This is a genomic window from Paraburkholderia sp. EG287B (genome assembly GCF_040965595.1).
Lineage (GTDB): Bacteria > Pseudomonadota > Gammaproteobacteria > Burkholderiales > Burkholderiaceae > Paraburkholderia.
This window is the reverse complement of sequence record NZ_JBFRCG010000004.1, coordinates 282,437-395,050: the sequence shown is the minus strand read 5'-3', so window position 1 is coordinate 395,050 and position 112,614 is coordinate 282,437. Positions and strand designations below refer to the sequence as shown.

The window sequence follows — 112,614 nt, the reverse complement described above, 5'->3', positions numbered from 1 at the left end:
CGAGCACATGCTCGGCGACGTAGGACAGAATCAGATTCGTCGAAATCGGCGCCACCTGATAAAGCCGCGTCTCGCGGAACTTACGTTCGACGTCGTATTCGCAGGCGAAACCGAAGCCGCCATGCGTCTGCAAGCAGGCATTCGCCGCTTTCCACGAAGCCGTGGCCGCCAGATGCTTCGCCATGTTCGCTTCCGCGCCGCATGCCTGATGGTTGTCCAATAGTTCACAGGCTCTGTAGCGCATGAGATCCGCCGCGCGCACGTCGATATACGCCTCGGCGATCGGAAACTGGATACCCTGGTTCATGCCGATTGGCCGGTCGAAGACGATACGCTCGCTGGCGTATTTCGATGCGCGTTCAACGAACCAGTAGCCGTCGCCGATACACTCGGCCGCGATCAGCGCACGCTCGGCATTGAGCCCGTCGAGGATGTACTTGAAGCCCTTGCCTTCCTCGCCAATCAGGTTCTCTTCGGGAATCTCCAGATTGTCGAAGAACAGTTCATTGGTCTCGTGATTGACCATGTTGGGAATCGGCCTCACGGTCAGACCGTTGCCGATCGCCTGGTGCAGGTCCACGAGAAAGCACGACAGCCCATCCGACTTCTTCTTCACGTCAGACAAGGGCGTGGTGCGCGCGAGCAGGATCATCATGTCCGAATGCTGCACACGCGAAATCCAAACCTTCTGGCCGTTGACCACATAGCGGCCGTCTTTCTTCACGGCGGTGGTCTTCAGCTTCGTGGTGTCCGTTCCCGTGGTCGGCTCGGTCACGCCCATCGACTGCAGGCGCAATTCGCCGCTCGCGATCTTCGGCAGATATTTGCGCTTTTGCGTTTCCGAGCCGTTGCGCAGCAGCGTGTTCATGTTGTACATCTGGCCGTGGCAGAACCCGGAGTTGCCGCCGTTGCGGTTGATCTCCTCCATGATCACGGACGCCTCGGTCAACCCGAGGCCGGAACCACCGTACTCCTGAGGAATCAGCGCCGCCATCCAGCCGGCCTTCGTCAACGCGTCGACAAACGCCTCCGGGTACACGCGCTCGTGATCGATGCGGCGCCAGTACTCATCGGGATATTCCTTCGAGAGGTCGCGCAGGGCGTCGCGCAGTTCCTGATATTGGTCGGGAGGGGTAATTCGGCTCATGAATGTTTCCGTATACTTGGCTGGACGCGGCTCACGCTGCTGCATCGATCAGCCCGCCGGCATTGGCGAGCTGGGTCAGATGATGTTCGGTCGAGCCGAACTGGATATCGATCACGCTCAGGCGTCGCATGTAGTGGCCGATCTTGCACTCCTCGGTCATCCCGATGCCGCCGTGCAGTTGCACGCCTTGCTGGCCGACGAAGCGGCCCGAGCGTCCGATCTGCACTTTCGCGGCGGACAGGCTGCGATCGCGCTCCCCCGCATCCGGCTCCTCGCTCATCATGGTCGCGAAAAGCGCCATGCTGCGCGCCTGCTCCACCATGACCAGCATGTCGACCGCCCGATGCTGGAGCGCCTGAAATGACCCGATGGGTACGCCGAACTGCTTGCGGACCTTGAGATACTCGACGGTTTCTTCGTGCGCGGCGGTCATCGCGCCTACAGCTTCCGCGCTCACCGCGGCGATTGCGTGCGCAACGACTGTTTCAATGAGCGGGTACGCGGCACCCGCGACACCCAGCACGTCGCTATCCGGAACTCGCACGCCGGAAAATTCGATATCTGCCGCGCTCAACCGGTCCTGTGTCGGATACACGCGGCGTGTCACGCCCGCAGCGTCGCCCCTCACCACGAACAGGCCGATGCCGTCACGCTCGCGCCTGCCGCCCGACACCCGCGCCGACACCACGAGGAGATCGGCATTGCCGCCATGCAGCACGACGCGCTTGGCGCCGTCGATCACCCATGCGTCGCCTTCGCGCCGCGCAGTGGTCGCCACGTCCGCCAGGTCGTAGCGCGACTGCGCTTCGCTGTGCGCAAAGGCCATCAGCAATTCGCCCTGCGCGATCTGCGGCAGAATCGCCGTGCGTTGCGCCGCGTTGCCGCCAAGGCGCACGAAGCCGCCGCCCAGCACGACCGTTGCGAGGTACGGCTCGACCGCGAGGCCGCGGCCGAGCGCCTCCATGACGATCATCGTCTCGACAGGACCGCAGTTGCTGCCGCCGTATTCCTCATCGAATGAAAGACCCAGCAGCCCCATCTCCGCATAGCGCGCCCATTGCGCGCGGCTGAAGCCGTCCGGCTCCACGAGGTACTTCGCACGCTGCTCGAAACCGTACTCGTCCTTGACGAGACGCTCGACGCTGTCCTTGAGCATGCGCTGCTCATCGGTGAAATCAAAGTCCATAGCCTACGCTTCTCCGCTGTTCGACCGTCGCTCAAAGTCCCAATACCGACTTGGCGAGTATGTTCTTCTGAATCTCGTTGGAGCCGCCCACAATCGAAACGTGACGCGCAAAGTAGTGGTTCGGCGCGATCGTCAGCGCCCATTCGGGCTCGCGAACCGCGTCGCCAAGACCGCGCAGGAAGTCGATATCGAGCGGCAACGCATCCGGCCCCGCCACTTCCAGCAGCAGTTCGGCGGAAAGTTGCTGGAGTTCCGAACCCTTGATCTTCAGGATCGAAGTCTTGGGGTCCGGCACATGGCTCTCTTGCGCACGGCTTTCGGCGATCACGCGCATCTGCGTCATTTCCAGCGCCTTCAACTCCACTTCCACGGCCGCGACCCGCTCCCGAAAGCGCGGGTCGTCCCACAGCACGCCGTCCCCGCAGGGCACGCGCTTCGCGAGGTCCTTTGCATGCCGCACGCGCATCTTCGAAACGCCCACGCGTGCAATGCCGCTGCGCTCGTTGCCGAGCAGATACTTGGCGTAGTCCCAGCCCTTGTTTTCCTCGCCGATGCGATTCGCAACCGGCACGCGCACGTTGTCGAAGAACACCTCGTTGGTTTCGTGGTGGCCGTCGATCGTGATGATCGGGCGCACCGTCAAGCCCGGCGTCTTCATGTCGATCAGCAGGTAGGTAATGCCCTGTTGCTTCTTCCCGCTCGAGTCCGTGCGCACGAGACAGAACATCCAGTCGGCGTGATGCGCAGTCGATGTCCAGAGCTTCTGCCCGTTGATGACGTAGTGGTCGCCTTCTCGAACCGCCTGGGTGCGCAGTGCGGCCAGATCCGAACCCGCGCCCGGCTCGGAAAAACCCTGGCAGAACCAGTATTCGAGGCTCGCGATGCGGGGCAGGAAGTGGCGCTTCTGCTCTTCGCTGCCGAACGCGATCAGCACCGGGCCGATCATGTTCACGTTGAACGACAGTGTTTCGGGCGCCGGGGCCATGTGCAGCTCTTCCTTGAAGATGTATTGCTGCACGGCGCTCCAGCCGGTGCCGCCCCACGCCTTGTCCCACGCGGGCGTCGCCCAGCCGCGCTCGTAGAGAATGCGTTGCCAGCGGCGCAGGTCGGCCGCCGAATAGCGCTGCCCCAGGGTGGCTTTGCGTCGAATGTCGGCGGGCAGCGCTTCCTTGAAGAAGGCTCTCACCTCATTGCGGAACGCCAGTTCTTCGTCGGTATATCGCAGATCCATAAGTGTCTCGTTTCGTTTTCTTTGGCTCGCCTGGCGTGTGCCACTCAGGCCAGCGTTCCCGCTTCTTTCAGCTCGCCAATGCGGCCCGGTTCGAGCCACCCAGTCAGAGCGGCGTCCACCGTTGCCGCGTCGGGCGCTTCAGGCGCGGTCGGTTTCGCGGGCACCGTGGCGGAAAAGCGCGGCGCAGGAGCTGGCTGCACAATGCCGTCGACTTCGATGAACGTGCCACGTGCCTTCAGGTGCGCATGCTCGGGTGCCTCCGTCCACGACAGCACCGGTGCGAAGCACGCGTCCGAATGCTCGAGCAGCGTGGTCCATTGCTCGCGTGTGCGGCTCTTGAACTTCAGCGCAAACAGGGCGCGCGCGGCAGGCCAATTGCTTTCGTCAAGCTGAGCGCCGAGGGTTCGCGGGTCGATGTCGAGCAAGCGCAGCAGTTCGAGATAGAACTTGTCCTCGATGGGACCGATCGTGATCCACTTGCCGTCCACGCATTCATACACGTCGTAGAAGTGTGATCCGGAGTCCGTGATATTCGTCCCGCGCCCGTCACGCCAGATTCCGGCAGCCTGCATGCCGAAGAACGTAGTAGCAAGGTTGGCCGTGCCATCGACGATCGCAGCATCCACGACCTGGCCTGCACCGCCGCTACGCGAATGCAGGATCGCGGAGAGCAGCCCCATCGCGAGATACAGCGAACCGCCCGCATAGTCGCCGATCAGGTTCAGCGGTATCGACGGCGGCTGATCGCAGCGCCCGATCGCGTTGAGCACGCCGGTGATCGCAATGTAGTTCAGGTCATGCCCCGCGTACTGCGCGAGCGGTCCGTCTTGCCCCCATCCCGTGATGCGCCCATAGGCGAGCTTCGGATTGCGTTGGAGGCAAACCTGCGGACCGAGCCCCAGGCGCTCGGTCACACCAGGGCGGAAGCCTTCGATCAAGGCGTCGGCGCGCTCCACCAGAGAAAGCACGAGTTCGACAGCCTCCGGGTCTTTCAGGTCGAGCGCGATCGTCTTCCGGTTGCGCAGCAACAGGTTGTAGCGCAGCGGGCGCTCGATACCGAGCTTGACCGGCTGGCGACGCTCGATGCGCAACACCGTCGCGCCCAGGTCGGCGAGCAACATCGCGGCCATGGGGCCCGGCCCGATGCCGGCAAGCTCAATGATTCGGACTCCCGCGAGCGGACCCATCGTTCAACCCTTGCGCGCATGGGCGCGCATGGCGTCCCATTGTTCGTCGGTCCAGTCCTGCATGGCACGGAAGGTCGGGCCGCCAACGCCCTGCATCCAGCGGCCGCCGTCGATCACGATCATGTCGCCGGTGATGTAGCCGGACCCATCCGATGCCAGATACGCGTAAAGATCGGCGAGTTCCGTGTGATCGCCGAAGCGGCGCAGCGGAACGGAGCGCTCCTGCGGTTCGACCTGCGAGCCCGGCGGATACAGTTGCTCCCAGGCGCCGGGCGTAGGGAAAAGTCCGGGCGCCACCGCGTTCAGACGGATGCCCTTCGGGCCCCACTCGACCGCAAGGCTACGGGTCATCGCGAGAACGCCCGCCTTCGCCGCGGCGGAGGGCACCGTAAAGGCCGAGCCGGTCATCGTGGGCGTAGACACTGTGCTGATCACGTTGCCCGCGTGGCCCGCGTCGATCCAGCGCTTGCCCGCCGCGATCGTGCAATAGAAGCTGCCGTGCAGCACGATGCCGAGCACCGCGTCCACCGCGCGCGGCGAAAGGCTCTCCGTGCGCGCGATGAAATTCGCCGCAGCGTTGTTCAGCAGCACATCGAGCGGGCCGTCCTGCCAGATCGTATCCATCATTGCCTCGACGGATTCCGCGCTGCGCACGTCCGCCTGCACCGTCGTGACGCGTGCGCCGGGCACCGCGCCGCGAAACTCGTCGGCGGTCGCGTCGAGCACTTCCTTGCGGCGGCCGCAGATGACAAGATCGGCACCCAGTTCGAGATAACGTCGGCCGATACTCTTGCCGAGCCCCGTGCCACCGCCGGTGATCAGGATTCGTTTGTTCTTCAGCAGGTCAGGCGTAAACATTGGCATTGAACTTCCTGTAGAGACAGCAATGAAGAACGTCGGCTTCAGGCGCCCGTGAAAACCGGCTTGCGCTTTTCCATGAAGGCCTTCACGGCTTCCGTGTGATCGCTCGTTTGACGCGCCAGCGGATTGAGATCGGTCTCCAGACGGCATGCGTCCTCGATCGAGTTGCCCGCGTTGACGAGGCTCGCCTTCAGGAGCGCCAGCGTCACCGGCGGATAGCTCGCAAAGCGAGCCGCGGCCTCGATCGCCGCATCGAGCGCGTGTCCGCTCACCGTCAGCTCGCTGACGAGGCCGATGCGGCGCGCCGTGGTTGCATCGATGACATCGCCCTTCAGCATCAGTTCGCGCGCCTTGCCGCCACCCACCTTTTGCGGGAGCGTCCAGAGAATCCCGGTGTCGGGCAGCAGGCCTACCTTGCCGAAGGCACACGAGTATTTCGCCGTCTCGGCGCTGACCACGACATCACAGGCAGCAGCCAGCGAGACGCCCGCTCCGTAGCACGTGCCTTCCACTGCCGCGACGACGGGCTTCGTGCCCGTATAAATCAGCTTGAACAGACGCACGCCCACCGCAATGCGTTCACGCAGCGCGAGCAATGGCGGCGTGGCCGCGTGCATTTCCGAGAGGTCACCGCCCGCGCAAAAATGGCCGCCCGCTCCCGTCAGCACGATGGCGCGCGTATCGGGGTCGTCGTTCATGAGTCGCTGAAACACCTCCGTCAGCGCGAGCCGCATCTTCATGGAGAACGCGTTGCGGCGCTCGGGATAGTTCATCGTGACAATGCTCACGTCGCCTTCACGGCGCACCTGCACGACCTCGTCGGCGCCCGCAGTCATTTCCTTCTGCTCGATACTCATCGCATGGGTCCCCGCGCTCATTCACCGGTGAAGACCGTTGTGGTCTTTTCCATAAATGCCTTGCAGGCAGCCTGATGGTCTTTCGACTGACGCAGGATGGGCTGATAGTCGATCTCGGCTCGCAGCGCGCCTTCCATGGTCGTCGCGGCGTTGGTGAGCGATTCCTTCAACAGCGCCACGCCGAGCGGCGGCAAGGCCGCGAGGCCGAGTGCAACTTCAATCGCTCTGGCGCGCGCCGCGCCCGACTCGACCACTTCGTTTGCGAGGTCGATTGCCGCGGCCTTGTTACCGTCGATCTCCGTGGCGAGCGAAAGCATCTCGCGCGCGCGGGCCATGCCAATGCGCTTCGGAAGCGTCCACAGAACGCCGGTATCTGGAATCAGCCCCACGCGCAGAAACGCAGCGCAAAAACGCGCGCTCGACGCTGCGACGACGTAATCGGCCGCCACCGCGAGCGACAGGCCGGCGCCGAAGGCCACGCCTTCCACCGCCGCCACAACGGGCTTCGGACCCGCTTGCATTTCGCGCACCACCATGCACGATTCCGCCAGAATTTCGCGGCTTTGCAGGATCGTGCGCTTCGTCATCTCGGAGATGTCCGCACCCGCGCAGAAATGCTCGCCCGCGCCAGTGAGTACAATTGCGCGCGACTCTGGGTCGTCGACCATGAGACGATGCACCGTGTCACGCAGCAACTGGCGCATCTGGCGCCCCATCGCATTGCGGCGTCGCGGATTGTTCAACGTCACGATCGCGACCGGCCCCTCGCGGGTCACCTCGATCAGCGCCGCCGTTTCGGTTGCTGCCGTTTGTTTTTCGCTCATGTTGGCTCCCTTCAGTCGGCCACGAACACCGGCTTGCGCTTTTCCATGAAGGCGCTTACGGCCTCCCGGTGTTCGCGGCTGCGGCGCAGGATGGGCTGCAGGTTGACTTCGGCTTCGATCGCTTCGTCGAGCGTGCGGATGCCCGTCGCGAGCGCGGCCTTCAGATGCGCGGTGGCGACCGAGGGCAATTCCGCGTACTGTTGTGCCACCTTCAAGGCCGCGTTCAGCGCCTCGCCGGGCTCGACGACCTGATTCGCAAACCCGGTCTCGCCCGCTTCTACTCCGTTGAACTCGCGTGCGCTCAGCATGAGCTCACGTGCGAGGCCACCGCCCACGCGTTGCGAGAGCGACCAGTAGAGCCCCGTATCGGGCAAAAGCCCGACTTTCACGAACGCGCTCGCATAGCGCGCCGCCGACGATGTGACGACGTAGTCGCAAGCCGCTGCGAGCGAGAGGCCTGCGCCAAACGCAAACCCTTCGACCGCGGCGACAACCGCTTTCGGGCCTTCGACCGTCAGTCTGAAGATATCGAGCGGCAGTTCATTGCGTTGCCGGTACTCGAGCACCTTGCGCGTCTGCATCTCCGAGATGTCGCCGCCCGCACAAAACGTATTGCCGGCGCCGGTCAGGACAATTGCGCGGCAACTTTCCTCGTGATGCATCAGACGATAAAGTTGCGCATACAACGTCTGACGCATCTTCAATGAAAATGCGTTGCGGCGTTGGGGGTAATTCAATGTGACGATCGCGATTGCGCCGTCTTGCTGGACCTGGACGATCTCTGTCGCGTCGCTGCCGATCTCTACGCTCATCTGTCCGTCTCCCATGCAAAACTGTTGACCGTGGCCTGGGCGGCCGCCGTGCCTTACAGCGTTTCCTCAGTTCCGAGAATCACCGTGGCCTGGCTCGAGAGCACGCCGCCGTTGCCGTGTGCGATGGCCAGCTTCGCGCCGGGAATCTGGCGTTCGCCGGCGCGCCCCGTCAGCTGCCGCATCGACTCTTCGATCAGGAAAAGCCCATACATGCCGGGGTGAACGCAGGACAACCCGCCGCCGTTGGTATTCACCGCGAGCCGGCCGCCCGGCGCGATGGCCCCGTCCGCGACGAAGCGGCCGCCTTCGCCCTTGGGGCAGAAGCCGAGGTCTTCCAGGAACAGAATGGTGTTGATCGTGAATGCGTCGTACAGCATCGCGACGTCGATATCGCTTGCCTTCACGCCCGCCATTTCATACGCGCGCCGGCCCGATTGCGCTGCCGCGGTCACCGTGAGATCGGGCATGCTCGCGATTTCGCGGTGCGACGTGGCCGAGGCCGCGCCGAGCAGATAGACGGGCTTGTCGGTCAGATCGCGGGCGCGGTCGGCGCGCACCATGACGACGGCCGCCGCGCCATCCGTCACGAGGCAGCAATCGCGCACGGAAAGCGGGTCGGATACGAGACGCGCGCCCATCACGTCATCGATCGACAAGGGCGTGCGCATGTACGCATCCGGATTGAGCTGCGCCCATTTGCGCGCGGCGACGGCCACCTCGGCCAGATGTTCGCGCTTCGTGCCGAACTGGTGCATATGCCGCGCTGCCGCGAGCGCATAAGACGAGACCGGATTCATCGGCTTGTACGGGCTCTCCCACGGCGAGGGACGCGACGACTGCACGAGCTTGCCCGCCGCGCTGCGCTGGTTGCTCCCATATGCGATCAGTGCGACGTCGATCTGTCCCGTACACAAGGCCATCGCCGCGGTGTGTGCGTAAATCTCGAACGCCGAGCCGCCGCTTCGGTTGTTGTCGGTGAACTTCGGGTTAATACCGAGGTATTCGGCAAACGTGAGACCCGAGAGCATGTCGTCGGGCGTGCACACGAACAGGCCATCGACATCGCCGGGCGTGAGCCCTACCTGGGCCAGCGCGTCGACGGAAGCGCGCGCAGCAAGGTCCATCGACGACAACCCAGGTGCTTCCCCCATCCCATAGGTGGCGCCTGCCACCAGTGCGGTACGCCCGCGCAAGTTGAATTCCATTCGATCTACCTTTCATCAGGTGCGACCGGCTCTTGACGGCCGGTTGCGGGTTAGCGGGCGTCAGGCTGGTTCGAATACGAGCAGTGCCGCATCCCCCCGGTAGACGATCTTCGCCTGCACGGGCATGCCAATGCGCACGGCCTCCGGCTCGATGCCCTCAACGCAGCTGAGCATGCGCACACCTTCTTCCAGATCGATCACTGCGACGTTGTAGCTCGGCGTGGGCGACTTCTGGCGCACGACCGTGGTGGAATAAACCGTGCCTTTCCCGCACGCGTCGACCCATTCCAGATCGCGCGCCCCGGTGACCGGCTCGGCCACGCGCGGATAGAACACATAGCGGCCGCTGCTGCGGCTGCGCTGGATCATCAAGCGGCCCTCGGCCAGAAACTTCTGATAGTCGACTTCAGGACAAAGAGAGTCCATTCCCCGCTCCTCCAAATCGTTTTTGCCTTAGGGCTCCCGCGAATCGAGCCGCTATGTCGGGCCAAAATGGAACAAATAACCGAACACTGTTCCAAATATTAAACGCATCGGAAGCGTGCTGTCAACGGTGGGAAAGCCCTGTCGTGCCCCGCCCCACAAGGCTGACACTACATCCCGGCGAAATTCCGGACGCACCTCGGACAAACCCGCGCCAGCCGGTTTCTGCGCTTGACGGCCACCTGATCCATCGTTTACTTTATCGAACATTGTTCAACATTTTGAAGAGACCGGGGTGATTCGGGAGTGGTCAGCGGGGGCAACCTGGCCCGCTCCGAAAGACGAATCCTGGCCCGATCCGGAAAACCGCCAGTAAGAGAGCTCGAAGTGACATACGAACTAACAGACGACCAGGTTCAGATCCGCGATCTCATCCGTCGCGTCGCAAGGGAGCGTGTGGCACCGCGCGCCGACGAGATCGACCGTACGGCCGAGTATCCGCACGACATGTATGCACTGCTTAAGGAACTGGGCCTCTTCACGTTGCCGTTTCCGGAAGCGTATGGCGGCGCCGGCAGTGTGATGTCGGCCTGTATCGCCGTCGAGGAGTTTGGGCGAGTTTGCTACAACACCGGCTATTTGCTGGTCGTGCAATGGACGCCCTTTGGCGCCATTCTCGAAGGAGGCACGGATGAACAGAAGGCACGCCTTCTGCCCGGACTCGCATCCGGCGAATTGCGCGGCGCGCTCTCGATTACCGAATCTCAAAGCGGCTCCGACGTATCCGGCATTCGCACCACAGCGCGCCGCAAGAACGGCGGCTATGTGCTCAACGGCTCAAAAATCTGGTGCACGAACTCCCATATTGCCGACTTCATTCTCGTCGCGGCAAAGACGCTCGATGAGGAAGGGCAGCCGCTGGGGATCAATCTTTTTATCGTCGATCGCAACACGCACGGGCTCACCATCGGTAATGAAGAAGACAAGATGGGCGCGCGAGGCGTAGCGTCTTGCCCCCTCTATTTCGACGACGCCTTCATTCGCGCGGAAGACCGTCTCGGGCCGGAAGGCGGCCAGGGATTCAAGGTGGCGATGGAAGCGCTCAACACGAGCCGCCCCATCGTTGCCGCGCGCGCGGTCGGCATTGCGCAGGGGGCGATCGACCATGCCGTCAAATTCATTCAGGATCGCGTAGCGTTCGGCCAGACCATCAGCAACTTCCAGGGTGTGCGCTGGATGATTGCCGACATGGTCACGCAGACCGAAGCCGCGCGCCAACTTGTCTACCGCACCGCGTCGCTCGTCGACGCGGGCGTAAGCGGACGCGAACTCGCTCCAATGGCTGCGATGGCGAAGATGTTCGCATCGGACGTCGCCATGAAGGTCGCGACTGACGCCGTACAGCTTTTTGGCGCTGCCGGCATCTCCAACGAGTACCCGATAAACCGGTATTTCCGCGACGCAAAAGTTGTGCAGATCATTGAGGGCACGAATCAAATCCAGCGCAACATTGTCGCGGACAACGTGCTGGGCCGCATCAAGAAGAACTGAAAAAGACAGTTGAGCTAACAAGCGAGCGACAACAACAGAGGACAGGCAATGGAAGAAGTCGAAACGGTTGGTTTGGGTATCCACTGGGAGGACCTGCCCGTTGGACGCAAGTTCAAGACCGTGGGCCGCACAGTCACCGAAACGGACGTCGTGAATTTCGTATCCGTGACCGGCATGCTGGAAGTGCTGTTTACCAACACAGAGTTTCTAAGGGAGCAGTCCGCGATCAAGGGACGCGTCGCGCCGGGAGCACTCGTGTTTACGCTCATGGAGGGGCTGCTCACGCAGGCCACCATGCAGGGCGTCGGCTTCGCGTTCCTCAACATGGAGCTGGATATCAAGGGTCCCACCTACGTGGGCGACACGATTCATGTGGAATGCGAAGTCATCGAATGCCGGCCCAGCAACGGGCGCCCAGGACTCGGTCTCGTACGCACGCGTAATCGCGTGATCAAGCAGGACGGCACGGAAGTGATGGTGTACACGCCGCTCAGACTCGTGAAGGGCAAAGAATACAAGGCCTGAGCATGGAAAATCCACAACAACCCCTCGAACGGGCCACGGGCCCGTTAGCCGGTGTGCGCGTGATCGACCTGACCATCAACGTGCTCGGTCCGGTCGCCACACAGCTGCTCGGCGACATGGGTGCGGACGTCATCAAGATCGAACCGCCCGAAGGCGACCAGAACCGCAAGAACGGCCCCGGCCGCAATCCCGACATGGCCGTGTTCTATACGATCATGAACCGCAACAAGCGGAGCGTGATCCTGAACCTCAAACAGGCCGAGTGCCGCGAAGCGCTGCTCAAGCTTGTCGAAACGGCCGACGTCATCGTGCACAGCATGCGTCCGAGCGCCGCCGAGCGGCTCGGCATCGGCTACGAAGCCGTACGGGCGCGCAACCCGCGCATCGTCTACGCGTCGGGCGCCGGCTACCGCATCGACGGCCCCTACAAGGACCGCCCCGCCTTCGACGACGTGATCCAGGGCGAAACCGGCATTGCCGCGATGAACCGTGACGCTGACGGCTCGCCGCGCTACTTCCCCACCGTGATCGTCGACAAGTTCTGCGGTTACGTGCTGGCCTCCTCAATTGGCATGGCGCTCTATCACCGCGAGCGTACCGGCCTCGGTCAGCTCGTCCATGTGCCGATGTTCGAGACGATGCTGCAGTTCAATCTTTTCGAGCATCTCTGGGAAGGCGCGCTGGGCTCCAATGACGGCACCGGGCTCGGCTATCCGCGCATGTTCTCGCCGTACCGCCGGCCCTATGCGACGAAAGACGGCCATATCTGCCTGCTGGCGGTGAACAACGAGCAATGGCGCCGCGTGCTGTGCGCAATCGATGCAGCGCATTTGCTGGACGACCCGCGTTTCTGCCACATGACCGAGCGCATGCGCAACATCAACGAGTTGTACCGCATCGTCGGCGACGCCATACGCAATAAGACCACGGCCGAATGGAACGCCATTTTTGCCTCAGCAGACGTTCCGCACGGTCCCGTACGCGACCTGAAAGACCTGATGCACGATGCGTACATCAGGGAAACCGGCTTCTTCCAGCGCTTCGATCACCCGACCGAAGGCGACATGATCATGACCTCGATCCCGGTGCACTTCTCCGAGTCGCCCGGCAACGTTCGCTATCTGCCACCGAATCTCGGCGAGCACAGCATCGAAGTCCTGATCGAAGCGGGCTATAGCGCGAGCGAAGCCAGCGCGCTCGTCGCCCGTGCCACGGGAAAAGGCGAAGCCGTTACGGAAGCGTTGAGCAAAGACTAACTGGCGCGAAAGCGCCTCGCACATCACGGAGGGAATCAATGAAGGGGCTCAAGGAGAAGGTCGTCGTCGTAACCGGCGCCGCGGGCGGGATCGGAACCGCCATCAGCAAGCGATTCGGCGAGGAAGGCTCGACCGTCGCGCTGTTCGATCTGAACGAACAAGGCGCGGCACGTGTCGCGGCAGAAATCGAGGCGGCGGGTGGCAAGGCGCGTGCGTACCGCGTCGACATCACGGATCACGAAGGCGTCCATGCCGCGGTGGCCAAAGTCGAGGAAGACCTCGGTCCGATCGAGGTGCTCGTCAACAACGCGGGCTGGGACATGGGTTCGTTTTTCCTGCAAACGGAGAAGCCGTTCTGGGACAAGGTCGTCGCGATCAATCTGTACGGACCGCTGAACATGCACCACGCCGTCTTGCGGCGCATGGCTGAGCGTGGGCGTGGCCGCGTCGTGAACATCTCGTCGGACGCGGGACGCGTGGGCTCTTCGATGGAAGCCGTCTATTCGTTCTGCAAAGGCGGTCTCATCGCGTTCACGAAAACCATGGCGCGCGAAATGGCCCGCCAGCATATTCCCGTCAACGTCGTGTGCCCCGGCCCCACCGCGACCCCGCTGCTCGACAACCTCGCCCAAGGCGAGAAAGGCGAGCGCATCAAGGCGGCGCTCGTGAAGGCCGTGCCTTTTGGCCGCATGGGCGAGCCGGGCGATATCCCTGGCACGGTTGCCTTCCTCGCGAGCGACGACGCCGCTTTCATCAGTGGCCAGGTCATCAGCGTGTCCGGCGGCCTGACGATGGCCGGCTAAACGCCGCCCCAAACCTGCTCAACAAACAACCTCGGAATACGACATGGAATTCAGGGACATTATCTACAAGGAAGCGGACGGCGTCGCGACGATCACCATCAATCGCCCCAACGTCTATAACGCATTTAACGCCAATACCTGCGAAGAGCTCATCAAGGCCTTCGGTCTCGCGGGATGGAACAAGGACATCGGCGTCGTGGTGCTCACCGGTGCGGGCGAAAAGGCGTTCTGCACCGGCGGCGACCAGTCCGGCGACGGCTACAACGGGCGCGGCACCGTGGGCCTGCCAATCGAGGAACTGCAAAGCATTATCCGCGACATTCCGAAGCCGGTGATCGCACGCGTGAACGGCTACGCGATCGGCGGCGGCAACGTGCTCGTGACGATCTGCGACCTCGCGATCGCTTCCGAAACCGCGATCTTCGGCCAGGTCGGCCCGAAGGTGGGTTCGGTCGATCCGGGCTTCGGCACCGCGTACCTCGCGCGGATCATCGGCGAGAAGCGCGCACGGGAAATCTGGTACTTGTGCCGCAAATACAGCGCGAAAGAGGCACTCGACTGGGGCCTCATCAATGCGGCCGTGCCGCCCGAGCAACTCGACGCCGAAACGAAAAAGTGGTGCGACGAGATTCTGCATATGAGCCCCACCGCCATTGCGCTGGCGAAGCGTTCGTTCAATATCGATACCGAGAATATTCGCGGCATCGGTGCGTTCGCAATGCAAGCGCTCGCAATGTATTACGACACGGACGAATCGAAGGAAGGCGGCAACGCGTTCCGCGAAAAGCGCAAGCCGGAGTTCCGTAAGTACGTGAAGTAAGCGGGAGAATGGCATGCAGGGCGACGCCTGGTTTTGGCGTCGCCCTGCGTGCGCTTGCCGCGTTGCAGTTGACGTTTAGTACTTGCGGAAATTCACGCCGACACGCGTGCCAAGTCCCGGTAGCCGGTTCATGGGGCGGCTGCCATGCTCCGGCGCCGCTTCGCCCCACGCGAACCATACGTCGGGCTCGCGTCTGTCTCCTACACGCCGCCAGCGCCCGTCCACCTGCGGATTCTTGAGCGTCCCAAGACCGACGAGACGCCCGCGCGGATCGGGCACGAACTCCCACTCGTCGCCAAAGGCCGAGTAGCGGATACCCTCCTGCCAGTAGCCATTCGCGCCGAAGTCGACCGTGCCGGTCACGTCATAAGTGAAGCGCACCTCGCCCTTTTCGTTGCCGAGAATCGCAAAGCCGAACATGTCGTTGCCGAGCGTGAAGTGCCCAAAGTCGATACTGCCATCCCTGTATCGCGTGGCCCATGTGTACCAGACGAGTTCCAGTTTCTCCTGTACCAGGGCGTCTTTCGTTTTGTAGATTTCGCCGCCCTCGTACATATGGATCGGATCAAAGCCGATCATGCCGCGCACCTTCTTGCCGAGAATCGTACCTTCCATCTCGAAGATGTTCGCGACGTAATACATGCCAGCATCGCGGCCCGGCAGATACCAGTGCATGCCGGGCTTCACCAGCTTGCCTTTGATATCCATCGCGTTCTCCTCGTACCAGCTGCAGTCGTCGGGTGTCCAGGTGACGTGGAAACGGTTGCCAGGCGCTTGCGGATGGCTGCACCAGTGGATGCGCCCCTCTTCGAGCGATCGCGTAAAGCCGTCGTTCGGCACCGATGTCTTGCCGACCGGATGCATATGCATGCCGTCGTCGTGGCCAAGCGTCGTACACAGGTAGAAACGCCGGCGCGTGTCCTTCGCGTCGGTATTCAGGCCAGCGGGAATGCGTCGCATTGGATAGTAGATCTCACCGTCCTCGTCGCGTAGCGTCCCCCACAGGTAGAGCGCTTCGGGTGGCATGCCGAAGTAGGCGCGGTTGGACAACATATCATCGATGGTGGGCTCGAAGGCGCTGACGAGAGGTTGCCAGCCAAAATCGCCGCGGCGCGGCATGGTGGGTTGAGTGTCGCTCATGGTTGAAGTGTCCATCGTCGTGGTGAGGTATTTGTAGGACCCACCACTATAGGTATACCGGCTCACGGAGAAAACCGGTTGATTCGTCCACCTCATCAGACGTGCGCCCGTGGAGAAACAGGCAGGCTCGTATCGCAGCTACCGCATTGATTTATCGACTTTCGCAGTTGCGCGGTAGCGCACGCCACCATTGCGGAAAGAGAGTTCGTTACATGTAACGATCGCGTACACTGTATTGAACAATGTTCACTTTTCATTACTCCAAGTCTGGACATGCCGAAATCCTCCGCCGAACGTGTCGCCGAATATCGAACCCGCATGAAGACCGAAGGCATGGTGAGCCTGACACTTATCGTGCCGGCAGCCGACGTCGCACTCTTCAACCAATTCGCCGCGCAACGCCGCGAGAAGCTGCTCGAAGGCAGGCACCCTGGCGAAGCCCCTCGCCAGCAATGGCTCTCGATGCTGGCAGCAATGACACCTGTGCACTCGCCAGCCGTTGAGCCACGCCGCAAGCGCAATTCGCTCGGCGCACCGATCACGCGTGCCCAGACGCTCTTCTTGTCGCTCCTGAAGCACATCATCGACCAGGGATGGCCTGAGGGACTGCCTCTCGGCTCGGAACAGGATCTCATGAAAATCCACGGAGCAAGCCGCGCCACGGTGCGCGGGGCGATTCATCTGCTCGAGCACCACTCTATCGTGAGGGTGCAGCGTGGCACCGGCGGCAGCGTAATCGTCGCCCGGCCGGACCTGAACGCAACGATGCAGGCCGTCGGCGTCTATCTGGAGTATGCGGGCATTGCGCCGCGCGATATTCTTGCGACGCGCCGTGTACTCGAATTGGCCACTCTGGATCTCGTCATGGAACGGCTCGATCGGGAAGGAGAACAACGTCTGCGTGACCAGGTGCAGGCCGAAGCGCAACTCGACGGCGGCGCAGCGGCCGATTCACTCCTGCGATTTCATTTCCTGCTGGCCGAATTGTGCGGCGATCCCGCCCTGCGCCTTTTCGACGGCATCGTCCTCCAACTGGCCGACGCCCATTCCACGTTCACCGGCGCAGCCGACCCGAGCGGGACCGGGTCGTCGCGAGAATCAAGGCATACCATCACGAGATTGCGTGCGCAATCATCGCCCGCGACAGGGACCACGCTCGCGGGCAAATGACCGAGTACATCGCGGGGATCAGAACGTGGCTCGAATAGCGACCGCGTTCGCCCCGCTAGCCTCAACGGTCGCCGATCTCGATCCACCGCCCGCTGCGGCCGGATTCGATCACCGCCTCCACCACCCGGTGCGCGTGCGTGGCTTCCTCGAAGCTGGGTGACGGTGCGCGTTTTTGCTCGATGGCCTGGAGCATGTCGTGAAACATCCATCCCATTGAAACCATATACGAAGGCGCATTCTCCTTCGAGAACCCCGTTCCGGGTACTGCGAAATAATGTGAAGGCGTTTCAAGCCATTCGCCTCCCGCAGTACCGAATTCAAATGGCTCCGGCTTGCCCGCATAAAGACGCGATGAAACCCCGTCGCCAAACGTGGGATCGACATAGAGCAAGCGCCCTTTCGTTCCCCACAGTTCTACGCGGATGCCGGGACCGTCGGCCACAGCCCAGCTCGTCTGGACCGTGCCTAGCGCGCCGTTTTCCATGCGCAGCACGCTACAGCCGAGATCGGCGGTGTCCGGCGTGAATACGCTGCCGTCCGGCAAGCGCCATTGCTTGATGCCCGTAGTGTCCGAACCGGCAGCCGACTTCACCCGCCCGAGCAGCGGCATGAGCAGGAGCACCATGTGGCTGCCGAAATTTCGCCATGCGCTGCCGCCGCTTTGCGAGTCGGCAAGCCATTTGTAGGGCGAAACGCCGCCGCCGGGATAGGAGGCGTGCGGATAGATGAAACCATCGTGGTTGCGCAGCGGCTGAAGCAGCTGGAAATTGAATCCGAGCGGTTCGCCAAGGAAACCTTCAGCAATCAGTGCCTGCATGTGCATCGCTGCCGGCACCCAGCGGAACTGCGCATCGACGACCCCAACCAGCCCCTTCTTCGCCGCGAGTTCGCTCTGCGCAACGGCATGCTCCGTATCGACCGCAAAGGGCAGCGCGTCATACACGTGCTTACCGGCGTTGAGCGCCGCCATCACCATGTCATAGCGATACGCGGGCCGGCTGCCCACATCGATGATGTCGAGCGTCGGATCGGCGACGAGATCGGCGACGTTCCAATACGCGCGTGGCACGCCGAATGCCTGCGCCGCCGCTTCGGCCGTCTCGCGGTGCGCGGTACAGACCGCCGCCACCTCCACATCCGGCAGCAGCCGCCAGGCGCTGCCGTGCACTTTCAGGCTCCAGTTGGCGCCGATGATGCCGATTCTGCGTGTCACGATCGCTTCTCCATGTCTCGCTCCTTCCTTTCGATGGTCACAGGCCGAGCCTCTTCCGGCCGCTGCTTCGCCGTCGCCCGATAGCCGCTGATGATCGATTCGAACTCTTCCCAGACGCTCTTCGGTTGATCGAACCGTGTGGTGTCATCGATTTCGACGAGATGCCGTTCGATGTCTTCCGGCGACGGAGGACTGTCGTGCCGGCTCAGCCAGCCGTTGCCCTCACCGACGAAAACGCGCGCAAATCGGCCGCCCGTGGCCGTGTAGAGCGCGCGATTGGCCTTGCACCGCTCACTCGCCAGCCATATCGCCATCGGCACGACAAATTCGTTGCGGATGCCCGGTGCGACCAGCGCGAAATCTTTTGGCATGCCGTCGTGAAAATCGGCAGGCCATTCATCGCTGCCCTGACCCAGCCGGCTGGCGCCGCAGGGAAGGAGTCCGTTTACATGGATGCCGTACTTCACCCCTTCCACGCCAAGACCGTTCATGAGCCCCACGAGGCCCGCTTTCGCGGCGCCGTAGTTGGCTTGCCACACCGAACCGAACATGGCGGCCGCGGAACTGGTCAGGACGATGCGCCCGTATTTCCCGGCCTGCATCGCCCGCCAAGCCGGCTGACCGACATAGAACGCCGCCATGAGGTGAACGTCCATGATCGAGCGGATCTGCTCGTCGGTAAGTACCTCGAATGGCGCGTTGCACAGAAACCCGGCGTTGTGAATGAGCACATCCACTCTGCCAAACGCGCCCAGTGCCGCCTCCACGATTGCGGCCCCGCCGGTTCGCGTTGCGCAACTCTCATGGCAGACAATCGCGTTGCCGCCAGCGGCCTCGATTTCATCGACGACACGCTGAGCCGCGCTGCGCGCACCCGTGCCGGAAACTACGTTGCCGCGCGGATCGGTTCCCAGGTCGTTGACGATAACGGCGGCGCCACGCGCCGCCAACGCCTTCGCATAGTCACGTCCTAACCCGCTTCCCGCGCCGGTGACAATCGCAACGCGGCCGTCGAACCGAATCGTCGACTCCGCATCCGGTAGGTGTTTTGCGTTCATGCATGCGCCCCGACATCGACGCGTAGTCGCCGCAGTTTCATGCGCTTGATGAGCCACTGACCACCAGCCTTCTCGTAGGTCTCGACGTAGTGGCCGTAACCATGCAGCGTGCGATTCGGATACGCCGACTCCGCCCCCCAGCGCAACATGTCTTCCATTGCCCACGTGCCGTTCGCCGTCGTGCTCGACGTGATATCGATCTCTGGGCAATGGCCGTGATGAACGCTCACGCATCCAGCAAGCGGCACGCTGACCGCGCGCACGATGTTCTCTCTGCCCGCGAGAATGCATCCGGGCACATCGTCGCTGATGTCGAGTTGGCCATCAGGCGCGAACACAGCGCCGAATGCTTCCCAGTCTTTCGTATCGACGCTGCGCAGATAGCGCGCTTTGAGTTGCTTGATCTCCTCGATTGCAAGGAGTCGTTCGATGTCGGTCACGCAGGTTCCTCCATGGATCGACGTCTTCCGCACTTTGCTTTGATATCCTTGAGAAACAATAGCACCGTCAGTACCATTATTCAATACGCGGATTCTGACATGTTCTCGTTCACTCACATCACTATGACAGGAGCAGCCGATGGAAATTCTGGATCGCAGAAGCGCGCTTGAAGGACGCAGAGCCGTGTTGATTGGCGGCGCGGCAGGAATTGGCAGAGCGGTCGCGCTGGCGCTCGGCGAGGCGGGTGTTGACATCGCGTTTTGCGACGTCGATGACAAAAACATTACGAGCACATCGTCGGACTTGCGAGCGATGGGTCACCGCGTGTTTGCGTTGCATGCGGACGCCACACGGAGTGACCAACTCGCGCAGTTCTATGGCGAGACCGCGCGCTTTTTCGACGGCATCGATGTGCTTGTCAACGTGGTTGGTGGCACGTGCATGCAGCCATTCATGGAACGCACGGAGCGCGATTGCGCCGACGACGTTCAGCGCAATTTCGGCTACGTAGTCGAATCCATGCGCCACGCGGTGCCGCTATTGCGGCGCAGCGGCCGCGGCGGATCGATCGTGATTTTCACGACCATCGAAGCACATCGCGGCGCTGGTGGTTTTGCCGTCTACGCGGGCGCGAAAGCGGCAACGACGAACTTTTCGAAGGCGATGGCCTGGGAACTCGGCCCACTCGGAATTCGCGTGAACATGATCGCGCCCGACACGACGCCCAGCGCCGGCAACGCCGCAGCCATTCCCGAGCCCTGGCGCTCGCTCAACGCAGATGCGCCGCCTGAATGGTGGTCAAAGGCCTTCCAGATGTACATCCCGCTGCAAACGCCTGTGGTTGCGGACGATCTCGCCAATGCAGTGCTGTTCCTCGCATCCGATCTCGCGAGGTCGATCACAGGTCAGGTGTTGCATGTGGACCGCGGTGCCGCGGCCGCACTGGGCATGCTGCGCTGGCCTTACGATGAAGGCGCGACGCTCCCCGTTCCCATGGGCGGCACGCTGCGCAAACTGTTTGATTAGCGCATCGGCGCGAGCCCTCACCTATTTCCCGGCAGTGGCGCGCGGCAGTATGCCGTCGAGGAACAGCGTGAGTGCAAACTCCAGCGCGCCTCGCCGCTCGTTCTCGCGAGGTGGCTCGCCGAGGAAGCTGGCGAGACCGCCACTCGTCAACGCGCCGAAACACGCAGCGGCCGCACGCGGCTCGGCAACAGCGATCTTTCCGTTGCGTGCCAGCGTAGCGAGATAGTCGGCGATGGGAGCCAGCGCCCTATCCTGCTGTTCTACAACGTGCCCCAGCATGTCGCCCAGTTCTTCTCTCGCCTCACTTACCGCCCGCCACATCGCGCGTATGCTCGGATCGGCGTGATAAGACTGAATGATTTCGCCGTAATCGCGCAGAACCGAGCGCGGCGAGCGGCGAGCATCGGTGGAGACCTGGGCAAGCGGATCGAGTAGCAGCGGAACGCCGCGCTCCATCGCCGCGCTCAGCAGACCGGCCTTGCTTCCATAGCGCCGGTAGATCGTGGACTTGCTCGCGCCAAACGAGGCCGCAATGCCGTCCATAGTCGCGGCTCGATAGCCCACAGCCATGAACTGCTCCAGTGTGTGATCGAGCAGTTCGTCCTGGCGCTTCGCCGCGTCGGCCTTGAATGGGCGGCCCCGCTTCGCACCTGGCAAAGCCTCGTCGTCAAGCGTGGCCTGCGGCCTTTTCACTGCGTTCATGGCGTGCCGATAGAGATTGCGTATGCATTGCCGGTATTGAAACCAGTACGCGTGAGATTGTAGCCCAGGGGCCACGTGTGCCGGACCTGCCAGACCCGCTGCACGCTCTATCGTCGCCATGACTTTCTACATCATCAGTTTGCCCAGCCGGTTCGACGCTGCTACCGCGTCGTCGATCATCTCGTCGAAGATGGCTTCGACGTTCCTCACCGCATCGGCAAAGACCGCAGCGTGGCCGTAGTCGATCATGCCCTTGCGGATGTCGCCAGTCACGTAGGCATCGTGCGCGAGCGCGCCCATCACGTGAGGACGGAATTGCTCGAACTCGGTCACCTGTGCGCGATCCAGTTCGAGGACCGCCTCAGCGCTCTCGTTGCGCAGCACGCGATGGTGATCACGGATCGCAGACTTGACCACGACGCTCTCGCTGCCATCGCCCGCCACCACCTTCGCCTTGACCTCGGGATGAATCCACAGCTCCTCGGCAACCATCATGCGCGTGCCCATGATGACGGCGTCGGCCCCCATCGCCAGCACGCCTGCAAGCTGACGCCCCGTACCGATGCCGCCGCCAATCACGACGGGCAAGCCAACTTCCCGCGGCGCTTGCGCGGCCTGCACGATGCTGCCGATCTGATAAATGCCGGGGTGGCCGCCGCATTCATTGCCGACGACGATCACACCGTCGACACCCATTCGCACGGCCGTATGTGCATAGCGCACAGCGGGCACCTTGTGCAAAACCTTGATGCCCGCCTCCTTGAGCATGGGCACGACTGCTTCTGGACTCGCACCCGCCGTTTCCACGCAGGCGACTTTCTCTTCAATCAGAATGCGGATCTGTTGCTTGACGCGCTCCACGCCACCCGCTTGCCGCGATATGTACAGATTGACGCCGAAGTTCTTCGCACCGCTGAGTTCACGACAGGTCCGCAACTCGTTGCGAAATTCGTCGGCATCGGGAAAGCCGGCGCCGACGATGAACCCCATGCCGCCTGCATTGACGACGGCGGCGACATATCGAGCGTCGGACACGCGTGGCCCGAGACCGCCGCAAAGAATGGGGTGGCGAATGCCGAGCAGATCGGTAATTCGCGTCTTGAACATCTGTCGGCGCACGATGCGGTTTCCTCGCGCAAATCAGCGAAACGAAATCGTGTGGCCACCGTCCACCGCGATCGTCTGGCCATTGATATAGCCGCCCGAGGGCGACGCCAGAAGCACGGCGAGCCCGGCAATCTCCTCGACCTCGCCGAAGCGCTGCGACGGATTGCGGCTACGGTACCATTCGACCATCGCCTCGTCTTCCCATTGCGAGCGCGCCATCTCTGTCTTGAATGTGCCTGGCGCAATGCAGTTGGCAGTGACCCCCTTCGCTGCGAATTCCATCGCGAGGTTTCGCACCAGTTGCATGTCGGCGGCCTTGGTGAGCCCGTAGGTTCCCGTCACGGCGTCGCCGAACAGACCGACCACCGATGCCACCGAAATGAAGCGGCCATAGCCGCGCTCGATCATGCCCGGCATGGTCATCTGCGCGAGCCAGATATTGCTCTGCACGTTGACCTGCATGAACTTGTTGAACGTTTCGTCCTGCAGATCGAGGGCAGATCCGATCCACGGATGAATTGCCGCATTGGCCATCACGATATCGACTCTGCCCCACTCGCCGTTCGCTGCATCCACGAGGTTTTGCAACTCGGCCTTGCGCCCGATGTTGCAGGCAAACGGCATCGCCACGCGGCTGCCGATCTTCTCGTTGATGGCTTGCGCGGCGGTTTCGCACGCGTCGGCTTTGCGGCCCGAAATGACGACCTTTGCGCCATGCTCGGCCATGCCGAGCGCGCTGGCGTACCCAATACCGCGACTCGATCCGGTGACAATGGCGACCTTATCGGTCAGGTCGAAAAGCGAAGAGCGCATGCATACTCCACATAAGAATGGTGTGCCGATGAAGGAGCTTTACCGTGCCGAATTAGTCTTGTTTGCGTTTCTGCTGGGCGATGAACGCCGAGGCAATCTCGTGATGCTCATTGCTGAGCGTTGCCGCAAGCTGCCTCGCAAGCGTCGTGTCGAGCATCTGCGCCGCGCTGCGATGGAGGTGGAGATTCATCAGCTTCTTGGTTTCGCGCAGCGCGTGACGCGGTTGCTTCAGCAGCTTTTCGGCAAGCGCCAACGCTTCGTCCATCAGCTTGCCCGGCTCCACGACGCGGTTGGCGAGTCCGTATTCAACCGCCTGCTGCGCAGTGATGCGATCGCCCGTAAAGATCAGTTCCTTCGCCCGCAGCAGGCTCGTGTAGAGCGGCCACGCTACGGAAATACCATCGCCCACGACTAGACCGATGTTGATATGCGGTTCGGCCAGAAACGATTTCTCGGACATCAAAACGATGTCGCACAACGTGGCCATCGTCGCGCCCCACCCCACCGCAGGGCCGTTGACCGCTGCGATAATCGGAATCGGTACGTCGATGAAACCGTGTATGGTCTGGCGTGCGTTCTCTTGAACCCGCCGGGCGAACTCAGGGTCGTCGAGCGTCTTGACGAAATGGTTCATGTCTCCGCCTGCGCTGAATGCCCGCCCCGCACCCGTGAGAATGGCCACGCGCGCCTCGGGATCGTCAGCGAGCGCCGCGAATAGCTTTGGATAGCTAAACAACATCTCCGTAGTCGACGCGTTCAGATCGTCTGGCCGGTTGAGCGTGACGATGCGCAGGCCGCCATCTGCCGTGACTTGAATATCGTCTGGAAGGCCGTATAGATTTGTCATGTTTGCCGTCGTGGCAAAAGTTGCTGGATGAGCCGGCGCTACCGCGCCCGGGTTACGCGCCTTGTTCGGCGGATCGATTACTTCTGCCCTTGCCACGCCATGCCGCCGCGTTGCTTTCGTTCCGCTAGCGCGGCCTTCTCGATGCGCAAGGCATCCTGGAGTGTTGCCAGCGCGCCCTGATCGATCACCTGCTTGACGGTTGCGAGGAGGTCGGGACGGCGGCTCGCAATCGTCTTCGCAACCGCCTGTGCCCGCTCCATCAACTGATCGTGACCCACCACCTCGTTCACAAGGCCAATGCGCAAGGCGGTAGCCGCGTCGATCGGCTCGCTCGTCAGGCTGATCTGCTTGGCCCACCTCGGGCCCACGATAAAGGGCAGCCGCGCTGTCATGCCGCCGCCTGCGAGTGCGCCGATTTTCGTGTGCGTGTCGGCAAAGCGCGCTCGCTCGGACGCAAGGATGAAATCGCATCCCATTGCAAGCTCGAACCCGCCGGTAACAGCGGCGCCGTTCACCGCCGCGATCACCGGCTTGGTGATGCGGGGCCACATGTCGATCATTTCCGCGACTCGCGCGCGGGGTGCATCGGGCGCCGAGAAGTCATTGAGGTCGAGCCCCGAGCAAAAGGCCGGATCGGCGCCCGTCACAATCAGCACGCGCAGGCTTTCGTCGGCTTCGAAGCGGCGCAGTGCTTCGACCAGCGCTTCGGTCAACGCAAGGTTCAGCGCATTGCGCGCCTCGGGCCGGTTCAGTGTAAGCGTGAGAACGGCGTCCTCACGCGTCGTGCCGAGCAGATCGGTTCTTGTTGCGTCCATGGCAGTGCCTCGATAAGGTTCAAGCCGTCGCCGCCAATGCCTCGTGTTGAATCTGGCACGCGTAGCGATTCAGGTGATAGTCCATGTTGCCGAACAACGCGTCGAGCACGAGATGGCGGCGATAGTGATGACCTACCTTGTATTCGTTCGTGATGCCATAACCGCCGTGCAACTGAATGCCTTGCTGCGTGACGAACTTCGCACTGCGCGTGGTCTGCGCCTTGCAGCCTGAGATCTCCACGCTTCGCTTCGTGCTGTCCTCGCTGAGCGCAAGCAATGCACGGTGCAGTGTTGCGCGCGCCTGCATGGCATCGATCGCCATGTCGGCCATACGGTGTTGCAGCGCCTGGAAGCTGCCAATTGGAACGCCGAACTGCTTGCGTGTTTTCAGGTAGTCCGAAGCGAGTTCAATGGCGTCTTCCATATCGCCCACCAGTTCCGCGCAAATCGCAACGATGGCTTCGTCAACTGCGGCCTGTAGTCCTTCGTAAGCGCGCCCTGGCTCGCCGACGACATCGGCATCTGCCACGATCACGCCATCGAGCAGCAGATCGGCCGACGGCGTGCCGTCGAGCAGTGCGCACGTCTTGAGCGTCACGCCCGCCTGCTTCGGATCGACGAGAAAAATACCGATGCCGTCCTTGTCACCGGCCGCACCCGCGGTGCGAGCGACGACAAGCAGCCGGTCGGCAACGGGTGCACCTACCACGAGCGTTTTGTAGCCGTCCAGGCGCCAGGCGCCGTCTGCCGTCTTCTGCGCCGTGGCCGTGACGTAGTGCACCTGGCCTCGCGCCTCGCGCTCGCTGTGCGCGACCGCATAAACGGCTTCGCCGGAGACGATTTCCCCGAGCATGGTTTCGCGCTGTCCTTCGCGCCCGCAGCGCGTGACGAGCGAGGCCGGAAAAACGCCACACATCACGTAGGGTTCGAGCACCAGTGCGCGCCCGATCTGCTCGGCCACGATGGCGCTCTCCACCGGCGAGAAACCGAGCCCGCCCATTTCCTCCGGCACCGCGATGCCAAGCCAGCCCATTTCTGCGAGCACGCGCCATGTCTCACGCGAGAAACCGCCGCGTTGCGAAGCCAGATTGCTGCGATGTTCGAACGTATAGCTCTTTTGCACGAAGCGCTGCGCGCTTTCCTGCAGCATCCGCTGTTCGTCGCTCAACTCGAAGTCCATGCTGCACCCTCTATCTACCGGCAATTGATGCGATCACCCGTAACGGGGATCGACGGCTGTTCCTGGATCGACGCAGGCGTCACAGATCGAACATCGCCTTCGCGATGATGTTGCGCTGGATTTCGGCCGTGCCGCCGTAGATCGTGCACGCGCGCCGGTAGAAAACCTCGGCGGCGAGGCCCGGCGCGTATTCGGGCCCGATAAACGACGCGTCGCGCAGTGCATGTTCCTCGTTCGGATCGGGGTAGAACACGGCGCCGTAGTCGCCAATCACCTCCAGCAACATTTCCGTGAGCTTCTGGTGAAGTTCCGAGCCTCGCACCTTGAGCATGGACCCGATTGCCATGCCGCCGCTACGCTCGTCGATCCCTTGATGCAGAATCTTCTGCACCGCCATATCGATCGCCCGAACCTCCAGTTCATGCTGCGCGAGACGCGAGGCAAACGTGGGGTCCTGGATCAATGGCCTGCCCGCCGCGCGCTCGCGCGACGCGTAGTGCCGGATCTTGCGCAGATAACGCTTGAGCGCCGGTGCTTCGGCGCCGAGGAACGCACGTTCGTTAAAGAGCAGAAACTTCGTATATCCCCAGCCTTTGTTCACTTCGCCGATCAGGTTTTCGGCGGGCACGCGCACGTTGTCGTAAAACACTTCGGCCAGGTGATGACAACCGTCGAGCGACCCGATGGGCCGCACTGTGACACCCGGCGTCGCCATGTCGAGCAGCAGGAATGAAATGCCCTTCTGCGGCTTCGCTTCGCTGTCCGTTCGTACCAGCACGAAGTTCCATTGGCCATAGGCGCCAAAGCTCGTCCAGATCTTTTGTCCGTTGACGATGTAGTGGTCTCCATCGCGAACCGCCGTCGTGCGCAGCGACGCGAGATCGGAGCCCGAACCCGGCTCCGAAAAGCCCTGCACCCAGAACACTTCGCCGCGCTGAATCGGTGGAAGAAAGCGGCGCTTCTGCTCTTCGTTTCCGAACTCGCAAATCACGGGTCCGACGAGCGATACACCCGCCTGATTCTGCGTTGGAGCGCCCGCCAGATAGCACTCTTCCTCGAAGATGTAGCGCTGCATCGCGGTCCAGCCCGTGCCGCCATCGGCGATGGGCCAATGCGGCACCGACCATCCGCGTGTTTCATGCAGAATGCGGGTCCAGCGCTGCGAATCGTCGTCGCCTGCGAGGAAGCCCTGCTGGCCGCGAAACGCCATATCCGCCGGCAGGTGCGCTTTGAGAAAAGCCCGCACTTCTTCGCGGAACGCAATGTCGGCGGGGTCTACGCGAAAGTCCATATTCTTTAGCTTCCAGCGTTTTCGATACGTTGAACAGGATCTGCTTCGGCAGCGCCGGCATTGCCGACCAGCGTGCGCGGCGTGGGCGGCATGCGATAAAGCTCCTCTACGACGCCGCGACGCCGCTCGAGCACGTTGCGCTGGCTAATCGCGCTCTTCGCGCTCAATTCACCGCTGTCGAGCGTGGGCTGCTCGCTTTCGAGCACAATGCGCGCGATACGGGCAGAACTGCCGCCGGGTCGCGCAGCGAGTTTGTCGATGCCCTTCTGGAAGAACGCCAGCACACCACGGCTGTTGACGATCTGATCGACGCTCGGCGTGAGCTCTTGAAGGTCGTCGCACAGCGCACGGCACGCTTCGATGTCGGGGAACACGAGTGCCGTCAGGTAATCGCGGTCGTGCCCCGCAATGACAATGTCGCGCGCATACGGGCCGAAAATGTTCAACGCATGCAGACGCAACTCGGCGACGTTGACCCACGTGCCGGTGGACAGTTTGAAATTCTCCGCAATGCGGCCATCGAAGCGCAGGCCGAGTTCGATACGCTGCGGGTCGATGAAGGTTGCGGCGTCACCGGAGCGGAAATAGCCCTCCTCGTCGAACGAGGCGGCGGTGCGCTCGGGATCTTTCCAGTACCCGGGCGTGACACAGTCGCCAAGGAAGCGGATTTCCAGCTTTGCGCCAACCGGCGCCACCTTCACTTTGACGCCGGGCACGGGCAATCCCGCGATCGCTTCGCGCCGCGGATCCCAGGCTGCCGACATCGGCGTGGGGCCCGCTTCCGTGCCACCGATGCCCGACATGATGAGCACGCGCTGGCCTATCGTGCGTACGGCGAGTTCGTCGAGTTCGGCCCAGATGTACTCCGGCAGACTTGCGCCGCCGTAGTAGATCAGCGCGAGCTTGCTGAAGAATTTCTCGCGCAATGCCTTGTCGGCCTGAAGATGCGGAATGAGCGAGGCCAACCCTTGGGGCGTATTGAGGTAGACCACCGGCGCGATTTCACGCAACGCCTGCACAGTCGGGCCAATTTCCTCCGGCGTTGGCTTGCCGGGGTCCAGGTAGTACGTGCCCCCGCCGTACAGCACCATGCCGAAGTTATGCGTGCCGCCGAAGGTGTGATGCCACGGCAGCCAGTCAACGAGATCCGGCGGGCCGTCCTGAAGAAACGCGAACACCTGCGCGACCTGCTGGCGATTGCTGCACAACATGCGCTGCGGGTAGATCACACCCTTCGGCGCGCCCGTCGTACCCGAGGTGAACATGATCTTGCCCACCGTGTCCGGGCCCACTGCGTTGAACGCCTTTTCGACATCGGCGCTAACCGGCGTCTTCAGCCACTCCGCGACACGCGAACCGGCCCGGCCCTCCGGCAACGGGCCGACGACGACGCACTCCACATCACCGAATACCTCGCGCAATGCGCGGCCATACTGCGCGCCGTCGTCCGCGAACACGAGCCCAGGTGTGCACACGGCCGCCAGTTGCTTGAGCTTCGAAAAGTCCTGCGATAAAAGCGAGTACGCGGGCGTGACCGGAATATAGGGAATGCCGACGTGCAATGCGGCAAGCGCAAAGAGCGCATGCTCGAAGCTTCGATCCGAAAGAATCATCAACGGACGCGACGGGGACAAACCTCGATCGAGCAGCGCCTGCCCCAGCGCACGCGCACCGTCGAACGCCTGCTTATAGGTGAGGGACTCCCACGACTTGCCGTCCGGCGTGCGGCGCGCGAGCAGCGCGCGCTCGGGCGTAACACTCGCCCAGTGTTCGAGCCGCTCCGTCAAGCGGACGGGATACGGTTCGAGCGGTTCCTTCAGTTCGTACACCACGCTGCCATCGGGTCTGCGCTCGACAATCGCCTCCATGCTGCCAAGGCGAATCGGGCGAAACGGTACATCCATGAGGGCATCGTGCGAAGCCGTACCTGCATCCATCTGAATCGTCCTGTTGTTATCTGGCAAGCCATGTCCCGCGAGCGTTCGCATCACCTTCCGGCAGACGGTAATCTCACAGCCCCATAGCAACCAATAATTGAACGTTGATCATCATGTTGAACCAGCATAACGCGAAATCGAACGCACGTCTATCCGGTCGTCACCCACAAGGAAGGTCTGACGCTCAACACGTATCTGGCGCGAATACTCCATGTAATACGCAATACGATCGCGTCCTTGCGCACTGCACAATAACGTGGACATGAACCAAAAAATGCGCTACTTTATGAACGTCATTCATATTTCCAAACGCGATGCGTAGGTCATAACTACTCGTCGGATCAAGGAGCCATCATGTCGGATGAGGTTGTCGTCACCGCTGCCGTTCGCACGGCGATTGGAGATTTTGGTGGTGCCCTGGCGAGCGTTCCGCCTACGCAACTTGGCGCGACGGTCGTTCGCGCGCTGCTCGACCGCACGAATCTGCCGGGCGACGATGTCGGCCACGTGGTGTTCGGTAATGTGATCCATACGGAGCCTCGCGACATGTACCTCGCGCGGGTGGCGGCGCTCGAGGGCGGCGTGAGTGCGGACGCCCCGGCGCTGACACTCAACAGACTGTGCGGCTCCGGCCTCCAGGCCATCATTTCCGCCGCCCAGGCCATCGCGCTCGGCGAGACCGAAATCGCCATCGGCGCGGGCGCGGAAAGCATGTCGCGCGCAGCGTACGTTGCCACTGGCGCGCGTTGGGGCTCACGCATGGGCGACATCCGCCTGATCGACATGATGGTCGGCGCGTTGACGGACCCGTTCAGCGCTTGCCATATGGGCGTGACGGCGGAAAACGTCGCGAGGAAGTACGGCATTTCGCGCGACGACCAGGACCAGCTCGCCGTCGAGTCGCACCGGCGCGCCGCACGAGCCATACATGATGGCCACTTCCGCGAGCAAATCGTGCCTGTACCACTCCGCACGAAAAAGGGCGAAAGCGTTTTCGATACCGACGAGCATGTGCGGCCCGGCACGACCGCCGCGGATCTCGCCAAGTTGCGCCCCGCATTCCAGAAGGACGGCACGGTCACGGCCGGCAACGCGTCCGGCCTTAACGACGGCGCCGCGGCGGTCCTGCTGATGGCGCGCCGCACGGCCGAGCAACGCGGCCTTCGCCCACTCGCGCGGCTCGTGTCCTGGGCTCACGCGGGCGTCGATCCCCAATACATGGGCATTGGCCCGGTGCCTGCAACACGCAAGGCGTTGCAACGCGCTGGCTTGACCGTGGCCGATCTGGACGTGATCGAAGCGAACGAAGCATTCGCCGCACAGGCTTGCGCCGTCGCAAAAGAGCTAGACTTCGACAGCGCCCGGGTCAATCCAAATGGTTCGGGCATCTCGCTCGGCCATCCGATCGGCGCAACCGGTGCCGTCATTGCGGTGAAAGCGATTCACGAGCTGCACCGTTGCGGCGGCCGCTATGCGCTCGTCACGATGTGCATCGGCGGAGGCCAGGGCATCGCGGCGGTCTTCGAACGCATTTAGGGTTACGCGCAAGCGGTTATTCATTGAATCAGAGGGAGTGACGTGGTACGGCCCGAACAACTGCTCCACCCGCAGCGACAACCCGTTTCACCACGCCCGGCGGCAACGATGCTGTTGCTGCGCGACGCGCAATACGAAGGTGCGCCCGCCATTGAAGTGCTGATGACGCGGCGTTCGGCGCAAGCGAGCTTCGCACCGGGCGCCTTTGTCTTTCCTGGTGGCGCGATCGATCCATCCGATGCACGCATCGCAGCGTGCGCGTCACGGCGCGGCACACAAGACGAAGTGCAGGCAGTTCAGGCTGTGGCCGCCATACGCGAGACATTCGAGGAGCTAGGCGTGTTGCTCGCGCGGCGAAGCGATGGCGCGTTCGTCGACGACAGCGATATGGCGATGCTCGACCGAAGCACAGCGATCGAGGAACATTGCGCGCAGCGAAGCCTCACGCTAGCCGCCGACTGCATTTATCCCCTTGCGCACTGGATCACCGACCGCGACCTGCCTCGGCGCTTCGACGTGCAGTTTTTCGTGGCGCGCATGCCTGCCGGACAAACCGCTGTCGCGGATGGCGCCGAGCAATTCGAACCGGTGTGGGTCAATCCCTCCGACGCGCTCGCGCGCCACGCTGCGGGCGACTTCGCCATGATCTTCCCAACCGTGCGCACGCTCGAACGCCTTTGTTCGTTCGAGTCGGTCGAAGCGTTGCTTGCTGCATGCGCCGGTGAAAAACCGCTGTGGAGCAGTTGTCCGCGCGGTGGCCTGAAAGCCGGCAACGTCGTGCGTTGCATGGAAGGCGACGCGCCTTATGGGGAGCTTCGCCTCGTGTGCCCTGACGGCCAGGTGCTTCACGCGCTCGACTGGCGATCGACCGATGCCGTCTCGCTTCTAAGAAATGTGATGCGGTTGACCGTCGCCAACGGCGGCATGATGACGGGACCAGGCACGAATACCTATATCGTCGGCTCGGCGGCAACCGGCTTCATCGTGATCGATCCCGGGCCTGACGATCGGGCGCACCTCCAGCGCATTCTCGTGGCAACGGGTGGCGACATCCGTATGATCGTCTGCACGCACTCGCACGCGGACCACGCGCCCGGCGCGCGGCCACTGCAAGCCGTGTGCGCGAACAAGCCAGCGGTCCTCGGTCTGCCGTCCGGGTCCTTTGCCAGGGCGAGCAGCCATTTCGTACCGGACCGCGAACTGCGCGACGGTGAATGGCTCGCGCTTGCCGGTGATGGCGAAACACATCGATTGCTCGTCGTTCCGACACCGGGGCACGCGAGCAACCACGTGTGCCTCGTCCTCGTCGAGGACGGATTGCTGTTCAGCGGAGACCACATCCTGAATGGAAGCACGACCATCATCGATCCACCCGACGGCAACATGACTGCGTACCTCGCGTCGCTGGACCGACTGGACGCGATCTGCGTTGAACATGAGATCGACTTCATTCTGCCTGCACACGGCTACGTGCTCGACCGCGCGCGTGAGCAGATCGCGCGCCTCAAGGCGCACCGCATGGCGCGGGAAGCAAAGATCGCGCAGGCAGTGAAGATACTGCCGAACGGCTCGATCGATGACTGGCTACGCCATGCCTACGACGACGTACCAGCACGGCTCTGGCCAGCCGCGGCCCGCTCGCTGCTTGCTCATCTCGAACGGTTAGACGAACAAGCCCCACGTTGCTGAATACGAACTGCCTGCCCGCGCCCGTTTTGAATCCGGGCACGGGCAGACGTATTCGAAAGGCGCCTTAGCGCACGCTCAGTTATCTTCTGCAAATGCGGCCAGCCGGCCGTGAATGAGTGCGCGCGCCTCAGCAACCATCCGGCTCACGAGTTCCGCGCAGGTGGGAATATCCTCGATCAGCCCGATCGCGAGACCGGCAGGGAACGTTCCATCTTCCGTATCCCCCGTTTCGTACATGCGCTTTCCGCGCTCGCCACTCACGAGTGGTTTGAGATCCGCGAATGTCGCGCCTTCCTTGTATTCGAGTTCCAGCACCTTCTCCGCAACAGAATTTCTGAAAATGCGCGAGGTGTTCTTCAGCGTGCGGAAAATCAGCGCCGTGTTGCGCTCGTCGTTCTCGACCAGCCTGCGCTTGACGTTCTCATGAATCGGCGCTTCCTGCGTGGCCATGAATCGCGTACCCATGTTGATGCCGTCCGCACCGAGCGCGAGTGCCGCGACCATGCCGCGCGCGTCGGCAATACCGCCCGATGCCAGCATCGGAATACGCAGCTTCGCGGCGGCCGCCGGCAACAGAATGAGGTTGGGCACGTCGTCTTCGCCTGGGTGGCCGGCACATTCGAAGCCGTCCACGCTCACGGCGTCACACCCCAATGCCTCTGCTTTCAGCGCGTGCCGCACAGAGGTGCACTTGTGGATGACCTTGATTCCCGCAGCCTTGAACGCCGGCATGTGCGGCTCGGGATTACGCCCCGCCGTCTCGACCACCTTCACGCCGTTCTCCACGATCGCTTGCACGTACTCATCGTACGGAACCGGTTTGATCGTCGGCAGAATCGTCAGGTTCACCGCGAACGGCTGGTCCGTCATCGATCGAACGCGGCCAATCTCATTGCGCAGCGCCTCCGGCGTGGGTTGCGTGAGCGCGGTGATGGTGCCGAGCGCACCGGCGTTCGAGACAGCAGCGGCCAGTTCCGCGCGGCCCACCCACATCATGCCGCCTTGAACGATGGGATATCGAATCCCAAGCAACTCTGTAATGCGCGTTTTCATGTACTGATCCTGTGATGTAAGTGCAACCTGCTTCTGCAGCGTGTGGCCCGTCGAGCGTAGCACGCGTTTGTATTTACGAACACCGTGCAATTATATACACTTTATTTACGTTGCCGATATGGGTGTGCCGCGCACGCGCACGAGCGTCGGATTGCACGAGGCATGAATGATCAGGAGAGTTGATGAACACGCGAGACAAAGAAATTGGCACTGAGGTAGCGTCGGCTCGCCCCACGCGGGATGAGGCGGAAGAAGCCGTGCGAACGCTTATCCGATGGGCGGGCGACGACCCCCAAAGAGAAGGTCTCATTCAAACACCCGCACGCGTCGCGCGCGCGTATCGCGAGTTCTTCTCCGGATACGAATCCGATCCGATGCAGATTCTTGCTACGACGTTTTCCGAAGTGGATGGCTACGACGAGATGGTGGTGCTAAAAGACATCCGCTTCGAAAGCTATTGCGAGCACCATATGGTGCCCATTATCGGGCGCGCGCACGTTGCTTACCTGCCCGAGCATCGCGTGGTCGGCATCTCCAAGCTTGCACGCCTCGTCGACGTATATGCCAAGCGTCTGCAGATTCAGGAGAAGATGACCGTTCAAATCGCCGATGCGTTGAACACGGTGTTACAGCCCAAGGGAGTCGCCGTGATCCTCGAAGCCGCGCATCAGTGCATGAGCACGCGCGGCGTGCATAAACCCGGCGCTTCGCTGGTGACGAGCCGGATGCTGGGTGCGTTTCGCGATGATCCATCAACGCGCCGTGAGTTTCTGTCAATCGTAGGCCACAGCACGATCATGCCGCTGCCCAATAGCTAAAAAGCCAACGTCGGCTCCACGCCGACGTTGGCTTGCATGAGATGCTGGTTATTCGTGACGAGCGTCGCGCGACGCTTATGCAAGCCCCTAAACCTCGCTGGGCTGACGTGTCGTGAGAGGCCGCTCGTAAGAGACGTCTTCGCGATTTCGCGAACTCACGCCATTGCTCATCAAGATTTCGCGCCAGGCAGCAGGCACTACGGCAGTCGTGAGTTCGTTGATCGCCTCCGAGATGCAGACGCGGGCGGCAATCGCCCACACGCCATTGCGCTTTTCGAAGCGGTCGATATAGCGCCCCACCGCAAGCGTGTCCGGCTTGACGCGATTCTCGCCGAAGAAAAGCCAGTACGTTTCCCCGTGCGCCTCGTCGCCCTTCAGCTCGACACTGTGATTGAACACCATATGGTGGTGCGATAGCTGATGCTCCGTGTGGTACGCAAAGGCCCAGTTTACGAATTCCTCTGCATTGCCAACGAATGCGCCGTGGTCATCGATCGCATCCGGGTGGTACGCCGACAGCGTCAACTCACGGTCCATGCGGTCGACCCCGCGGCAATAGCGGTGCACGCATTCGAGTATGGCCTGTTTGTCCAAAAGCGCTTCCACGCGTGCGCTCAACTCTTCGTTCATGGTTTCTACCGTTAGTAAGTCATGGCGACGAAAAAGACCACCGCGCCGATCACCGCGCCAATGAAGCAATACCCTTCACCTGTCGACAAATCGGTTTCCTCTTCCTGCGCGCGACTCGCAATCGCACACCCAACGAGGCCCGCGAATGCCGTTGCACCGAGCACGGCAATCGTCATCACAACGTCGAACAGCGCCGAACGGCCCAACTCTTCCATGCGCAAGTCGCGTTGCAGCAGCCAGATCGCCGCTGCCGAAATCGACAAGAGGATAAGCGGGAGCCATACCCTGCGCGCTTCTCGAGCGCGCTCGCCAGGCATCGTTTTCATCGTGCCGCCCCCTCCATGCGCAGCTTGCCGAAGATACGGTGCGCCATCGCACCCAGCGCGCGCGCCGCCCAATTCGATTGTTTTGCGCGATCCGATTCGTCCGACGAGGGAGGATGGCTGCCCGTAGGCTGGCGCCGATGGTGGAACGTGTAGTCCGCGAGAGGGCCACGTAAATCGCTGTCGAGCAGGTACATAGCATGTCTCCGATCAGGCTTGTGCCACGCGGGCGCATTCGCGGCGCCTCTATGTCGACATCGTAGGTGACGAAGTTCCGTTATGCAACAACTCGTTCAATTAACTGTGTCGGTGTTTTCACCAGCCGCCAGGGCGTAGCGTGCAGCGTATGCGCGAGCGCAAGCTACGCACACGGTCAATTGTGCGCAACGGATCGTATGCAATTTGGGCAAAGCAAAAGGCAGCCCAGGCCGCATCGCCGATGCGGCTTCGCAACGCGAAAAACGGGCCGCCGAGGGGATCAGGAAACCTGGAAACCGCCGTCGACAGCCAGGAGCTGGCCGGTGACATAGTCCGATGCCGGAGAGGCAAAGAACAGCACGGCGCGCGCGATATCGGAGGCGACGCCAATGCGGCCTAGCGGCATACGGCCGGGCTGCGTAATCGGCCCGCTTGCCTGATGGACCTTGGTCGATGCAGCCGCGCCCTCCGTCGCCACGCCGCCCGGCAACACGGCGTTCACGCGAATCGCGTCTGCTGCGAATTCGAGTGCGGCCACTTTGGTGAGATTGTTGACGCCCGCCTTCGATGCGCCGTAATCGCCGTTGTCGAAGATTACGGGCTGCAGCGAAGCCACCGACGAGATATTGATGATGGAACCGCCGCGCTTGGCCGCTTGCATGCGCTTGATCGCTTCGCGCATGCAGAGGAAGGTGCCGCGCAGGTTCACGCCGAGAACCTTGTCCCACTTCTCGGCCGACGTTTCGACGAATTGCGTCTTCGGATAGATACCCGCATTGTTGACGAGAATGTCGAGACGCCCGAGCTTTGCCTGAACGGTTTCGTACATCGCAAGAATCGAAGATTCATTGCCGATGTCCACCTTGACGGCGATCGCCTTACCTGAAGCGCTTTCGATTTGTTTGACCGTTTCCTGCGCCGCTTCCTCGTTCAAGTCCGCCGCGACCACAGCGGCGCCGGCCGACGCCAGCAACAGCGCCGTCTCGCGGCCGATACCCGAACCTGCCCCTGTCACAATCGCCACTTTCTGATCGAGACTGAAAAGACTCGCCACATTCGTGCTCACTGCTCCTCCTTTGGCTCGCCATGCGAGCGGGTTATTTTGTGAACGTCATTCGTAAACATAAACACCCCACCGTGGGGTGTCAAGATGAACGCGGAAACGAATGACGCAAGGAGCAGCGAGAACGAATCGGTGCAACGGTGCTGCTGTGAGCGTCACGCCGGGTGCGGCGACGCGATTTCGCGCATGATGTCGAGCATCGCGCGGTGCCAGGGCTTGTGGGGTCTATCCGCCCACACCAGTGACACTTCCGTTTCGCCGGAAGCCGGAACATCCTCAATGTCAACGTAAGCAACACCTTCCACGGGCAGGTATCGCGCCGAGTCCAGCATCAATCCGACGCCCAGTTCGTGCGCGACGAGGTTGAGCATCGTATAGGGGTGGCGCGCCTGCTGAGTCACTCGCGGCGACAAGCCCTCTTCGCGCCGCGCTGCTTCGAACGCGGCGAACAGCGGTTGCGACATCTGCTGAGGAAACATGATGAGTGGATATCGCGCGAGATCCGCAATGCGAATCGAACGCTGCGTCGCGACGGGCCATTTCGCGGGAACCGCAGCCACCACGCGCAGGCGCTCGATCACCACGCTCTCCAGACCCGAGACGTCCGCCGCACTGGTCACCACCACGCCCAGGTCGATGCTGCCGTTCTTCACGCTCGCGACAGTCAGGGCACTACCACGCTCGATCAATCGGACATCGACACCGGGCCATTGCTTGCGCAGCCCCTGAATGGCGAGCGGCATGATGCGTAGCGCGCACATCGGCACGAACGCCACGCTCAAGCTCGCCAGTTCATCGGCTGCCTGGCGCACCCGCCGCTCCGCTAGTTCCGCTTGCGCGATGAGCGGCTTGGCTTCCGCGAGCAACGCGGATCCCGCGGGCGTAAGGGTCACTCCGCGCGGCGTGCGTTCGAGCAGCTTGATGCCAAGCTGTTCCTCCAGCCGCATGATCGACTGGCTGAGCGGCGGCTGCGCCATGCCGAGGCGCGCAGCCGCACGCCCGAAGTGCTGGGTCTCCGCAACCGCAACAAAGTGTCTGAGGTGCCGCAATTCCATGGCTTGATATGACTTCGATATCGAGAGTGCCGCCAGCATATCGCCTTTGTCCTATTGCGGTGCACTGCGGATGAACCCTGGTCACATTGTTGAACGCAGGCGGTATCGGGCGCATCCGGACTTGACGTAGACCCGCGTTGAACATACATTTTTGAATATCGTTCTAAATTATGAATAATAAACGGGGCCGCCCGGATGATCTGGAAGAGGCATGGGGCAAGAGAACATTTCGAAGCGTGAATACGAATTGCAAGACCATGAACTGATGGTTTGCTGCGTAGGCGTTCAATCTCAAGTCGTCTATTCGAACCCGGTGTATCAACGTGTGACGGGATATTCGCTGCAGGAGCTCCAGGCTATGCACGGTTCGAACCGCATACGCGACGTACCGCAGCTCGTACTGGCCGACCTTGGGGGAGCCGTCAAGCAGGGCAAGCCATGGACCGGTCTGATCAAGCTCGCCTGCAAGGGTGGCACGCTGGTGTGGTGCCGCCTCAATATGGCGCCGCTCGTTTCGCACGGTCAGTACATCGGCTCCCTCATGGTTCTCAGCAAGCCGGCTCATGGGGAAATCGAGCAAACCGAAGGGCTTTATCGGCGCCTGCACGCCGACCGTGGCGGGAAACTCGGGTGGGCGCAGGGACGTATCGTTCGCGGCGGCCTCGTTGGCAAGGCCGCCAGCCGCGTTCGTTCGTTGGGTCTTAAGCGCTATCTCTGGGGCGCGCTGCTCTCGCTCGCCTTGGTGGACGCACTCGGTCTGGCTAGCCGGAGCGACGATCTTGCGTCGGTCTCGTTCTGGGGTGAAATCGCCGCCCTGCTTCTGCTGACGGCCGCGGCAGGTATGTTCCTCTCCAGGGTCATCGTGAACCCATTACAGGACGCTGCGCGAGCCGCAATGAAGATCGCCGCGGGCGATCTCAGCGCAACATGCCAAAGCGATCGAAGCGATGAAATCGGTGACGTGCTCCGAACCCTGAATCAGGTCAGCATCAACATGCGCGCCACGGTGCTCGATGTGCGCAATGGCGTTAGAACCATACAGCGCGTCACCAGGGAAATCGCGTCGGGAACATTCGAACTCTCCGGGCGCACGGAAACGCAGGCCAGCAGCCTCGAAGAAGCCGCAGCTTCGATGGAGCAAATCAATTCGACGGTCGGCAACAACGCTGATGCCGCCCGCCAGGCTAGCGATCTGGCAGCACGTGCGAGCCATGCGGCGGCGGACGGCGGCCGCGTGGTGGACCAGGTCATCTCGACGATGGGCCAGATCACGCAATCGAGCAGCAAGATATCCGACATCATTTCCGTGATCGACGGCATCGCTTTCCAGACCAATATTCTGGCCCTGAACGCGGCAGTCGAAGCCGCGCGTGCTGGCGAACAAGGACGCGGATTTGCTGTCGTGGCAGGCGAGGTTCGCAATCTCGCGCAGCGCAGTGCGCAGGCCGCAAAGGAAATCAGCGCGCTGATCACGCAGAGTGTCGAAAAGGTCGACGACGGGTCGAAGCTGGTCGATTCGGCAGGTAAGACGATTGCGGATATCGTTGCCCAGGTTCGCGGCGTCACCAGTCTGGTGAGCCAGATCGCAGAGGCGTCGCGGGAACAATCGGCCGGCGTCGGTCAGGTGAGCCAGGCGGTAGAGCAGTTGGACCGCATGACACAAGTGAACGCGACGCTCGTTCAACAGCACACGACCGCAGCCGATAGCTTGCAGCAGCAGACCGAGCGGCTCGCCGAAATGCTTTGCGTTTTCACGTTATCGCGCGACGAACGGAACGCGCTGCTAACAGGAACCGGAACGTGATCCCGCCCCGCTAAACGCGTTCAGCAGAATTCTGGCGTGCGTTTCGATCTACCCGAACACGCCCGCCAGCGTTCAATCATCCTGCCACGATCATTTCCGCGGCCTTCTCGGCCAGGGCGATCGTTGCAGCATTCGTATTGCCCGAAATGATGTTCGGCATGACGGAGGCGTCGACCACACGCAGCCTCTCGACACCGCGAACCCGCAATTGCGGATCGACGACGGCGGTCTCGTCCGTTCCCATCCGGCAACTGCCTACCGGGTGGTAACCAATACCCACGCGTTGGCGCACGTACGCTTCCCACGCGCTATCGCTTTCGGGCAGCGATGCGGGCTCGTGATCGCCGATGACGTGTTTCGCCAGCGGCGGCGCGGCAAACACCCTGCTCACGAGACGACTACCCTTGATGGTCAGTTCGAGATCGCGAGGATCTCCAAGCAGCGCGTGCTCGATGACCGGCTTCGTAAGCGGATCGCGATCCTTCAGACTGATGCGCCCGCGTCCGTGCGGCCGCAAAACCTGCGATCCAATCGTGACGCCCGCTTGCTTCGCCAACGCGGGATGTCCACCAACGAAGCCAATCGCCAGCGGCAAAAAGCTCATGGCGATGTCTGGCTCGTTCAGTTCGGGGGCACTGCGCGCGTAGGCCATCGCATGGACGGCGATCGACGTCAGAATCCCCTTCCTGACTGTCGCATACTGCAGCAGGTGTCCCGCGAGACGCAGCGGCCCCACCATGGTGTTGTACGTCGGCACATCGATCAGGCGGCTCTGCGAGACTCCGCAGTGCTCCTGCACATTGCGGCCAACGCCGGACAGATCGGCAACGACTTCGATACCCATCGCGGACAGATCCGCTCCTGCGCCAATGCCGGATCGCATCAACACGCCAGGCGATGCGATCGTTCCGCCACTCAGGACGACCTCCCTGCGCGCAAGAAAGATCTGTCGCGCGCCATCGACGATGACATTGACGCCAATCGCCCGCCGCCCCTCGAACAGCACGTTGTCGACAAACGCGTTAGTCGCGACGGTGAGGTTGGGCCGCTTGAGCGCAGGTTCGAGATAAGCCTTGCGTGCACTACAGCGTTTGCCATTTCGCGTCGTGCCGTAGACGATGAACGAACCATGCAGGTCGCCCGCGCAATACTCGTCGCGCGCCGGCATGCCGCAATGCCCGGCGGCGTCGAGAAAGGTATGCGCCAATGGATGCAGTACGCGCGGCGGCGAGACCGTCAGCGGGCCATCCGAGCCATGCACGGAGGATGCCGGACCAGCGAAATTTTCGGATTTCCGGAAGTACGGGAGCAGGTCGTCGAAGCCCCAGCCGGCACACCCGCCGTCATGCCACGCATCGTAGTCTCCGCGCTGGCCGCGGATGTAGACCATCCCGTTGATGCTGCTGCTGCCGCCTAACGCCTTACCCGCGGCCCATGTCGTCACGCGCGCGCCGGCCGAAGGATCCGGCTCGGTCGGATAGATCCAGTCCGCCTTGGGATTGCCCATCAGCGCAAAACTGCCGGCAGGCATGTCGAAGAGAAACCCCTTTCCTTCCTTGCCCGCTTCCAGCAGCAACACGCGAGTTGAAGCGTTCTCGCTCAGCCGTGCCGCGATCACGCACCCCGCCGATCCGCCGCCGATAACGATATAGTCGAAAATGCTTTCGCTCATCGCTTGCCTTCCCTGCGCGCAACGAAAACATTCTTGAGCTGCAGATACTCTTCCATGCCGGCCCAGCCGCCCACCCTGCCGAAGCCGCTTTGCCGGTAGCCGCCGAACGGCGCGCCGGGTGCCATCGAAGCGAAACCGTTGATGTTCACGTAGCCCGCGTGGATGCGCTCGGCGAACGCGTGCGCACGGTCGAGATCGTTGGTATGCAGATAGGCGCCGAGGCCGTAGCGCGTGCCGTTGGCGATCGCGAGCGCTTCTGCGTCGTCGGCGAACGGGGTGATCGAGAGCACGGGACCGAACACCTCGTTCTGTTCCAGCGCACTTCCTGGCCGGACATCGGCGAACACGGTCGGCTGAATGAAGAAGCCGTCGGCCAGTTCGCCCCCCACCCGCTCGCCGCCCGCAACGAGCCTCGCATCGCGCCGCGCTTGCGCGATGATGCCGAGGATACGGTCGCAGGCTGACTGGCCGATCACCGGGCCCGCGACCGTGCCAGGGTCGAAGGGGTCGCCCACCTTCATGCTCGCAGCCACCGCCGCGGCGCGCGCCACCATTTCGTCGTAGCGCGATTGGTGCACAAGCAGCCGCGTCGGGTTCACGCAGCCCTGCCCGCTGAGACCCAACGCGCCATAGACAGCCTGTACCGCAGCTGCGTCGAGATCGGCGTCTTCGAAGACAAGGTTGGCGGACTTGCCGCCCAGTTCCAGCGCCACCGGCTTGAGGCACGCCGCCGCCGTCGCCATCACACGCCGCGCGACGCCTTCGCCGCCCGTGAACGTGACCTTGCCGACCTCGGGGTGCGCCACGAGCGCCTCGCCCGCTTCGGCTTCGCCGGGCACGACATTGAAAAGGCCCGCTGGAAAGCCAGCTTCGTGAGCGAGTTCGGCGATTCGCAGTGCGACGAACGGCGCCAGCGCTGGGGGCTTCAGAACGACACCATTGCCAGCGGCGATTGCCGGAAGCGCCATCATGCAGGTCGCCATGAGCGGACCGTTCCACGGGATGATGACGCCCACGACGCCATAAGGCTCCCGGCGTGTGTAGTTGAATCCGGGCGCCGGATAAGACTCTCCGTACGAACCCTCGATCTTGTCGATCCAGCCCATGTAGTGATCAACCCAGCCGAGCGCCATCTCCATCATCGGGAGCGCTACCGGAATACCCGACTCTCGGGCACCGAGAAATGTCAGTTGCGCCTGGTTCGCTTCGAGCAACTCGCCCAGGCGCCGAAAGCTTCGCGCCCGTGCGCGTGGCCCCATCTCCATCCACACGCGCTGCGCCGCCCTGGCAGCCTTCATGGCGCGGTCGATATCGCTCACGCTGCCGAGGGGCACGACGGCTTGAGGCCGCCCTGTTGAAGGGTTGACATGTTCGACGCGGGCTGCGCCGTCAGCTTCGACGAATGCACCGCCGATATAGAGGCGCCCGGGAACATCGAGCGGGCGCTGGTGCGATTGGGAAAGTGCCATGTGCCGTTCCATTGTGCGTTTGACTGCTACAGGCAGGAGACGCGTGCAGGAACCGGCGCCGGTCACGCGCCGTCGAGGTCAGTCGTGTCGTCTCCTGAGCATTTTCGTGGTCGGCCTGGCGCGCGCGGCGCGGGCCGCCTCTGATAAATTCGATTCTAGCGTCGGCCCATGCTCTACACTGCTTACTAAACGGAACATTTAGAGTGACTTTTTTTCATTAATCGACGATGCCAGAAATCCGGAATCTGCAGCCTTTCGTTCAGGCCGTCCGTTGCGGCAGCTTCATCGCGGCGGCAACCCGCCTACAGGTCACGCCGCCTGCCATCAGCAAGAGTATCGCGGCGCTGGAGCGTGAACTCGGCGTGCGCCTCTTCAACCGGACCACACGCAAGCTGAGCCTCACGAGCGAGGGGCGGCAGTTCTATCAACGGGTGGCGCCGTTGTTGAATCAGCTCGACGAAGCCGTCGCGGATGTGCGGCGCAGTCCCGAGCATCCGGAGGGCATGATCAAGGTATCCGTCACGCCGACGTTCGGGAGGCATTGCCTGACTCCGGTGATCGCAGAGTTTCTGCAACGCTATCCGCTCGTCGAAATCGATATCAGCTATGACGAAGTTGCGCCAAGCCTTGTCAACGAAGGCGTCGACGTCAGTATTCAGCACACCCGGGGACGCGGAACCAATCATGTCTCCCGTCCGCTGTGCGACTACCCCATCGTACTGGTCGCGAGTCCGGGCTATCTCGAACGCAAGAGCGTTCCTCAAACACCGGAGGAACTAGCGGAACACGAATTCGTCGGCATCCGTATGCCGTTCGGACTCGCCGCGCTTCATCTCGAACGCATGCCAGGAAGTACGCGAAAGCGCGGCGCCCGGAAGGACAGGACGTTCGTCCACCATCCCCGCGGGCGTCTAACCGTGGCAGGCCAACCGGACACCAGCCTCGTCGCAGCGCTCAGCGGCGCAGGGATCACGCCATCATCCGTGCCCGTGGTGCTGCCTTATCTGCGTACCGGCGCACTCAAGATCGTGCTTCCCGAATGCCGGGTGCACGGCGACGAGGCGGATGGTACGGGACCGCGCATTTACGTGCACTATCCCCACCGCCAGTATCTGCCCGCGAAAGTCAGGGTTTTTGTGGATTACCTGCTCGAACGGTTTCGTTCAACGGATACCGCCCAAGCCGAACTCGACACATTTGCGGCCTGAATGCCGGGCGGTTTCAAACTTCATTCGCGTCCGGCACCGCGCCGTCGATACGCGGACGGACTCATCGAAACGTATTTGTGGAAGATGTTGCGAAACGCGCGCACATCTGAATAGCCCACCATGACGGCGATCTGCTCAATTGAGACCTGAGTGTTGCGCAGCATGCGTTTTGCTGCCTCGATTCGCAATGAGCTTGCATAAGCTCGCGGCGTCACGCCGAGGCTTCGTGTGAAGCGGCGCAGCAACGTAGCGTGACTAACGGCCAGCACGTCCGCCAGTTCGCTGATCTTGAAGTCCTGGGCGAAACGCTGTGCGAGCCAGAACTGCGCGCTGCTTACGAGCGGATCGTCGCTCGACAGGCGGCCTTCCTCGCGCTCGCCATCCGTGCCTGTCGTCGAGGCTAGCCATTGAGCGGTATGCGATGAAATCGCACGATCGACGAGGCGCGCCACGAGTTGCCATTCGCTTGCCGGCACGCTGCAGGTGTGCGCACCTGCGTGCTCCGCGATCGTGGCGCCTGTGTCCACGCGCACCTTGGGATAGCGCGAGCGCAGCAAGCCCCTGAGCACGCGCGGGACAGCCGCAGGGCCACCGTCGAGAAGGCCTGCCTGAGCGAGCAGCAATACCCCTGTGCCGCTTGCGGCCAGTACTGCGCCCCGGGAACGTTGCCAACGCAGCCACTCCGTCACCGGCTGTGCGTGGTCGAGCAGCGTAACGAGCGCCTCTTCGCTGGCCACCGCAAAGGCCGGGACGTAGACGATGCTGTACTCGGCGTCGCCCAGCAAGTCGCCGTCACTATCCATCTTCCGGCCGCCGGCGAACTCCAGACCGCCCGCGGTGGCGCTCAACAGGCGCACCTGCGTCTTCATCGTGTGGCGGTATGGCGGCGCGAACTGCGTAAATACATGCCGTGCAATGAGTGCGAACCCATCCGCCAGCGCGCCCACGCTCGACAGGTAGCTGCCCGGCAGCACGAGCGCGGCAACATCTTTCACTGGCTCAGTCGGCGTGGCGGGCTTGCGAATTTCGATCCCCTTATATACAGAATTTGATCCTCTTTCGCGGCGATCTTAGCACGCATCATCGTCATCATTGTCAGCGAAAAAAATGGCGGGGAGGAGCAGAGCCGCTACCCGCCACCCATAGCCGCGCCGCTGCGGTAAAACAGGAGACGCAAATGAAGAGCCTGGAAGAAAAGCACGCCTATGGTTTAAAGGTATTCGGCGAAATCATGGGTGAGGACAAGGCCGCCGGCCTGCGGGCCGCAAGCGAGTCCAACGGCTTTGGCGCCGATATTTCACGCCTTGCCGTCAATTACGCGTTCGCGGACGTATGGGGCGACGACAAGCTCGAGCGCAAGCAGCGCAGCCTCGTGACGCTCGGCATCCTGATTGCCAACCGGCAGACACTCGAACTGAAAAACCACGTCCGCATTGCAGTACGCAACGGTCTGAGCGCACGAGAGCTCGAAGGTGTGCTCATCCAGGCGCTGCCGTATGCAGGCTTCCCGGCTGTCGCCTCCGCCACCACCGCGGTACTCGAGACGCTGCGGGAACTGGGCATCGACACTACCACCCGTACTTCGGAAGAACGCGGATTGCTGTGAGACAGCGGCGAAGCGCCCCTGCGACTTGAGGAGACAATTTGTGAGCACACCAATCGTGGATATCGTGCCGACGATGCGCGAATTCAACGTTTCGAACGATCTGCTCGGCGATCACGCCGCGCTGCAACAACGCTGGGACGAAGACGGCTACCTGTTCTTCCGCGACGTACTGGACCACGAGCCGCTCGAACGCATGCGCGCGCTGCTCGTTGACCACCTCTATCGCAACGGTTTCGTGGACCGTAACGATCGGGACGTGCGATGGACCGGCAAGGAGCGCGAAAATTTCTGCTTCTTTCCCGTGAAGGAAATGAATGAGCAGCGCGCCGCGCGAACCGTGATGGAAGATCCCGCAACTCGCGCATTCTTCCAGAGGCTCTTCGACGTACCGCTTTATTGGGTGCCGTTTACCGAATACCGCACTTCGCCGCCCGCCATCGATAAAAACCGCACACGCTTCGACTTCATTCACGAAGATGCGATCTACAGCGACCGCCTCGACTTCATCATTTGCTGGATTCCACTCAGCGATATCGACGCGCAAGTTGGTGGACTGGCCGTAGCGGAAGGGCTGCACAAGCTTCCGTGCCTGCACAAGAAGGACGGCGACAAGATCATTCCCATCGACCTTGCGAGCGTGCCCGAAGAAGCATGGCGCCGCACGAACTACCGTCTAGGCGACGTCCTGTTGATGAGTCGGCGCACGCCGCACTCCGGGCTCAGCAATCATTCGGACCGTTTTCGTCTTTCGCTCGACACGCGCATCCTGCCGCAAGGCGGCAGTTTCCCATTCGCGCCGCGGCTGCCCTATGTGGGCACGCTGACGTCTATCGCGCCTGACCAGATCGTTGTGCGCGACGCCGATGGCGAGCATGTCTTGCGGCTCGACGAAACGAGCTATTTGCGCGGTTTCCAGGGCAACCGCGTGCGCGGCGACGAGATTGCCGATGTTTATCAGCCTGGCTGCGAAGTGATCGTCGCACATGAAGGCGGCCTCGTTCAAACGCTGCGACCGCAGCATTGATCGTGCTATCGCGCGGAAAGACGACGCTTCGTCTTTCCGCTTCGCGCCCCTTGGCGCCCGCGCATTCGCCACCGCGCACTTTTATGAACATCGTGCTAATATTAGAACACAAGCACGATTCCAGGCGATTCCCCAATGACCGGTCGCATGGCTAGTGACTTCGTGCGCTATGCGCCCAGCCACGACACGGCTGGCCTACCTCTATAGTTCGACCACCGGAAAATCATGACCGATTCATCCGACGCGACACTCGTCATCGGCGCTACTGGCGCGCAAGGGGGTGCAACCGCTCGTCGCCTCCTTGCGGCTGGACGTACAGTGCGCTTCCTGACACGAGATCCAGACTCGCCGACTGCGCGAGCACTCATCGAAATGAACGCGCAGGGCCTAAGGGGAGATCTGGACGACCGTGAGTCGCTCGAGAAAGCGATGGAGGGCGTCCGCTCCGTCTTTTCCGTTCTCCTTCCTGATTTCGATCGCAGCGACAGGGAGCGCCGCCAGGGCTTCGCGCTCATCAACGCAGCGCGCAACGCGGGCGTCCCGCAATTCGTTCATACCTCCGTGGCGCAGGCAGGCAATCATTTGACGTTTCCAGGCTGGAACGAGAAGCGCTGGAATCAAAAATACTGGACGGACAAATGGGACGTCGAAGAGGCCGTTCGCTCTGCGGGTTTCGAATCATGGACGGTCTTGCAACCGGCATTCATGATGGACAATCTCGCTGAGCCGAAAGCGCGCGCGATGTTCCCGCACCTGCGCGAGGGCTTGCTGCTCAGCGCGTTGCTGCCCGATTCCCGGCTCGACTGGGTTGCCGCCGACGACGTGGGTGCGCTCGCAGCCAGCGCGCTCAACGACGCGCAACGCTGGCATGGCGAGACTGTGCCGCTGGCTTCGGAGAAGCTCACGATGTCTGAAGTGGGAGCTTGCCTCAGTCAGGTTCTTGGCAGACAGATTGGCGTTTCGCACGTCTCGCCGGACGAAGCGCGAGCAAAGGGACTCGCACCGGGTTGGGTGAACGCGCAGGAATGGATCAACGCGGTCGGGTATCGCGTCGACATCGATTCGCTCTCCGAACATGGCATCCAGCTGACCTCGATGACAGACTGGATCGACGCGAATCGACAGCACATCCCGCTTGCGTGACAGGTGTGCGAAACAATCCTTGAGCAATGGAAGAGCCGCAATGAATGTCAGTGCCCCCTCCTGGTTCGATCTCGCCATGAGCCAGCCACGCCGCTCCCACTTCACCGAAGCCAGCGGGGCCGCAGTGCACTATGTCTCCTGGAACGCCGCAGACACAGGCAAATCTCCGCTCGTCTTCGCGCATGGATTTCTAGGTCACACGCACTGGTGGGACTTCATTGCGCCGTTCTTCACCGATCGCTTTCGTGTGTTCGCTCTGGATTTCAGCGGCATGGGTGAGAGCGGCTACAGGCAGGAATACAGCGCAGAAATTTTCGTGCGCGACCTCGTAGCCGTCGTGGACGCAATCGGCTCCGGTCCGTGCGTTGCAGTCGGCCACAGCTTCGGCGGATCTCGTCTCCTGCAGGCGTGCGCGACTTTTCCCGATCGTCTCTCGCATGCCATCGTGCTCGATTCGTATTTCATGCTACGCGGCGATAGCTTGCCTGCCGTCGAACGACGCCCGCCTCCACGCCCCTATCCGGACTGGCAAACCGCCGTCAGCCGGTTTCGCCTCATCCCCGAGCAGGATTGCGGGCCGTGGCTTCTGGAACATCTCGCGCAGACATCGCTTCGCCAAACCGCCGACGGCTGGGTGTGGCGCTTCGATCCGAAGCTTCGGGATCTCCAGCCGGTCGAGGGAGAGGAAGAGCTGCTGAGCCGCATCACGGTTCCCGTCAGCTACGTTCACGCCGAGTGCAGCAGCGTGGTCAGCGCAGATCGCGCGCGGAACATCGCAGCGGCGATTCCCCACGCAAAAGGGCCCATCACGATGCCGCGCGCGGGCCATCACATGATGCTCGACCAGCCGCTTGCACTGGTGAGCCTCTTACGGGCGTTGCTGGCATGAAACCCGACACAACTGCAACCTGGACAAGTGAGTTGCCTCTCTCGGCTCTGATCGCGCGCGCCGTCGAACAGCACGGCGCCACGCCGCTCCATTTTCATATCCAGGGCGGCGCCTACACGTGCACCACGCAGTCCTTGCTGCGCGACGCGAGAGGGATATGCAAGGCGCTGCGAGCGATCGGCCTGCGTCGAGGCGATGTGATCGCGATACAGCTCCCCACGCAGCGCGAGACTGCGCTTCTGTATCTGGCTGCACTCGAAATCGGCGCCGTGCTCGTACCGATCGTCCACATCTACGGTCCAGCCGAAGTCGGCTTCATCCTTCGGCAGTCGCGCGCCCGATTTCTTTGCGTACCCGACCTCTGGTGCGGCACGGACTACCTGGAGCGTGTCGCCGCGCTGGGCGACCCACCCGATCTGGAGCGCGTCATAGTCGTTGGCGATCGGGTGCCAGCGAACGGCATCACGTTCGATGCGCTGCAGCGACTCGCGGCGACAACGCACGATTCGCATCCCGGGGACGCGCCGACGCCGGAAGACATCTGCCTGCTGCTGTACACCTCGGGAACGACGGCTTCTCCCAAAGGCGTTCAGCACTCGCATCGAACCGTTGGCGCAGAGTGGCAGATTCCGTTCATCGACGGGCCAGGGCCATACCTGACGCCCTTCCCTGCCGGGCATATCGCAGGCTTCAATTTTCTGTTGCGTCCGTTCGTCACCGGCACGGAGATGGTGTTCATGGACCGATGGGACGCCTCACTCGCCGCACGACTCATCGAAGAGCACCGGGTACGCCTTTCGGGCGGCACGCCGTTCCATCTTCAAGGACTCCTTGATGCCGCTCGTCGCGACGGCCGCAGCCTGGCGTCGCTCGTGTCTTACGGTCTGGGCGGCACGGGCGTCACGCCCGAGCACGTCGCCCTGGCCGATCGCGCCGGATTTAAGGGAACGCGCGCTTATGGGTTGACCGAACACTCGACGGTGAGCGTTGCCTGGGCCGATTCTCCTTTTGAAATTCGAGCCAACACGGACGGGCGCGTTCAGCCCGGCTCTCAGGTGCGCGTTGTCGACGAGTTGGACCGCGACCTGCCTGCGGGACACGACGGCGAGATTCTCATCAAGGGGCCGGAGTTGTTCGTCGGCTACACCGACCCGGCACTCAATGCGGCGGCATTCACTGAAGACGGATGGTTCCGGACTGGCGATATTGGCCATCTCGACGAAAGCGGCTTCCTGACCATCACGGACCGAAAGAAGGACATCGTAATTCGCGGTGGAGAAAACATCTCGTCGCTCGAAGTGGAGCGCGTGCTTGCCACTCACCCCGCCGTACGCGATGTCGCCGTCGTGGCGCAACCCAACGCCCGATACGGCGAAAGAGTCTGTGCCGTAGTCGTCTTGCACGAACACACGGCACTCGACCTGAGTGCGGTTCAGACCCACTTTGCCGCCGCGGGCGTGGCGAAGCAAAAGACCCCCGAGCATCTTTGTATCGTTGCTGAACTGCCGCGCACGCCATCAGGAAAAGTGCGAAAAGGAGACCTGCGCAAGCAGCTTTCCACGTAATGGCAGTCCAGTCGGCACCTATCGCGCGTGTTTGTCCTGGCGCGACTTGAAAAAACGATCTCGCCGCTTCGACACCTCATCGGACGCAGCGAGCCGATCGTAAATCGTACGCGCCGCGGTCAAGCCGGCCTCGAAATCTGCCGACTCGGCGGCGGCAGCGATGGCATCCAGGCACTTGCTTTCTATCGCATCGCCGCAGGCGAGACGCGCGCGCGCCTGAGCGATAACGGAAACCGGATCGTGGTCCGGCAACGGCAACCGGCGTATCAATGGCAACGCCGCGCTGCCCATCTTCTCTCGCGCCAGTTCGATCGCTTGGCGCAACAAGTGCTGCTCATCGCCCTCAACGATTCGGTCGAATAGCGTTGTTCCGGCGAACGTGCTAGCGGACACGATTTGCGCAGCGAGAATGAATTCGATCGATTTTTCGAGGCCCAGCACACGCGGCAAACGCTGCGTCCCGGACAACGGGATCACACCAAGCCTGCACTCCGGCAGCCCGATCTGCGCATTGCCCTCCACAAGCCGGTAATGGCAGACCAGCGCCGTTTCCAACCCACCGCCAATGGCAAATCCGTGGATAGCGGCAACAACCGGCTTCTCGCTTGCCTCGATCACCGGATGAACGTGCAGCGACAACGCAGGGGCTGCCGCCGCAGCGCCCGTGCCGAATTCGCGGATGTCGCCGCCTGCAGAGAAGCCACGACCGCAGCCTTTGAGCACGATCGCTCGAACTTCCGGATCGTGCCGCGCCGCTTCGAACGCAGCGACGAGCCCGCGACGAACTCCGAGGCCCAGCCCGTTGACCGGTGGGTGGCTCATCGCGACGACGGCCACGTCGTCTTCTACGTAATACTCGACGTTGTCGAAGCGCTGGACGTTCCGGTTGGTCATCGATCGTTCGCCAGCCAACTCGGCATATCCGTCGGCCACGGATCCGCATATACCGCGTGCACACCCATTGCAGTCGTGTAGGCAAGATTCAGTACATTGCAAAACGCGACGAAGGCCAGCACCCGCAGCGCCGTGCGAACCGCAGAATGGCACTCGAGACGATCGACACCTCGTTCGATCGCCGTGTAACCGTTGTTGTCGACGTTCATCAGAAGGAACGCAGAAGCCACGAAGGCGGACGGAAACAGCAGGAACTCGTAAACCGGAAACTGGTAGTAGTGACCGCCCCAGAACGAAACACGCTGAAACGCGCCCGGCCAAGCATCGAATCCCATGAAGCGGCTGGCAGCGATGTCGAGCAGACCCATCGTCATCCAGATGGCAGCGAAGCCCGCGAGCGTGATTCCAACGTTACCTGCACGGGGCCAACGCTGGCGGACCGCACGCATCGCCCATAGCGCAACCACTGCGGTACCCGTGAAAGTGTAGAAATAGCTCGGTGCGTCTATCAGGATGGGCTCAGCAATGCGCGCATGTGGCGATTGCCAGAACGGAATGAAACGGCACCAACAGCCAAAATTTAACGCATAGGCGTTATAGGTGAACATCGGACGAAGAAAGTCCAGCCACGGATCAAGCCAGTATGCAGAGAGCCAGCCGATCATCATGAGACGCACTGCGTCGATGCGGCGGCTTTTGACGATTCCGTAGACGAACAAGATTGCCACCGGAATCAACAGCAACACGCTGACCCATTGGTAATGGTCGATCGTCGCCTTCACGGATTCCGGAATCGTGTCCGTGCCCACATCGACGGGGCGGAAGTCCTCCGAACGAATCCATGCCACGTAGGCATAGATTTGCGCAAACGCGAAAAGCGCGCCAAGCGCAGCCCACGCATACACCCTGTGCCAGGTCGTGCTGCGTCGAGCGACCATCTCCGACATGTTTGCCTCCTCATCATCACATCATTCACATTTGTGAATAACGGTCTAAAAAATGTACCCTGCTGAGGAAACAACGTCAAGCGCAATACGCAATGCTGGCTTCGATAGCGGCACGCCTGGCCGTGCCATTCAACGCCCCGAAGGTCGTTATCGGCCGATAAGGTCATAAATCTCGTGATCGAGCGCTGCCATTGCGAATCGCGGGGCAACCGCGCAATTGTTGACTTCCACCTGCCATTCCACCGGGTTCACGAGCCAGAAGAACAGCCCGTAGACGATGTGCCGCCGATACGCTTCGAGCGCGCTTTCAAATGACGGCGGCTCCATTACCCCGTAAAACCCAAGCCGCTCGAGATAGTGCTCGAGCAACGCACGCTCCCATCGCGGTCGATCCGCGATGTCCAATGCCGAGATCAGGAAATACGTGACATCGTGCGCCCACGGTCCGCGTCGATACGACTGCCAATCGAGAAAGCCGGGCGTGCCGTCGCGGTCGAAATAGAGATTTCCGAGGTGAACGTCGCCGTGGAGAAGCGTCATCGGCCCGATCCGGTCGAAAGCGCGCAGATCGAGCAACGCGCGCTCCATCCAGTCCCGATCATGAAACCGCTTTGGCACGGCAGCCCCGCGAGGCAACTGCGTATAGCTCGCGAAAACATCGGGTTTTAACTGGCCCCAGTGATAGGTGCCTGACTCGCCATCGGGCAGCGGATCCTGCGGCGCCAGCCAGGCCAGTTCACCACCACTATCGAGTTCCGGCGATTGCCAGAACTGGGCGTGCCAACGTGCCTGCGCGTCCAGATTCGCCGCAGCCTGCGCAAATGTGAGCGGCTTTTGCACGCGGCAGAATTCAACGTTCCGCGAGCCTAGATCTTCGAGGATCACGATAGACTGCCCGCTTCGAGCGTCCGTCTCTGCGTAAAAGCAGGCCGGTACGTTCGCGTGCATGTGAGGATGGACTTCCTTGAAGAACCTCGCCTCGTATTCGTATATGTAGGCATTCAGATTCCGATATTCTGGAACGAAACCGCCCTTCACGATCAACGACTCCGGCAAGCCTAGCTCGCGCCCTCTTGCGTTGTAGACAGGATGCACCCTGACTTTGGTAGCGGTTCCGTACATCACGTCACTCACTGCGCGTGATTCGACCGTCACGCCCTCATGACCGCGCGCGAGCGCCGACGTCAGCCACGACGGCGTGATTTCCTCGACGTGCAAGGGAAGCCTTTCGGGAACCGGGTTCGATCTGTTCGCAACAAACATGTTGACGCGCTCCTGGGAAGTGCATGTGAGTTCGCGCATGTTGCGCGGCACCTCCAGACGCTCGCAACAGGGGAAATCCCGGCTGGCGTCACCGTTTCAAATATAGAACAACGTACACATATTCGGAAACGCTTTCACTCCGGTACTGGCCTGGCAATCGCCTCGCCGCCCTTAAGTCTTGTGGTCTTGCGCGCTCCGATTTGATGAAAATTACTCACTCTAATTGTTCCATACGGTAACCATTGTGCGTCGAGGGTTGTCGCTAGAATGCAGAAAAATCGACAATCCTTCAGGAGACAACCCGATGACCACGACCGTGCTTGAACGGCTATTCGGCATCAGCGGAAAAGTCGCCGTCGTTACCGACAAGGGACGCAATTCCAGTATCGATATTGCCCCTGTGCTGGCCGAAGCCGGCGCGAAGGTCGTGATCGCGGATCACAGCGCGGCGCACATGCAGCCTGTCGTAGACAGAATCCTTTTGGCAGGCGGGGAAGCTGTCGCGATCGAGACGGACGTGGAGCGCGAAGCCTCTGTGATCGCGTTGTTCGAACAGGTGAAGGCGACTTGGGGCAGCCCCGACATCGTGGTCAATTGCGCCGCGATGACCAATAACGGACCACTCACGGATTTCACCGAAGCGGCCTGGGACGAAGTCATGTCGATCGACTTGAAGTCCGTTTTCTTCTGCATGCGAGAAGCGATCAAGCACATGCTCGTCGCAGGCCGGGGTGGCCGCATCGTGAACGTGACCACTATGGGAGCGATGCATGCCGTCCTCAACGGGAATGGCCCTTACGGCGCCGCGCGAGCGGGCGTAACGGGCTTGGTTCGCTCCGCGGCGCTCGACTATGCCCCCGAGCAGATCCTCGTCAACTGCGTGCTTCCCGGCGCTGTGCCCGGCAAGGTTCAGTTTCATCCCGACACGCAGGCTCGCCTGAAGACAGGAAAACTCACGGGTCCCGGCACGGATGCAGAGCGACGCTTGCCGCTTGGATGGGGAGATCCCGCCGACATCGCAGCGGCGGTCTTGTACCTCGCGGGCCCGTCGGGCCGCTATATGACGGGCCAGTCGATTACGCTCGACGGCGGATTTCTGATTAGCTGAAGGTCCGCGAGGAAGCACAACTCTCAGCGACTACTCAAACGGAGCATTCCATGTTTAGCGAAAACCAGATCGGCGCGCGCCTCGCGCAGATTTTCAATCTCACGGGAAAGACTGCCGTCGTTACCGGCTCTGCGCAAGGTCTAGGCCGCGAAACAGCGCGACTGCTTGCTGAGGCGGGCGCCAATGTCGTGATCGCCGACCTGAACCCGGATGCCGCGTCCGCAACTGCGGCGGATATCGAGGCAAACGGTGGCATTGTATTGCCCTGCAAGGTGGACGTTGCGGACGAAGCTTCCGTCAAGGCACTCTTTGCAGCCATCGATGCAAAATTCGGTGCCGTAGACATTCTCATCAACAACGCTGCGCACCGTTCGAAGGCTGAGTTTTTCGAAATGTCTGTGGAGCAGTGGGACCAGATGCAGGACGTCACGCTACGTGGCACTTTCCTATGTTGCCGCGAGGCGATTACGCGCATGAAGGAAAAGGGCGAAGGTGGCTCGATCGTCAACATATCCTCCGTGGGTGCGCTTCGACCCACGTTGTGGGGCGTCAACGCCCACTACGACGCCGCGAAGGCCGGCGTGGACAGCATTACGCGAACACTGGCCAGCGAGTTTGCGGCCGATGGAATCCGCGTCAATTCGATCCTGCCTGGCGGTATGGCCAGCGAGGGCGGCAAAAACATCAGCACCACCTTCAGGATACGCGGGCCGATCGTGGGCGCAGGCCGCGTTCCTATGGGTCGGATGGCTGCCCCAATCGAAGTCGCCCAGAGTGTGTTCTTTCTCGCAAGCCCCGCCGCAAGCTACGTCACCGGCCAAATCATCGCAGCGGACGGCGGCTTCACGGTCAGCTAGGCAACCGCCGCAACGATGCGCACGCAGTAGGAAAAACTTAGGATACTGAAATGCCAAGGATTACTTTCATCGAGCATGACAACACGGAGCATACCGTCGAGGCGAATGCCGGCCAGTCGTTGATGCAGGCAGCCATCAGTAACTCGGTGCCTGGCATCCTCGCCGATTGCGGGGGCTACTGCAATTGCGCGACATGTCACTGCTATGTCGACGATATGTGGGCCGCAAGGATTCCACCCGCGAAGCACGCCGAACTGGATATGCTGAGCGGCGCCATTGATGCGAATAGTAACAGCCGGCTCGGTTGCCAGATTCAGGTGACTAATGAACTCGACGGATTAGTCGTGCGGTTACCCGCTTCGCAAACCTGATCAAAGCAACCGGTGAACACTCGTTCGCGGAGAACTCAAATGTCCCATATCGCTGTCCCTCTCGTACCGGTTCCCGACCATGTACCTCAAGAACTCGTTGTAGACTGGGATTTCAGCAAGCCTCCCGGCGGCGAAGCCGACATTGTCGGCGCGTGGAAACGCCTTCACGATGGTCCGGACATTGTCTGGACGCGGTACAACGGCGGTCACTGGATCCTCACACGAGCGGCGGATATCGAATTTGCGCAGCGCAATCACGACCCGTTCTCGATGCACGAGATCACGCTTCCCGCCAGCACGACGATGCAGATCTTGCCTCTGTCGGCCGACCCTCCCGAGCACGCGGACTATCGTGCGCTGATCAACCGCTTCTTCGCGCCGAAGGTTATCCGTGACATGGAGGGCGAAATCCGGGAACTGGCGGTCTTGCTAATCGAAGGTTTCAAGAAGAAGGGCCGTTGCGAATTCATGTCCGATTTTGCGATGAAGTTCCCGATCACCATCTTCATGCGACTCGTGAATCTCCCACTCACCGATCTGGACGACCTGCTTGCGTGGACCGAGGCAAGCGTTCGGGCGAATGACCCAGAGCGTCGTGAGTGGTCGCAGCGCATGCTGTTCGGGTACCTTGAGAATATCATTCGCGATCGCCAAAAGGAGCCGGGAGCGGATCTGATCAGTGCAATCGTGAATGGAACGGTATTCGGACGACCTCTCACTGAGCAGGAGATACGCGGCATGATGGTCAACGTCATCTTTGGCGGACTCGACACTGTCGCGTCGACCATGGGTTTTGCCGTGCTCTATCTCGCGCGCAACCCAGCACATCGTCGCCAACTGGCGGAGCACACGGAACTGGTGGGCAACGCCGTCGAGGAACTGCTGCGCATGTTTGCACCATCCAGCACAGGCCGTGTGATGACTCGCGACTTCGAATATAAGGGTGTCCGCTTCAAGGCGGGAGACCGGGTGTACGTCCGCCCACTGTTGCATGGCATGGATGAACGCAAGTTCCAGTGCCCAATGCACGCCGATTTTGCGCGCGCGAATGCATCCCAACATGCAGCCTTTGGCAACGGCCCCCATCGCTGTGCAGGAGCGCTGCTGGCCCGAAACGAGATTCGCGTTTTCCTTGAGGAATGGTTCCGGCGCATTCCCGATTTCGAACTTGATCCCGCAGGGCAGATAGGCTTTGAAGGGGGAATGGTGAATTGTGTGACACGCGTGCCGCTCGTCTGGAACTCCGGTGCCCACCAGCTCAGCCCATAACGTTCAGAGAGGCCATATGGCCTCTTGACCGGGGTTTATGATATCGGCACTGGAGCGTTCGGCATGTTCGCCATTGCCGCTGACGTTACAGTGGAATACTTCGGCGAGGAAGGTCAATTGCCGGATATTCTGAAATACGAGATCGTTACCCTATATCTTTTTAAATAATCTTTAGCACTCTGCAATTCACGATACCGATCGCGCCAGAGCGTGGCCGATTGGAGGCGAAATATCGACAAGGCAATTCCTCAAAAACGAACTATATTTAGAGCACCGACAATGCTTCGCTTAGTCGACTAACCTCAAGATTAAAGTCAGCCGTTGATGCTCTAGTCCGACTCCACCAAAGTGAGCGACGTCATTGCGTAGTTCCGCGCAGCGTTTTGTGAAGTCATCGACCCGCGCGGCCTCGAACCTCATCGGAACGATTGTGATGAGTTTCATGAGGCGCTCCTTCAAGCTAGGTTCGCCCTGGAACTGAAGCGCGCGCTGTAACCACGAACGCTGCCTGGAATCCGTATTCGGTGTTCCTCTGGAACAAGGCGAGGAAGCGCGCAGACACAGCTTATGACTGGCCAGAAGAAAAAATCTACACCCACTTGCTGGACCAGTTCAAATGCGCCGCCCCTCGAGGCGTTGTCACGGTTGGAAAAGCAGAAGTACACGTCAGATGCGCTTCGGCAATACGCTGATGAGTGGGGGGCTTCGCGAGGACTTATCAGCCATCCGGATTTGTTGAGGTTTACCGGTTTCCGGAAACGCGGGAATATTTACTTTGGAAACACCCGGACGACGGTCTTCGTCTCCTTGACGCGACGAAGCAGACCGCCGCGAACTACGCAGGTGCAACCGCGTGGGCTCATTCATTCATCAATCGAGTGAAAGCGGCGGAATCACGTGTTCAACGCATCGCTAATGATCGGAGGAGCACTCTGACGAAGCAGAAGGAGAAAGTCCTGGCAGAGGCTGACGGGCTGCCAGCGCCTACTAAAGCAGCGGGACGGCGCGCCAATCGAAAGGAAGCGAACCGCGACTTGCAGACGCAAGAGTTTGACGACAGAGCTCGAGCAGTCGGGATACCCGAATCCCAAATTGACTGCTGCAACGGAGACAAATTCTCGGGAGACGCTTCGGAGAGCGCCGGGTGATCCAGTGCCCGTAAGCGCCGCGGTCGACGTTACTCAATTCATTGATACGGATTTCGACTGAAGCAGCAGCCAGTCACCTATTGCACATACGACGATCTCGACATAGGTGCATCTGCACGGTTGAGCAACGGCGGGTTGACTGCCGCCGAGTCTCTGTGCCCCCCGGCCAGCGTCCGAGTCGGAGCTCGCCACGACTTATCCTTCACGCTCAACCTCGGCCAGAGCGGAGGTAAGCCATTGTCAATGTGCAGCCGTCAAAATACGACTCTCTCGCGCGCTCGGAGTACCTTCAATGCTCAAATCCGTGACTAAATGAGTACGCGAGCCACCGTAGGATCTTTACCTGCAGGGAGATTGAGTGGTTTGGTCGGTTGGGTACCAAGCTGACGGATAAGCCGATGTTTTTCGTCTCACACGCGCCCGAAGGCCGCGCGTTCTGTTGGTGGAGGTAAGCGGGATCGAACCGCTGACCTCTTGCATGCCATGCAAGCGCTCTCCCAGCTGAGCTATACCCCCGTACAGAACGACTTCCGCGCCAGTAAGATGACGCAGAATCGAGCAATGTCGGCTAATGGACCTGCTCGAAGAGCCGCGATTATATCCGCCGCGGACGTAACCTCGCAAGCACTCTCGCGCTCGCCAGGAACTATACTGGAGTCCTTAAGATTGCCCGCAAAAGCAAAAAGCCGGCTCATGAGCCGGCTCTCTTGCGCCATTCGCAGCACAAGCGCGCGAATGCAATTCGTTCCAGTATCACCACGCAGTTTCAGCGCAAGATTCTGAATTCAACTTTGGTGCCGACGGCGAGACTCGAACTCGCACAGCTTTCGCCACTACCCCCTCAAGATAGCGTGTCTACCAATTTCACCACGTCGGCAATCCAATACGACCCGGGACTCGTTAGATCCCGTTCACTCTCGCCTCGTGGGCTCGAAGGGTCGCCATTGTATCGACTCGTCGCGCATTTTTGAAGGCCCTGTGTGAAGATTTTTTGAAGCCTCGCGCCGACGCTTAAAACTCCAGCGTTGAAGTCAATTCGAGCGTGCGTCCGAGTCCCACGCCCAGCTGATTCGACCCCGCCGCGCTCCAGTAGCGCCGGTTGGCCGCGTTCTCCAGATTCGCCTGCACCGAAACGCGTTTGCCGTACACGCGCGTCGCGTAACGCACGCCTGCGGTCAACAGCGTATAACCGCCGATCTGCGCCTGGTTCGCGTTGTTCACCTGGCGCGGCCCCACGTAATAGATGCCGCCATTCACCGAAAGACCCGCGAGCACCGGCACGCGATATTCGGCAAACAGGCTCGCCGTGACGTGCGGCGTATTCTCCGGCGTCTTGCCGACGAGCGTCGGGTCGGAAGAATCGATCTGCTTCGCGTCGAGATAAACGGCCGATGCCGTGAGCGAAACGTCCTTCGTCACATCGCCCTGCACCGAAAACTCCACGCCGCGATAACGCGCGTTGCCGTCCATCACATAGACGTTGTCGGCATTCGTTTCGGCGCTGGCCTGTTTGAGGTTGAAGAGCGCAAGCGATACGAGCGTATTCCCGGCGAGGCGCGTGCGCACGCCCACTTCCTGCTGACGGCTCACCGCCGCGGGCAGGATCTGGTTCGCGTTGACGGCCGTGGCCGGCGCGCTGCCCGCCGATTCGAGCGCCTCGACGTAGCTCGCGTAGACGCTCGTCTGCGGTGTGATGCGGTAAGTGATGCTGCCCGAGGGCGACGTGTGGTTAATATCGGAGCTCGGCGTACCGGCCTGCGAGGTCATGTACTCCGAGCGGCGCACGCCGGCCACGATTTGCAGGCGCGGGGTGATGTCGATCTGGTCGAACAGATAGATGCCGCTGTTGCGCACGTGCTGCGCGTAGAACTGCCGCGCGCTGCCGCTTTGCTTGAGCGTCGTGATGTTGATGGGATCGTAGAGATTTTGCGCGGCCGTATACGTGTAGGTCGTGAAGTCCGGCTGAAACAGCCAGTTCTGTACGACACCCGTCGTGACCGTATGCGTGAACGGTCCAGTCTTGAAGTCGCCGTTCACTTCGAGGCGCACGTTCTTGTTCTCGTACATCTGGCCATATTGCTGACTGCCTTGCAGCGTGCCCGCGCCGGTCGCGACGTTGTACTTCTGGAACACCCAGGCCCAGCGGTCGCGCCGCGTAATCGACTGGCCAAGCGAGAGCATCGCGCTCCAGTGGTCGTTGAACGCATAGTCGGCGCGCACGAGCTGCGACGTGGCGCTCGCCGTGGTCGGCCTGTTGTTCGGCACGAGCAGCTTCGAGGGGTCGGGCATGGCGGGCAGCGTGATCTTGCCGTTCACGGCAGTAAGCGGCGCAATACCCGCCTGTTCGACGATGCGCGTTTCGATGTGCTCGAGATCGTATTGCAGCTTGAGCTTGTCGTTCACGCGCCAGTCGAGCGCGGCGCTCACGAACTTGCGGTAGCCGCGATCGCCTTCAATGGGTGTTTCGACGTGCTCGTCCATCGCGTTCACACGGATGCCGAACTGGTCGCTCGGGCCGAAGCGGCGCGCGATGTCGGCGGCCGCGCCGATCGAACCGTTCGAGTCGCCGAGCACCGAAATGCTCGTGACGGGCTCGCTGCCCGCGCGCTTCATCACCATGTTGACGATGCCCGCCGGCGCACCGAAGCCGTAGTACAGCGCGGACGCCCCCTTGAGCACTTCCACGCGCTCCTTGTTCTCCATCGGCATCCAGATGTTGTTGTCGATGGGAAGCAGGCCGTCGAGGTAGTAGCTCGAGCGATTGTCGAGCGGGATGCCGCGCACCGAGAGGTTGTCGTACGCGAGGCCGTTGAGCTGCTGGCGCGTCACGCCCGCGACGTTGCGCAGCGCGTCGTAGAGGCCGGTGTCGCCCTGGGCGTCCATGACCGAGCGCGTGACGACGTTCACCGTGGCCGGCACATCGAGCGCATCCATGCCGCGGTATTGACCCGTCTCGACGGTTTGCGGCGCGTAGCCCTGAGTCTTGCTGCCCGTGATCTTGACGGGCGCGAGCTGGGTGGCTTCGTCGGCCGATGCGGTTGGGTTTGCCGCTGCGCTCGCCGCGTCGGCGTCTGCCGCGTGCGCCGCGTGGGCGATGCCGGCGATGCCCGCTGCCAGCGTGGAGTGGATGATCGCGTGGGCGCAGATCCTGCGCCATTGTTGCGTGCGCGTTTGCGACGTGCGCTTCCCCGAAGCCATGCTTTCCCTTCTTCTTTGCGTTCAACGAGCGCTGTCCGGGCCGCACTGCCATCCGGCCCCGATCAGCGAAAGAGCGAGATGATAATGCGAATTATTCCTATTTAAAAAGATGAGCCCACTATCTGTCGGGGAAATGCAACAGCGATGTATGACTGGTGTAAGCGGGTCATAGCCTGGGCCACGGCCCGCTTCGCGGCGTAAGATGCACCTCTTATCTGGGCCAGCCCTCGAGAGCAGACCATGGAACTCCGCCATCTCAAGACCTTCCTCGCCGCGGCGCAGACCTTGAACTTCACGCGGGCCGCCGAGCAGGGTCACCTCGCGCAGTCGAGCGTCACCGAGCAGATTCAGGCGCTCGAAGCGGACCTTGGCGTGGCGTTGTTCGACCGCTCGCGGCGCAGGCTATCGTTGACCGAAGCGGGCAAGCGCCTGCACGACTACGCGGGTGATCTGCTCAGCCTCGCCGAGGAGGCGCGCGCCTCCGTGCGCACGTTGTGTGCATGCGGCAGGCGTTGCTTCGCCTCGGCGAGCCTTGTGTGCGAACGCCCGGCGATGATGACTTGCGCGCCGTCTTCCAGCAGGCTCTTCGCGAGCGCGAAGCCCATGCCAGAGCTGCCGCCGACAATCAGAACGCGCTCGTTCGTGCGCGTGGTTCGATGCGTGATGTTCGTTTCCATGCGTCTCTCCATTGTGGAGAGGTCAGTATTGCGTTCTGACCGCGCGCAACGGAAACGGGAATCCACGATAGTCGCGATCGGAACCGGCGATGATGCGTGCGCCCCGATCAGCCCTTGGCGGCCGCCCCGCGCCGGCTCTTTTTCGCGGGAGAAAACGCACGCTCGCGCACGGCGTCGGCATGCTCGCGAATCGTCTCGATCAGCGCGCGCAAACCCGCCGGCGCGTGCCGCCGCCCTGGGTAATAGAGGCAGAGCCCGTCGAGCGGCGGCGTCCAGTCCTCCAGCACACGTACGAGCGTGCCCGCCGCCAGGTCCGCGTTCACGTTCCATTCGGTCAGATACGCGAGGCCGAGTCCGTCGCGCGCGGCCGCGAGCATGAGACCGGGCTCGTCGAGCGTCAACGTGCCCTCCACGTCCACGCGCACGGCCTGGCCGCGCCGCTCGAACTCCCACTGGTAGATTTGCCCGCTCGGCATGCGGCTGCGTATGCAGCGGTGCGCCTTCAGGTCGGCGGGCGTACGCGGTGGCTTGTGCTTCGCAAAGTAGTCGGGATTGCCAACCACCGCGAAACGCTGACGGTCGCCGAAAGGCACGGCGATCATGTCCTGCGGCACCGTTTCGGCGAGGCGAATGCCGGCGTCGTAGCCTTCGACCACGATGTCGATGAGCCGCCCTTCCGTGACGAGATCGAGCTTCATCTCGGGATAGCGCTGCAGATAAGCGATGAAAACAGGCATCACCTGCTTCGCCGCGCCCACCGAAGCATTGATGCGCAGCGTGCCGGAGGGCGTGTCGCGAAAGCTGCCCGCCTGGTCGAGCGCCTCGCGGATCGTGGACAACGCCGGTGCGACGCTGCCCACGAACTGCGCGCCCGCCTCCGTCAACGCCACGCTGCGCGTGGTGCGGTTGAAGAGCCGCACGCCGATGCGCGCTTCGAGCGCCGCCACCGCGTGGCTGAGCGCCGAGGTCGACACGCTCAGTTCGTCCGCTGCCGCGCGGAAGCTGCGATGGCGCGCCACGGCCAGCACGGCTTCGAGTTCCACCAGGCCCGATGTTTTCATTGTCCCAAATCGCTCAACAGGTCATGCGCCATTGTACGGCTAGTCAACGCAATGCCAGGCGTCTATCTTGCCCTCATCGACTCACGTTTTCTGGAGCAGCCATGCAGGTCATCGACAGGATCTATCTCGACGGCGCGTTCGTCACGCCGCACGGCGAGGAATACTTCGACCTCTTCAACCCCGCGACCGAGGCCGTGATCGGCCGCGTGCGCCTCGCCGACGCGGTGGACGCGGACGCGGCCATCGCCGCCGCGAAGCGCGCGTTCCCGGCGTTTTCGCGCACCCCGAAAGCGCAGCGCATCGAGATGCTGATGGCACTGCACGAGGCCGTCGTTGCGAGCGAGGACGCGCTCTTCGATGCGATCGTGCAGGAGTACGGCGCGCCGGTCTCGCGCGGCCGCTGGATGGCGCAGCACGCCTCCAACGTGCTGCGCGACGCCGCGCAGACGCTGGAAGACTACGCGTTCACGCGGCGCGCAGGCACAGCCGAGGTCACCATGCAGCCGCTCGGCGTGGCGGGGCTGATCACGCCCTGGAACAGCGACGCGGGCTTCATCTGCGGCAAGCTCGCGGCCGCGCTCGCGGCGGGCTGCACGACCGTCATCAAGCCGAGCGAAATGAGCGCGCTGCAGACGCGCATCGTGACCGAAGCGCTGCATTCGGCGGGCTTGCCCGCGGGCCTCTTCAACATCGTCACGGGCCGCGGCGACACTGTGGGCACGCGCATCGCCGGGCATCCCGACGTCGCCAAGATCTCGTTCACAGGCTCGACCGCGGTGGGCAAGTCGATCCTGCGCGCGGCGGCGGAAACGCTCAAGCGCGTGACGCTCGAACTGGGCGGCAAGTCGCCGGTCATCGTGCTCGACGACGCGAATTTCGACGAAGCCGTGCCGCTCGCGCTGCAGGCTGGCTTCATGAACAGCGGACAGGCGTGCATTGCGGGTACGCGCATTCTGGTGCCGCAGTCGCGGCTCGTCGAATTCGAAGCGCGCGTCGTGGAAGCGGTGGCGCAGTTTCAGGCGGGCGATCCCCGCGACACGCGCACGAGCGTCGGCCCGATGGTGAGCCAGAAGCAATGGGAGCGCGTGCAGCGCTATATCGGCATCGGCATCGACGAAGGCGCACGCCTGATTGCGGGCGGCGCAGGGCGGCCCGAGGGCATCGAGTCGGGCTGGTTCGTGCGCCCCACCGTGTTCAGCGGCGTGACGAACGACATGACCATCGCGCGCGAGGAGATTTTCGGGCCGGTGCTTTCGATCATCGCGTATCGCGACACGGAACACGCGATCGAGATCGCCAACGACACGCCCTATGGCCTGCAAGCCTACGTGCTCTCGCCCGATATCGCGCGCGCACGCCGCGTGGCCGCGCAGATCGAAGCGGGCCGCGTGCTCGTCAACACGCTCGCCCATGAGCCGGCGGCGCCGTTCGGCGGCTTCAAGCAATCGGGGATCGGGCGCGAGTATGGTGCGTTCGGGATCGAAGCGTTTCTGGAACCGAAGTCCACGCTTGGCGTGCTTTGATGCGCGTTTAGCCGCGTCAAAATACAAACGCCCCGGTTGTGCTGCTAACCGGGGCGTTTGAAATGCATTTTTAGCGCGCTACATCAGAAGGTCTGCCAGTCGTCATCGGACGTCGCCGTCGCCGGTTCGCGGCGATCCGCCTTCGGAGCGGGTGCAGCGGGAGCACGCACCGGCGCGGGCCTCGAAGCCGCGGGACGCTTGACCGTTGCGCTCGCAACGACCTTCGCCACCGGCGCGATGCTCGTCGTTGCCGCACGGCCCGCAGAACCGATGTTGAACACCGAGACCAGCTCGCGCAACGCCGCTGCCTGCGAGGACATCGACTGCGCCGCTGCCGACGCTTCCTCGACGAGCGCCGCGTTCTGCTGCGTGACTTCGTCCATCTGCGTGACGGCCTGGTTGACCTGCTCGATGCCGGTACGCTGCTCGCCCGAAGCCGCCGAAATCTCGTTCATCAGGTCGGCAACGCGCTTGACCGATTGCACGATCTCGCCCATCGTGCGGCCCGCGTCGTCCACGAGCGCCGTGCCGTTGTTGACGCGCTCGACCGATACGCCGATGAGTTCCTTGATTTCGCGCGCTGCCGTCGCGCTGCGCTGCGCGAGCGTGCGCACTTCGCCGGCCACCACCGCGAAGCCGCGACCCTGTTCGCCCGCACGCGCCGCTTCCACGGCTGCGTTGAGCGCCAGGATGTTGGTCTGGAAGGCAATGCCCTCGATCACCGAGATGATCTGCGCGACCTGCTCGGAGCTGTTTGCGATATCGCGCATCGTATCGACCACACGGCCCACCACTTCGCCGCCGCGCGTGGCCGTTTGCGAAGCCTGGCCCGCCAGCGTGTTGCCTTGGGTCGCGTTGTCGGCGTTCTGCTTGACGGTCGCCGTGAGTTCTTCCATGCTCGCCGCCGTTTCTTCGAGCGAAGCGGCCTGCTCTTCGGTGCGCTGGCTCAGGTCGGTGTTGCCCGCCGCGATCTGCGCAGAAGCCGTCGCAATGCCTTCGCTGCCCGTACGCACGCGGCCCACGAGGTCGACGAGCCGCTCGTTCATGTGACGCAGCGCGCCGAGCAACTGGGCCGCCTCGTCGGTGCCGTCCACTTCAATTCGCGCGGTCAGGTCGCCACGCGCCACCGTTTCGGCCACGTCCACGGCCCGGGCGATCGGGCCCGTGATCGAACGCGTGATGAAGAGCGCAATCGTCGCGCCGAAGCCAATCGCAATCACGATCAGCGCGATGGTCCAGGCGACCGCGCTGTGGTACGCCGCCTTCGCCGTGGCGACTTCGGCGGTCGAGCCGTTGTGATTGAGGGTCACGTCCTGGTTGATGAGATCCATGACGGCCGTGAACGACTTCGCCGATGCGGACGAAACCGTAGCGCGGGCATCCGGCGATCCGCCATCGGCGGACATGAACAGGGCCTCGATCTTCTTGTCGTCGTCCAGATATTGCGACCATGCGGTGCTGATCGAATCGGCCACGCGACGCTCTTCAGCCGAGGAGACCAGCTTCGAATAGCTGTCGAGCAGCGTGCCGAACTGGCTGATCATCTGGGTGTGCTGGTCGTGCAGCGAAGCCTTCTCGCTGGCGTCGTTGGCGATCAGCATGCGCAGCGACGTGCGACGCACGTCCTGGGCTTGATTGCGCATATTGCCTAGCGTCTCGACGCTAGGCAGCCAATTCGTGCCGATTTCCTCCGTGCCGTCGAATATCCGCGACGCCTGAAGGAGACCGATCCCGCCCACTGCGCCGAGCAGGAGCAACACAATGGCAAAGCCCGCGCCGAGACGCGGACCGATCTTGATTCTGGTAAGGAATGACATGGGGGACGCCGTAGTGAGAGGTCACCCCTATTGACGACATCGACGTCAGAAAATTAAGTCAATGTTGCAAATATAACAACGCGTAAGGAAAGCGCACGTTCAGCGAACGATCGGTCTCTTTTCATACGCTTAGGATGCCGCATCAATTGCGTCAGAGACTCGCCACCCATACTCCGACCCGCGCGATCGCCGCATCGCGCTGAGCCGAACTCGCGTGCATTGCGCCGGTGAGATACGTCGTGACGAGAATGGGGGCGCGTCCCGTGGGCCAGACAATGGCCACATCGTTTGCGGTGCCATGGTCGCCGGTGCCGGTCTTGTCGCCCACGCGCCAGTCCTTCGGCAAGCCCGCGCGCAAACGCGCGTCGCCAGTCTTGTTGGCGACGAGCCATGCAATGAGCTGCTCGCGCGATGCCGCAGAAAGACGCTCGCCCAGCAGCAATTCGCGCAGGTTCGCGACCATCGCGGCAGGCATGGTCGTATCGCGCGGGTCGCCGGGTATTGCTTCGTTGAGCGTGGTCTCGTTGCGGTCAAGGCGCGTGACTGGGTCGCCAAGGCTGCGCGCAAAAGCGGTTATCGCCGCAGGGCCGCCGATGCTCTCCAGCAGCAGGTTGGCCGCCGTGTTGTCGCTGCGCGTGAGCGCGGCTTCGCACAGATCGGCGACCGTCATGCCCTCACTGCCCGCGCGCGGTCCGCTCACGGGCGAATACGACACGACTTGCGCAGGCGAATACACGATCTTGCGCGCGAGGTCTTCCTTACCGTGATCCTTGCGCGTCAACACGGCCGATGCGAGCAACACCTTGAACGTGCTGCACATCGGAAAGCGCTCGTGCATGCGCCACCCGCGCACGTGTCCGTTCGCCGTATCGAGCATCGCCACGCCGAGCCGCCCGCCTGCCTGCGCCTCAATGGCGGCGAGCTGCTTTTCCACTGCGCCGGCGGGCGCCGCGCCCGCTTCCGGCGCCTGTCCCGCCGTCGCACCGAATGCCTGAGATGCAACGCCAGCTATCGCACTGCCCAACACCGTCATCGTGAATCTACGTCGCGTGATCATGGCCTCTCCTTCAAGTGCCGCCACTATCGCGTGTTCTACACGGGCTGACAAACGATGATAAATTGCGCGTTGCCCCAGAAAAACTTATGGCTCACTCATGCGAACGTATCTGCCCCTCAATGCCCTGCGCGCCTTCGAAACGTCGGCGCGGCACCTGAGCTTCACACGCGCGGCGAGCGAGCTGAACGTCACTCAGGCGGCCGTGAGCCAGCAGGTCCGAACGCTCGAGGAGCGGCTTGGTGCGACCCTCTTCAAGCGTCTGCCGCGCGGCCTTGCGATCACCGACGAAGGTCTCGCACTGCGCCCCGTGCTCACGGATGCGTTCGACCGTATCGAAGCCGTGTTGCGGCAATTCGAAGGCGGCCACTTTCACGAGGTGCTGACTGTGGGAGCCGTGGGGACCTTCGCAGTGGGCTGGTTGATGCCGCGCCTGAAGTCGTTCCACGACGCGCATCCGTTCGTCGAACTGCGCATCATGACGAACAACAATCTCGTCGATCTCGCGGGCGAAGGCCTCGACTTCGCCATCCGGTTTGGCGACGGCACCTGGCCGGGTTCGCGCGCTGCGAAGCTGTTCGACGCGCCGCTCGCCGCGCTTTGCACGCCCGATATCGCGCAGCGTCTGCAGAGCCCTGCCGATCTTGCCAACGAAAAACTGCTGCGCTCGTATCGCGCCGACGACTGGACGCTCTGGTTCGAAGCCGCCGGGCTCGCGCCACGTCCCGTGCGCGGACCCGTATTCGATTCGTCACGGCTCATGGTGGAAGCGGCAATGCAGGGCGCGGGCATCGCGCTCGCCCCGGTTTCGATGTTCGAGAGAGATCTCGCGGCGGGCAGGCTCGTGCGGCCCTTCGATATCGAGGTGCAGGCGGGAAGCTACTGGCTCACGTCGCAAAAGGGGAAGATGGCGACGCCCGCCATGCGCGCGTTCAAACAATGGATCGTGAAGGAAGCCGGTAGCGGCGAGGAAGCGTGATGCGCGTTTACCGTCGCGGTAATCGTGCTACGTGCTACGCGCTTGCCTGCATGAGCCGCGCATGAAGCGCTTCGATTGCCGATTCGGCAAAAACCTCGATGCCGTGCTCGCGCAGCAACGCAGACGTCACTCCCGCGCCCGCGTGTTTGTGGCCCGCGAAACTGCCATCGTAAATCGCACGGCTGCCGCACGAAGGGCTGCCATCGGTCAGCAACGCATAGCGGCAGTCGTGCGCTAGCGCCAGTTCGAGCGCGACTCGTGCGCCTTCGACGAAAAACGCGGAGACGTCCTCGCCGCGCGCATCGATCACGTGTGCGATGCCTGCCAGCACCGCGGCGCCCGAAGCGGCGTTTGCAATCTCCGCAGGCGGCCTCGGCACGCCGAACCCGCCCGAGACTTCCGGGCAAACGGGCACGAGCCGCCCTTCGCGCTGCCACTGCTCGATCAGTGCATGCGCAACGGTTCTCGCCGAGCCGTCGTATCGAACCGGACGGCCAAGCAGGCAAGCGCTAACGAGTATTCGGGGGAGCATGCGCGACGAGGTTCCATTGCACGAATGCCCCGTATTTTACGCGCCGAAGTCGAGCAACACCTTGCAGGATTCGCGCGGATTGTGCTCCGCCAGCTCGAACGCGCTGCTCACCTCGCGAAAATCCACCTTGTGCGTGATGATCGATTCCGGTGTGACGAGCCCGCGCTCCAGCCAGTCGATCACGGTCGGGAACATCGCGCAGTTCAGACGCGAGGCGCACAACGTAAGCTCCTTTTTCGTCAGCTCCTGCTGCGCGATGGCCGAAGGCGTCGACGAAAAGCCGAGCAGCCCGACACGTCCCGCGGGCGCCGCGAGCCTCACCGCTTCTTCGAGAATGGACGGATGGCCCACCGCGTCGAAAATCAGCGTGGGGCCGTCTTCCACGCCGCGCGCGCGCAGCGCGTCGGCCAGCGGCTCGTTGCGCGTGTTGATCGTTTCGTCGGCTTGCGCCCCGCAGCTGCGTGCGAGTTCGAGCCGCTCGTCGAGCTGATCCGTAATGAACGCACGCACGCCGTACACGCGCTTGAGCACCTGCAGGATCGTGAGCCCCACGGTGCCCGCGCCGTAGATCAGCGCCACGTCGCTTTCGAGCACGCCGGTGCGCGCCGTGACGTTCGCCGCCACGGCGAACGGCTCCACGATCGCCGCGCAAGATTGCGCAATGCGCTCGGGAATGCGGTACGCGTTGCGCGCCGGCGCGCACACGTACTCGCTGAAACCGCCGTCTCGATGCACGCCCAGCACGACGAGATTACGGCACACGTTCTGCCGCCCGATCTGGCATGCGTGGCAACGCCCGCAGCTGATGACGGGATCGACGGCCACGAGTTCGCCCACGCGTGCGGCGTCGACACCCTCGCCCACGGACTCGATGCGGCCCACGAACTCGTGGCCGATGATGCGCGGATACGACACGAACGGATTGTGCCCGCGATAGATGTGCAGGTCCGAGCCGCAGATGCCCGCATAACGCACCCGCACGCGCACTTCTCCCGCGGCGGGCGTAGGCGTGGGCACCTCGCGCACGGCGAGGCTGTTCGGTCGATCGACTACGACGCTCAACATAGTGGACGCTTCCATGAATATTTGATCAGGTATGCCTACCAGTTCCACATCGACCCGTCGCGCAGACGGGCAACCGGCAGGTAGGCGCGTTCAAATGGATATTTCGCGGCCAGCGTCTCGTCGAGATCCACTCCGAGCCCCGGCGCGTCGTCCATTACGAGGAAGCCGTTCTCGAAGCGGTACTGATGCGGGAACACGGCATTCGTGAGCGCGTTGTGCGGCATCAATTCCTGAATGCCGAAGTTCGGCGCCCACAGGCCGAAGTTCACGGCGGCGGCCATGCAGACCGGCGAAAGATCGGTGGCGCCATGAAAGCCCGTACGCACCTGGTACATGGCCGCGTAATCGGCAATGCGGCGCATATGCGTGATGCCGCCCGCGTGCACGATGGTCGCGCGGATATAGTCGATGAGCTGCTCGCGTATCAGGTCCTTGCAGTCCCAGATCGAGTTGAACACCTCGCCCACCGCGAGCGGCGTGCTGGTGTGGCTGCGGATCAGGCGGAAACTCTCCTGGTTCTCGGCCGGTGTCGCGTCTTCCAGCCAGAAGAGGCGATACGGCTCGAGGTCGCGGCCCAGGCGCGCGGCCTCGATCGGCGTGAGGCGGTGGTGCGCGTCGTGCAGCAGATGCGGGCCGAAGCCCACGGCCTCGCGCACCTTGCGAAAGAGTTCGGGCGTATGGCGCAGATAGAGCGCCGTGTCCCACGGCTCCTCGGGCGGCAGCCCCTTCTGGGCGGGCTCGTATTCGCCCTTGACCTTGCCCACGCCATACACCTTGTCGAGACCGGGCACGCCCGACTGCACGCGAATCGCCTGGTAGCCCTCCTCCACGTGCTGGCGCACCGCGTCGATGGCTTCTTCGTGGTCGCGCCCGTTTGCGTGGCCATAGACCATCAGCCCTTCGCGGCTCTTGCCGCCCAGCAGCTGATAGACGGGCATGTTCGCGAGCTTGCCCTTGATGTCCCAGAGCGCCATGTCGATCGCGGCGATCGCCGTCATCGTGACCGGGCCGCGCCGCCAGTACGCGCCGCGATAAAGGTATTGCCAGATGTCCTCGATATTGCGGGGATCGCGGCCCACGAGGCACGGAAACACGTGATCTTCGAGGTACGCGCGCACGGCCAGTTCGCGGCCGTTGAGCGTCGCGTCGCCGAGACCGTACACACCCTCGTCGGTCACGATCTTCACGGTCACGAAATTGCGGCCGGGGCAGGTGACGATCGTCTGCAGCCGTTCAATCTTCAATTGCTGTCTCCACTCTCTTTCATTCGACGAAATAGTCGGGCACGCGCGCCTGCACCTCCGGCAGATGCGAGCCCACGCGGTCGATATGGCTCGCCACCGTCGCGCCCAGCTGCGCGAAGTTGCGCGAGGCGATATGCGCAAGGATCAGCTCGTGCTCGCGCAGCGCGCGCTGCGCGTGGTCCGCCACGCGGTCGAGCAGCAGCCAGCGCACGCGGTCGAACTGGCGCTTCATCGGCTGCAGCATTTCCCACACGTGCGCGCGGCCCGCGAATTCGAACAGGCGGCGATGCATCAGCTCGTCGAGATCGAAGAAGCGGTCCACGTCGCCGCGCGCGACGGCGTCGCGCTGTTCGTCGACGATCCGGCCGAACTCCGCGAGCTGGTCGGGCGTGATGGTCTGGGCCAGCTGCACGTGGTTCGCGCATTCGAGCGTGCTGCGCGCGAAGCGTCCCTCTTCGAGCTGCGACACGGAGATCGGCGCGACGATCGTGCCGACCTTGCGGTAGATGTTGACGAGATGTTCGTCGGCGAGCTGCGCCAGCGCTTCGCGCACCGGCGTGCGGCTGACCTGCAGCGCTTCGGCAATCGTGGCTTCGGAAAGGCTTGCGCGCGGCGGCAGCGTGCCGCGCACGATGGCGTCGCGCAGAAAGGCGTGCACCTGGGGGCGATAAGAAGCGTCGGGATTGGCGACGAATCCGCTCAGTGCGGCGAGGACAGTGTCCTCTTGCGGTTCAATGACGGTCTGGCTCATGTCGGTAACGGATGACTGTTTGTACCATGGTAGCAAATGCGCCATACGGTCACCCCATAGCGTTAACCCCGATAAAACGAGATAAAACATCGGACTAAGCTTCGGTCATTCGCATCAGTACCATGGTACATGGCAATGACAACACCTCCTCTATGTGAGCGCTCACTAACCAAAATCGCGGCGACCGTGCGCCAGCCAGGGTACGACCGCCAGCGCGTGCGCCCCGGCATCGTCCATCTCGGGCTCGGTGCGTTTCATCGCGCGCACCAGGCGCTCTATACGGAAACGCTGCTCGAGCGCGGCGACACGCGCTGGGGCATCGTCGGCGTGAGCCTGCGCGAGCGGCGCGTGCCGCAGGTGCTGGCCGCCCAGGACCACCTCTATTCGGTGACCGAGCGCAGCGGCGAAACGGCGGCGTGCCGCGTGGTCGGCGCGCTGCGCGGCGCGCTTTACGCGCCCGAGGCGATGGACCGGGTGCTCGGCACGATTGCCGATCCCGGCGTCGCCATCGTGAGCCTGACCGTGACCGAGAAGGGCTACAGCCTCGCGCCCGCCGGCGCCGAGCTGGACGCCGGCGACCCGGGCATCCGCCACGACCTCATGACGCCCGATGCGCCGCGCACCACGCTCGGCGTGCTCGCCGCGGGCATCCGCAGCCGCTCCGCCGGCGCGCCGCTCACCGTGGTCTGCTGCGACAACATGCAGGCCAACGGCGACACGCTGCGCAAACTGCTGATCCAGTATGCGGAGCAGTTCGACCCGGCGCTCGCGCGCCACATCGGCGAGACGATCGCGTTTCCCAACACGATGGTCGATCGCATCGTACCGGCCGCCACGCCCGCGTCGCTCGACGCCGCTGCCGCGCAACTCGGCCTGCGCGACGAAGCCGCGATCGTGTGCGAACCGTTCACCCAGTGGGTCATCGAAGACCGCTTCAGCGGCCCGCGCCCCGCGTGGGAAGACGCGGGCGCGCTGCTCACGCGCGATGTGCATCCCTACGAGGCCATGAAACTGCGTCTCCTGAACGGCTCGCATTCGGCGCTTGCGTACGTGGGCCAGTTGCGCGGGCGCGAAACCGTTTCCGATGCGATGGACGATCCCGCCATGGCCGCCTTCGTGCGCGCGCTGATGACCGAGGACCTGCTCGCCACCGTGACGGTCCCGCCCGGCTTCGACGTTCATGCGTACTGCCAGGACCTGCTGGCGCGCTTTGCCAACCCGACGCTTGCGCACCGTACCAGCCAGATCGCGACGGACGGCACGCAGAAAGTGCCGGTGCGCTGGCTACCCGCGCTGCGCGAGAGCCTCGTGCGCGGGATCGAGCGCCCCCATCTCGAACGCGCGCTCGCCGCCTGGCTGCACTACCTCGCGACCGAACGCAGCGACACGGGCGCGTCGCTCGTGGTGAGCGATCCTGGCGCCCCCGCGCTCGCCGCGAAGCTGCGCGGCGCGAGCACGACGCTCGACACCGTGCAGGCCGCCCTCTCGCACACGAGCGTATTTGGCGCAACGCCGTGGCCGCAGGCGTTCGCCGAGCGGCTCGCCGGACATCTGCAAGCGCTGCGCCGGCACGGCACGAACGCGCTGCTGACCTGCCCCGCGCCGGCCTGACGCCGCACGCGCGCCCATATCTATAAGGACTGGAGACAGAACATGAAACAACGCACGATGGGATGGATAACCGTTTTCCTGTTATTCCTCGTCTACGGCATCAACTACCTCGACCGGGTGGCGCTTTCGATCACTGCACCGCTCGTGCAAAAGGACCTCGGCATCGATGCGGCGCAGATGGGCATCGTGTTCAGCAGCTTCTTCGTGGGCTATGCGCTGTTCAACTTCGTGGGCGGCCTCGCGAGCGACAAGCTCGGGCCGAAGATCGTGTATGTTCTCGCGGTCGGGCTGTGGTCGATCTTCTGCGGGCTCACGGCCGTGGCCGTGGGCTTCGCGAGCCTGCTCGTGCTGCGCGTGCTGTTCGGCATGGCCGAAGGGCCGCTCTGCGCAGGCGCGAACAAGATGGTCAACAACTGGATGCCGCACGACATCGCAGCGACTTCCATGGGACTCCTGAGCGCCGGCTCGCCACTTGGCGGCGCGATTGCCGGTCCGATTATCGGGCTGCTCGCGATCAGCTTCGGCTGGCGCCCGGCGTTCTGGATCATCTGCGCGATCGGCCTCGTATGGTGCGTCGCGTGGATGCTGCTCACGGCCGACCGTCCTTCGGAGAGCCGCTTCGTCAGCACGCTCGACGAAGCCGAGCCCGCGCGGCGTGGACCGGGTGTTGCGCACGCGACCCACACGGTGCCCGACAGTGCCGCCTCGTTGCCGCTCTCGGCATGGCTGCGCCAGCCGCTGGTGATCGCTGCGGCCGTGGCGTTCTTCGCCTATAACTACGTGCTGTTCTTCTTTCTGAGCTGGTTCCCCAGCTACCTCGTGCAGGCGCATCACCTCAACATCCGCGAGATGAGCCTCGCCACCGTGGTGCCCTGGCTCGTGGGCACCGTCGGTCTCGCGGCGGGCGGCGCGATCTCCGATGCGATCTTCCGCTGGACCGGCAAGCTCATGCTCTCACGCAAGCTCGTCCTGTCCACTTGCCTCGCGGCGACGGGCGTGTGCGTGGGCGTTGCCGGCCTCGTGCATACCGCTGTCGCGGCCATCGCGCTGATGTCCGTTGCGCTCTTCCTGCTCTATGCGACGGGTGCGCTCTACTGGGCGATCGTGCAGGACGTCGTCCATTCGGCCAGGGTAGGCAGCGTGAGCGGCTGCATGCACTGCGTGGGTAGTCTTTCGGGCGTGATCGGACCGGCCGTGACGGGCTTCCTGGTGGAGCGCAGCGGCTCGTTCGCCACCGCGTTCGCGCTGGCCGGCGTGGTTGCGCTCACCGGCGCGGCGCTCTCGGCAATTTTCATTCGCGACACCCGCAAGCGCGCGCCGCTCGCGGACGAGGCGTATTCGTAACCAGCGCGTAACCAGCGCGCGGGCTAGCGCGCGCCGGCGGCGTCGTCACATCGTCATCGCGAGCCGCGTGGCCTGATCGATGGCACGCAACGCATCGAGTTCGGCGGCGACATCAGCGCCGCCTATCACCTTCGGTTTCGCTGCGCGGGCGACGAGTTCATCGTAGAGCGTCCGGTTCGAATTCTGCCCCGCGCACAGCACGACATGATCGACGGCAAGCACATGCGGCTTGCCATCGACGCGATAATGCAGACCTTCGTCGTCGATCGCGTCATAGGTCACGCCCGACGTCATCATCACGTTGGCCTTGCGCAAGCGGGCCTTCAGGATCCATCCCGTCGATTTGCCGAGACCCCTGCCGAGCGGTTCCTCCTTGCGCTGGAACATGTGAACGCTACGGCGCGGCGCGCCATGAGCGTCGCTACGCGTGAGACCGCCCGCATCCGCATTCGCGGGATCGACGCCCCACACGCGGAAAAACACGCCACGGTCCAGCGATTCCTGCGCATCGCCCAGCAGATACTCGGCCACGTCGAAGCCGATGCCGCCCGCGCCGACGATCGCCACGCGCGCGCCCACTTCGACCTTGCCCGCGAGCACGTCGAGATACGACACCGCCTTCGGATGATCGACACCCACGATATCGGGCACGCGCGGCGTGACGCCGGTGGCGATGACGATCTCGTCGAACGCCTCGCTGGCGAGTTCATCGGCCGTTGCGGCTTGCCCGAGCCGCAAGGTCACGCCCAGCCGCTTTAGCCGTACCTCGAAATAGCGCAGCATCTCGTGAAACTCGGCTTTGCCGGGGACGACCTTTGCCAGATTCAGCTGCCCACCCAGCCGCGCATGCGCTTCGAACAGCGTGAGCGTATGGCCACGTTCGGCGGCGTTGATTGCGAACGCCATGCCGGCAGGCCCGCCGCCCACGACCGCGATACGTTTGGGCTGCAAGGCCTTGCCCGGCGCGAACTCGATCTCGCGCCCCGCGCGCGGATTGACGAGGCAAGTCGCAGTGCGTTCCGTGAAGATGCGGTCGAGGCAGGCCTGATTGCAGCCGATGCAGGTGTTGATTTCGTCGGCCATGCCAAGCCGCGTCTTCTTCGCGAAGTCCGGGTCGGCGAGCAGCGGGCGCGCCATCGAAACGAGATCGGCCACACCGGAGGCGATCAGTTCCTCCGCGACCTCGGGCGTGTTGATGCGGTTCGACGCCATCAGCGGAATCGACACCGCCTCTTTGACGTTGCGAATCGCGTCGCGCCAGGCCGCGCGCGGCACGCATGCCGCGATGGTCGGCACTGCCGATTCGTGCCAGCCTACGCCCGTGTTGATGAGACCCGCGCCGGCCGCTTCGATCTCCTTCGCGAACGCCGCGATCTCGGCGCCGCTCATGCCGCCATCCACGAGGTCGATGGACGAGATGCGGTAGATCAGCATGGGCTCGCAGCCCATTTGCGCGCGCACGGCGCGCACGATGTCGAGCGCAAAGCGGATGCGGCCTGCGAAGTCGCCGCCGAATTCGTCGTCGCGCGCGTTGGTGACGGCGGCCGTGAACTCGTTGATGAGATAGCCTTCCGAGCCCATGATCTCCACGCCGTCGTAGCCGGCCTGGACCGCCAGCGCCGCCGTGCGGGCGAAGTCGTCGATGGTGGCGCGCACTTCCTGAGTACTGAGCGCGCGCGGCGAGTGCGCATTGATTCTCGCCTTGGCGGCCGTGGGCCCCACACACTCCGGCACCTTCGCATAACGACCCGCGTGCAGGATCTGCAGCACGATCTTGCCGCCCGCCTCGTGAACCGCGCGCGTCACGGCGCGATGCTCGTCGACCTGCTCCGCGCGATTGAAGAGCGGGCCACCCGCCTCCATCACGCCTTCGGCGTTCGGCGAGAACCCGCCGCTCAGAATCAGGCCGATCTCGCCGGCCGCGCGCGCCGCATAGAACGCGGCGAGGCGCTCATGCGGATGGTCGAGCGTTTCGAGCCGCGTGTGCATCGCGCCCATCACCATGCGGTTGGGCAGCAGCGTCGCGCCAACGCGAAGCGGGGTCAAAAGCCGGTCGTAGGTCGCCATGGGGATGTCTCTTGATATTCTCGTGCGTCGTTTCCACACTCTAGGCGAGGCCCCTAATTACGTCAACATCATGATATATATTGAGGGTACGAGGAGGGGTATTGCCCAAATGGACGGCGCGTCCACTTCCCTTCACTATTTTCGTATCAGGTATTTGTCTCATTGCCCGCCGCACTCGCGCGGCGACCGAAAGGCGCCCATGACCCAGAACGACCCTTCGTACGATCAATCCGTCTCGTCGATTCACAACCGCTTGTTCTTCCGGCTGTTCCAGGCGGGCAACACGCTCGACCGGCAGACGACCAAGGCGCTCGGCATCACGACCGTGCAGTGGTCGGTGCTCGGCGCGCTGTCGCGACCGCAGGTTGCGGAGGGCATGTCGTTTTCCGAACTGGCCGACTATCTCGTCGTGAGCCGCCAGAGTCTCGACGGCGTGCTCAAGCGTCTGGAGCGCGACGAGCATGTGCTGCGCGTGGCCGACACCGTGGACCGGCGCGCGAAAAAGGTCGTGCTCACGGACCAGGGCAAGGTGTTCTGGGAGAGCCTGCAGCCGAAGATCTACGAGTTCTATCGCCAGGCGCTCGCGAGCTTTCGCTTCGACGACAAGGTTTCGCTCGTGCACTTCCTCAATCAGTTGAACAAGGGCATGGACGAGATCGATCTCGGCGAACCGGCGCCGCGCGAAGAGGAATGAATTGTGAATGCGCGCTCGCGCTTTCATATCGTGCAATGCGCGCCCGGTGTGTGCAAATTCCGCATTTCCCGACGCCGGCCAGCAATTGCACATCGAAGGAGATCTTCTCTTATCGTGAAAGACATCACGTAAACCATTGAACAGCAAGGAAATTGCGTCGCCAAAAACCCGCGGGGAAGCCGTCTTTCACTGCGATAGACTGAATCCAATGACGCTTCTTATTCGCTTGTTAATCAATGGAGACTGATGATGGACGTCTATATCGAACCGTTACCGAGAGGCCAATGGGGGCCAATCGATGGCTACGCCCTGGAGTTCGCGGACGGCAGCAAATTCGCCGAGAACATCTTTCGCTCCGAGCTTCTCGCGATCAGCGAGATCGTCCTGAGAGGCTATAAGCCGCTGCTGGCGAAGGTCCGCATTACGGACAAGCACGCCAACGCCCACTGGAAGCGCCCCGACACTTCACGCTGATGCGCTCACGCTCGACGGCGTAGCTTGCCGTCGAGCCGTGCAGGCAACGCGCGCAACACGGTTGACGCCTCAGGCCGCCTCCTGCATGATCGTCCTCATGAACGCGCCCATCCTCACCACGACGACTACCACGACCGCTTCCGGCGGGTCGTGAGTTCGGTGCGCGTACGTTAGATTTCGTCTCGATCACAAGGCCCCGCCAGCAATGGACGGGGCCTTGTCGTTTCTCCGTGCGTTGCGGGCGCAACTAGCGGAGAACCATCATGTCCAGCCTCGCTCGCGCCCTGCTCGTCATCGATATGCAGGAAGGCTTGTTCAACGGCCCTAACGCACCGTTTGAAGGTCAGCGCGTACTCGCCAATATCAGGCAGCTGATTGCCGAGGCGCGCAAGGCGCGCGCGCCGGTCTTCGCCGCGCGTCACGTCGGCCCGCCGGGCTCGCCCATCGAGCCGGGCAGTCCGCTCACGCAATTGCTGCCGGCGCTCGCCATCGACCCGGACATCGACGGCGTGTTCGAGAAGCGCCGCCCCAGTTGCTTTACCGGCACCGATCTCGCGGCAAGGCTCGCGTGCGCCAACGTGGGCGAACTCGTCATCGCGGGCATGCAGACCGAGTACTGCGTGGACTCGACCTGCCGCGCCGCGGGCGACCTTGGCTTTCACGCGCTGCTCGTCGCTGACGCCCACACGACCATGGATACGCCCGTGTTACGCGCCGCGTCGATCATCGAGCACCACAACCGCACCTTGAGCGGCCCGTTCGTCAGGCTCGCGAGCACGGCCGATTGTGCGTTCGACCGCGCGGTTGAGTAACGATCGGCGCGATTTAAAACCCTTCGAGCACGAGCTTGCCGCGCGAGCGGTTGGTTTCCACGAGCTCGTGCGCCCGGCGCAGGTTTGCCGCGTTGATGGTCCCAAAGCTCTCGTTGAGGGTCGTTCGCAGCACGCCCTCGTCGATGAGCGAAGCCATGCGGTCGAGCAGATCATGCTGGCGAATCTGGTCTTTCGTCCCGAACATCGAGCGCGTAAACATGAACTCCCAATGCAGGGCCACGCTCTTCATCTTGAGCTTGCGGAAGTCGAACAGCTCCGGGTCGTCGATCAGCGCGAGATGCCCCTGCGGATTGATCGAGGCGACGATCTCGTCGAAGTGACGGTCGGTCTGATTCAGGCTCGCGATATAGTCCACGCCTTGCATGCCGATACGCTCGAGCTCGTGCGAGAGCGGCTTCGTATGATCGATGACGTGATGCGCGCCCAGCTCGCTCACCCACTTCGACGTTTCGGGCCGCGACGCCGTGCCGATCACCGTGAGGCCCGTGAGCTTGCGCGCCAACTGCACGAGAACCGAGCCCACGCCGCCCGCCGCGCCGATCACGAGCAGCGAGTCGCCGGACGGCGCCGTGCCCTCGGGCACCTTGAGGCGGTCGAACAGCAACTCCCACGCCGTGATGGAGGTGAGCGGCAGCGCCGCCGCCTCGGCGAAGTTCAGGCTTTGCGGCATGCGGCCCACGATGCGCTCGTCCACGACGTGCAATGCGCTGTTGGTGCCCGGGCGCAGCAGCGAACCCGCATACCACACCCGGTCGCCCGGCTTGAAGAGCGTCACGTCCCGGCCCACGGCGCGCACGACGCCGCTCGCATCCCAGCCGATCACTTTCGGCTCGCCGTTTTCGGGCGCCCTGTTCGCGCGCACCTTCACGTCGACCGGGTTGACCGACACCGCGTGCACTTCAACGAGCAGATCGCGCGGGCCCGGCTGCGGCTCGGGGAGTTCGAGATCGATCAGCGATTCGGGGTCGCTGATGGGGAGATTGCGGTAATAACCAATCGCTTTCATCGTGAATACCTCCAGACAGTCAAATTGCGGGAAACCGGCTTGATTGAACGAGCGGCGCGAAGTGATAGAGGTCGGGGTCGGCCGAGAAGTACGGCCACAGCGCGTGCAGGAAGGTCTGGAAATCGCCGTGCATCATGAACGCGCTCTGTGCGTCGAGGGAGTCCCATTCCACTTCCAGCACGTAGCAGCCTTCATCTTCGCACTGCGGACCGAGGCGGTGCCCGCGATAACCCGGCTTGTTCGTGAGCAGCGGGCATACGCGCAGCCAGGCGGCCTCGAAGTGCGAAATCTTGTCGGCGCGCAGGTAAAAGCGGCCTATCGCGACGATCATTCGAGCCTCCGTGCCGTTCGTGTTGGTATGAATAATCGGCCAGTGCGTCCGGCGCGCCTAGCGGCAAACGGCGAATTCAGCTTCAACGCTGCTTTGAAGATCGAGTGCCGATCGAGCGGCGGAGGCGGCGGGAACGACGAATGGTGGCATGCCCGATGGCGGTCGGGCCGGGTGGCGGACCTACTGCGCAATCACACGTCAGGCAAGAAACGCGGCGATGCGATCGCGCAGCCAATCGCGCAGTGCGTTGACGGTCGGCGAGAGCATCGTGCGGTGCGCGCAGACGAGATGCAGCGGCGCGCCTTCGCCCTGAAACGCATCGAGCGCGGTTTCGAGGCGGCCCGCCTGGATATCGGCGAGCACGTCCAGACGCGACTTGTACGCAAGGCCATGCCCCGCCACGGCCCAGCGGCGCACGAGTTCGCCGTCGTCGCTGCTGCGGTTGCCGTGCACGTTCACGACGCTCGCTTCGTCGCCGCGGTAGAAGGTCCAGCGGTCGTGCAGCGTGTCGCTCAGGGCGAAACGCAGGCAGTTGTGGCGCGAGAGATCGGCGGGCGTCGCGGGCTTGCCGTGACGCGCGAAATAGCCGGGCGAGGCGCACAGCACGCGCCGGTTGTCGGGCGCGAGGGGGAGCGCCACGAGGGTGGAATCTTCGGGCACGCCGTAGCGGACCGCTACGGAAACCGGCGATCGGAACATGTCGGTCACGTGGTCGCCAATATGCACCTGGAACGACACGGCAGGATGCTGCGCCTGAAAGTCGTCGAGCCAGGGCGCGAGCACGTTGCGCCCGAGGTCGGAGGGAATCGACAGCGACACCATGCCGCCGATCATCTTGCGCCCATGCGCCACGGCGTTCTGGCCGGCCTCCACCTGCTCCATGACGCCGCGCGCGTATTCGAGGTAGCGCTCGCCGTCCGGCGTGAGGCGCAGGCTGCGCGTGGAGCGTGCGAGCAGGCGCGTGCCGAGTTCGGTTTCGAGGCGCTTGAGGCCCGCGCTCGCCACCGCGGGCGTGAGATCGAGTTGACGTGCGGCGGCCGAGAGGCTCCCGTTGTCCGCCGCACTGATAAAGATGACGAGGTCTTCCAGTCTGATCATGTACCGTCGCGTCTCGTTGGGCTGCGCGCGCCTCGGAAGCAGGCGCCGCGGTCATGGAGTAAGCGAACTGTACACGAAGGCATCGCACGGGCGGGTAGCCCCGAACACGCAAAAGAGTCCGCGAGTCCCCAGCCTTGCGATCGTTGAACAATCTTTGGCTTACCGTTGCGCGATTCCTATACTCCCCAGCAGACATCCCGCTAACGCTGCGCTGAGCGCCATCGGCATCGCGAATGCGGGCACAGGTCGTTTCATACAGGAGTACGAGGCAATGCTGAATTATCCCGCCGCCTACCAGTCGACCAAGGGCTCCGCGCTCGACGTGAACAAGCCCTTTTACCGCCGCATCGCCGAAGAGAAGGATCAGCGCGAGCTAATCGAATCGATCGTCGTGCCGATACGCTCGGGGCAAGCGTGGAGCGTGCCCGCGGGACACGTGTTCCGCATCGTGACGATCGAAGGCCCGCAGGTGGCCGACCTCAATCTGTGGAACCGGCACGATCCGCGCGAACGCATGTGGGCATCGCGCACGCGCCAGCTCCAGCAGGCGCACGTGAGCACCTTCGACCGCCTGTGGTCGACGCTACCCTTCCTGCGCCCGCTCGTCACCATCACCGACGACAGCCTCGCCGACTACGGCGTGGACGAGCACGGCGGACGTGTTCACGACCTGCTCGGCACACGCTGCGACCCCTACGTGAACCGCATGCTGACCGGCGAGGACTTTCATTTTCACTGTCACTCGAACCTCACGCGCGCCATCGCGCCGTACGGGCTCACCGAATACGACGTGCACGACGTGCTCAACGTGTTCCAGTGCACGGGCCTGAATCTCGAGGACAAGTATTTCATGAAGGCCTGCCCGGCGAAGAAGGGCGACTATCTCGAGTTTTTCGCCGAGATCGACCTGTTGTGCGCGCTTTCCACCTGCCCCGGCGGCGATCTTTCGCTGCCGATGTGGGGACCCGATGCACGCGACCCGCTGGAAGTCTGCCGGCCGCTCGGCATCGAGATCTACCGGCTGGCGCCCGCGCTGCTGGCAGGCTGGTCGTCGCCGCCCGTCGCGGAATATCGCGGCCTGCACGGCATGGCGTTGCAGCAGCCGGACTGGAAGTGCGGCTGCTGAATCGCGACGGCTGAAGGCTTACTGCTGCTTCTCGACCTTCTTCGGCTTCGGCGGCGATTCGACCTTCGCGTACTGGAACGCGGGCGTGGCCTTCAGTGCTTCCTTGGTCGCGCCGGGCAGATAGAGATTGCCCTGGCGCACGTCGAGCGACGCGATGGGCACGGCCACGTCGTGCGAGCCGACGCCGAGGAAACCGCCCGCCGAAACGATGGCCGCGGAAACCGAGCCGTCCGGCGCCACGATCAGGTCGCGCACGGTGCCGATCTTCACGTTGTCGTCGTTATAAACGGGCTTGCCGAGTACGCTCTTCTTCACGCTCCAGCCTTCGAGCAGCGCCTGCGACTGCTCGACCGAAACGCTCAAGGGCTGTGCGCCCGCGATCTGGGCATGCGCGCTGGCACTGGCCAGCACGGCGCTGAATGCGGCTACGGCCAACATCGTCTTGCGGAAAAGCATTTTCTTTCGCTCCTGTATTCCGGTTATTTCGCCGCGCGAGTCGTTGCGAGTCAGTGCGAGACTGCAGGCGGGATGTCATGGTAGCCGGTATGGGGCGGCGGTGCGCTCAAGCTGCTTGCGCGAGCACGCACGAAGCAGGCAAGCCCTGGCGTAAATGCGCCACCCGGCCTTCGGAAGGCTTCTGGGAACCATTGCCGGAGAAAACCGGGCAACGCGCGCATGCTCGACTAGTATGGAAAACGTACGAAGTTCGGCACGGATTCGGAACTGCTCAACATCATCACGATCGAGGACGCACAATCCATCGAGCGGCTCGATGAGATTCTTGCGGTGCCAGGCATCGACGTGGCAGCGATCGCCTCGTTCGATCTTTCGATGAGCCTTGGCGTGCCGGGCCAGTTCGATCACCCGACGGTGCAGGCGCTCGTGCACAAGGCCGAGGAGAAGGTGAAGCGCGCGGGCACGCGGAGGAAAGCCAGGGCGAACCGCACACCGTCATGCGCGGCCGCGCCACGCGGCGCGCGACGAGATCGGCGCTGTCCTCCAACGCTCCGGTACGGATCGGGAGGTCGTAGCCGTCGTCGGCCAGATCGACGAAGCGATCGTTCATCGAAACTGCGCGCCAAAGCCTTCATTCTGGACGGATTGAAAGCGGAGGCACTACGGCCCGTCATAGCGAGGACGTTCCCCTTCGAGCAGATCGTCGAGGCGCACCGCTATCTGGAGTCGAACGAGCCGTTCGGAAAGGTGGTCGTCACGCTCTGAATTTTGCGCCGGCCATGCGCCGGTTCACGACGAAGCCGCGGCGCACTGGGCGCAAAGCCCGAAAACGACGAGACTCGAATGCGTATAGCGAAAGCGCTTTGCCGCCGCGATGGCGGCGTGCTGCTCCTGCAGCATCGGCTCGTCGATGTCCACCACGGTCTTGCAGCTCTCGCACACGAGGTGCGCGTGCGGCGCGCCACGCCCAAGCTCGTACACCACGCGTGTTTCGCCAACCCAAGTGCTGTCGAGCAGCGACGATTCCATCAGCTGCGCAAGCGCGCGATAGACGCTCGCCAGGCTGCATTGCTCCACATCTTTTGCGATGCGGCGAAAGACCTGGTCGGCCGTTAGATGCTCGTGCGGCGCGTCATGAAATACCTTCAGCACGGCCACGCGGCTGGATGTAGGGCGCAGTCGCGCGCTCTTCAGTTCGGAGTAGACCGTTCTCATACGCAGGAAAAACACGTCGGCAAGGCCGACAGTTTCCCCGAGAATGCTTAAGGTTTCCTTATGTCAGTATGGGGAGCGGCACGCTGCGGCCTGACTTGCGGCCCCACTTTATGCTGCGGCGCAGTATGAATCGGAAAATGGGACTGGCGGATATTGAACCGAAGTACGACCTGAGGCCCGCATGGCTTCCACGCCCACGGTGATCTTCGGCGCGTTCGACCGGCACAACTTCGGCGACCTGCTGATCGCGCTGGTGGCAACGCGCATGCTGCCACGCCGCGAACTGCTGTTCGCCGGGCTCGCCGCGCGCGATCCGCGTGGCGATGGCGGGCCAGCTACGGTCGCACTCGCGTGCATCGCCGCTTTCGCGCGCGGCCGCCCGGTGAACGTGATCCACGCAGGCGGCGAGTTGCTGACCTGCAATGCGTGGGAGGCCGCCGTGATGCTCGCACCGCCGCAGCGCGTGCGGGCGCTCATCGCCGCCGAGGATACATGGCTGCGCGACGGGCGCGCATGGGCGCTTCGGCATGTCGGCGTAGCATCGCTCGCGCCGTATGTGCTTTCGAAGTCCGCGTTGCCGGGCGTGCGCGTGAGGCATCTCTCGTTCAACGCGGTGGGCGGCGTCGATCTCGATGCGCGCAATGCGCAGTTGGGCGCCGACGTGCTCGCCGCACTGCGATCCGCGGACGCGGTGAGCGTGCGCGACCGTCAAACCCAGGCGCTGCTCGCGCAACGGGGCATCGCAGCCCGCCTGATACCGGACCCCGCCACGATGACGGCGGTCCTGTTCGGCACGGCAATACGCCGGCACGCCGCGGCCCTCGCACTGCGCGATGTGCGGCAGGCGTTCCCGCGCGGTTATGCAGCCGTGCAATTCAGCGCTGACTTCGGCGACGATGCCACGCTCGATACGCTCGCCACCCAGCTCGAACTCGCGGCGCACGGGTACGGCCTGGGGATTGTGCTGTTTCGCGCGGGCGCCGCTCCCTGGCATGACGACCTCGCGGTGTACGAGCGGCTCGCGGCTCGACTGCGCGCGGCTCACGTTCGCGTGTTTGCCTCGCTCAACGTCTGGGACATCTGTGCGCTGATTGCTGGAAGCCGCATCTATTGCGGCAGCAGCCTGCACGGTCGCATCGTTGCGATGGCCTACGCGCTGCCTCGCGTCAATATCAGTCATCCTGATCATTCTCTCGCGGCAAGCAAGCATGCGGCTTATGTGCGGACATGGGAAGCAGCGGGTCTCGCGGGCATTGTGAATCCAGCCAATCTTGCCGATGCGGTTGCCAATGCACTGGCGACCGATCGCGAATCACTGCGCGAAACCGCATCCGCACTTGCACGGCGCTATCGGGTGGAATTCGAAACCGTGGTTGCCGAGCATCGGCTATAGGCCGTGCGAAAAGCCCTGTAAGACGGCGACGACACTGCCCTCGGCCAGACGTTTTTCGCACAACCATTCGCAAATTTTTCTCTTCCGTACACCGTCCGGTGAATTGCAGCGCCTGCGCGCAATTCGACGAACCGATACTGGTTTACCCGGTCCGAATGAAAGTAAAAAAATACCATTCAATCTAAGTTTTATACATGGACCCACCGCCTTGCGCGCAATTAACCTTGCCGAAGGATATTCGATGCGTCTATCGCCGGAATCCACATCGATCACGCAAAGGAACATGCAATCAACGGAGATCAGATTGAACAGCGAAACCACGTATGGCCGTTAGCTTGTCCCGCCATCATCGGCCTTCGATTCGACAGACCGCCACTCGACGGGCCGCATCGAAATCAACCCTCCATCCGTAATACCGTGGCCTATCGGGGCGTATCGGCACGCCCGATCGACCACGGTATGGCCTTACATATTAGCAGTACGTACCAGACAAATATTTATAAAAGCACCGGTATACCGATGCAATGGAGATTCCGCATGAAGAGGTTTATCACTCTCGCATCCGGCGCAGTCCTGACCTGCGCGTGCGCCCCTTACGCGTTCGCGCAGTCGTCGGTCACGCTCTATGGCGTGCTCGACAATGGCTTCGTCTATCAAAGTTCGAGCGGCGGCAATTCGGCGGTCCGCGCCGTACCCGGCGGACTCTTCTCGACACGCTACGGCTTTAAGGGCAGCGAGGATATCGGCAACGGGCTGCACGTCAATTTCCAGTTGGAGCAAGCCTTCTCCGGACAGACGGGTGCAGCGACGGACTCGACCAAGGCCTTCAACCGACTGGCGTACGTCGGCATGTCCGGTGGCTTCGGGGAAGTGCGCTTCGGCCTGCAAAACTCGCCGCAATACGATGTGCTCCAGGCGGCAATGGATCCGAGCTGGGTTAAAAGCATTGCTTCGCCCATGAATAATTTCAACGGCCTGATCATCCGCGCGAACAATGCTATCTCCTACTACACGCCCACGTTTGGCGGGTTGAATGCCAAATTTATGGTGGCCTTGCGCGATCCGGCGACGTCGGGCAACGGCATCGGGTTCTACAACGCGGTCATCCAGTACATCAACGGGCCGTTGAATGTGGCGGCGGGCTATGAACGAGGAGACGAGCCAGCCGTCGGAGCGGGCGGGAGCTATACGCTAGCGGGCGGCGCTGCCGCGGGTCCTGGCGCGGTATTTACCGTGTTCAACGCGGGCGCATCGTACGCGATCGGGTCCAACCGCATCTGGCTGGCGTACCACACGGAGAATCTGACGAATACGCCGAAATACATGCAGCACGAGGTCTACCAGGTATCGGACTCGTACCAGGTCTCGCCATTTGCTTTGGTATCGCTGATGTACGGTTACCTGCACGATCGCACCGGCAAGGGCAACAACGCGCAGCAGTTAGGCCTGCTGTTCGAGTACTCGCTGTCCAAAGCGACCGAACTCTATACCGCGGCCGGCTTTCTCCAGAACCGGAATCAGGCGCAATACACGCTCTCCGGCACCGCGTATTCGGGCTTGACGGTCGCTCCCGGCAGCGACACGCGCGGCATTGGGGTCGGCCTGGTACACAAGTTCTAAGAACGGCGGCGCAGCCATTACGCGCCTTTCATTGCGGCGCGCAAGAATGCAACAAAGCGCGCCGTAACCGGATCTTCGCGCATGGAAGGCCATGTGAGTCCCACGCGCCACTTCGCGTTTTTGCCATGAAGCGGCAGTACCGTAGCATCCCGCAGCAGGTGTCGTGCGCGAGAGGGAATGAACGCAATGCCCACGCCCGCGGCGACCGAAGTCAGGACCGACTGGATGTCTTCGGCCTGCTGCGTCACCTTCGGCACGAAGCGGTGCTCGATGCACCATCGGTCGATCTATGCAGCGAGCCCCGGCCCGCGTGCACGCACTAGCGAGATGAAGCCGGTTTCATTGAGCGCGTCGAGATTCGCCGGAAGGCGTGTGTACCGAAGGTGCGGCGGCAATGCGAGTGCAAGTCCCTCGTCTACGACTTTGAACGACGAGAGACCATCCGCGGCGGGCAAGCGAAGGAAGCCGGCATCCAGCTTGCCCGCCAGAAGACGGCGCGTTTGCTCGGCGGAAGAGAGGTCGCTGAGGGTGACGGTGACAGCGGGATGCTGCTCTCGAAAATCGGCGATGAGCTTCGGCACAATCGTCAGTACGGACAGGCAGATTCCGAGGCGCAGATGGCCGTGCCGGCCGCTGCTCGCTTCTCGCGCGCGCAACAGGATTTCATCGGCGTCGCGTACGAGCGCCTGTGCATCGGACAGGAACGTCTCGCCGAATGGCGTGAGCTGCGCACCGTGCCGACCGCGTTCGAACAGCCTGCCACCGAGGCTCACCTCCAATGCACCGATCTGCTTGCTGAGTGCCGGCTGACTCATATGCAGCGCATCCGCCGCGCGGCTGAAATGGCGTAGCTCGGTCACCGTCAGAAACGTCCTCAGTAATTTCAGTTCCATTCGGAAAAGTAATCGTACTGGTAAGAACATTCATTTTACTGATCGATTGGCGGGGAGTTCAATATGGACATGTCCTTCTCGAGAATCATCCGCAATGCCACTCCGAACCTTGCCGGCTGACGGCCCCCATGCAGCCCCTGAATCCGAGGCCACCGGCAACCCGGCGGTCGACAGCGAATCCAATACGCCCCTGATCAGCAACTCCGATTCGCGCAAAGGGCGCACTTGCCGTTCTCGCTTCGGCGACGTGACGCACGAGGCACCGCTTCGCGCGGCGGCAGGTGCGATCGCCGTAAGCTTCGCTGTCGTCTCTCGCAGGCACTGGCCGCGCTGAGCCCGGTTGTGCCGGCGTTGCTCATCCCAACGGATCAGGGTTGGCGTTTACCGCGGCCGCCAGCGGGTTTGCCAGCCGGCTTGCGTGAACCCGCAGCTGGCTTGGTGGCGGGTTTGCTGCGCGGCTTCTGCACGCTGAATGGGCTACCGCTCGTGAAACTTGTGTCCTTACCCGCAGCAACAACGCGCTGCGCCGCAGGCTTGCGCTTGTTTTCCCCGCTCTGCGGGAGTGGTTTTTTGCCGGGCACCTGCATCGCGCCCGGCGCAGCTTGCGGCACTTTGGGCTTCTTGGGCTTTTTGGGTTTCTTGATGAGCTGGCCCGTCGCGCTGGTTTGCGGCACGCGGTGTTCGGCTTCAAAACCCGGCTCTTCTTCACGGGGCAGCGTTTGCCGGATCAGCGCTTCAATCGCGGCCAGTTGCGGCGCTTCGTCGGCACACACGAGCGACACCGCCACGCCGCTGGCGCCCGCGCGGCCGGTACGGCCAATACGGTGCACGTAGTCTTGCGCCACGATCGGCAGATCGACGTTGATCACCAGCGGCAGGTCGTCGATATCGAGCCCGCGCGCAGCCACATCGGTGGCCACCAGCATATTGACTTCGCCCGTCTTGAAGCGCTCCAGCGCACGCAGGCGCGCGGGTTGCGGTTTGTCGCCGTGGATGGTGTCGACCGCATAGCCCGCTTCATCCAGCATGGCCGCCAGATAATCGACGCCACTGCGGGTTTTGACGAACACCAGCGCGTGCTCCCAGTTGTTCTCGGCCACGAGGTGCATGAAGAGGTCAGGCTTGTTCCTTTTATCCACCGGCACCACCCACTGCTTGATCTTGCTGGCCGTGGCATTGGGCGGGCTGACGCTGATATTGACGGGGCTGCGCAGAATGCCCGCCGCCATGGCGCGGATATCGTCGGTAAATGTGGCGGAGAACAGCAGGGTCTGGCGCTGAACCGGCAACGCAGCAAAGACGGCGTTGAGTTCGCGCGCAAAGCCCAGATCCAGCATGCGGTCGGCTTCGTCCAGCACCAGCGTTTGCACCTGATCAAACTGCACGGCGTTCTGGCGATTGAGATCCAGCAAACGGCCCGGCGTGGCAACGAGCACGTCGACGCCTTTGCGCAGCTTCATCATCTGCGGGTTGATACTCACGCCGCCGTAGGCGGCCAGCAATCGCAAGTCGAGGCCTTTGCCGTAAGCGATAAAGCTTTGCAGCACTTGCTCAGCCAGTTCACGCGTGGGCACCAGCACCAGAACGCGCGCGCGGTTGCTGGACGTCGCTGGGCCGTGTTGCACCAGCCGTTGCAGCAGCGGCAGCGCAAAACCCGCCGTTTTGCCAGTGCCGGTCTGTGCCCCAGCCATGACGTCCTTGCCACTGAGCACGGCAGGAATCGCCTTGGCCTGCACCGGCGTAGGTGTCTGGTAATTGAGGTCTTGCACGTTACGCAGCAAGGGTTCGATCAGGCCAAGCGAGGCAAAGGACATTGGCATATTCCGGGCTAAAACCGCAATTTTAGCGGTTACCGCGCTGATTTCTCCGCGCAGCTTCGATGGTCAAGAAGATCGCTGTGAACACCGCTGAATAACGTAGCGGTGCCGCGCGCCGCGCCGGCATCATCGCTGGACATGAAAGGTTCCGTATTGGTGTGTCATCGTACAGAACCGCTTCATGTGCTACTGTAGCTACCCAGAGCCAGCAGGACGTTTCAGTCGAACACCAGAAGGATCCTCATGGAATTCAACAATGGCGCTGTACTAGAAGCTCTTCGACTTGCTTTGCATCGACAAATACCGTGGCACAAGCGACCGGCAATCTTCACGTTGCTTCGCTCGCACGGTTTGATCCAGATCGTGGACCAGAAACCTCCCCCCAGCACGAAGTATCTCCCCACATTACAGATTGCCGTCCTGACGGATAAAGGACAGAGCGAAATCCGGCGCATCGAAGCGTCGAAGCACGTTTCAGGATGGCTGGACGACGACTACTTCGCGACGTTCCTTGCAGGGGTAGTGCTTGCTTGACCACGCATCATTGCGTGTCTGCGATTGCGATATTCGCGAATCGGGCCAGATCGCCTCGGAAGTGCCTCGCATGATAAAGGGCAGAATCCGACCACTATCCGCCCGTCAGTAGAACGTCGATCCGGCGGCAGCTTTGGGCGTACGAGTGCGTTTTACCCAGTCGATCCACTATCGCGACTGATCGCACTTAAAACACGCGAGGTCGTTTTCGCGGCCAGAACCGGCAGCGCGCCAAAGACGCTGTTGTCGACGTGATGCATGACTTCGGCCAGATAGAAAACGGATAACGCAATGATCGGGTGGTACATCGCACGGCTAATCAGGCGTTTCATCGGTATCTCACGCTATCGTATTGCCCGAAGCGGCGACTCACGGTGCGTGAACCGATTCGTGCATGGGTAACGCGACTAACTTCCAGGCTCCAAGGAAGGGTTGATTGCGAAGTACGCGTGAGGCTGATCAGCGATGTTCCTTCCTGTAACGAACTCTGCCTGCGGCAAGCCGTTGCCCTCCTGCCCGGACGTCGATCTTTCTTGACCGATCGTCCACTTCTCGCCGACGCGTCGCGTGTCCGTTGCCGGACGCCCTCAATGACGCCAGGTCATCCTGATGAAGCAAGCACGCGATCAGTTCGCTGGGAGACACGCGAAGTGCTTCATTAAGCATGGCGAAATCATCAGTAAGGAGACTGTCATCAAATGAATTCGCGGGTATAAGATGTAGCGCTCGGCCATGGCGACGAACGACCGGCGCCAGATTTCTCGCCCGGGAAAGCGCATTTCACGCGAGCTATCCATGGATGCTGTCTCCGATGTACTGCGCGCTGTTCGTCTGAGCGGCGCCGTGTTTCTGAACGGGGCATTCACTGGAAGGAAGAGAGTCAGCACGCGATTCTCGACGAACTCGAATGGAAACGGCACGACGCCACGCTGACGGAAGCGGCGCGCGACGATGCGGTCAATGAATTCATTGACCTGGTGGTTGCGATCGACGGCATTTTGCGCGTGCAGGCGGCAGCGGTTTCGCGCTATTTCGTTGCGAACTGCGGGCGTGCCTTCGGCGAGGCCGAAGCCGCCTCGATCGAAGCGAATTTCCATCACGCATACCGTTGGCAGTACATCCATTCCGGCATGCATCATCCCCATTTCGCGCAGGTGCTCGATCGGCTCGTCTCCGAAGAGCAGGGACTAGCTGGCGAGTCGCGACTGCCTGGCTGGGCCAGACGCGCAGTCGCTCGGCGGTCGAAGGATTTTCAATAGGTGGCCAGCAGGTGCCGCGCCGTTTCACGATCGATATCGACGAGCCTTGCGAACTCGGCGGTTCGAATCGATTCGCAAATCCTCAGGAGCATCTTATTGCGGCGTTGAACGCTGCATGACGGTGGGCTATGTCGCGCAATGCGCCCTTCGCGGGATCACACTGCAATCGCTCGAGATCGAAACCGAGGGCGACATCGATCTGACGGGATTTCTCGGACTCGACCCGCAGATCGCGAACGGCTACGAGAGTTTGCGCTACACCGTTCGTATCAGGGGAGACGGTACGAAGGAGCAATTCGCGCAAGTGCATGAGGCGGTGATGGCGACGTCGCCGAACGTCTACAACCTCGCGAATGCGGTTGGGTTGAAATCGACGCTCGCGGTCGAGTGATTGGCAACATGGGGCGCCGCGCGGCGAGTCCTCTCGATGCATCGTGTCTACCGCGCGCCCTGCCGCAGTTGCTGCGCGAACAGACCCGCGTGCGGAGTCAGGGTGGCGAAGTCGCGCGCACAGAGATACAGCCGCCGCGTCGCCCACGCCTCCGCCAGCGGCACCACGACCACGTCGCTGCGCAGTTTTTCGGCGAGCCCATCGGAAAGGATCGAAATGCCGATTCCCGCTTCGACGTGCATGGCCACATGTTCGATGTTGCGCAACTGAATGCGGTAGTCGAGCTGGCGTCCCAGGCGCGACGCACGTTCCGCGAGGTGGGTTTCGAGCGCCGTGTCCGCCACGCCCACGATGGGCTCACCGAGGATATCGGCAAAGGCGACGTCCGCTTGCTGGGCAAAACGATGCGACTGGCCGACGACCACGACGAGCTGGTCACGGGCGATCAGATGCGTCTGCAGCGTGCCGAGGTCCGTTATGTCCGCAACGACGCCCAGATCTGCGCGCCTGTCCACGAGGATCTGGACGATCTCCGCACTGGGCCGCTCCTCCAGGTCGATCGACAGGTCGCGATGCGCGGCCAGAAATCGGCAAAGCTGCGGCGGCAGGAACGCAGCCATGGCGGCGGTGTTGGATAGCAGCCTGATGCGGCCTTTCAAGCCCGTTGCGTAGGTTCGCAGTTCGCCGCGCATCATTTCGACCTGGCCCAAAATCGAACGGGCATGGCGAACCAGCGCGTCGCCTGCAGCGGTCGTGCGCACGCCACGGCGGTTGCGCTCCAGTAACGGCGCACCCAATGCCGCCTCCATGCTGGCAATGCGTTCGCTCACCGAGGCGAGCGCCAGATGCATCGTGCGGGCACCTTGTGTCAGGCTCCCGCATTCCACCACGCTCAGGAACAGCCGCATATCCGTCAAGTCGAAGCGCATAGCATCAAGTGTCATCTCTTCGGAATTTCCGAAGTCTAGCACCGGAAATGCCAGATTGTGAGAAGCCGGCGCGGCGACTAACATCGCTTCCATGAACTCGATGGCTTTAGTTTTTTCCGCTGGATTGGCGGCTGGCGCGATGAATGCGCTGGCAGGGGGCGGCTCGTTCGTCAGCTTGCCGGCACTGATTGCCGCGGGCGTGCCTCCGGTTCAGGCGAACACTTCGAGCACGGTCGCGCTGTTCCCGGGCGGCCTGGCCAGCGCGTGGGCCTATCGCGACGGACTGCGCCCGGTGGGCAGCGTGTCGCTTCGCGCGCTGCTGGCGACGACGCTCTGCGGCGGCTTTGCCGGCGCGCTGCTGTTGCTGTGGACGTCATCGGCAGCGTTCACGTTCGTGCTGCCATGGCTGCTTCTGGTTGCTTCCATCGCGCTCGCGTTCGGGCGGCGCATTGGCGAGGCGTTGCGCGCACGCTGGCACATTCACGCGAACGCGGTACTGGCTGTGCAGTTCATGCTCGGCGTCTATGGCGGCTACTTTGGTGGCGCGGTCGGAATCATGATGATTGCGATATGGGGACTGCTCGACAACTCCGACATCAAGCATCTCAACGCGCCGCGCACGCTGCTGGTCAGTGCGGCGAATATGGTGGCGGTACTTGCGTTCATCGTGGCCAACGCAGTGCACTGGCCGGAGACGCTGGTCATGCTCGTGGGCGCAATCATCGGGGGATACAGCGGCGCCCGGATCGGGCGCCGGACGCCGCCGCGCGTCATCCGCGCCGTCACGCTGCTTGTCACCTCCTGCATCACGCTGGCGTTCTTCGTGAAAACCTACGCGCCCCTGCTGCTGCATCGCTAATGAGTGAGGACACCATGCTCTGCGCCTTGTTGGAAACGGTGGGAACACTGGCCATCCTGGCCAGTCTCGCGGCACAGTTCCGCAGGCCTCGGCAGTAACGCCCTGGGTATCGATTCGCCGCGGCTTTTCGAGAGCCTCCATCAAATGATGGAGGTCAAAACGATCACTCGCGCATACGATCGGAATAGACGACAACGATAACGCTTTAGCGCTGCAAAGACTGGCAAGGGGTCGAACCAGGGTTCGGATGAGCGGGCCGTTTGCAGCACGAGTCAGCCGGTGTCACTAACCCGGAGGCGGGCCATTATGAAGACGCTAGTCCACACAGTTTGCGCGGTCGCCGTCATGGCTGTGCCAGTTGCATCGCTGGCGCAGTCGGATGCGGGGCTGACGCGCGCGCAAGTGCAGGGCGAGATCGCCCAGCTTCAGCAAGCCGGCTTCAATCCGGCCAATGCGAATACCGTCGACTTTCCCTCCGGCATGCCGGCCGCCGACGCTAGCGCCGCCGGCCAGGGTAGCGGCTACGGCCCTGCAATGAACGGCTCGTCGCAGACGGGCCATCCGGCCAGCCCGACTGGGATGAAGCCGGTGTTCTTTGGCGGGTCGTAAGCCCTTTTCGTCTGACCAGGTTGGGCGATTGGGGAGCATGCCGTCTCTCCCCGGGACGGCGTGGAGCGTCGTGCCATGCGCTTCGCGCCGTTCAGGAGCCCGAAAGGACGCGGCCGACGCCTGCTCCTGGTCCGTTATGTGTGCTCATGGCTTGACAGCGAGCACGCAAAAAGCCTTCTCTGTTTCGATCAGCTTCGCTTCGACGAAGCCAGCGGCGGTTAGTCGTTCGATCAATCCGCCCGGCTGTTGGCCCGAATAAGTGGTGAAACCGAGCGCGACGGCACCCCCGGCTTTCATGGCGCGCCGTATCGCGGCCAGGCCGGTTTCGGCGTCCGGCCAGACCTGCATGGAGTTGATGGCCAGCACCTTGTCGAAGGTGCTGTCTTCGAATGGCAACCGCTCCACTGAGCCGATTCGCAGACCGACCCGGCCGCGGGCGATTGCAACGGCATTCCGGGCTGTGGCTTGCGCCAGCATTTCCTGTGATGGATCGATGCCGTCAACTTGCCCCGAGGGTGCCGCTGCAGCGAGAAGCTGAATACCCGCGCCAGGCCCAAAGCCGATTTCAAGCACGCGGTCGTGTTGCCGAATCTCGAGAAGGCCAATCACCCAGGCCGCGCACGGCTGGTTCAGCCTTGCCATGACTGTGCCGCCGAGCCGGCCGAGGATGCCTTCGGGTCGACCGAATGCTCGCATCAAAACACGCTCGAACGCACCCACGATCGCTTCTCCCGTGTCGCATGTGAGAAGTCTATCAGCGCCTCCTGGGCCAGCTTCGCAGCCACTCTCCCGGTGCGGTCTCGATCAGCGCGCGGGAAGCCCCGGAAGCGGTTCGACCGGCTGAGGCTGCGCATCGGGATCGACCACCGCACTCACGCGTGCACGCAACCCGGTTAAGCGGCCATCAACGGCAATAGGGCGCGCGCTTGCGATCATCGACGAGCCGGACTGATCGACGAATACCGGGTCTTCGCTCTGCGTGGTCCGCTGGATCGCGTGGCTGCGATACGGATCGAGTTGCATCAGCGTCACCATCAACGATTCCGGCAAGAAGACCTGGCCGACGTGCGAAACGTGCGTGCGCTGCGGTTGCGACGCGCTTGCCGTGCGGACCTTGAAATGGATGTGGTTGGTGCGCCCGGGATAGATGCCCGGCACGATGGTCTCGAACGTGACGATGCCCGCGCGATCGGTGTGCTGAATGCCGCGCAGGAAGGTCTGGTGATCGGTGGGCCGCAGCGTGGGCGGCGTCATGGGCGGCGGACCAGGGGGCAGCCCTGCCGACGGGCGGCCGGGCGCCTTCGGATCGAAATCGGGCGGGGGCGGCAGTTCCATCTTCGTGTAGCCCGAATAGACGCCCATCGCATCGCATTGCCATATGTCGACCGCGGCGCCAACGAGCGGCGCACACGTTCTCGCATCGGTGAGCGCGATATCGAGCGTCAACGGCAAGCCCGCCCTGCCCTCCCGGATGTCGCGACGCACGAGGTCTCCGTCGATCCAGTAAGGGCCGACTTCCTGCTCGGGCGTGAGCCGGCAAGGCGCGGCGCTCGCGAAGGCCGCAGGGCTCGTATCGATGGACGCGACGGTCGTGCCGACCGCGATCGTCAGTTTGATGAATTCTCGTCGTGACAGGCGTGATGTCATTGTTGTGCTGCATTGCGCGTGATGGCGGGACTTTACCGGAGCCGGCGCGCATGTCGATTACATTTCTATTACGCCTTATTTCGCGCCGGCAGGGCGTACTTGCCCTGATTGCCCCGATTCGGCTGGCTATGCAGAAATGCGCATGGAAGCCGTCGTGAACGGTCAAGACGAAGCGATATTGGCTTCCTATAGTCGCTCTCAGCGTCTCGCCCCGGCGTCTTGCGTGCGGGGCGGTTCGATCGATTCCACGCCCATTCTGGAGGAGCCCAACCCGCAGTCGACGCGAACAAGAGAGTCGTGAACCGGCCGCCGACCGCGCGAAGCAGACAACGCGGGCGCGCCCGGCCGGTATGCACGCCACAGCAGTGAACCCATGCTTGCCGACAAAGGAAACAACATGCGTTTTGCGAAGACTCTTACCCCTATCGCAGTTGCCGTTGGAGCACTTCTCGCTGTTGCACCGCTCGCCTCGCGCGCGGATACCGTCGTTAAAATCGGTTTTGCCGCGCCGCTCACCGGACCGAACGCCAGTTACGGCAAGGACCTGGAAAACGGCGTCAAGATGGCCCTCGACGACGCCAAGGCGCAAGGCGTCAAAATCAACGGTCAGCCCGTCTCGTTCGAACTCGTCGCCGAAGACGATCAGGCCGACCCGCGCGTGGGCGTGCAGGTCGCGCAGAAGCTCGTGGACGAAGGCGTTTCGGTCGTCGTCGGCCACTTCAACTCGGGCACGACCATTCCCGCTTCCGAGCTGTACGAAAAGGCGGGCCTGCCCGACATCGATCCGGCCGCCACGAACCCTGTCATCAGCGGCCGCGGCTTCAAGAACATCTTCATGGTGATCTCGAGCGACGCGCAAAACGCAGGCACCGCGGGCGCCTACGCGGTCACGACGACGAAGGCCAAACGCATCGCCGTCATCGACGACCGCACGGCGTTCGGCCAAGGCGAAGCCGACGAGTTCGTGAAGGCCGTCAAGGCGCACGGCGGCGAGATCGTCGACCGCGAGTACACGACGAACCAGGCGACGGACTTCAAGACGCAGCTCACGAACATCAAGAGCAAGAACCCCGATCTGATTTTCGTGGGCGCCCTCAACCCGCAGGCGGCCGGCATCATGAAACAGATGGCCCAGCTCGGCATCAAGGCGCAGTACGTGGGCGGCGGCGGCGTGAAGGATGTGGACTTCGTCAAACTCGCGGGCGACGTGTCCGAAGGCGCCATGGCGTGGGAGTACGGCCGGCCGCTCGACAGCACGCCGGTCGGCGCGAAGTTCGCCGATCGCTTCAAGCAGAAGTACGGCGTGGACGTGCTTTCGTACGCACCGTTCGGCTACGACGCGGCGTGGGCCGCCATCAAGGCGATGCAGGCCGCCAATTCGACCAAGCCCGACGACTATCGCACGAAGATGCAAAGCATCGCCTTCGACGGCATTACCGGCCATATCGAGTACAACGCGAATGGCTCGCTCAAGAACGGTTCGTCCACGGTCTATCAGGTGAAGAACGGCCAGTGGGTGACGGTCAAGACGGTAAGCGGTCTCTGATCGCCCACGCGGACCTCGCCTCGTTCAGATGAGGTCCGCGTACAAAGTGCGGGATGGCACCGCCACCGGTCGCCGCATTCCTAGAAGCTGTGCCGGATCCCCGCCATGATCCCCAGTTGCCCCGCCCCCGCTGCGGGCGTCGTGCCGCCGCCGCCCTGGCTCACTGTATAGGCCGCCTTCGCGCTGTTCCACAAATACGCGCCCTGCAGATAAACGGCTGATCGCTTGGAAAGCTGATACGTGCTGCGCAGCGCCGCAATCGTGCCGCGCGTGTCGTGGTCGCTGTTGACGATGCGGTACACGCCGCCATCGACGATAAAGGCCGCCGTCACCGGATACTGTGCCGTGAGATAGAACTGGTCCGAACGCACGTTGGGCGTTTCAGCCGAAACCGTGTCGACGCGCCTGCCCAGCCAGCCGCCGCCGATGCGCAGCGCGCCGATATGGCCGTAGCCGTTGAGCTGGATGCGCACGTCGGTGTCGCCCGGATTCGTCAGCGCGAAGGTCGGCGTGCCGTCGTAGAGGTTTGCCGCCGCGCCAGGGCCGCCGCGTTGTTCGTCATAGGCCGCGGCGACGCCGTAGCCATTGCGGTCGTAGCGCAGCATCGCCGACCATTCGCGGCAAGACTGCGAACTGCCCGGCACTGGCCCCACGCAGGTGCCCTGGCCCGGCGAATTGCCGGTGCCGGCCGAATCGCGTCCGAACGACCACGTCGCGCCGAGTGTGAAGCCGCCGTAGCTGCCCTTGTAGACGATCGTGTTGTCGCTGCGCGAGCTCGGCAAGTACTGGTCGAACGAAGCCGTGCCGCCGTAGATGTCCGGTCCGAGCAGATCGGCGTCGGCGATCGCCCAGAACGTCATGGTGTACTGACGCCCGATCGTCAGGCTGCCGTAGGGACTGCTCATGCCCACCCACGCCTGGCGCCCGAACAGCCGGCCGCCCTGGTTCAAGGTGCCGCCGCGCATGTTGAAGCCGCTCTCCAGCGCGAATATCGTGGACCACCCGCCGCCCAGCCCTTCGCTGCCGCGCACGCCCCAACGCGAGGGCATCTCGCCGGTAATGCCGGGCATGCGCACCACGCTGTCACCCGCCGCGTTCGCGTGCGAAACGTACTCGATGCCGGTATCGACGATGCCGTAAAGCGTGACGCTGCCCTGCGCGAACGCCGACACGCTGAGGCCCGCGCAGGCCAGCCCTGCTGCGATCCGAAGTTTCATGATCTCCGTGTTCTCCTGGTGTTCCGGTCTCGCGGATTCGCCGCCAGCCGGACGTTGTTTTCGATTCGACGCGTGAAAAGGCGACACGCAGCCTTGTTACGTGTCGTTTTTTTAGGACTCTTGATTGAAAGAACTGGCCGACCGAACGCGATGGCGCGGGTCCGCGCCATCGTCCGGTCTCAGGAATGGGTCAAATCCGCTGCTGTCCCGCGCGCTTCGGGATATGACGGCCCACCACGGCCAGCGCGATCAGCACCAGCGCCATGGCTGCGCCGAGCATCGTCAGATAGCCCGCCGCGCCGCCTGCGGTAATCACCACCGCGCCGGCAAACGCGCTCAGGATCGCGCCCACGCGGCCGAACGCCAGCGCCGAAGCCGTGCCCGTCGCACGTACGCCCGTTGGGTAGACATAGGCACACAGCGCGTACATGGTCGATTGCACCGCATTGACGAACAGCCCGTGCAGGCCGAGACCCGCGATGAGCAAGCCCGTGTGCTGGGTCGCGCCCACGCCGAGCATCACCCAGGCGCTCGCCGCGCCGCCCGCGCAGCACAGCAGGAGCGGCCCGCGCGAGCCGAAGCGCGCAATGGCGAGCGCGCACAGCAACGCGCCGATCACGCCGCCCAGGTTGTACGCGCTCAGCCCGTAGCTGGCGAGCGAGACGCTCAGACCTTCGCTCGTCAGCATGGCGGGCAGCCAGCTGAATGCGCTGTACACGGCGAGCAGGCACATGAAGAACGCCCACCAGATCGCCACGGTGTCGCGTGCGCGGCCGTCGCGAAAGAGCGCCGTGAAGCCCACGTGCTTTTCGGCGCTTTGTTCGCGCACGTCGGTGAACACCGCGTCCGGCGCAACCTCGCGCGCCATGCGGCCGAGCAGGCGCACGAGTTCGGGCCAGCGTTTCGGGCGGCGTGCGAGAAAGCGCGGCGACTCGGGCAACGCCACGAGCAGCACGAGCGCGAGCACGAGGGGCAGCACGCCGCCCGCGAAAAAGAGCCCGCGCCAGCCGTACACCGGCAGCACTTGCGCCGCGAAAATGCCCGCCAGCATGCCGCCGAGCGGTACGCACACGATGGTTGCCGTCACGGCGAAGGTGCGAAAGCGCGCGGGCGTGAATTCGGCCGTCATCGTCGTCGAACTCGGCAGCGCGCCGCCAATGCCGAAGCCGGCAATGAAGCGCAGCGCGGCGATGGCCGCCACGTTCGGCGCGAGGCCGATTGCGCAGGTCGCCGTGCCGAACACGAGCACGCTGCCTACCACGGCCCAGCGGCGTCCGAAGCGATCCGCGAACAGGCCGGCGAATGCGCTGCCGAAGCCCATGCCGATCAGCCCCGCCGCCACGACGGGCGCGAACGCATTGCGCGTAATGCCCCACTCCTTGATCAGCACCGGGATCGCGAAGCCGATCAACTGGCTGTCGAAGCCATCGACGACGATCGACAAGGCCGCCAGCACCACGGCGAACTTCTGCAGCGTGGAATACGCGCCTTCGTCGAGCGTGCGGCCGATATCGACCGTCCCGCCGGCGATGGCGTCGCTCTCGCGCGGCGTCGCTCCCGAAGCGGGGGCGGGCGTGGCATAAGTCATGAATTGTCTCCTTTGCTGCGCTGTGAGCGCGCAGTCATTCGTTAGTCATGGTGGTGCGACGTTGACTGCCTATTTCATACGGAATCCTTTGCATCGACGAGACGAACGAGATGCAGCAGCGCTGCCGTATTCGGCACGGCGATCGCACGCATGCGCGCGGCCTCGACGACCGCGCCGTTGATGGCCTCGATCTCGGTCTTGCGTCCCGCGAGCACGTCCTGAAGCATCGAAGGCCGATGCGCGCGGTGATGCGCGAGCGCGTGCCGCACGTTGTCGGCCACATGCGCTTCGTTCACGGCCACGCCGTGCGCGTGCGCCACCGCCGCGACTTCCGCGACGATCTTGAGCGCGAGCGCCTCGCCGTCCGGCACGCTCGTGAGTTCGCCGACGGTGCAGCCGGTCACCGCGCACAGGCTGTTGAGCGCCGCGTTGAACGCGACCTTCTCCCAGATCGCGCCCCAGACATCGGCGTCCACGGTGCAGGCGAGGCCGGCGTCGTTGAGCGCCTGGACCGTGCGGGAAAGCATCGGCGAATGCGCGCCGTCGGCGCTCATCAGGCGGATCACGCCCGCGCCGTGCGAACTCACACGGCCAGGGCCGTTCCTGTCGGCGGGCCAGGTCGTCACGCCGATCATCACGCGCGCCGGGTCCGCGAACTGCGCGAGACGCTCGGCGTTGCCGAGACCATTCTGCAGCGAGAGCAATGCGGTTTGCGGCCCGAGCACGGCGTGCGCCGCGCCGAGCGCCGCCTGCGTGCAGCGTCTTGGTGAAGACGATCAGCAGATCGGCCGGCGTGGTCGCCGCCTCCGGCCGCAGCGCTTCGAGATTCGTGACGACGCGCTCGCCCGCATCGGTCGTGAGCCGCAGACCGGTTTCTTTGATCGCTTTCAGGTGCGCTTCATCGACGTCGAGCAGCGTGACGCGATGGCCCGCAACGGCGAGCAGGCCGCCGAACAGCGAGCCCATCGCGCCCGCGCCGAGGATGGCGATATGCATGGCGCGCTCTTAGAACGGATAGTGGCGCGGCGCCGTCTGCAGCGTGATCCAGCGCAGTTCGGTGAATTCGGCAATCCCTGCCTTGCCGCCGAAGCGCCCGAAGCCGCTCTCCTTCACGCCGCCGAACGGCATCTGCGCTTCGTCGTGCACGGTCGGCCCGTTGATGTGGCAGATGCCCGACTCGATGCGCTGCGCGACGCGCCATGCGCGCGCCGTATCGCGGCTGAACACCGCCGACGAAAGCCCGTACGCGTTGTCGTTCGCGCAGACAATCGCAGCGTCCTCGCCGCGCACGCGCACGATGCCCTTCACGGGGCCGAACGATTCGTCGTGATAGAGGCGCATCTCGGGCGTGACGTGGTCGAGCAGCGTGGCGGGCATCAGCGTGCTGTCGGCCTTGCCGCCGCAGACGAGGGTCGCGCCTTTGGCGAGCGCGTCGTCGATCAGCGCGTTGCAGCGCTCGACGGTGCTCATGTCCACCACCGAGCCGAGCACGACCGGGCCCTTGCGCGGGTCGCCGAGCGGCAGCGCGCGGGCGCGCTCGCCCAGACGCGCGACGAAGGCGTCGGCAATGCTGTCATCGACGATGATGCGCTCCGTCGACATGCAGATCTGCCCGGAGTTGGCGAACGCGCCGAACGCGGCCGCGTGCGCCGCCGCTTCGATATCGGCATCGTCGAGCACGACGAGCGGGGCCTTGCCGCCCAGTTCGAGCACCGAAGGCTTCAGATAGCGCGCACAGGTTTCGGCGATGATGCGGCCCACGCGCGTGGAGCCCGTGAAGTTCACACGGCGCACCTTCGGGTGCGCGATCATGGCTTCGACCACGCGCGCCGCGTCGGCGGGCGCATTCGTCACGAAGTTGACGGTGCCGCGCGGCAGGCCCGCCTCCTGCATCGCCGCGATGATGAGACCGTGCGTGGCCGGACAGATCTCCGAGCCCTTAAGCACGACGGTATTGCCGCACGCGAGCGGCAACGCGATAGCGCGCACCGCGAGGATCACCGGCGCATTCCACGGCGCGAGGCCGAGCACGACGCCCGCCGGCTGGCGCACGCCCATGGCGACGCTGCCGGGCACGTCGGAGGGAATCAGCTCGCCGCCGATCTGCGTGGTGAGCGCGGCGGCCTCGATCAGGCCCGCCGCCGCGAGATGCACGTTGAAGCCCGCCCAGATGCCCGACGCGCCGGTTTCCGCGGCCATCGCGGCGGCGAACGCTTCGGCTTTGGCTTCGAGCGCGTGCGCGGCCTTCGTGAGCAACGCACGCCGTTCGCTCGGGCCCATGGCCGACCACACCGGAAAGGCGGCGGCGGCGGCATCGACGGCGGCCACGGCATCTTCCACTGTGCCTGCGGGCGCGCGGCTCGCCACCGTGCCGTCGAGCGGATTGCGGCGCTCGAACGTCGCCCCGTTGCGTGCCTGCACCGCTTCGCCGTCGATCAGCATCGTTACGGTTTGCATGTCCTTTTTCCTCGCTTTACGTGAATTCGATGGGTTGCGCGCGCACCGTTCAGGCGACGAGCAGCTCGACCAGCTTCGGGCCCTGCCCGGCCAGCGCGCGGCCAAGCGTATCGCGTAACGGCCCGGCCTCGCTCACGCGCACGCCGGGGCAGCCCATGCCCGCGGCCAGTGTGACGAAATCGAGCCCCGGCAGGTCGGTGCCCTGCACCGGGTCGGTCGGCGCGAAACCGAACACCGGCGCGAAGTCCTGTAGCGCGGCGTAGCGCGTGTTGTTCAGGATGACGAAAGTAATCGGGAGTTCAAGCTGCACCGCGCTCCAGATCGCCTGGATCGAGTACATGCTGGAGCCGTCGCCGATCAGCGCGATCACGCGCTCGCCAGGCCTTGCGAGCGCCACGCCCACGGCGGCGGGCATGCCGTAGCCCAGGCCGCCGCTGTCCATCGTGAGGAACGTGCCGGGGCGCTCGTAGGGCAGATACGTCTGCATCACCGGGCGCGAGCTGGGCGCTTCCTCGACGACGGTCGTGCCCGCGTCGCGCACTTCGGCGAGCGTTTGCAGCGCATAGGCAACCGACATGCGCTCGCCCGGCTCAGCCGGCGGCACGGCGCGGGGCGGTACGGCGCGCGCCGTGGGCATCGCACGTTCGACGGCCGGCGCGGGCCGCTCCAGCAGATCCAGCACGCCCAGCCTCACATTGCCCACTGCGGCCATGCCCTCGGGCGTCCACGCGGCGGTGTTCGGATCGTCGATCAACTGGCACAGCGCGGCGCCCGGCGGCACGTGCGGCCCGTGGCCCTCCACGTGATAGGTGAAAGCCGGCGCGCCGATCGCGAACACGAGATCGTGCCCGCCGAGCAGCTCGACGATGCGCTCGCGCATGGCCGGCAGAAAGCCCGCGAACAGCGGATGCTTTTCCGGAAAGCTGCAACGGCCCGTCATGGGGGCGACGAACACGCGCGCACGATGGCGCTCCGCGAGCCGCACCACCTCGTCGGCCGCGCCCGCGCGATCCACCGCGCCGCCCACCACGAAGACGGGGCGCGCGCACGCGTCGAGCGCTGCGCCGATGGTCGCCAGCATCGCGGGCTCGGGGCGCGTGGTGTGCGCGAGCGCGCGCTCGGGCACGCGTTCGGCCGGCTGGTCCCAGTCGTCCACGGGAATCGACACGAACACCGGGCCGCGCGGCTCCTGCATGGCGATCGCATAGGCACGCGCAATGGCGAGCGGCACGTCCTGCGCGCGCGCCGGCTCGATGCTCCATTTCACATAGGGCTTCGGCAGCTCGGTGGCCTGGGTGGCCGCGAGAAACGGGTCGAACGGCAGGATCGGGCGCGCCTGCTGGCCCGCCGTGACGACGAGCGGCGTGCGGTTGCGAAACGCCGTGAAAATGTTGCCCATGGCGTTGCCCACGCCCGCCGCCGAGTGCAGGTTCACGAGCGCCGCGTTGCCGGTGGCCTGCGCGTAGCCGTCGGCCATGCCGACCACGACCGCTTCCTGGAGGCCGAGCACATAGCGGAAGTCGGCGGGAAAGTCGCGGAACATGGGCAGCTCGGTCGAGCCGGGGTTGGCGAAGACCGAGGTCATGCCCACGCGGCGCGCGAAGTCGATGACCGCGTCACGCACGGTAAAGGCGCCGCCGGGCGCCGTGGTGTCCTGCTTCTGTTGGTTCCGCTGGTTCTGCTGAGGCGCGCTGCCAGTCATCCAAGGCCTCCTGTCGAAAAAAGCGCGTCGTTCAATGGAGGATCATTATCGCGACGCTGCGGGTAACCGAAAATTGCGGATTTCGCCAAAAGCCATTACCTTTGGGCATGACTTACAACCTCCAGCAACTCCAGGCGTTCGCGACCATCGTGTCCGCGGGCAGTCTCGGGCGCGCGGCGGAAACGCTGCACGTGACCCAGCCAGCGCTCTCGCGCGCGATCCGCCGCCTCGAAGAGCAAGTGGGCGCGCCGCTGTTCGAGCGGCATTCGCGCGGCATGCACCTCACCGCCGTGGGCGAGGCGCTCCTGCCGCACGCCATCCTGCTGCAGCGCGAAGCCGAGCAGGCGCGCGAGGAGATCGACGCCATGCGCGGCCTCGCGCGCGGCACGATCCGCGTGGGCGCGGTGGGCAGCATTGCGAGCCTCGTGCTGCCGCTCGCCGTGAGCGGCGTGCTGCGGCGCTGGCCGGGGCTGCGCGTCGAGATTCTCGAAGGCGTGTGGGACCGGCTCGCGGATGCGCTCGTCAAACGCGAGATCGATCTCGCGCTCAGCATGGCCGTGCCCGATACCGACGAAATCGCAGCGATCGGCGATTGCCGCTGGGAGGATTCCAGCTACGTGGTGGCGGCGCACGATCATCCGTTGCGCGCGAAACCTGACCTCACGCTCGCAGACACGCTGAACGAGCAATGGGCGATTCCGCCGCGCGGCACGGCGCCGTTCGAGCACATGGAGCAGGTCTTCGCGGCGCAAGGGCTGGGCCTGCCGAACGTGGTGGTGCAAACGCGCTCGATCACGGCACTCAAGAGCCTCGTGGCGCGCTCCGGGTTCCTGAGCTGGATGGCATCGACGATGTACCTCACGGAAAGCAAGGCGGGTGTGTTCGATACGCTGGACATGCCGGGAGTCGAGGGCCGGCGTACGCTCACCGCGTTTCGCCGGCGCCACGGCATTCTGCCGAGCCCGGCGGTGAAGCTGCTGGAGCAGTTGCGCACCTTGACGGCGGTGCCGCACTAACCGCGTTCGTCATTCCTCGCGCAGGAGACGCCCCGCATTCGCGATCACCACGAACGTGCCGACGTTGTGCAGCACCGCGCTCGCCACGGCGCTCAGCACGCCTAGTGCCGCCAGCGTGATGACGGCCACCGTCCACGCGAGCCCGATCGCCGCATTCGCCGTCGCGATGCGCCGGCAGCGCCGCCCGAGGCGCACGCTGTCCGGCACGCGGCGCAGGTCGTCGGCGAGCAGCACGATATCGGCGGCGGCCACGGCGATATCGATGCCGCGTTCGCCCATCGCCACGCTGGTCGCACCGGCCTTGATCGCGAGCACGTCGTTCAGACCGTCGCCGACCACCATCGGGCGATGCCCCGCGCCGATCTCGCCCAGCACATAGTCGAGTTTGTCGTGCGGCAGCGCGTGCGCCACCACGGTGTCGATGCCCACTTCGGCGGCCACGCGGCGCGCCACGCGCTCGCGGTCGCCCGTGAGCAGCGTCGCACGCTCGATGCCGAGCGCACGCATCCCGTCCAGCGCTTCGCGGGCTTCCGGTCGCACCGTGTCGGCGAAACCGAACCATGCGAGCAGGCGGCCGTTGAGTGCGATGCCTGCGCATGGGCCGTCCAGCTGCGCGGGCGTGGGCGGCAGCGCGCTCACGTATTGTTCGAGCAGGTCATGGCGGCCCAGTACGGCCTCGCCTTCCGGCATCGTCGCGAGCACGCCGAGGCCGCGCAGTTCGCGCGCGTGCGGGGGTGGCTCGGTTTGCGGCTCTCCCGGCGCGCCGTAACGCAGCAGCGCGCGACACACGGGATGCGCGCTGACCTGGGCGAGCTGCGCGGCCAGCGCCAGTGTGGTGGCTTCGTCCGCGCCAGGCTGCAGCATCACCGTCGTCACGCGCAATTCGCCGTGCGTGAGCGTGCCCGTCTTGTCGATGACGAGCGTATCGATCTCGGCCAGCGCGTCGATAAAGGCCGCATTCCTGAACAGGATCCCGCGCCGCGCACCCGCCGCAATGCCGGCGATCGCGGTGGAAGGCGCCGCCAGCACGAGCGCGCACGGACACGAGGCGACGATCACCGCGAGCATGGCCGAAGCGTTCGCGCTCACGAACCACACGATCGCCGCGATCAGCAGTACGAGCGCGAGGTAGGCGTCCATATAGCGTTCGAGCGCCTGCGTGATGGGCGGCTTCGCGGCTTCGGCGCGCTGCATCAACTCGACGACCTTGCCCAGCGTCGAGGCCTTGCCGACGTGCGTGATCTCCACGCGCAGCGGGCCGTCCAGATTCATCGCGCCGCCAAAGACGCGTGCGCCCTCGCCCGCGTCCTGAGGCAACGATTCGCCCGTGATCGGCCCGTTGTCGATAGCCGAGCGGCCGTGCCGCACGATGCCGTCCGCGGGCACGCGCGAGCCGGGCAGTACATCGACGACGTCACCGGGGCGCAGCGCGTCGTAGGGCACGGTCTCGATCGCGCCCGCGGCGCTCACGCGCCGCACGTCGCCGGCCGTGAGGCGGCCCAGCGCACGGATCGCTTCCTGCGAGCCGAGCACGCTGCGCTCTTCGAGCGCGTGGCCGAAGGTCATCACGATGGGCAGGAGCGCGGCCGTCGTCATGTCGCCTACGGCCCAGGCACCCAGCATGGCGAGCGCGATGAGGCGGTCGGTCACGCCGTGCAGACTCGGCGTCCGGAGGCTGCGCCACGCGCCCGCGAACACGGGCGGCGCGACCACGAGCGAGGCCGCCGCCGCCAGCATCTGCGCAAGCGTGGCGCTGCCGCGCGCCAGATGCGGCCACGCGAGCGAGAGCAGCAGCAACGCGCCCGCGAACAGCGCGAGCAACGTGTGGCGCGTGATGGCGCGGCGCTCGGCGTCCGACATGACGAGCGTGGCGACGGATGGCCCTCCATGGCCTTCGTGACCTTCGCGCGCGTGGCCGTGTGCGTGCGCGGATTTGGCCTCGTGCGCGGCGCCTGGCGGGCGATGACTCGTCGGCGTTTCGTATGGCGTGGTCATGGCGCGCGCCCCGGCAGCACGAGGCTCGATGCGTCGTTGGGGTCGAGCGTCGTCACGCGCGCGGCGCGCGCGAGCACCGCCTGCACGCGGTCGCGATACGCGCGCGCAAGCAGCCCCGGATCGTGGTTCGCGCCGAGTGCCGCTTCGAGCTGCGCGATCGTCGAGGTTTCCGACTGCGCCGTCGCCACGCGTTCCGCCGCGCTCGCTTGCGCGTCCTGCACGATGCGGTCGGCGCTTTGCTGCGCGTGCTGCCGCGTCTTTTCGGCGAGCGTGCGCGCCTGCGCGACATCGCGCTCGGCGTTCTGCAGCGAAGTCAGCACGGCATTGAACGCATCGACAGCCGAAGCCGGAAACGACGCTTGCAGATCCATGCGCGAGACCTCGATGCCGAGCCCCGCATGGGCGGCAGTCAGCGCGTCGAGCTGACGCTGGACCGCGCGCGCGAGATCGCCGCGCAATTGCTCGCGGCGCGCGGCCATCTGCTGATCGGCGGCCACCATCTCCGGACGCGCCACGAGGATCGAATCGAGGTCGCGTTGCGCGGCGGTTTGGGCCACCGCGGCCGAGACGATGCGCTCGAGCGCGGCGTCGAGATGCTCGAGCTGCAACGCATACGCGTAAGGGTCGCTCACGCGGTAGAACAGCGTCGCGCTCACCTGCACGACGCCGTTGTCGCCCGTGAGCACGTAGCCGGAACCCGCGAGCGCGTCGCTGGCATCGCTCAGTTGCGCGGGCGCACCCGGATCGCGCGCGAGCGAGACGATGCGCCGCTCGAGCACACGCTCGCTGCCCGGCACGAGCAGCACCGTTTCGAACGGCCGCGGCAACGCGACGAGCAGTCCCGCGCCCTGGCTGCGCACGTAGGCGCCAAACCGCATCACGACGGCGCTGCTGTCGGCGGGAATGCGGCGCACGTTCGACGTGGCCCACGCGAGCGCCGCGAGCACGGCCAGCGCCGCCACGAACCAGAACGACAGACGCACCGCCTGCGCGCCGGGCCCGAGCGCCGGGACGTTGTCGCTCGTGCTCATGGCGTGTGTCCGCGAGCGTGCGCAGTCGTTGCGGGCGCAACGACCGCGCCCGACGGCGCCGTGGCCGCACCGAGCCCGGGCGGCCCCTGCACCAGTGCGCGGAACGGCGCGGCGTCGGTGCGCAGGATCAGGTTCGTGTTGCTATTGACGACCGTGCCGAGCGTGTCGAGCGAGCGCAGCATCGTATAGAGCTGCGGATCGGCGGCATAGCTCTTGCCGTAGATCGCCGCGGCATCCTTGCGCGATTGCGCCTCGATATCGGCGGCTTTCACGTTGGCGTCGGCGATCAGCACGCGCGCGTCGCGATCGGCGTCCGAGCGGATCTGCGCCGCTTCGCGCAGGCCTTCGGCCGTGCGCTGCGCGGCCACGGTCTCGCGCTCGGCGCGCATGCGATCGACGGTCGCGGCCAGCGTCACGGCGGGCAGCGTGAGACGCTCGAGGCCCACCTGCACGACGTGCACGCCATAGGCCGCATAGACCTGCGCATCGACCTGGCGGCGCAGCGCCTCTTCAAATGCGCCGATGCGGACCTGCGACGGATCGGTATTTACGAGCGAGGCGAGATCGAAGCCGGCCGACGTGGTCTGCAAGGCCGAACCGACCAGCGAGCGAATCTGGCGCGCGGCTTCGTCGGGTTCGTTGCGCACCGCGCGCACGAAGCGGCCAATGTCGTTCGCGTTGGCGGGCACGCGCCAGGCCACATAGGCCTGCACGATGATCCGCAAACCATCGCGCGTGCCGACGTCCTGCAGGCCGCTCGAAGTCGTGTGCAGGCGCAGGTCCACCGGCACCGCGGCCTCGATGGGCGCGGGCAGGCGCCACGCGAGACCGGGCCGCAGCAGCACGCGCACGGGGTCGCCAAAGCGCGTGACGACAGTGGCCTCGCCCTCGCGCACCTGCACGACGCTCGCCACGATGAGCGCGACGATCACGCAGAACAGCGCGAACGCCACGCGCAACGCAAAACGCCGCGGATTCACGGGCGCCGATCCGACTGAACCACCGGAGCCGCGTGCGCCGTGGTCAGGATGATGATGGGAATGCGCATCGCCGTGCGTATGCAAAAGACTCACGTTCGAATCACCTTGCTCTGTCTATGGGGTAACGGGTCACCACGCCTTCTTCATGCCTGCCGCCGTGGCCGGGCTCAACGTGCGCAGGTCGATCGTCGCGCGGGTGCCACTCGCGAGCCGATCGTCGATCACGGTCACGCTCGCGTTTTTTAGCCCTTTTTGCAGGCTGTGCAGGTAATACTCGAAGCCGAATGCCGGGCCGCCGAGTTGCTGCGCGATCACATCGGCGTCGAAGCCGATCTGCTGGGCGCGCGCGGCGGCAAGCGAGTCGGCCGCGTTCGCGCTGCCCAGCGCGACGGTCTCGATCGCCTGCTGCTGCGCTTGCCCGAGCGCCGTCGCCGCAAAGCCATGCGCCTGCACCACACTGGCCTGCGCGCGAATCTGCGCAGCCTGCACGCCGTGATACGCGGCGGCCGCGCCCGCGGGCGGGTGCACGCTCTCGATCACCACGGCCACGACCTCGATGCCGCTCGCGAGCCGGTCCAGCTCGTGCTGCACGGCGCCGCGCAACGCGCCGGCCATGGCCGTTTGCGGCGTGTCGAGCAGCGACGGCAGCGTGCGCGACGCGAGGTAACGCACGACCTCGCGGTTCGCGATCGAGCGCACCGTGTCGTCCATGTCGACCGCGCGATAGAGCGACGCGCGCGCTGCGGCGTCCGTGAGACCGACGCGATAGTCGAGCCGCACGTCCGCGCTCACGATCTGGAACGCCTGCTGCGCGCCGCTCGTGCCGGCGATCACCTGAGTCGTCTCCCAGGGATGCGCCACGTCCCACAGGCGATTCAATTGCGCGGGTGTGTCGCCATCGGCGGAAACGGCAGGTGCGGCGCGGCTGCTGTCGTTCGCGCTGCCCGAGACGATCAGTTGATGGACCGCGCCGTTGTCGATCACGCGCGCGCGGCCGAAGGGCCGGGGCAGGCCCGCATGCAGGCCCGGCTGCCACACGGCGACGGGTGCGCCGAAGCGCTCGTACACAGCGCGCTGATCGGGGCCGAGGATCGTCACGCCGCCGAGTAGCCAGCCCACCACCACCATGGCCACCAGCGCGCCGGGCAGGAGGCGAACGAAGCTCTGGAGCGCCCAGTTCTGCCGCAGGTCGATGCCATAGCGCATACGCAATTGGGCGTTGAGTGCGGCGACCGGACGTGCCTGCACGCTCAGCACGCCCGCGAGGCTGCTATGCAGGAGGCGGTCCTCGTCGGGCTTGGCCAACGCTGCGAGCAGCGCACGCAGGCCGAGTTCGACGGCAATCACGCCGGAAAGCAGGGCGACGATACGCACGAGCCACGTAAGCGGCTCGCCCGCATAAGCCAGCGCCGCGACCGATGCCGTCATACTCAACGCCGCGACGAGCACCACGCGCAACAACCCTGCGAGCGCGGCGGATTCGCGTGACTGCGCTGCGCGCTGCGCATGAAAGCGCTCGGCCACGAGCGCCGCAAAAGCGATGACGAGCGCAGCGGCTCCCGCGACGAGAAAAGGCGCGGATTCACGTTGCGAAACCGTTGGTGCATAGGCGGGGGACGTCCACGCAGAGATCGCGAACGCAAGCGAAACGAGTGCGGCGAGCGGCGCGATCCACCCTTGCCACGGAAGCGACCGCAGCAGGCCGCGCATGTCGGCGGCCTCCGAATTGCGCTGGAACGCGAGGCGCACGAGGTGCAGCGCAGTCTTCGCGACCGGTTCGCCGGCTGGCGCGCGCGCCGCCAACAGCCGCGTGCCGAAGACGACGATGAAGAGATTGAGGCACGCGCTCGACATCACGGCGCATAGGCGCGCATCGAACGGCACAGTGGAAACGAAAGCCAGCGCGCCGAACACGCAAGCCAACCCCAACGCGGACCAGCCGAGCCTCGTCTGGCCCGCACGACCGCCGAGCCAGCCATAGCCTTCGCGGTGGTCGCGCGATACGCGATGCATCATCAGCAATCCTTACATGCAAATTACATGAAACCGGCCCGCGCGTGGCGACCACCGATCGCGCGACGCTGAAATTCGCGCGCCCAATGTAGCGCGCTCAAAACCGAAACTCAATATAACTGGGCTCGTGCATCCGTGCCCCACTATTTAGCCGATTCGGAGCACAATACCTTCAGTCAATTTAGTCTGCTTTCCGGACGCGAGCGGCCCCTCGCCACGATCACAATTCTCGAGTTGCGCATCGACCCAAAAGTCATCATATGGACGGCTTGCTGATCGGTCCGGCAACACGCAGGCAGGCGCTCTTCGCCAGCGTATGCGCGTTTGCGATCCTCCTCACACTCGCGCTCGCGGCGCCGCGTGCGCGCGACGCCTTGCCCGGCATCGCCCCGTTCATGCCGATGTGCGCGCTCACAGTGTTCACCACGTCGAGCATCGCGGCGTTCCTGCTGGGCGCACGTTTCGCGGCCACGCGCGTGGCCATGCTCGCCGCGCTGGGCGGCGCCTACGCGTTCACGGCCATTACCGTTGCGCTGCAGCTGTTGATGTTTCCTGGCGTGTTCGCGCGCACGGGGCTGCTCGGCGCGCTCCCGTATAGCGCTGCATGGATGTGGGTGTTCTGGCACGCCGGCTTTCCCGCGCTCGTCATCGTGGCCGAACTGGTGAGAAAGCGCCTGCCCGCCCCGCCGTTCACCCGCGAACGGCTCGATGCGCGCGGCTGGCTGCTGATCGCGGGCCCGGCGGCGGTCGCGGCCCTGCTCGGCGTGCTCGTCACGCACGTCGATCTCGCCTCGCCGTTTCACGACGTTGCGGACGCTGTGCCGGCGGCGGCTTTCTCGCCGGCGTCGGCCATCGCGAACAATCTCGCGGGCCTAGTGATTTGCGCGCTCAACCTGATCGCCATCGCGCTCGTGCTGCTCAAGGGACGGCTG

At 63.6% G+C, this 112,614-nt stretch carries 102 protein-coding genes, 2 tRNA genes and 5 pseudogenes (2 of these 109 only partly in view); 41 read left to right on the top strand and 68 right to left on the bottom strand.

Annotated elements, in window-relative coordinates; all coding sequences use genetic code 11:
- The 10 genes in view from AB4Y40_RS09345 to AB4Y40_RS09300 are tightly spaced (at most 60 nt apart) and all read right to left on the bottom strand, a layout consistent with a single transcriptional unit that may run on beyond the window.
- A protein-coding gene (locus AB4Y40_RS09345; RefSeq protein ID WP_368687440.1) for an acyl-CoA dehydrogenase family protein crosses the window boundary here: on the bottom strand, positions 1–1,147 show its 5' portion. Its footprint begins 20 nt before the window's first position; the window shows 1,147 of its 1,167 coding nt (coding positions 1–1,147); the start codon lies at positions 1,145–1,147; the stop codon falls past the left edge of the window.
- 31 nt (positions 1,148–1,178) lie between these two features.
- The gene (locus AB4Y40_RS09340; protein ID WP_368687439.1) at positions 1,179–2,333 is read right to left on the bottom strand and encodes an acyl-CoA dehydrogenase family protein; all 1,155 of its coding nucleotides are present in this window, start codon (positions 2,331–2,333) and stop codon (positions 1,179–1,181) included.
- A gap of 31 nt (positions 2,334–2,364) precedes the next feature.
- On the bottom strand, positions 2,365–3,564 hold the full coding sequence (locus AB4Y40_RS09335) for an acyl-CoA dehydrogenase family protein (RefSeq protein WP_368685197.1): 1,200 nt from the start codon (positions 3,562–3,564) through the stop codon (positions 2,365–2,367).
- A 44-nt stretch (positions 3,565–3,608) separates the two neighbouring features.
- Positions 3,609–4,751, bottom strand: a complete 1,143-nt coding sequence (locus AB4Y40_RS09330) for a CaiB/BaiF CoA transferase family protein (protein ID WP_368687438.1) — start codon at positions 4,749–4,751, stop codon at positions 3,609–3,611.
- Positions 4,752–4,754: 3 nt separating this feature from the next.
- On the bottom strand, positions 4,755–5,609 hold the full coding sequence (locus AB4Y40_RS09325) for an SDR family oxidoreductase (protein WP_069266522.1): 855 nt from the start codon (positions 5,607–5,609) through the stop codon (positions 4,755–4,757).
- A gap of 44 nt (positions 5,610–5,653) precedes the next feature.
- Positions 5,654–6,469 carry an enoyl-CoA hydratase/isomerase family protein gene (locus AB4Y40_RS09320; protein ID WP_368687437.1) on the bottom strand — a complete coding sequence of 272 codons (816 nt, stop codon included), beginning with the start codon at positions 6,467–6,469 and terminating at the stop codon, positions 5,654–5,656.
- Between the two features lie 17 nt (positions 6,470–6,486).
- Positions 6,487–7,293 (bottom strand): enoyl-CoA hydratase/isomerase family protein, encoded by an 807-nt coding sequence (locus AB4Y40_RS09315; protein ID WP_368687436.1) that lies wholly within the window; start codon positions 7,291–7,293, stop codon positions 6,487–6,489.
- Positions 7,294–7,304: 11 nt separating this feature from the next.
- Complete coding sequence (locus tag AB4Y40_RS09310) at positions 7,305–8,105, bottom strand: enoyl-CoA hydratase/isomerase family protein (protein ID WP_368687435.1); 801 nt, start codon at positions 8,103–8,105, stop codon at positions 7,305–7,307.
- 53 nt (positions 8,106–8,158) lie between these two features.
- Complete coding sequence (locus AB4Y40_RS09305) at positions 8,159–9,310, bottom strand: thiolase (protein WP_368687434.1); 1,152 nt, start codon at positions 9,308–9,310, stop codon at positions 8,159–8,161.
- 60 nt (positions 9,311–9,370) lie between these two features.
- On the bottom strand, positions 9,371–9,736 hold the full coding sequence (locus tag AB4Y40_RS09300; protein ID WP_069266517.1) for a Zn-ribbon domain-containing OB-fold protein: 366 nt from the start codon (positions 9,734–9,736) through the stop codon (positions 9,371–9,373).
- 384 nt (positions 9,737–10,120) lie between these two features.
- On the opposite strand from AB4Y40_RS09300, the gene AB4Y40_RS09295 reads away from it, so the two are divergent.
- From AB4Y40_RS09295 to AB4Y40_RS09275, 5 genes are read left to right on the top strand one after another with little or no spacing between them, the layout of a single operon-like run.
- Positions 10,121–11,284 (top strand): acyl-CoA dehydrogenase family protein, encoded by a 1,164-nt coding sequence (locus tag AB4Y40_RS09295; protein WP_069266516.1) that lies wholly within the window; start codon positions 10,121–10,123, stop codon positions 11,282–11,284.
- Between the two features lie 48 nt (positions 11,285–11,332).
- Positions 11,333–11,809 carry a MaoC/PaaZ C-terminal domain-containing protein gene (locus AB4Y40_RS09290; RefSeq protein ID WP_069266515.1) on the top strand — a complete coding sequence of 159 codons (477 nt, stop codon included), beginning with the start codon at positions 11,333–11,335 and terminating at the stop codon, positions 11,807–11,809.
- A 2-nt stretch (positions 11,810–11,811) separates the two neighbouring features.
- Entirely contained in the window at positions 11,812–13,065 is a 1,254-nt protein-coding gene (locus AB4Y40_RS09285; RefSeq protein WP_368687433.1) for a CaiB/BaiF CoA transferase family protein, read from the top strand.
- A gap of 38 nt (positions 13,066–13,103) precedes the next feature.
- Positions 13,104–13,868 (top strand): glucose 1-dehydrogenase, encoded by a 765-nt coding sequence (locus tag AB4Y40_RS09280; protein ID WP_368687432.1) that lies wholly within the window; start codon positions 13,104–13,106, stop codon positions 13,866–13,868.
- A gap of 43 nt (positions 13,869–13,911) precedes the next feature.
- The gene (locus AB4Y40_RS09275; RefSeq protein WP_368687431.1) at positions 13,912–14,688 is read left to right on the top strand and encodes an enoyl-CoA hydratase-related protein; all 777 of its coding nucleotides are present in this window, start codon (positions 13,912–13,914) and stop codon (positions 14,686–14,688) included.
- Between the two features lie 75 nt (positions 14,689–14,763).
- On the opposite strand, the gene AB4Y40_RS09270 is transcribed toward AB4Y40_RS09275, so the two are convergent.
- Positions 14,764–15,828 (bottom strand): hypothetical protein, encoded by a 1,065-nt coding sequence (locus AB4Y40_RS09270; RefSeq protein ID WP_368687430.1) that lies wholly within the window; start codon positions 15,826–15,828, stop codon positions 14,764–14,766.
- 273 nt (positions 15,829–16,101) lie between these two features.
- On the opposite strand from AB4Y40_RS09270, the gene AB4Y40_RS09265 reads away from it, so the two are divergent.
- Entirely contained in the window at positions 16,102–16,998 is an 897-nt protein-coding gene (locus tag AB4Y40_RS09265; RefSeq protein WP_368687429.1) for a FadR/GntR family transcriptional regulator, read from the top strand.
- Between the two features lie 61 nt (positions 16,999–17,059).
- On the opposite strand, the gene AB4Y40_RS09260 is transcribed toward AB4Y40_RS09265, so the two are convergent.
- From AB4Y40_RS09260 to AB4Y40_RS09250, 3 genes are read right to left on the bottom strand one after another with little or no spacing between them, the layout of a single operon-like run.
- A complete protein-coding gene (locus tag AB4Y40_RS09260; RefSeq protein WP_368687428.1) occupies positions 17,060–18,211 on the bottom strand; it encodes a Gfo/Idh/MocA family protein in 1,152 nt (383 codons plus the stop codon).
- Entirely contained in the window at positions 18,208–19,269 is a 1,062-nt protein-coding gene (locus AB4Y40_RS09255; protein ID WP_368687427.1) for an SDR family NAD(P)-dependent oxidoreductase, read from the bottom strand. Before AB4Y40_RS09255 ends, AB4Y40_RS09260 begins: the two co-directional genes overlap by 4 nt.
- Positions 19,266–19,964 (bottom strand): nuclear transport factor 2 family protein, encoded by a 699-nt coding sequence (locus tag AB4Y40_RS09250; RefSeq protein ID WP_368687426.1) that lies wholly within the window; start codon positions 19,962–19,964, stop codon positions 19,266–19,268. The genes AB4Y40_RS09255 and AB4Y40_RS09250 overlap by 4 nt, the downstream gene beginning before the upstream one ends.
- Here AB4Y40_RS09250 and AB4Y40_RS09245 point away from each other — a divergent pair.
- The gene (locus AB4Y40_RS09245) at positions 19,849–20,736 is read left to right on the top strand and encodes an SDR family NAD(P)-dependent oxidoreductase (protein ID WP_368687425.1); all 888 of its coding nucleotides are present in this window, start codon (positions 19,849–19,851) and stop codon (positions 20,734–20,736) included. The two genes, AB4Y40_RS09250 and AB4Y40_RS09245, sit on opposite strands and share 116 nt — an antisense overlap.
- 21 nt (positions 20,737–20,757) lie before the next feature.
- On the opposite strand, the gene AB4Y40_RS09240 is transcribed toward AB4Y40_RS09245, so the two are convergent.
- The 8 genes from AB4Y40_RS09240 to AB4Y40_RS09205 form a co-directional block, all read right to left on the bottom strand.
- Complete coding sequence (locus tag AB4Y40_RS09240; RefSeq protein ID WP_368687424.1) at positions 20,758–21,438, bottom strand: TetR/AcrR family transcriptional regulator; 681 nt, start codon at positions 21,436–21,438, stop codon at positions 20,758–20,760.
- Positions 21,439–21,564: 126 nt separating this feature from the next.
- Positions 21,565–22,557, bottom strand: a complete 993-nt coding sequence (locus tag AB4Y40_RS09235; RefSeq protein ID WP_368687423.1) for an NAD(P)H-dependent flavin oxidoreductase — start codon at positions 22,555–22,557, stop codon at positions 21,565–21,567.
- Between the two features lie 21 nt (positions 22,558–22,578).
- Positions 22,579–23,358, bottom strand: coding sequence for an SDR family NAD(P)-dependent oxidoreductase (locus AB4Y40_RS09230; RefSeq protein WP_368687422.1), 780 nt, complete (start codon positions 23,356–23,358; stop codon positions 22,579–22,581).
- 52 nt (positions 23,359–23,410) lie between these two features.
- The gene (locus tag AB4Y40_RS09225; RefSeq protein WP_368687421.1) at positions 23,411–24,301 is read right to left on the bottom strand and encodes an enoyl-CoA hydratase/isomerase family protein; all 891 of its coding nucleotides are present in this window, start codon (positions 24,299–24,301) and stop codon (positions 23,411–23,413) included.
- A complete protein-coding gene (locus AB4Y40_RS09220) occupies positions 24,283–25,020 on the bottom strand; it encodes an enoyl-CoA hydratase (protein WP_368687420.1) in 738 nt (245 codons plus the stop codon). Before AB4Y40_RS09220 ends, AB4Y40_RS09225 begins: the two co-directional genes overlap by 19 nt.
- Before the next feature lie 19 nt (positions 25,021–25,039).
- Positions 25,040–26,200 carry an acyl-CoA dehydrogenase family protein gene (locus tag AB4Y40_RS09215; RefSeq protein ID WP_069266505.1) on the bottom strand — a complete coding sequence of 387 codons (1,161 nt, stop codon included), beginning with the start codon at positions 26,198–26,200 and terminating at the stop codon, positions 25,040–25,042.
- A gap of 79 nt (positions 26,201–26,279) precedes the next feature.
- Positions 26,280–27,491: an acyl-CoA dehydrogenase family protein gene (locus AB4Y40_RS09210; protein ID WP_368687419.1), complete on the bottom strand. Its 1,212-nt coding sequence runs from the start codon at positions 27,489–27,491 to the stop codon at positions 26,280–26,282.
- 5 nt (positions 27,492–27,496) lie between these two features.
- The gene (locus AB4Y40_RS09205; RefSeq protein WP_368687418.1) at positions 27,497–29,428 is read right to left on the bottom strand and encodes an AMP-binding protein; all 1,932 of its coding nucleotides are present in this window, start codon (positions 29,426–29,428) and stop codon (positions 27,497–27,499) included.
- 354 nt (positions 29,429–29,782) lie between these two features.
- Here AB4Y40_RS09205 and bktB point away from each other — a divergent pair, with 354 nt between their 5' ends.
- Both bktB and AB4Y40_RS09195 read left to right on the top strand, forming a co-directional pair.
- Entirely contained in the window at positions 29,783–30,964 is a 1,182-nt protein-coding gene (bktB, locus tag AB4Y40_RS09200) for a beta-ketothiolase BktB (protein ID WP_368687417.1), read from the top strand.
- A 42-nt stretch (positions 30,965–31,006) separates the two neighbouring features.
- On the top strand, positions 31,007–32,653 hold the full coding sequence (locus AB4Y40_RS09195) for an MBL fold metallo-hydrolase (protein ID WP_368687416.1): 1,647 nt from the start codon (positions 31,007–31,009) through the stop codon (positions 32,651–32,653).
- Positions 32,654–32,728: 75 nt separating this feature from the next.
- Here the strand turns inward: AB4Y40_RS09195 and AB4Y40_RS09190 are convergent, their stop codons facing one another.
- Positions 32,729–33,706, bottom strand: coding sequence for an NAD(P)H-dependent flavin oxidoreductase (locus tag AB4Y40_RS09190; protein ID WP_368687415.1), 978 nt, complete (start codon positions 33,704–33,706; stop codon positions 32,729–32,731).
- 182 nt (positions 33,707–33,888) lie between these two features.
- Between AB4Y40_RS09190 and folE the strand changes: the two genes are divergently transcribed.
- Positions 33,889–34,524, top strand: coding sequence for a GTP cyclohydrolase I FolE (folE, locus tag AB4Y40_RS09185; protein ID WP_368687414.1), 636 nt, complete (start codon positions 33,889–33,891; stop codon positions 34,522–34,524).
- Between the two features lie 87 nt (positions 34,525–34,611).
- Here folE and AB4Y40_RS09180 read toward each other — a convergent pair whose 3' ends face one another.
- The 5 genes from AB4Y40_RS09180 to AB4Y40_RS09160 form a co-directional block, all read right to left on the bottom strand.
- The gene (locus AB4Y40_RS09180) at positions 34,612–35,223 is read right to left on the bottom strand and encodes a nuclear transport factor 2 family protein (RefSeq protein WP_368687413.1); all 612 of its coding nucleotides are present in this window, start codon (positions 35,221–35,223) and stop codon (positions 34,612–34,614) included.
- Positions 35,166–35,480 carry a hypothetical protein gene (locus tag AB4Y40_RS09175; RefSeq protein ID WP_254353341.1) on the bottom strand — a complete coding sequence of 105 codons (315 nt, stop codon included), beginning with the start codon at positions 35,478–35,480 and terminating at the stop codon, positions 35,166–35,168. Before AB4Y40_RS09175 ends, AB4Y40_RS09180 begins: the two co-directional genes overlap by 58 nt.
- Entirely contained in the window at positions 35,477–35,674 is a 198-nt protein-coding gene (locus tag AB4Y40_RS09170; RefSeq protein WP_368687412.1) for a hypothetical protein, read from the bottom strand. Before AB4Y40_RS09170 ends, AB4Y40_RS09175 begins: the two co-directional genes overlap by 4 nt.
- Positions 35,675–35,955: 281 nt before the next feature.
- A complete protein-coding gene (locus tag AB4Y40_RS09165; protein WP_368687411.1) occupies positions 35,956–36,741 on the bottom strand; it encodes an SDR family NAD(P)-dependent oxidoreductase in 786 nt (261 codons plus the stop codon).
- Positions 36,742–36,893: 152 nt separating this feature from the next.
- Positions 36,894–37,793 carry a LysR family transcriptional regulator gene (locus AB4Y40_RS09160; RefSeq protein ID WP_368687410.1) on the bottom strand — a complete coding sequence of 300 codons (900 nt, stop codon included), beginning with the start codon at positions 37,791–37,793 and terminating at the stop codon, positions 36,894–36,896.
- 211 nt (positions 37,794–38,004) lie between these two features.
- Here AB4Y40_RS09160 and AB4Y40_RS09155 point away from each other — a divergent pair, with 211 nt between their 5' ends.
- On the top strand, positions 38,005–39,597 hold the full coding sequence (locus tag AB4Y40_RS09155; RefSeq protein WP_368687409.1) for a methyl-accepting chemotaxis protein: 1,593 nt from the start codon (positions 38,005–38,007) through the stop codon (positions 39,595–39,597).
- Between the two features lie 76 nt (positions 39,598–39,673).
- Here the strand turns inward: AB4Y40_RS09155 and AB4Y40_RS09150 are convergent, their stop codons facing one another.
- Positions 39,674–41,269 carry a GMC family oxidoreductase gene (locus AB4Y40_RS09150; protein WP_368687408.1) on the bottom strand — a complete coding sequence of 532 codons (1,596 nt, stop codon included), beginning with the start codon at positions 41,267–41,269 and terminating at the stop codon, positions 39,674–39,676.
- Positions 41,266–42,738, bottom strand: a complete 1,473-nt coding sequence (locus AB4Y40_RS09145) for an aldehyde dehydrogenase (RefSeq protein ID WP_368687407.1) — start codon at positions 42,736–42,738, stop codon at positions 41,266–41,268. Before AB4Y40_RS09145 ends, AB4Y40_RS09150 begins: the two co-directional genes overlap by 4 nt.
- A gap of 227 nt (positions 42,739–42,965) precedes the next feature.
- On the opposite strand from AB4Y40_RS09145, the gene AB4Y40_RS09140 reads away from it, so the two are divergent.
- Entirely contained in the window at positions 42,966–43,946 is a 981-nt protein-coding gene (locus AB4Y40_RS09140; RefSeq protein ID WP_368687406.1) for a LysR family transcriptional regulator, read from the top strand.
- 20 nt (positions 43,947–43,966) lie between these two features.
- Here the strand turns inward: AB4Y40_RS09140 and AB4Y40_RS09135 are convergent, their stop codons facing one another.
- A complete protein-coding gene (locus tag AB4Y40_RS09135) occupies positions 43,967–44,941 on the bottom strand; it encodes a GlxA family transcriptional regulator (protein ID WP_368687405.1) in 975 nt (324 codons plus the stop codon).
- A gap of 182 nt (positions 44,942–45,123) precedes the next feature.
- Between AB4Y40_RS09135 and AB4Y40_RS09130 the strand changes: the two genes are divergently transcribed.
- From AB4Y40_RS09130 to AB4Y40_RS09110, 5 genes are all read left to right on the top strand, one after another.
- Positions 45,124–45,552, top strand: coding sequence for a carboxymuconolactone decarboxylase family protein (locus AB4Y40_RS09130; RefSeq protein ID WP_368687404.1), 429 nt, complete (start codon positions 45,124–45,126; stop codon positions 45,550–45,552).
- Between the two features lie 40 nt (positions 45,553–45,592).
- Complete coding sequence (locus AB4Y40_RS09125; RefSeq protein WP_368687403.1) at positions 45,593–46,576, top strand: phytanoyl-CoA dioxygenase family protein; 984 nt, start codon at positions 45,593–45,595, stop codon at positions 46,574–46,576.
- 225 nt (positions 46,577–46,801) lie between these two features.
- The gene (locus AB4Y40_RS09120) at positions 46,802–47,719 is read left to right on the top strand and encodes an NmrA/HSCARG family protein (RefSeq protein ID WP_368687402.1); all 918 of its coding nucleotides are present in this window, start codon (positions 46,802–46,804) and stop codon (positions 47,717–47,719) included.
- A gap of 40 nt (positions 47,720–47,759) precedes the next feature.
- Entirely contained in the window at positions 47,760–48,608 is an 849-nt protein-coding gene (locus AB4Y40_RS09115) for an alpha/beta fold hydrolase (RefSeq protein WP_368687401.1), read from the top strand.
- Positions 48,605–50,173 (top strand): AMP-binding protein, encoded by a 1,569-nt coding sequence (locus AB4Y40_RS09110; protein ID WP_368687400.1) that lies wholly within the window; start codon positions 48,605–48,607, stop codon positions 50,171–50,173. Before AB4Y40_RS09115 ends, AB4Y40_RS09110 begins: the two co-directional genes overlap by 4 nt.
- 18 nt (positions 50,174–50,191) lie before the next feature.
- Here the strand turns inward: AB4Y40_RS09110 and AB4Y40_RS09105 are convergent, their stop codons facing one another.
- The 3 genes from AB4Y40_RS09105 to AB4Y40_RS09095 all read right to left on the bottom strand — a co-directional run bounded on the left by AB4Y40_RS09105 (position 50,192) and on the right by AB4Y40_RS09095 (position 53,277).
- Positions 50,192–51,067: an enoyl-CoA hydratase-related protein gene (locus AB4Y40_RS09105; protein ID WP_368687399.1), complete on the bottom strand. Its 876-nt coding sequence runs from the start codon at positions 51,065–51,067 to the stop codon at positions 50,192–50,194.
- Positions 51,064–52,014 (bottom strand): spirocyclase AveC family protein, encoded by a 951-nt coding sequence (locus tag AB4Y40_RS09100; RefSeq protein ID WP_368687398.1) that lies wholly within the window; start codon positions 52,012–52,014, stop codon positions 51,064–51,066. The genes AB4Y40_RS09105 and AB4Y40_RS09100 overlap by 4 nt, the downstream gene beginning before the upstream one ends.
- 147 nt (positions 52,015–52,161) lie before the next feature.
- Entirely contained in the window at positions 52,162–53,277 is a 1,116-nt protein-coding gene (locus AB4Y40_RS09095; protein ID WP_368687397.1) for a phosphotransferase, read from the bottom strand.
- A 304-nt stretch (positions 53,278–53,581) separates the two neighbouring features.
- Between AB4Y40_RS09095 and AB4Y40_RS09090 the strand changes: the two genes are divergently transcribed.
- The 4 genes from AB4Y40_RS09090 to AB4Y40_RS09075 are packed head-to-tail and all read left to right on the top strand — an operon-like array spanning position 53,582 to position 56,882.
- Positions 53,582–54,385 (top strand): SDR family NAD(P)-dependent oxidoreductase, encoded by an 804-nt coding sequence (locus AB4Y40_RS09090; RefSeq protein ID WP_368687396.1) that lies wholly within the window; start codon positions 53,582–53,584, stop codon positions 54,383–54,385.
- Between the two features lie 50 nt (positions 54,386–54,435).
- Positions 54,436–55,242, top strand: a complete 807-nt coding sequence (locus AB4Y40_RS09085) for an SDR family NAD(P)-dependent oxidoreductase (RefSeq protein WP_368687395.1) — start codon at positions 54,436–54,438, stop codon at positions 55,240–55,242.
- Positions 55,243–55,292: 50 nt separating this feature from the next.
- Positions 55,293–55,613 carry a 2Fe-2S iron-sulfur cluster-binding protein gene (locus AB4Y40_RS09080; protein ID WP_368687394.1) on the top strand — a complete coding sequence of 107 codons (321 nt, stop codon included), beginning with the start codon at positions 55,293–55,295 and terminating at the stop codon, positions 55,611–55,613.
- Positions 55,614–55,652: 39 nt separating this feature from the next.
- Complete coding sequence (locus AB4Y40_RS09075; protein WP_368687393.1) at positions 55,653–56,882, top strand: cytochrome P450; 1,230 nt, start codon at positions 55,653–55,655, stop codon at positions 56,880–56,882.
- Positions 56,883–57,170: 288 nt separating this feature from the next.
- On the opposite strand, the gene AB4Y40_RS09070 is transcribed toward AB4Y40_RS09075, so the two are convergent.
- The 4 genes from AB4Y40_RS09070 to AB4Y40_RS09055 form a co-directional block, all read right to left on the bottom strand.
- Entirely contained in the window at positions 57,171–57,440 is a 270-nt protein-coding gene (locus tag AB4Y40_RS09070; protein ID WP_368687485.1) for a HEPN domain-containing protein, read from the bottom strand.
- 1,030 nt (positions 57,441–58,470) lie between these two features.
- Positions 58,471–58,546 (bottom strand) — tRNA-Ala (locus AB4Y40_RS09065).
- 276 nt (positions 58,547–58,822) lie between these two features.
- A tRNA-Leu gene (locus AB4Y40_RS09060) sits at positions 58,823–58,907 on the bottom strand.
- A 134-nt stretch (positions 58,908–59,041) separates the two neighbouring features.
- Positions 59,042–61,228, bottom strand: coding sequence for a TonB-dependent siderophore receptor (locus tag AB4Y40_RS09055; RefSeq protein ID WP_368687392.1), 2,187 nt, complete (start codon positions 61,226–61,228; stop codon positions 59,042–59,044).
- Between the two features lie 240 nt (positions 61,229–61,468).
- Between AB4Y40_RS09055 and AB4Y40_RS09050 the strand changes: the two are divergent.
- Positions 61,469–61,642, top strand: a pseudogene (locus AB4Y40_RS09050) (LysR family transcriptional regulator); the annotation flags it as partial.
- Positions 61,643–61,665: 23 nt separating this feature from the next.
- Here the strand turns inward: AB4Y40_RS09050 and AB4Y40_RS09045 are convergent.
- Both AB4Y40_RS09045 and AB4Y40_RS09040 read right to left on the bottom strand, forming a co-directional pair.
- Positions 61,666–61,905 (bottom strand): SDR family NAD(P)-dependent oxidoreductase, encoded by a 240-nt coding sequence (locus tag AB4Y40_RS09045; RefSeq protein ID WP_368687391.1) that lies wholly within the window; start codon positions 61,903–61,905, stop codon positions 61,666–61,668.
- 107 nt (positions 61,906–62,012) lie between these two features.
- Positions 62,013–62,966, bottom strand: coding sequence for a LysR family transcriptional regulator (locus AB4Y40_RS09040; RefSeq protein WP_368687390.1), 954 nt, complete (start codon positions 62,964–62,966; stop codon positions 62,013–62,015).
- A gap of 101 nt (positions 62,967–63,067) precedes the next feature.
- On the opposite strand from AB4Y40_RS09040, the gene AB4Y40_RS09035 reads away from it, so the two are divergent.
- A complete protein-coding gene (locus AB4Y40_RS09035; protein WP_368687389.1) occupies positions 63,068–64,489 on the top strand; it encodes an aldehyde dehydrogenase family protein in 1,422 nt (473 codons plus the stop codon).
- Between the two features lie 83 nt (positions 64,490–64,572).
- Here AB4Y40_RS09035 and AB4Y40_RS09030 read toward each other — a convergent pair whose 3' ends face one another.
- Positions 64,573–66,306, bottom strand: a complete 1,734-nt coding sequence (locus tag AB4Y40_RS09030) for a methyl-accepting chemotaxis protein (protein ID WP_368687388.1) — start codon at positions 66,304–66,306, stop codon at positions 64,573–64,575.
- Positions 66,307–66,457: 151 nt separating this feature from the next.
- Complete coding sequence (bla, locus tag AB4Y40_RS09025; RefSeq protein ID WP_368687387.1) at positions 66,458–67,363, bottom strand: class A beta-lactamase; 906 nt, start codon at positions 67,361–67,363, stop codon at positions 66,458–66,460.
- Positions 67,364–67,460: 97 nt separating this feature from the next.
- Between bla and AB4Y40_RS09020 the strand changes: the two genes are divergently transcribed.
- Positions 67,461–68,339: a LysR family transcriptional regulator gene (locus tag AB4Y40_RS09020; protein WP_368687386.1), complete on the top strand. Its 879-nt coding sequence runs from the start codon at positions 67,461–67,463 to the stop codon at positions 68,337–68,339.
- Between the two features lie 34 nt (positions 68,340–68,373).
- Here the strand turns inward: AB4Y40_RS09020 and AB4Y40_RS09015 are convergent, their stop codons facing one another.
- Genes AB4Y40_RS09015 through AB4Y40_RS09000 form a run of 4 tightly spaced genes read right to left on the bottom strand, consistent with a single transcriptional unit; the run spans position 68,374 to position 71,931 of the window.
- Positions 68,374–68,871 (bottom strand): DUF523 domain-containing protein, encoded by a 498-nt coding sequence (locus AB4Y40_RS09015; RefSeq protein WP_368687385.1) that lies wholly within the window; start codon positions 68,869–68,871, stop codon positions 68,374–68,376.
- Between the two features lie 36 nt (positions 68,872–68,907).
- The gene (locus tag AB4Y40_RS09010; protein ID WP_368687484.1) at positions 68,908–69,936 is read right to left on the bottom strand and encodes a Zn-dependent oxidoreductase; all 1,029 of its coding nucleotides are present in this window, start codon (positions 69,934–69,936) and stop codon (positions 68,908–68,910) included.
- 35 nt (positions 69,937–69,971) lie between these two features.
- Complete coding sequence (gene manD, locus AB4Y40_RS09005; protein ID WP_368687384.1) at positions 69,972–71,180, bottom strand: D-mannonate dehydratase ManD; 1,209 nt, start codon at positions 71,178–71,180, stop codon at positions 69,972–69,974.
- A gap of 19 nt (positions 71,181–71,199) precedes the next feature.
- The gene (locus tag AB4Y40_RS09000) at positions 71,200–71,931 is read right to left on the bottom strand and encodes a GntR family transcriptional regulator (RefSeq protein WP_368687383.1); all 732 of its coding nucleotides are present in this window, start codon (positions 71,929–71,931) and stop codon (positions 71,200–71,202) included.
- A 135-nt stretch (positions 71,932–72,066) separates the two neighbouring features.
- Between AB4Y40_RS09000 and AB4Y40_RS08995 the strand changes: the two genes are divergently transcribed.
- A complete protein-coding gene (locus AB4Y40_RS08995; RefSeq protein ID WP_368687382.1) occupies positions 72,067–73,542 on the top strand; it encodes a mannitol dehydrogenase family protein in 1,476 nt (491 codons plus the stop codon).
- A gap of 42 nt (positions 73,543–73,584) precedes the next feature.
- Positions 73,585–74,886, top strand: coding sequence for an MFS transporter (locus AB4Y40_RS08990; protein WP_368687381.1), 1,302 nt, complete (start codon positions 73,585–73,587; stop codon positions 74,884–74,886).
- 45 nt (positions 74,887–74,931) lie between these two features.
- Here the strand turns inward: AB4Y40_RS08990 and AB4Y40_RS08985 are convergent, their stop codons facing one another.
- Positions 74,932–76,953, bottom strand: a complete 2,022-nt coding sequence (locus AB4Y40_RS08985; protein WP_368687380.1) for an FAD-dependent oxidoreductase — start codon at positions 76,951–76,953, stop codon at positions 74,932–74,934.
- A gap of 199 nt (positions 76,954–77,152) precedes the next feature.
- Here AB4Y40_RS08985 and AB4Y40_RS08980 point away from each other — a divergent pair, with 199 nt between their 5' ends.
- The 3 genes from AB4Y40_RS08980 (at position 77,153) to AB4Y40_RS08970 (ending at position 78,933) form a co-directional block, all read left to right on the top strand.
- Positions 77,153–77,647 (top strand): MarR family winged helix-turn-helix transcriptional regulator, encoded by a 495-nt coding sequence (locus AB4Y40_RS08980; protein WP_368687379.1) that lies wholly within the window; start codon positions 77,153–77,155, stop codon positions 77,645–77,647.
- Positions 77,648–77,893: 246 nt separating this feature from the next.
- Complete coding sequence (locus tag AB4Y40_RS08975; protein WP_042263805.1) at positions 77,894–78,121, top strand: hypothetical protein; 228 nt, start codon at positions 77,894–77,896, stop codon at positions 78,119–78,121.
- 263 nt (positions 78,122–78,384) lie between these two features.
- Complete coding sequence (locus tag AB4Y40_RS08970) at positions 78,385–78,933, top strand: cysteine hydrolase family protein (protein WP_368687378.1); 549 nt, start codon at positions 78,385–78,387, stop codon at positions 78,931–78,933.
- A gap of 13 nt (positions 78,934–78,946) precedes the next feature.
- Here the strand turns inward: AB4Y40_RS08970 and AB4Y40_RS08965 are convergent, their stop codons facing one another.
- The 3 genes from AB4Y40_RS08965 to AB4Y40_RS08955 all read right to left on the bottom strand — a co-directional run bounded on the left by AB4Y40_RS08965 (position 78,947) and on the right by AB4Y40_RS08955 (position 81,389).
- On the bottom strand, positions 78,947–79,960 hold the full coding sequence (locus tag AB4Y40_RS08965) for a zinc-binding alcohol dehydrogenase family protein (RefSeq protein ID WP_368687377.1): 1,014 nt from the start codon (positions 79,958–79,960) through the stop codon (positions 78,947–78,949).
- Between the two features lie 19 nt (positions 79,961–79,979).
- Positions 79,980–80,291 carry an antibiotic biosynthesis monooxygenase gene (locus tag AB4Y40_RS08960; protein ID WP_368687376.1) on the bottom strand — a complete coding sequence of 104 codons (312 nt, stop codon included), beginning with the start codon at positions 80,289–80,291 and terminating at the stop codon, positions 79,980–79,982.
- A 198-nt stretch (positions 80,292–80,489) separates the two neighbouring features.
- Positions 80,490–81,389 carry a LysR family transcriptional regulator gene (locus AB4Y40_RS08955; RefSeq protein WP_368687375.1) on the bottom strand — a complete coding sequence of 300 codons (900 nt, stop codon included), beginning with the start codon at positions 81,387–81,389 and terminating at the stop codon, positions 80,490–80,492.
- A 271-nt stretch (positions 81,390–81,660) separates the two neighbouring features.
- Between AB4Y40_RS08955 and AB4Y40_RS08950 the strand changes: the two genes are divergently transcribed.
- Positions 81,661–82,515: an urea carboxylase-associated family protein gene (locus AB4Y40_RS08950; protein WP_368687374.1), complete on the top strand. Its 855-nt coding sequence runs from the start codon at positions 81,661–81,663 to the stop codon at positions 82,513–82,515.
- Positions 82,516–82,533: 18 nt separating this feature from the next.
- Here the strand turns inward: AB4Y40_RS08950 and AB4Y40_RS08945 are convergent, their stop codons facing one another.
- Positions 82,534–82,971, bottom strand: coding sequence for a PRC-barrel domain-containing protein (locus AB4Y40_RS08945; RefSeq protein WP_368687373.1), 438 nt, complete (start codon positions 82,969–82,971; stop codon positions 82,534–82,536).
- A gap of 267 nt (positions 82,972–83,238) precedes the next feature.
- On the opposite strand from AB4Y40_RS08945, the pseudogene AB4Y40_RS08940 reads away from it, so the two are divergent.
- Positions 83,239–83,427 (top strand): annotated as a pseudogene (locus tag AB4Y40_RS08940) (aldolase/citrate lyase family protein); the annotation flags it as partial.
- A gap of 165 nt (positions 83,428–83,592) precedes the next feature.
- Positions 83,593–83,736: pseudogene (locus AB4Y40_RS08935) on the top strand (zinc-binding dehydrogenase); the annotation flags it as partial.
- Between the two features lie 24 nt (positions 83,737–83,760).
- Here the strand turns inward: AB4Y40_RS08935 and AB4Y40_RS08930 are convergent.
- Positions 83,761–84,186, bottom strand: coding sequence for a Fur family transcriptional regulator (locus AB4Y40_RS08930; RefSeq protein WP_028206271.1), 426 nt, complete (start codon positions 84,184–84,186; stop codon positions 83,761–83,763).
- Positions 84,187–84,367: 181 nt separating this feature from the next.
- On the opposite strand from AB4Y40_RS08930, the gene AB4Y40_RS08925 reads away from it, so the two are divergent.
- A complete protein-coding gene (locus tag AB4Y40_RS08925; protein WP_368687372.1) occupies positions 84,368–85,579 on the top strand; it encodes a polysaccharide pyruvyl transferase family protein in 1,212 nt (403 codons plus the stop codon).
- A 537-nt stretch (positions 85,580–86,116) separates the two neighbouring features.
- Positions 86,117–87,199, top strand: a complete 1,083-nt coding sequence (locus tag AB4Y40_RS08920) for a porin (RefSeq protein WP_368687371.1) — start codon at positions 86,117–86,119, stop codon at positions 87,197–87,199.
- A 17-nt stretch (positions 87,200–87,216) separates the two neighbouring features.
- On the opposite strand, the pseudogene AB4Y40_RS08915 reads toward AB4Y40_RS08920, so the two are convergent.
- Both AB4Y40_RS08915 and AB4Y40_RS08910 read right to left on the bottom strand, forming a co-directional pair.
- A pseudogene (locus AB4Y40_RS08915) lies at positions 87,217–88,092 on the bottom strand (LysR family transcriptional regulator).
- 368 nt (positions 88,093–88,460) lie between these two features.
- Complete coding sequence (locus tag AB4Y40_RS08910) at positions 88,461–89,906, bottom strand: DEAD/DEAH box helicase (protein WP_368687370.1); 1,446 nt, start codon at positions 89,904–89,906, stop codon at positions 88,461–88,463.
- Positions 89,907–90,152: 246 nt separating this feature from the next.
- On the opposite strand from AB4Y40_RS08910, the gene AB4Y40_RS08905 reads away from it, so the two are divergent.
- A complete protein-coding gene (locus AB4Y40_RS08905) occupies positions 90,153–90,443 on the top strand; it encodes a hypothetical protein (RefSeq protein WP_324161960.1) in 291 nt (96 codons plus the stop codon).
- A 152-nt stretch (positions 90,444–90,595) separates the two neighbouring features.
- Here the strand turns inward: AB4Y40_RS08905 and AB4Y40_RS08900 are convergent, their stop codons facing one another.
- A complete protein-coding gene (locus AB4Y40_RS08900) occupies positions 90,596–90,775 on the bottom strand; it encodes a hypothetical protein (RefSeq protein ID WP_368687369.1) in 180 nt (59 codons plus the stop codon).
- Between the two features lie 294 nt (positions 90,776–91,069).
- Positions 91,070–91,582, bottom strand: coding sequence for a hypothetical protein (locus AB4Y40_RS08895; protein ID WP_368687368.1), 513 nt, complete (start codon positions 91,580–91,582; stop codon positions 91,070–91,072).
- 235 nt (positions 91,583–91,817) lie between these two features.
- Between AB4Y40_RS08895 and AB4Y40_RS08890 the strand changes: the two genes are divergently transcribed.
- Positions 91,818–92,093, top strand: a complete 276-nt coding sequence (locus AB4Y40_RS08890) for an OsmC family protein (protein ID WP_368687367.1) — start codon at positions 91,818–91,820, stop codon at positions 92,091–92,093.
- A gap of 47 nt (positions 92,094–92,140) precedes the next feature.
- Here the strand turns inward: AB4Y40_RS08890 and AB4Y40_RS08885 are convergent, their stop codons facing one another.
- A complete protein-coding gene (locus tag AB4Y40_RS08885) occupies positions 92,141–93,022 on the bottom strand; it encodes a LysR substrate-binding domain-containing protein (RefSeq protein WP_368687483.1) in 882 nt (293 codons plus the stop codon).
- A 91-nt stretch (positions 93,023–93,113) separates the two neighbouring features.
- On the opposite strand from AB4Y40_RS08885, the gene AB4Y40_RS08880 reads away from it, so the two are divergent.
- Entirely contained in the window at positions 93,114–93,881 is a 768-nt protein-coding gene (locus AB4Y40_RS08880; RefSeq protein WP_368687366.1) for a sulfite exporter TauE/SafE family protein, read from the top strand.
- Positions 93,882–94,187: 306 nt separating this feature from the next.
- Positions 94,188–94,490 (top strand): DUF4148 domain-containing protein, encoded by a 303-nt coding sequence (locus tag AB4Y40_RS08875; protein WP_368687365.1) that lies wholly within the window; start codon positions 94,188–94,190, stop codon positions 94,488–94,490.
- Positions 94,491–94,634: 144 nt separating this feature from the next.
- Here AB4Y40_RS08875 and AB4Y40_RS08870 read toward each other — a convergent pair whose 3' ends face one another.
- Both AB4Y40_RS08870 and AB4Y40_RS08865 read right to left on the bottom strand, forming a co-directional pair.
- The gene (locus AB4Y40_RS08870; protein WP_368687364.1) at positions 94,635–95,210 is read right to left on the bottom strand and encodes a class I SAM-dependent methyltransferase; all 576 of its coding nucleotides are present in this window, start codon (positions 95,208–95,210) and stop codon (positions 94,635–94,637) included.
- Between the two features lie 84 nt (positions 95,211–95,294).
- The gene (locus AB4Y40_RS08865) at positions 95,295–96,137 is read right to left on the bottom strand and encodes an intradiol ring-cleavage dioxygenase (RefSeq protein WP_368687363.1); all 843 of its coding nucleotides are present in this window, start codon (positions 96,135–96,137) and stop codon (positions 95,295–95,297) included.
- A 397-nt stretch (positions 96,138–96,534) separates the two neighbouring features.
- On the opposite strand from AB4Y40_RS08865, the gene AB4Y40_RS08860 reads away from it, so the two are divergent.
- Positions 96,535–97,683 (top strand): branched-chain amino acid ABC transporter substrate-binding protein, encoded by a 1,149-nt coding sequence (locus AB4Y40_RS08860; RefSeq protein WP_368687362.1) that lies wholly within the window; start codon positions 96,535–96,537, stop codon positions 97,681–97,683.
- An 80-nt stretch (positions 97,684–97,763) separates the two neighbouring features.
- Here the strand turns inward: AB4Y40_RS08860 and AB4Y40_RS08855 are convergent, their stop codons facing one another.
- The 5 genes and pseudogenes from AB4Y40_RS08855 to mdlC form a co-directional block, all read right to left on the bottom strand.
- Positions 97,764–98,900 (bottom strand): porin, encoded by a 1,137-nt coding sequence (locus tag AB4Y40_RS08855; protein WP_368687361.1) that lies wholly within the window; start codon positions 98,898–98,900, stop codon positions 97,764–97,766.
- Between the two features lie 190 nt (positions 98,901–99,090).
- Complete coding sequence (locus AB4Y40_RS08850) at positions 99,091–100,488, bottom strand: MFS transporter (protein WP_368687360.1); 1,398 nt, start codon at positions 100,486–100,488, stop codon at positions 99,091–99,093.
- A 74-nt stretch (positions 100,489–100,562) separates the two neighbouring features.
- Positions 100,563–101,484, bottom strand: a pseudogene (locus AB4Y40_RS08845) (ketopantoate reductase family protein).
- Between the two features lie 9 nt (positions 101,485–101,493).
- Positions 101,494–102,945 carry an aldehyde dehydrogenase gene (locus tag AB4Y40_RS08840; RefSeq protein WP_368687359.1) on the bottom strand — a complete coding sequence of 484 codons (1,452 nt, stop codon included), beginning with the start codon at positions 102,943–102,945 and terminating at the stop codon, positions 101,494–101,496.
- A gap of 49 nt (positions 102,946–102,994) precedes the next feature.
- Positions 102,995–104,647: a benzoylformate decarboxylase gene (mdlC, locus tag AB4Y40_RS08835; protein WP_368687358.1), complete on the bottom strand. Its 1,653-nt coding sequence runs from the start codon at positions 104,645–104,647 to the stop codon at positions 102,995–102,997.
- A gap of 107 nt (positions 104,648–104,754) precedes the next feature.
- On the opposite strand from mdlC, the gene AB4Y40_RS08830 reads away from it, so the two are divergent.
- Entirely contained in the window at positions 104,755–105,663 is a 909-nt protein-coding gene (locus AB4Y40_RS08830) for a LysR family transcriptional regulator (RefSeq protein ID WP_368687357.1), read from the top strand.
- A 9-nt stretch (positions 105,664–105,672) separates the two neighbouring features.
- Here AB4Y40_RS08830 and AB4Y40_RS08825 read toward each other — a convergent pair whose 3' ends face one another.
- From AB4Y40_RS08825 to AB4Y40_RS08810, 4 genes are all read right to left on the bottom strand, one after another.
- Positions 105,673–107,658 (bottom strand): heavy metal translocating P-type ATPase, encoded by a 1,986-nt coding sequence (locus AB4Y40_RS08825; RefSeq protein WP_368687356.1) that lies wholly within the window; start codon positions 107,656–107,658, stop codon positions 105,673–105,675.
- Complete coding sequence (hflK, locus tag AB4Y40_RS08820) at positions 107,655–108,689, bottom strand: protease modulator HflK (protein ID WP_368687355.1); 1,035 nt, start codon at positions 108,687–108,689, stop codon at positions 107,655–107,657. The genes AB4Y40_RS08825 and hflK overlap by 4 nt, the downstream gene beginning before the upstream one ends.
- Complete coding sequence (hflC, locus tag AB4Y40_RS08815; protein WP_368687354.1) at positions 108,686–109,669, bottom strand: protease modulator HflC; 984 nt, start codon at positions 109,667–109,669, stop codon at positions 108,686–108,688. The genes hflK and hflC overlap by 4 nt, the downstream gene beginning before the upstream one ends.
- A gap of 129 nt (positions 109,670–109,798) precedes the next feature.
- Positions 109,799–111,685, bottom strand: coding sequence for an SPFH domain-containing protein (locus AB4Y40_RS08810; RefSeq protein ID WP_368687353.1), 1,887 nt, complete (start codon positions 111,683–111,685; stop codon positions 109,799–109,801).
- A 257-nt stretch (positions 111,686–111,942) separates the two neighbouring features.
- Between AB4Y40_RS08810 and AB4Y40_RS08805 the strand changes: the two genes are divergently transcribed.
- A protein-coding gene (locus tag AB4Y40_RS08805; protein ID WP_368687352.1) for a GGDEF domain-containing protein crosses the window boundary here: on the top strand, positions 111,943–112,614 show its beginning. Its footprint extends 738 nt past the window's final position; the window shows 672 of its 1,410 coding nt (coding positions 1–672); it begins with the start codon at positions 111,943–111,945; its stop codon lies off the right edge, out of view.

Bases quoted from the DNA above. Each gene is read 5' to 3' on its own strand.
- AB4Y40_RS09110 (WP_368687400.1), top strand. From the start codon at position 48,605: ATGAAACCCGACACAACTGCAACCTGGACAAGTGAGTTGCCTCTCTCG.
- AB4Y40_RS09205 (WP_368687418.1), bottom strand. From the start codon at position 29,428: ATGGATGCAGGTACGGCTTCGCACGATGCCCTCATGGATGTACCGTTT.
- AB4Y40_RS09175 (WP_254353341.1), bottom strand. From the start codon at position 35,480: ATGAAAACGATGCCTGGCGAGCGCGCTCGAGAAGCGCGCAGGGTATGG.
- AB4Y40_RS08900 (WP_368687369.1), bottom strand. From the start codon at position 90,775: ATGAAACGCCTGATTAGCCGTGCGATGTACCACCCGATCATTGCGTTA.
- AB4Y40_RS09015 (WP_368687385.1), bottom strand. From the start codon at position 68,871: ATGCTCCCCCGAATACTCGTTAGCGCTTGCCTGCTTGGCCGTCCGGTT.
- AB4Y40_RS08895 (WP_368687368.1), bottom strand. From the start codon at position 91,582: ATGATGCATGCCGGAATGGATGTACTGCCAACGGTATGCGTGATGGAA.
- AB4Y40_RS09245 (WP_368687425.1), top strand. From the start codon at position 19,849: ATGGAAATTCTGGATCGCAGAAGCGCGCTTGAAGGACGCAGAGCCGTG.
- AB4Y40_RS08885 (WP_368687483.1), bottom strand. From the start codon at position 93,022: ATGCGCTTCGACTTGACGGATATGCGGCTGTTCCTGAGCGTGGTGGAA.
- AB4Y40_RS08960 (WP_368687376.1), bottom strand. From the start codon at position 80,291: ATGATCGTCGCGATAGGCCGCTTTTACCTGCGCGCCGACAAGATTTCG.
- AB4Y40_RS09150 (WP_368687408.1), bottom strand. From the start codon at position 41,269: ATGAGCGAAAGCATTTTCGACTATATCGTTATCGGCGGCGGATCGGCG.
- AB4Y40_RS09210 (WP_368687419.1), bottom strand. From the start codon at position 27,491: ATGGACTTTCGCGTAGACCCCGCCGACATTGCGTTCCGCGAAGAAGTG.
- AB4Y40_RS08920 (WP_368687371.1), top strand. From the start codon at position 86,117: ATGAAGAGGTTTATCACTCTCGCATCCGGCGCAGTCCTGACCTGCGCG.
- AB4Y40_RS09145 (WP_368687407.1), bottom strand. From the start codon at position 42,738: ATGGCACTTTCCCAATCGCACCAGCGCCCGCTCGATGTTCCCGGGCGC.
- AB4Y40_RS09115 (WP_368687401.1), top strand. From the start codon at position 47,760: ATGAATGTCAGTGCCCCCTCCTGGTTCGATCTCGCCATGAGCCAGCCA.
- AB4Y40_RS09215 (WP_069266505.1), bottom strand. From the start codon at position 26,200: ATGGACTTCGAGTTGAGCGACGAACAGCGGATGCTGCAGGAAAGCGCG.
- AB4Y40_RS09335 (WP_368685197.1), bottom strand. From the start codon at position 3,564: ATGGATCTGCGATATACCGACGAAGAACTGGCGTTCCGCAATGAGGTG.
- AB4Y40_RS08855 (WP_368687361.1), bottom strand. From the start codon at position 98,900: ATGAAACTTCGGATCGCAGCAGGGCTGGCCTGCGCGGGCCTCAGCGTG.
- AB4Y40_RS08975 (WP_042263805.1), top strand. From the start codon at position 77,894: ATGATGGACGTCTATATCGAACCGTTACCGAGAGGCCAATGGGGGCCA.
- AB4Y40_RS09290 (WP_069266515.1), top strand. From the start codon at position 11,333: ATGGAAGAAGTCGAAACGGTTGGTTTGGGTATCCACTGGGAGGACCTG.
- AB4Y40_RS09085 (WP_368687395.1), top strand. From the start codon at position 54,436: ATGTTTAGCGAAAACCAGATCGGCGCGCGCCTCGCGCAGATTTTCAAT.
- AB4Y40_RS09010 (WP_368687484.1), bottom strand. From the start codon at position 69,936: ATGTTGAGCGTCGTAGTCGATCGACCGAACAGCCTCGCCGTGCGCGAG.
- AB4Y40_RS09090 (WP_368687396.1), top strand. From the start codon at position 53,582: ATGACCACGACCGTGCTTGAACGGCTATTCGGCATCAGCGGAAAAGTC.
- AB4Y40_RS08930 (WP_028206271.1), bottom strand. From the start codon at position 84,186: ATGAGAACGGTCTACTCCGAACTGAAGAGCGCGCGACTGCGCCCTACA.
- AB4Y40_RS08970 (WP_368687378.1), top strand. From the start codon at position 78,385: ATGTCCAGCCTCGCTCGCGCCCTGCTCGTCATCGATATGCAGGAAGGC.
- AB4Y40_RS09095 (WP_368687397.1), bottom strand. From the start codon at position 53,277: ATGTTTGTTGCGAACAGATCGAACCCGGTTCCCGAAAGGCTTCCCTTG.
- AB4Y40_RS09170 (WP_368687412.1), bottom strand. From the start codon at position 35,674: ATGTACCTGCTCGACAGCGATTTACGTGGCCCTCTCGCGGACTACACG.
- AB4Y40_RS08810 (WP_368687353.1), bottom strand. From the start codon at position 111,685: ATGATGCATCGCGTATCGCGCGACCACCGCGAAGGCTATGGCTGGCTC.
- AB4Y40_RS08890 (WP_368687367.1), top strand. From the start codon at position 91,818: ATGACGGTGGGCTATGTCGCGCAATGCGCCCTTCGCGGGATCACACTG.
- AB4Y40_RS08990 (WP_368687381.1), top strand. From the start codon at position 73,585: ATGAAACAACGCACGATGGGATGGATAACCGTTTTCCTGTTATTCCTC.
- AB4Y40_RS09020 (WP_368687386.1), top strand. From the start codon at position 67,461: ATGCGAACGTATCTGCCCCTCAATGCCCTGCGCGCCTTCGAAACGTCG.
- AB4Y40_RS09255 (WP_368687427.1), bottom strand. From the start codon at position 19,269: ATGAACGCAAAACACCTACCGGATGCGGAGTCGACGATTCGGTTCGAC.
- AB4Y40_RS09285 (WP_368687433.1), top strand. From the start codon at position 11,812: ATGGAAAATCCACAACAACCCCTCGAACGGGCCACGGGCCCGTTAGCC.
- AB4Y40_RS08925 (WP_368687372.1), top strand. From the start codon at position 84,368: ATGGCTTCCACGCCCACGGTGATCTTCGGCGCGTTCGACCGGCACAAC.
- bla (WP_368687387.1), bottom strand. From the start codon at position 67,363: ATGATCACGCGACGTAGATTCACGATGACGGTGTTGGGCAGTGCGATA.
- AB4Y40_RS08860 (WP_368687362.1), top strand. From the start codon at position 96,535: ATGCGTTTTGCGAAGACTCTTACCCCTATCGCAGTTGCCGTTGGAGCA.
- AB4Y40_RS08945 (WP_368687373.1), bottom strand. From the start codon at position 82,971: ATGCTTTTCCGCAAGACGATGTTGGCCGTAGCCGCATTCAGCGCCGTG.
- AB4Y40_RS09140 (WP_368687406.1), top strand. From the start codon at position 42,966: ATGCCAGAAATCCGGAATCTGCAGCCTTTCGTTCAGGCCGTCCGTTGC.
- AB4Y40_RS09000 (WP_368687383.1), bottom strand. From the start codon at position 71,931: ATGAGCCAGACCGTCATTGAACCGCAAGAGGACACTGTCCTCGCCGCA.
- AB4Y40_RS08865 (WP_368687363.1), bottom strand. From the start codon at position 96,137: ATGACATCACGCCTGTCACGACGAGAATTCATCAAACTGACGATCGCG.
- AB4Y40_RS09315 (WP_368687436.1), bottom strand. From the start codon at position 7,293: ATGAGCGAAAAACAAACGGCAGCAACCGAAACGGCGGCGCTGATCGAG.
- AB4Y40_RS08850 (WP_368687360.1), bottom strand. From the start codon at position 100,488: ATGACTTATGCCACGCCCGCCCCCGCTTCGGGAGCGACGCCGCGCGAG.
- AB4Y40_RS09220 (WP_368687420.1), bottom strand. From the start codon at position 25,020: ATGGACGCAACAAGAACCGATCTGCTCGGCACGACGCGTGAGGACGCC.
- AB4Y40_RS09120 (WP_368687402.1), top strand. From the start codon at position 46,802: ATGACCGATTCATCCGACGCGACACTCGTCATCGGCGCTACTGGCGCG.
- AB4Y40_RS09190 (WP_368687415.1), bottom strand. From the start codon at position 33,706: ATGAAAACGCGCATTACAGAGTTGCTTGGGATTCGATATCCCATCGTT.
- AB4Y40_RS08965 (WP_368687377.1), bottom strand. From the start codon at position 79,960: ATGAAAGCGATTGGTTATTACCGCAATCTCCCCATCAGCGACCCCGAA.
- AB4Y40_RS09045 (WP_368687391.1), bottom strand. From the start codon at position 61,905: ATGGAAACGAACATCACGCATCGAACCACGCGCACGAACGAGCGCGTT.
- AB4Y40_RS09280 (WP_368687432.1), top strand. From the start codon at position 13,104: ATGAAGGGGCTCAAGGAGAAGGTCGTCGTCGTAACCGGCGCCGCGGGC.
- AB4Y40_RS09230 (WP_368687422.1), bottom strand. From the start codon at position 23,358: ATGCGCTCTTCGCTTTTCGACCTGACCGATAAGGTCGCCATTGTCACC.
- mdlC (WP_368687358.1), bottom strand. From the start codon at position 104,647: ATGACTGGCAGCGCGCCTCAGCAGAACCAGCGGAACCAACAGAAGCAG.
- folE (WP_368687414.1), top strand. From the start codon at position 33,889: ATGAACACGCGAGACAAAGAAATTGGCACTGAGGTAGCGTCGGCTCGC.
- AB4Y40_RS09320 (WP_368687437.1), bottom strand. From the start codon at position 6,469: ATGAGTATCGAGCAGAAGGAAATGACTGCGGGCGCCGACGAGGTCGTG.
- AB4Y40_RS08875 (WP_368687365.1), top strand. From the start codon at position 94,188: ATGAAGACGCTAGTCCACACAGTTTGCGCGGTCGCCGTCATGGCTGTG.
- AB4Y40_RS08950 (WP_368687374.1), top strand. From the start codon at position 81,661: ATGCTGAATTATCCCGCCGCCTACCAGTCGACCAAGGGCTCCGCGCTC.
- AB4Y40_RS09155 (WP_368687409.1), top strand. From the start codon at position 38,005: ATGGGGCAAGAGAACATTTCGAAGCGTGAATACGAATTGCAAGACCAT.
- AB4Y40_RS08830 (WP_368687357.1), top strand. From the start codon at position 104,755: ATGACTTACAACCTCCAGCAACTCCAGGCGTTCGCGACCATCGTGTCC.
- AB4Y40_RS08910 (WP_368687370.1), bottom strand. From the start codon at position 89,906: ATGTCCTTTGCCTCGCTTGGCCTGATCGAACCCTTGCTGCGTAACGTG.
- AB4Y40_RS08985 (WP_368687380.1), bottom strand. From the start codon at position 76,953: ATGGCGACCTACGACCGGCTTTTGACCCCGCTTCGCGTTGGCGCGACG.
- AB4Y40_RS09300 (WP_069266517.1), bottom strand. From the start codon at position 9,736: ATGGACTCTCTTTGTCCTGAAGTCGACTATCAGAAGTTTCTGGCCGAG.
- AB4Y40_RS09340 (WP_368687439.1), bottom strand. From the start codon at position 2,333: ATGGACTTTGATTTCACCGATGAGCAGCGCATGCTCAAGGACAGCGTC.
- AB4Y40_RS09275 (WP_368687431.1), top strand. From the start codon at position 13,912: ATGGAATTCAGGGACATTATCTACAAGGAAGCGGACGGCGTCGCGACG.
- AB4Y40_RS09130 (WP_368687404.1), top strand. From the start codon at position 45,124: ATGAAGAGCCTGGAAGAAAAGCACGCCTATGGTTTAAAGGTATTCGGC.
- AB4Y40_RS09080 (WP_368687394.1), top strand. From the start codon at position 55,293: ATGCCAAGGATTACTTTCATCGAGCATGACAACACGGAGCATACCGTC.
- AB4Y40_RS09325 (WP_069266522.1), bottom strand. From the start codon at position 5,609: ATGTTTACGCCTGACCTGCTGAAGAACAAACGAATCCTGATCACCGGC.
- AB4Y40_RS09030 (WP_368687388.1), bottom strand. From the start codon at position 66,306: ATGTCATTCCTTACCAGAATCAAGATCGGTCCGCGTCTCGGCGCGGGC.
- AB4Y40_RS09075 (WP_368687393.1), top strand. From the start codon at position 55,653: ATGTCCCATATCGCTGTCCCTCTCGTACCGGTTCCCGACCATGTACCT.
- AB4Y40_RS09100 (WP_368687398.1), bottom strand. From the start codon at position 52,014: ATGTCGGAGATGGTCGCTCGACGCAGCACGACCTGGCACAGGGTGTAT.
- AB4Y40_RS09310 (WP_368687435.1), bottom strand. From the start codon at position 8,105: ATGAGCGTAGAGATCGGCAGCGACGCGACAGAGATCGTCCAGGTCCAG.
- AB4Y40_RS09265 (WP_368687429.1), top strand. From the start codon at position 16,102: ATGCCGAAATCCTCCGCCGAACGTGTCGCCGAATATCGAACCCGCATG.
- AB4Y40_RS09305 (WP_368687434.1), bottom strand. From the start codon at position 9,310: ATGGAATTCAACTTGCGCGGGCGTACCGCACTGGTGGCAGGCGCCACC.
- AB4Y40_RS08955 (WP_368687375.1), bottom strand. From the start codon at position 81,389: ATGATCAGACTGGAAGACCTCGTCATCTTTATCAGTGCGGCGGACAAC.
- AB4Y40_RS08880 (WP_368687366.1), top strand. From the start codon at position 93,114: ATGAACTCGATGGCTTTAGTTTTTTCCGCTGGATTGGCGGCTGGCGCG.
- AB4Y40_RS09330 (WP_368687438.1), bottom strand. From the start codon at position 4,751: ATGGGTCCGCTCGCGGGAGTCCGAATCATTGAGCTTGCCGGCATCGGG.
- AB4Y40_RS09105 (WP_368687399.1), bottom strand. From the start codon at position 51,067: ATGACCAACCGGAACGTCCAGCGCTTCGACAACGTCGAGTATTACGTA.
- AB4Y40_RS08995 (WP_368687382.1), top strand. From the start codon at position 72,067: ATGACAACACCTCCTCTATGTGAGCGCTCACTAACCAAAATCGCGGCG.
- AB4Y40_RS09035 (WP_368687389.1), top strand. From the start codon at position 63,068: ATGCAGGTCATCGACAGGATCTATCTCGACGGCGCGTTCGTCACGCCG.
- AB4Y40_RS08980 (WP_368687379.1), top strand. From the start codon at position 77,153: ATGACCCAGAACGACCCTTCGTACGATCAATCCGTCTCGTCGATTCAC.
- AB4Y40_RS09240 (WP_368687424.1), bottom strand. From the start codon at position 21,438: ATGAACGCAGTGAAAAGGCCGCAGGCCACGCTTGACGACGAGGCTTTG.
- bktB (WP_368687417.1), top strand. From the start codon at position 29,783: ATGTCGGATGAGGTTGTCGTCACCGCTGCCGTTCGCACGGCGATTGGA.
- AB4Y40_RS09250 (WP_368687426.1), bottom strand. From the start codon at position 19,964: ATGTCAACACCCGCCTCGCCGAGCGCCAGCGCGACCGCTCTGCCAATT.
- AB4Y40_RS08905 (WP_324161960.1), top strand. From the start codon at position 90,153: ATGGAATTCAACAATGGCGCTGTACTAGAAGCTCTTCGACTTGCTTTG.
- AB4Y40_RS09040 (WP_368687390.1), bottom strand. From the start codon at position 62,966: ATGAAAACATCGGGCCTGGTGGAACTCGAAGCCGTGCTGGCCGTGGCG.
- AB4Y40_RS09270 (WP_368687430.1), bottom strand. From the start codon at position 15,828: ATGAGCGACACTCAACCCACCATGCCGCGCCGCGGCGATTTTGGCTGG.
- hflK (WP_368687355.1), bottom strand. From the start codon at position 108,689: ATGAGCACGAGCGACAACGTCCCGGCGCTCGGGCCCGGCGCGCAGGCG.
- AB4Y40_RS08840 (WP_368687359.1), bottom strand. From the start codon at position 102,945: ATGCAAACCGTAACGATGCTGATCGACGGCGAAGCGGTGCAGGCACGC.
- AB4Y40_RS08825 (WP_368687356.1), bottom strand. From the start codon at position 107,658: ATGACCACGCCATACGAAACGCCGACGAGTCATCGCCCGCCAGGCGCC.
- AB4Y40_RS09055 (WP_368687392.1), bottom strand. From the start codon at position 61,228: ATGGCTTCGGGGAAGCGCACGTCGCAAACGCGCACGCAACAATGGCGC.
- AB4Y40_RS09160 (WP_368687410.1), bottom strand. From the start codon at position 37,793: ATGGAATTGCGGCACCTCAGACACTTTGTTGCGGTTGCGGAGACCCAG.